General features: G+C 45.7%; 70 protein-coding genes, 6 tRNA genes and 1 pseudogene. 41 read left to right on the top strand and 36 right to left on the bottom strand.

The genetic code is table 11. The annotated features are described in order from the left end of the window. Positions 1-40: 40 nt before the first annotated feature. Genes B3K91_RS04100 through B3K91_RS04090 form a run of 3 tightly spaced genes read right to left on the bottom strand, consistent with a single transcriptional unit; the run spans position 41 to position 2430 of the window. Positions 41-1048 (bottom strand): M48 family metallopeptidase, encoded by a 1008-nt coding sequence (locus B3K91_RS04100; protein ID WP_292592438.1) that lies wholly within the window; start codon positions 1046-1048, stop codon positions 41-43. A gap of 5 nt (positions 1049-1053) precedes the next feature. Next, entirely contained in the window at positions 1054-1617 is a 564-nt protein-coding gene (locus tag B3K91_RS04095) for a LemA family protein (RefSeq protein ID WP_214059851.1), read from the bottom strand. Between the two features lie 24 nt (positions 1618-1641). Further along, entirely contained in the window at positions 1642-2430 is a 789-nt protein-coding gene (locus tag B3K91_RS04090; protein ID WP_099830908.1) for an HAD-IIA family hydrolase, read from the bottom strand. Between the two features lie 61 nt (positions 2431-2491). Here B3K91_RS04090 and B3K91_RS04085 point away from each other — a divergent pair, with 61 nt between their 5' ends. From B3K91_RS04085 to B3K91_RS04060, 6 genes are all read left to right on the top strand, one after another. Next, positions 2492-4093, top strand: a complete 1602-nt coding sequence (locus B3K91_RS04085; protein ID WP_214059849.1) for a DUF2207 family protein — start codon at positions 2492-2494, stop codon at positions 4091-4093. A 116-nt stretch (positions 4094-4209) separates the two neighbouring features. Beyond that, a complete protein-coding gene (locus B3K91_RS04080) occupies positions 4210-4449 on the top strand; it encodes a glutaredoxin family protein (protein WP_099830910.1) in 240 nt (79 codons plus the stop codon). Between the two features lie 113 nt (positions 4450-4562). Continuing rightward, positions 4563-5663: a galactokinase gene (gene galK, locus B3K91_RS04075; protein ID WP_292592436.1), complete on the top strand. Its 1101-nt coding sequence runs from the start codon at positions 4563-4565 to the stop codon at positions 5661-5663. A 71-nt stretch (positions 5664-5734) separates the two neighbouring features. Further along, a complete protein-coding gene (locus tag B3K91_RS04070; RefSeq protein ID WP_292590129.1) occupies positions 5735-6736 on the top strand; it encodes a Gfo/Idh/MocA family protein in 1002 nt (333 codons plus the stop codon). A 7-nt stretch (positions 6737-6743) separates the two neighbouring features. Continuing rightward, entirely contained in the window at positions 6744-7886 is a 1143-nt protein-coding gene (locus B3K91_RS04065) for a trans-sulfuration enzyme family protein (protein WP_292590128.1), read from the top strand. A gap of 202 nt (positions 7887-8088) precedes the next feature. Beyond that, on the top strand, positions 8089-9867 hold the full coding sequence (locus B3K91_RS04060) for a glycoside hydrolase family 36 protein (protein WP_292590126.1): 1779 nt from the start codon (positions 8089-8091) through the stop codon (positions 9865-9867). 71 nt (positions 9868-9938) lie between these two features. On the opposite strand, the gene B3K91_RS04055 is transcribed toward B3K91_RS04060, so the two are convergent. Further along, positions 9939-11984: a glycoside hydrolase family 13 protein gene (locus B3K91_RS04055; RefSeq protein WP_214079261.1), complete on the bottom strand. Its 2046-nt coding sequence runs from the start codon at positions 11982-11984 to the stop codon at positions 9939-9941. After that, positions 11981-12910, bottom strand: a complete 930-nt coding sequence (locus tag B3K91_RS04050; RefSeq protein WP_292592434.1) for a DMT family transporter — start codon at positions 12908-12910, stop codon at positions 11981-11983. Before B3K91_RS04050 ends, B3K91_RS04055 begins: the two co-directional genes overlap by 4 nt. A 115-nt stretch (positions 12911-13025) precedes the next feature. Here B3K91_RS04050 and B3K91_RS04045 point away from each other — a divergent pair, with 115 nt between their 5' ends. Further along, positions 13026-15494 carry a hypothetical protein gene (locus B3K91_RS04045; RefSeq protein ID WP_292590123.1) on the top strand — a complete coding sequence of 823 codons (2469 nt, stop codon included), beginning with the start codon at positions 13026-13028 and terminating at the stop codon, positions 15492-15494. Here the strand turns inward: B3K91_RS04045 and B3K91_RS04040 are convergent. Beyond that, complete coding sequence (locus B3K91_RS04040) at positions 15483-17732, bottom strand: TIM-barrel domain-containing protein (RefSeq protein WP_292592432.1); 2250 nt, start codon at positions 17730-17732, stop codon at positions 15483-15485. The two genes, B3K91_RS04045 and B3K91_RS04040, sit on opposite strands and share 12 nt — an antisense overlap. Before the next feature lie 90 nt (positions 17733-17822). Here B3K91_RS04040 and B3K91_RS04035 point away from each other — a divergent pair, with 90 nt between their 5' ends. The 4 genes from B3K91_RS04035 (at position 17823) to B3K91_RS04020 (ending at position 19466) form a co-directional block, all read left to right on the top strand. After that, on the top strand, positions 17823-18137 hold the full coding sequence (locus B3K91_RS04035) for an SCP2 sterol-binding domain-containing protein (RefSeq protein WP_099830919.1): 315 nt from the start codon (positions 17823-17825) through the stop codon (positions 18135-18137). Beyond that, positions 18138-18488 carry a hypothetical protein gene (locus tag B3K91_RS04030; protein ID WP_099830920.1) on the top strand — a complete coding sequence of 117 codons (351 nt, stop codon included), beginning with the start codon at positions 18138-18140 and terminating at the stop codon, positions 18486-18488. A gap of 68 nt (positions 18489-18556) precedes the next feature. Further along, on the top strand, positions 18557-19198 hold the full coding sequence (locus B3K91_RS04025) for a lactate utilization protein (protein ID WP_099830921.1): 642 nt from the start codon (positions 18557-18559) through the stop codon (positions 19196-19198). Continuing rightward, positions 19188-19466: an acylphosphatase gene (locus B3K91_RS04020; protein ID WP_292590120.1), complete on the top strand. Its 279-nt coding sequence runs from the start codon at positions 19188-19190 to the stop codon at positions 19464-19466. Before B3K91_RS04025 ends, B3K91_RS04020 begins: the two co-directional genes overlap by 11 nt. A gap of 3 nt (positions 19467-19469) precedes the next feature. Here the strand turns inward: B3K91_RS04020 and B3K91_RS04015 are convergent, their stop codons facing one another. After that, positions 19470-20129 (bottom strand): HD domain-containing protein, encoded by a 660-nt coding sequence (locus tag B3K91_RS04015; RefSeq protein ID WP_292590119.1) that lies wholly within the window; start codon positions 20127-20129, stop codon positions 19470-19472. A 96-nt stretch (positions 20130-20225) separates the two neighbouring features. Between B3K91_RS04015 and surE the strand changes: the two genes are divergently transcribed. From surE to B3K91_RS03980, 7 genes are all read left to right on the top strand, one after another. Next, positions 20226-20990: a 5'/3'-nucleotidase SurE gene (surE, locus tag B3K91_RS04010; RefSeq protein WP_099830924.1), complete on the top strand. Its 765-nt coding sequence runs from the start codon at positions 20226-20228 to the stop codon at positions 20988-20990. After that, positions 20987-21478 (top strand): peptide deformylase, encoded by a 492-nt coding sequence (gene def, locus B3K91_RS04005; RefSeq protein ID WP_292590118.1) that lies wholly within the window; start codon positions 20987-20989, stop codon positions 21476-21478. The genes surE and def overlap by 4 nt, the downstream gene beginning before the upstream one ends. Before the next feature lies 1 nt (position 21479). After that, on the top strand, positions 21480-22412 hold the full coding sequence (gene fmt / locus B3K91_RS04000) for a methionyl-tRNA formyltransferase (protein ID WP_292590117.1): 933 nt from the start codon (positions 21480-21482) through the stop codon (positions 22410-22412). Positions 22413-22414: 2 nt separating this feature from the next. Beyond that, positions 22415-22630 (top strand): heavy-metal-associated domain-containing protein, encoded by a 216-nt coding sequence (locus B3K91_RS03995; protein WP_214060156.1) that lies wholly within the window; start codon positions 22415-22417, stop codon positions 22628-22630. A 67-nt stretch (positions 22631-22697) separates the two neighbouring features. After that, a tRNA-Leu gene (locus B3K91_RS03990) sits at positions 22698-22786 on the top strand. Between the two features lie 44 nt (positions 22787-22830). After that, positions 22831-25383, top strand: coding sequence for an ATP-dependent DNA helicase (locus tag B3K91_RS03985; protein ID WP_292594041.1), 2553 nt, complete (start codon positions 22831-22833; stop codon positions 25381-25383). 116 nt (positions 25384-25499) lie between these two features. Further along, on the top strand, positions 25500-26012 hold the full coding sequence (locus B3K91_RS03980) for a ComF family protein (RefSeq protein WP_292594039.1): 513 nt from the start codon (positions 25500-25502) through the stop codon (positions 26010-26012). Between the two features lie 14 nt (positions 26013-26026). Here B3K91_RS03980 and B3K91_RS03975 read toward each other — a convergent pair. Then, positions 26027-26101 (bottom strand) — tRNA-Gln (locus B3K91_RS03975). Positions 26102-26159: 58 nt separating this feature from the next. Here B3K91_RS03975 and B3K91_RS03970 point away from each other — a divergent pair. Further along, positions 26160-27317 carry a glycosyltransferase family 4 protein gene (locus B3K91_RS03970; RefSeq protein ID WP_214059940.1) on the top strand — a complete coding sequence of 386 codons (1158 nt, stop codon included), beginning with the start codon at positions 26160-26162 and terminating at the stop codon, positions 27315-27317. On the opposite strand, the gene B3K91_RS03965 is transcribed toward B3K91_RS03970, so the two are convergent. Then, a complete protein-coding gene (locus B3K91_RS03965) occupies positions 27301-28311 on the bottom strand; it encodes a lysylphosphatidylglycerol synthase transmembrane domain-containing protein (RefSeq protein WP_214079273.1) in 1011 nt (336 codons plus the stop codon). The two genes, B3K91_RS03970 and B3K91_RS03965, sit on opposite strands and share 17 nt — an antisense overlap. Then, the gene (locus tag B3K91_RS03960) at positions 28308-29315 is read right to left on the bottom strand and encodes a glycosyltransferase (RefSeq protein WP_214059938.1); all 1008 of its coding nucleotides are present in this window, start codon (positions 29313-29315) and stop codon (positions 28308-28310) included. Before B3K91_RS03960 ends, B3K91_RS03965 begins: the two co-directional genes overlap by 4 nt. Before the next feature lie 493 nt (positions 29316-29808). Here B3K91_RS03960 and B3K91_RS03955 point away from each other — a divergent pair, with 493 nt between their 5' ends. Continuing rightward, positions 29809-30327 carry a nucleoside-triphosphatase gene (locus B3K91_RS03955; RefSeq protein WP_292590114.1) on the top strand — a complete coding sequence of 173 codons (519 nt, stop codon included), beginning with the start codon at positions 29809-29811 and terminating at the stop codon, positions 30325-30327. Here B3K91_RS03955 and B3K91_RS03950 read toward each other — a convergent pair. From B3K91_RS03950 to B3K91_RS03940, 3 genes are all read right to left on the bottom strand, one after another. Continuing rightward, positions 30306-30382: transfer RNA gene (locus B3K91_RS03950), tRNA-Cys, on the bottom strand. The two genes, B3K91_RS03955 and B3K91_RS03950, sit on opposite strands and share 22 nt — an antisense overlap. Positions 30383-30739: 357 nt before the next feature. Then, entirely contained in the window at positions 30740-32026 is a 1287-nt protein-coding gene (locus B3K91_RS03945) for a peroxiredoxin (protein ID WP_292590113.1), read from the bottom strand. A gap of 25 nt (positions 32027-32051) precedes the next feature. Continuing rightward, positions 32052-32498, bottom strand: a complete 447-nt coding sequence (locus B3K91_RS03940) for a hypothetical protein (RefSeq protein WP_292590112.1) — start codon at positions 32496-32498, stop codon at positions 32052-32054. Between the two features lie 453 nt (positions 32499-32951). Between B3K91_RS03940 and B3K91_RS03935 the strand changes: the two genes are divergently transcribed. The 6 genes from B3K91_RS03935 (at position 32952) to B3K91_RS03910 (ending at position 41591) form a co-directional block, all read left to right on the top strand. Beyond that, positions 32952-33029: transfer RNA gene (locus B3K91_RS03935), tRNA-Asp, on the top strand. A gap of 339 nt (positions 33030-33368) precedes the next feature. Then, on the top strand, positions 33369-33863 hold the full coding sequence (ruvC, locus tag B3K91_RS03930; protein ID WP_180977914.1) for a crossover junction endodeoxyribonuclease RuvC: 495 nt from the start codon (positions 33369-33371) through the stop codon (positions 33861-33863). Further along, on the top strand, positions 33860-38098 hold the full coding sequence (locus B3K91_RS03925) for a PolC-type DNA polymerase III (RefSeq protein ID WP_292590111.1): 4239 nt from the start codon (positions 33860-33862) through the stop codon (positions 38096-38098). The genes ruvC and B3K91_RS03925 overlap by 4 nt, the downstream gene beginning before the upstream one ends. 8 nt (positions 38099-38106) lie before the next feature. Continuing rightward, positions 38107-39153 (top strand): hypothetical protein, encoded by a 1047-nt coding sequence (locus B3K91_RS03920; RefSeq protein ID WP_292590109.1) that lies wholly within the window; start codon positions 38107-38109, stop codon positions 39151-39153. Positions 39154-39252: 99 nt separating this feature from the next. After that, positions 39253-40599, top strand: coding sequence for an ATP-binding cassette domain-containing protein (locus tag B3K91_RS03915; protein ID WP_214061429.1), 1347 nt, complete (start codon positions 39253-39255; stop codon positions 40597-40599). Then, positions 40590-41591 (top strand): alpha/beta hydrolase, encoded by a 1002-nt coding sequence (locus B3K91_RS03910; RefSeq protein WP_292590108.1) that lies wholly within the window; start codon positions 40590-40592, stop codon positions 41589-41591. Before B3K91_RS03915 ends, B3K91_RS03910 begins: the two co-directional genes overlap by 10 nt. 289 nt (positions 41592-41880) lie before the next feature. Here B3K91_RS03910 and B3K91_RS03905 read toward each other — a convergent pair whose 3' ends face one another. Continuing rightward, positions 41881-44652, bottom strand: coding sequence for an HD domain-containing phosphohydrolase (locus B3K91_RS03905; protein ID WP_292594037.1), 2772 nt, complete (start codon positions 44650-44652; stop codon positions 41881-41883). Positions 44653-44810: 158 nt separating this feature from the next. Here B3K91_RS03905 and B3K91_RS03900 point away from each other — a divergent pair, with 158 nt between their 5' ends. Further along, on the top strand, positions 44811-46007 hold the full coding sequence (locus B3K91_RS03900; RefSeq protein ID WP_214061425.1) for an alpha/beta hydrolase family protein: 1197 nt from the start codon (positions 44811-44813) through the stop codon (positions 46005-46007). Positions 46008-46173: 166 nt separating this feature from the next. Here B3K91_RS03900 and B3K91_RS03895 read toward each other — a convergent pair whose 3' ends face one another. The 6 genes from B3K91_RS03895 to B3K91_RS03870 all read right to left on the bottom strand — a co-directional run bounded on the left by B3K91_RS03895 (position 46174) and on the right by B3K91_RS03870 (position 54110). Beyond that, on the bottom strand, positions 46174-47010 hold the full coding sequence (locus tag B3K91_RS03895; protein WP_292590106.1) for an MBL fold metallo-hydrolase: 837 nt from the start codon (positions 47008-47010) through the stop codon (positions 46174-46176). Positions 47011-47396: 386 nt separating this feature from the next. Continuing rightward, complete coding sequence (locus tag B3K91_RS03890; protein ID WP_292590105.1) at positions 47397-48962, bottom strand: tetratricopeptide repeat-containing diguanylate cyclase; 1566 nt, start codon at positions 48960-48962, stop codon at positions 47397-47399. 14 nt (positions 48963-48976) lie between these two features. Beyond that, on the bottom strand, positions 48977-50548 hold the full coding sequence (locus B3K91_RS03885) for a tetratricopeptide repeat-containing diguanylate cyclase (protein WP_292593451.1): 1572 nt from the start codon (positions 50546-50548) through the stop codon (positions 48977-48979). Between the two features lie 94 nt (positions 50549-50642). Beyond that, positions 50643-50984, bottom strand: coding sequence for a DUF4258 domain-containing protein (locus tag B3K91_RS03880; RefSeq protein WP_214060304.1), 342 nt, complete (start codon positions 50982-50984; stop codon positions 50643-50645). A 41-nt stretch (positions 50985-51025) separates the two neighbouring features. Then, positions 51026-53536 carry an alpha-amylase family glycosyl hydrolase gene (locus B3K91_RS03875; protein WP_349680381.1) on the bottom strand — a complete coding sequence of 837 codons (2511 nt, stop codon included), beginning with the start codon at positions 53534-53536 and terminating at the stop codon, positions 51026-51028. A 13-nt stretch (positions 53537-53549) separates the two neighbouring features. Then, a complete protein-coding gene (locus tag B3K91_RS03870) occupies positions 53550-54110 on the bottom strand; it encodes a 5' nucleotidase, NT5C type (protein WP_292590136.1) in 561 nt (186 codons plus the stop codon). 223 nt (positions 54111-54333) lie between these two features. Here B3K91_RS03870 and B3K91_RS03865 point away from each other — a divergent pair, with 223 nt between their 5' ends. From B3K91_RS03865 to B3K91_RS03840, 6 genes are all read left to right on the top strand, one after another. Then, positions 54334-55002 (top strand): ABC transporter ATP-binding protein, encoded by a 669-nt coding sequence (locus B3K91_RS03865; RefSeq protein ID WP_292590102.1) that lies wholly within the window; start codon positions 54334-54336, stop codon positions 55000-55002. Then, positions 54995-57169 (top strand): ABC transporter permease, encoded by a 2175-nt coding sequence (locus B3K91_RS03860; protein WP_292593450.1) that lies wholly within the window; start codon positions 54995-54997, stop codon positions 57167-57169. The genes B3K91_RS03865 and B3K91_RS03860 overlap by 8 nt, the downstream gene beginning before the upstream one ends. A gap of 8 nt (positions 57170-57177) precedes the next feature. After that, on the top strand, positions 57178-58173 hold the full coding sequence (locus B3K91_RS03855) for a P1 family peptidase (protein ID WP_214060424.1): 996 nt from the start codon (positions 57178-57180) through the stop codon (positions 58171-58173). Between the two features lie 78 nt (positions 58174-58251). After that, complete coding sequence (locus B3K91_RS03850; RefSeq protein ID WP_214060423.1) at positions 58252-58503, top strand: hypothetical protein; 252 nt, start codon at positions 58252-58254, stop codon at positions 58501-58503. 103 nt (positions 58504-58606) lie between these two features. Further along, positions 58607-59449 (top strand): PAS domain-containing protein, encoded by an 843-nt coding sequence (locus tag B3K91_RS03845; protein ID WP_292593454.1) that lies wholly within the window; start codon positions 58607-58609, stop codon positions 59447-59449. After that, a complete protein-coding gene (locus B3K91_RS03840; protein WP_349682098.1) occupies positions 59428-59679 on the top strand; it encodes an HD-GYP domain-containing protein in 252 nt (83 codons plus the stop codon). Before B3K91_RS03845 ends, B3K91_RS03840 begins: the two co-directional genes overlap by 22 nt. Before the next feature lies 1 nt (position 59680). On the opposite strand, the gene B3K91_RS03835 is transcribed toward B3K91_RS03840, so the two are convergent. From B3K91_RS03835 to B3K91_RS03820, 4 genes are all read right to left on the bottom strand, one after another. Then, positions 59681-60037: a hypothetical protein gene (locus tag B3K91_RS03835; protein ID WP_214060222.1), complete on the bottom strand. Its 357-nt coding sequence runs from the start codon at positions 60035-60037 to the stop codon at positions 59681-59683. Positions 60038-60064: 27 nt separating this feature from the next. Further along, positions 60065-61102 (bottom strand): L-threonylcarbamoyladenylate synthase, encoded by a 1038-nt coding sequence (locus B3K91_RS03830; protein ID WP_214060223.1) that lies wholly within the window; start codon positions 61100-61102, stop codon positions 60065-60067. Between the two features lie 14 nt (positions 61103-61116). After that, positions 61117-61356 carry a DUF2905 domain-containing protein gene (locus tag B3K91_RS03825; protein WP_214060224.1) on the bottom strand — a complete coding sequence of 80 codons (240 nt, stop codon included), beginning with the start codon at positions 61354-61356 and terminating at the stop codon, positions 61117-61119. Between the two features lie 266 nt (positions 61357-61622). Further along, the gene (locus B3K91_RS03820; RefSeq protein WP_214060225.1) at positions 61623-62090 is read right to left on the bottom strand and encodes a GNAT family N-acetyltransferase; all 468 of its coding nucleotides are present in this window, start codon (positions 62088-62090) and stop codon (positions 61623-61625) included. 431 nt (positions 62091-62521) lie between these two features. Between B3K91_RS03820 and B3K91_RS03815 the strand changes: the two genes are divergently transcribed. Beyond that, positions 62522-62611: transfer RNA gene (locus B3K91_RS03815), tRNA-Ser, on the top strand. Positions 62612-62626: 15 nt separating this feature from the next. Then, positions 62627-62703 (top strand) — tRNA-Arg (locus B3K91_RS03810). 11 nt (positions 62704-62714) lie between these two features. On the opposite strand, the gene B3K91_RS03805 is transcribed toward B3K91_RS03810, so the two are convergent. The 10 genes from B3K91_RS03805 to B3K91_RS03760 all read right to left on the bottom strand — a co-directional run bounded on the left by B3K91_RS03805 (position 62715) and on the right by B3K91_RS03760 (position 78239). Beyond that, positions 62715-63437 (bottom strand): PH domain-containing protein, encoded by a 723-nt coding sequence (locus tag B3K91_RS03805; protein WP_214060552.1) that lies wholly within the window; start codon positions 63435-63437, stop codon positions 62715-62717. Beyond that, complete coding sequence (locus B3K91_RS03800) at positions 63427-66351, bottom strand: UvrD-helicase domain-containing protein (RefSeq protein ID WP_292590093.1); 2925 nt, start codon at positions 66349-66351, stop codon at positions 63427-63429. Before B3K91_RS03800 ends, B3K91_RS03805 begins: the two co-directional genes overlap by 11 nt. Beyond that, positions 66332-69409, bottom strand: a complete 3078-nt coding sequence (locus B3K91_RS03795) for a PD-(D/E)XK nuclease family protein (protein ID WP_292594035.1) — start codon at positions 69407-69409, stop codon at positions 66332-66334. The genes B3K91_RS03800 and B3K91_RS03795 overlap by 20 nt, the downstream gene beginning before the upstream one ends. Positions 69410-69647: 238 nt before the next feature. Then, the gene (locus B3K91_RS03790) at positions 69648-70769 is read right to left on the bottom strand and encodes a hypothetical protein (RefSeq protein ID WP_292593445.1); all 1122 of its coding nucleotides are present in this window, start codon (positions 70767-70769) and stop codon (positions 69648-69650) included. Positions 70770-70800: 31 nt separating this feature from the next. Then, positions 70801-72048 carry an MFS transporter gene (locus tag B3K91_RS03785; protein ID WP_292593444.1) on the bottom strand — a complete coding sequence of 416 codons (1248 nt, stop codon included), beginning with the start codon at positions 72046-72048 and terminating at the stop codon, positions 70801-70803. Between the two features lie 209 nt (positions 72049-72257). After that, a complete protein-coding gene (locus tag B3K91_RS03780) occupies positions 72258-73622 on the bottom strand; it encodes a TRAP transporter large permease subunit (protein ID WP_292593443.1) in 1365 nt (454 codons plus the stop codon). Between the two features lie 10 nt (positions 73623-73632). Next, positions 73633-74700, bottom strand: coding sequence for a succinylglutamate desuccinylase/aspartoacylase family protein (locus tag B3K91_RS03775; RefSeq protein ID WP_292593442.1), 1068 nt, complete (start codon positions 74698-74700; stop codon positions 73633-73635). Between the two features lie 56 nt (positions 74701-74756). After that, a complete protein-coding gene (locus tag B3K91_RS03770; protein WP_214078848.1) occupies positions 74757-75323 on the bottom strand; it encodes a DUF6305 family protein in 567 nt (188 codons plus the stop codon). 22 nt (positions 75324-75345) lie between these two features. After that, a complete protein-coding gene (gene ggt / locus B3K91_RS03765) occupies positions 75346-77085 on the bottom strand; it encodes a gamma-glutamyltransferase (protein ID WP_292594033.1) in 1740 nt (579 codons plus the stop codon). Positions 77086-77117: 32 nt separating this feature from the next. Further along, positions 77118-78239 (bottom strand): succinylglutamate desuccinylase/aspartoacylase domain-containing protein, encoded by a 1122-nt coding sequence (locus B3K91_RS03760; RefSeq protein WP_292594031.1) that lies wholly within the window; start codon positions 78237-78239, stop codon positions 77118-77120. Positions 78240-78651: 412 nt separating this feature from the next. On the opposite strand from B3K91_RS03760, the gene B3K91_RS03755 reads away from it, so the two are divergent. After that, entirely contained in the window at positions 78652-79593 is a 942-nt protein-coding gene (locus B3K91_RS03755) for a hypothetical protein (RefSeq protein ID WP_292593440.1), read from the top strand. A 1-nt stretch (position 79594) separates the two neighbouring features. Here the strand turns inward: B3K91_RS03755 and B3K91_RS03750 are convergent, their stop codons facing one another. After that, entirely contained in the window at positions 79595-80869 is a 1275-nt protein-coding gene (locus tag B3K91_RS03750) for a fasciclin domain-containing protein (RefSeq protein ID WP_292594029.1), read from the bottom strand. A gap of 525 nt (positions 80870-81394) precedes the next feature. Here B3K91_RS03750 and B3K91_RS03745 point away from each other — a divergent pair. The 5 genes from B3K91_RS03745 to B3K91_RS03725 all read left to right on the top strand — a co-directional run bounded on the left by B3K91_RS03745 (position 81395) and on the right by B3K91_RS03725 (position 87662). Beyond that, entirely contained in the window at positions 81395-83161 is a 1767-nt protein-coding gene (locus tag B3K91_RS03745) for an ATPase (RefSeq protein WP_292593438.1), read from the top strand. Between the two features lie 103 nt (positions 83162-83264). After that, positions 83265-84158 (top strand): ABC transporter ATP-binding protein, encoded by an 894-nt coding sequence (locus B3K91_RS03740; protein WP_414674216.1) that lies wholly within the window; start codon positions 83265-83267, stop codon positions 84156-84158. A 10-nt stretch (positions 84159-84168) separates the two neighbouring features. Further along, the gene (locus B3K91_RS03735; RefSeq protein ID WP_292594027.1) at positions 84169-85332 is read left to right on the top strand and encodes an ABC transporter permease; all 1164 of its coding nucleotides are present in this window, start codon (positions 84169-84171) and stop codon (positions 85330-85332) included. Beyond that, complete coding sequence (locus B3K91_RS03730) at positions 85325-86389, top strand: ABC transporter permease (RefSeq protein WP_292593436.1); 1065 nt, start codon at positions 85325-85327, stop codon at positions 86387-86389. The genes B3K91_RS03735 and B3K91_RS03730 overlap by 8 nt, the downstream gene beginning before the upstream one ends. A 79-nt stretch (positions 86390-86468) precedes the next feature. Further along, entirely contained in the window at positions 86469-87662 is a 1194-nt protein-coding gene (locus tag B3K91_RS03725) for an FprA family A-type flavoprotein (RefSeq protein ID WP_292593435.1), read from the top strand. Positions 87663-87797: 135 nt separating this feature from the next. Here the strand turns inward: B3K91_RS03725 and B3K91_RS03720 are convergent. Then, positions 87798-88126 (bottom strand): annotated as a pseudogene (locus tag B3K91_RS03720) (2-hydroxyglutaryl-CoA dehydratase); the annotation flags it as partial.

Here is an 88126-nt window from a genome sequence, read left to right as displayed (position 1 = left end):
TCACTTCTTTGCGTGAATACATTGGGAGGAGTGCTGAAGATCAGATATAGTCGGAAAGCTCCGCTTCAATTTCCGTCAGTGTCTTGTTTTCAAGTATTGAAATTCTCATCGCGATCGGAGGATGTGTGCTCCACAAGGATGCGAAGAAGGAGGTCTTATTGTTTATCCTCCTCTTCAAAGGATCTGATATGAATAGATGAGCGGTCGCCACATTTGCTGTCTGGAGTTTCGCAGAACTCGTTGCGATCTTTCGGAGAGCTCTCGATAGTCCTGCGGGATTTCTAGTCAATTCGACGGCTCTCGCATCAGCAAAGTATTCTCTTGTTCTCGAGACAGCAAGCAACGAGAGTCTTCCAGTAAAGGAGAAGAGTGCGCCAAGCCCTGCAACTGCCGCAAGAAAAGCGATTATAGGCAGAGCAGAGTTGTCGTTCTTCTTTGAGGAGCGTTTTGACCTTGTAGCCGCTCCAATAGCGCCAAACCGCAGGTAAGTGATAAGTGCCCTAAAGGCAAGCAATTGAACAATCACAACCGCACCAAGAAGCGCAGAGATCAGCGTCATAAGGAGAACGTCCTTATTTACTATGTGACTAAGTTCGTGGCCGATTACGCCGGAGGTCTCCTCACGATCGAGATTCTTCAAAAGTCCGCTAGTTACGCAAACGACGGAATCCTCTTGTCTCCTTCCGGTAGCGAATGCATTGATAACCAAGTCATCATCAATCACAAATACATCCGGAGGTTTCCCCATTCCAGCTGCAATTGAGAGTTCATCTACGATGTTCTTGAGCTGTCGTTCCTCTGGATCGTTCATTTTGAGAGGGCGCGCTTTTACTGATTTCAAGACGATCTCTTTTCCTGAGGAGAGAGAAATAAGAATCTGTATTAGGGCAACGGAGAGGAAAACAAGAGTGAATATAGGTAGAATACCGAAGATCAAGTCTATTATCAGGCCGAATGCAACCATCATGGCAAGAAAGACCATCACGAGAATGATGGTCTTTCTGACATTCTTCCTGCCTTCTTCGTAGAAATCTACTGTAAAAGACATAGCTCTCAGAAGGAAAGATCTACTTTGGGAGCTTCTTTTTCGGCCTCTGTCACTTCAAAGAGAGGAAACGATTCAAATTTACCCCCAAAGAAGCCAACAATGGCGTTATTCGGGAAGATCTCGATCTTTGTATTGAACTTGGTAGCAGAATCATTGTAGAACTGTCTTGCGTAAGAGATCTTGTTCTCGGTACTGGTCAATTCTTCCATCAGCTGTGATACATTTGTGTTTGCTTTCAGATCAGGGTAATTCTCGACTACTGCAAGCAGTCTACCGAGCGCGCCGCCAAGTTCTTGTTCTGCCTTGATCTTGTCTCCCACACCTTGAGCTGAAACAGCTTTTGCTCTCGCTTGCATTACTTTTTCCAGAGTTTCCTGTTCAAATTTCATGTAACCTTTCACAGAGCTAACAAGGTTCGGGATTAGATCATGTCTTCTCTTGAGCTGAACATCGATCTGCGACCATGCATTTTCGACCCTCTTTTTTAGGGTGACTAAATTGTTATATACCCCGATGAGCCATAGAGCTAAGACAACAATAATTCCAATTACAACGAAAAGGATGACCATTCAATCACCTCCAACTTATGGTAATTATACAGTATTATCTTTGTCAATCATCGCTGCTAGTGATCCGGTGTTCTGCACAACTCTGTAACTATGTGTAACGGGTATCATATCTTCGGTCGTTTCTCCCGATAGAACAAGGTAGGTGTCAACTCCCGCTCTCAGTCCGCACTCAATATCTGTGTAGAGCCTATCTCCAACCATAACCGTCTCTTCAGGTGAGCAACCGAAGTCTTTCATGACCATATTGAGTATCGTTGGATCCGGCTTTCCGACTATTTGATCAGGTTTACGACCCGTAGATGTCTCGAAGAGGCTAATAAGACTTCCAACATCCGGTACAGGGCCTTCTTCGGTAGGGCAGTTAATATCGGGATGACTTGCAATGTATGGAACACCTCTTCTTATGAAGAGAGCGGCCTTCCTGATCTTTTCGTAAGTAATCTCTGTGTCGTATGTCAGAACGAGAACATCAGGATTACTTTCATCGAGGACTATCCCCTTATCTAAAAACATCTTCCGGACTGAATGCGTTGACAACAGATACACCTTCTTGCCAGGAAAGCAGTTCTTGAGGAGACTTACAGTAGCCTCCCCGGATGTGTAGACCTCGAATAGTCTCCTTTCGATGCCCATTTTCACCAATTTTCTGATATATTCTTCAGGAGTACGTGATGAATTGTTGGTTAGAAACACGAGTCTTGAATTGTGTCTGTAGATGGCCCTGGCGAAATCCAGACTGCCTGGTAAAAGATGCTCGCCCAGGTAGAACGTTCCATCCATATCTGAAACGAAGAGTCTTTTGTGTTTGAGCATCTCTTCCTCCATTTTTCCAGCTGTTTTCATATGCAGAGTATAATACAAAGGGTGAGATGAAATGAAAAGGAAATTCGAAAGAAAGTACTTCTTTATCATATTCATGATAGTCAGCGGATTTTTTATGTTCATTGCCTTAGGAAATGGCTTCTGGAGGGAATCAGCTCCCTACAAGATCGATTCGGTTGAAATCAACGCCAGACTGAATGATCAGGGGGAGCTTCTCGTTGAAGAGCTTTCAGTTTACACGCTATCTCGCAACAACAGGACAGCGACTAAGAAACTCCATTTATCATATCCCTCGGTTCTCAACTCGTATTCTATTGAGGTTTCCCAGGGAACCGGTGTTGTCAGAGAGATATCGTCATCTCCCGGCGGCTTCGATGCGAGGATCTTTCTTGAACAAGAAGTCACCCAGTTTCTGATGACAACTGAATACAGTTTATCCGGTGTTGTCGAGATAGGAACGGATATCGCCGTGTTGAGCTATAGATTCTGGGAACCAAACTCAGATGCCATGACCAGAGACATCTCTCTTTCCATAGAGTTACCCGAGGCCATAATCTCTAGGATAACAAAGGACGATATCTCTGTCAGGCCCTATAAAGAAGCCAGGGTGGAGATAGAAGGAAACTCCGTGAAGCTTCGAATGAAATCTGTTCTTTCAAATGCATCGGGCGAAATCAAGATCTCGTTTCCAAAAAACATTGCCAGTACTATGCCAAACGCGGTGAGTACAACCGTAAGCAAAAGTTCGATTCGCAAGGAACACGAGATAGCCATGTTCCAGCAGGCTTTTCTTTCGGGTTTGATCGGGTTTCAGATAGCAGTGCCTTTTTTCGTCTTATTCTTCACGTTTGTCCTTTTTGGAGTCGAGCCTCAGGTTAAGTCGGAAATTGGTTATAGAATCTACGATGTACCGGGCTATATTCTTAATGCAGTAATAAGGAATCCATTCCAGGAAGTGGATCACAACGGCTTCCTTGCAACGATTCTTGAGATGCACAACAGCGGAGAGATATTTATCGGTGAGAATTCTATATCCGTGAAGGCAACTCATAATGGAATCCCAACGCAGCAGCAATGGGCGCTTCAGGCCATCAAGTCTCTAAAGAGAAATGAAGACGGTTCAATAGAGATTCCTGATGCTGAAAACAACAGCGTTTCGCTCAACGAATTCAGGGAACATTATAGTCTTTGGCAGAAGAATGCGATGCGCAGCGTGAAGTCAGGAAGATTCTATGAGTACCTCGGTTCTACGGTCATGTCGGTTTTTTCGATCTTCTACTTAATCATCTGGTCCATGATACTGAAGTTTGTCTTTGGAAACTGGCAGATATACCTCTCCTTTCCAGATGAATCTCTCGTGCTGTCAATAGTTCTCTATGCAGACTGGTGCCTGGGATGGCTTCTTCTAGTTGTCCCGAAGAGGATTTTCGCAAGATGGACGCCTTCAGGGAGACTGTTCTATATGGAATGGAAGAAGTCAGAGAAGGATCTTCTTTCAAAGCCCTCGCTTAACAACGATGATTTGTCAAAGCTTGTAGCTATGGGGCATCTGCAGAATCTGATTGCCAACAGACAGAAGGTAAACGAACAACAGCTTTCAGTACTCCGCCAACTGCAGAAACTCGAACTGCTTCTTGATAAAGCGAAATCCTGATAACTTCTCCCGAATGAATACATGTCTCCCTAAATCGAGCAGTTGACAATTGTAGCAGAAATATTCTATAATTTACTTACTAATACCCCTAGGGGGTAAATGGAGGTGTGGATTTCATGAGCGCAAAGGTAGTTGTATATTCTACTCCCACATGTCCCTGGTGCAAGAGAGCAAAGGACTATTTCAGGGCAAACGGAATTGCTTTTAAAGACTATGATGTAAGCAAGGATAAAGCCAAAGCGGAAGAAATGGTCAAGAAGAGTGGGCAGATGGGTGTTCCGGTGATAACAATAGGAAGCCAGGTTATTGTAGGATTTGACAAGGGAAAGATAGACGGCCTTCTGGGTATCCATTAACTGAAGAAGCGATTTCACGGCGGGCATTAGCCCGCTTTGTTTTTTTGTCAACGGGGTGCTATTCTCTCAATATAGAGCAAAAAGCATATATGTACATTGCTGGAGGTGTTGAGTTGAAGAGGTACTTTGTTGCGCCTGGTAGGATTAATATCATTGGAGAGCATACTGATTACAACGAAGGGTTCGTAATGCCAGCCGCGATTGACAAATATGTTCTTCTGTCAATTGAGAAGAATGGTAACGGTCGGATTCACCTGAGCTCCATGGGAAGAAAACCGGTGTCATTCGAAGAAAGTGTTATTGAAAAGACAGGTGACTGGAGCGATTATCTAAAAGGAATAATCTGGATCTTGAAGAATAAGCTTGACGCCAAGTTCGGGGGAATGGATATTGATATTCGCTCCAGCCTTCCTGAAGGAGCAGGTCTCTCGAGCTCTGCCGCTTTAGAGGTTGCCTTGATAGTAGCACTGAACTCGGTTTTTGATCTAAAGCTCAGCGAAACTCAGTTGTACAATTATGCTCAGGAAGCAGAGAACGATTTTGTCGGAGTCAAGTGTGGAATTATGGATCAATTCACGGCGGTAATGGGACGTAGGAACAAGGCGATATTCCTTGATACTCTCAAGATGCAATATGAGTATGTCCCCCTGGAACTGGGCGACTATACGCTTCTTGTGTTCGATTCAAAGGTACATCATTCTCTTTCAAGAGGCGCGTATAATTCAAGAAGAGAGGAAGCACGAAAGGCTCTTGAGATTCTTGGCAGGAGTAGCTATCGCGAAGTTTCAATGGTTGATCTGTTTCCGAACAGAGGAAAAATGGGTGATCTCTATTATAGACGAGCTTTGCATGTTGTTTCAGAGAACATGAGGGTTCTGGAGTCAATGAAGATTCTATCAAACTCGAATTTTGAAAACCTTGGCAGGCTTCTCATACAATCTCATGAATCTCTGGCTCTTGACTATGAGGTTACTTGTGAAGAGACTGACTTCATTGTTGATACGCTTAGAGAGATGAAGGGCGTATCGGGTGCAAGAATGATTGGAGCCGGGTTCGGTGGATCGGTACTCGCCCTTTGTGAGAAAACCGAGGAGAATAAGATAGTTGAAGTGGTGAAAACGAGATACAAAGAGAAGTTTGCGATAGATATCGATTGTTACGAAGTAAGACCCTCGGATGGCGCAAGGGAAGTTGAAGCCTCTTTCCCTTTGTGAGAAAGAAAGTCTGACTTAAATGGACTTATCCCAGTTCTGTTGCTTTGAACGGTTTTGCGAAGGAGGATGATATGAACATTAGACTAGGCGTTGTAGGAGCGGGAATCGCCTCAAGGGAACTTCATCTTCCCGCCTTAATGGAGCTGAAAGATCTATTCACAATTACTGCTGTAAACAGCAGAACAAGAAAGAAGGCTGAGGAGTTCGCCGATCTCGTTGGAGGTAAAATCAAAGTCTTCGATTCTTATGAAGAGATTCTTTATTCCGATGATGTCGATGCGATTGTCCTTGCAGTGCCAATTGCCCTCAATCCCGAAATGATCGTAGCTGCGAGAACGGCGGAGAAACCAGTTATTTGTGAGAAACCTATTGCCGCGTCGGTGAAAGAAGGACTTTCTCTGTTGAATCTTCCGGGGAATTCACCTGTCTACATCGCAGAGAATTACAGACACATAGAAGTTTACACTAAGGCTTCCGAATTTGTGAGGGAAGGAAGGATCGGCAAACCAATCATATTCAGTTGGCTCAAATGGGTAGATTTCGGACTGGATAACAAGTATGTTCAGACTAAGTGGAGGCAAGCCCCGAAACATGTGGGGGGATTCATTTCTGACGGTGGCGTTCATGACATTGCGGCCTTGCGAAAAATCCTTGGGAATGTGAGAGAAGTTAGCGGATTTTCAGAGAAGAATCTCGATTATCTTGGTGCGGAGAACTCAGTGGTCTTCAATATGACACTGGGAGACGGAGTGATTGGGAACTACTCGGTTGTATATGGTGCTCCAGCCACTCTTAACAGACTCGAGATCGTTGGAACAGAAGGCCTGTTGCGTGTTGACAAGGATGAAGCGACAATCGAAATCGAGGCTCACGGTCGAGAGAAATTCTACGCAAATAACAGTGATGGATTCGTTGAGGAATTTGCTGATTTCTACAGAGTCATTAAAGGTCAGAAGAATTCTCTCGGCTCTATTCGGGAGGCAATCCTTGATCTGGCGACCGTTGAGGCCGGATTGATTTCTGCAAATGAGAAACGAGTAGTGATTGTGGACTCATTGATAGTGGAGAGTTGATGGGAAGATGACTGGCTTCAATACTAGAGCTATTCATAGTGGCGAAGAGCAAAAAGTTTGCGACGCCGTAACAACTCCAATTTTCCAGACTTCGAACTTCCTGGCAAATGACGACAAGTATCTCAGCGAAACCTCAGAGACCTTATATACAAGGGTCGGAAATCCGTCGATAGGAGTTTTAGAAAGGAAGCTGTCCGATCTTTTCGGAGGAAAAGGCGGAGTGTTCTTTTCATCGGGAATGGGCGCTATCACTACGGTATTTCTCACTTTTCTCAAGTCAGGGATGAACTTGGTGATTTCGAAAAACGTTTACGGAGGGACTCAGAGTCTTATCGCGGAACTACCCGGCATGGGAGTAGAGGTCAGGAGATTTGACCAGTCAAAGTTAGAAGACCTTGAGAATCTTGTCGACTACAATACCGCTATCGTGTATGTTGAGTCAATGGCAAATCCGAACCTGGTCTTATCGGAAATCGAAAACATATCAAAGATAACAAAGAAGAGCGGAGCGCTTTTGATAGTCGACAATACATTTCTGTCTCCCTACAATTTTAGGCCGCTTGAACATGGTGCCGACGTAGATATCCAGAGTCTGTCTAAGTATGTGAATGGCCATTCCGATGTCATTGCGGGCTTTGCCGCCTTCAGCGAAGGCGATTCTGAGAAGCTTGTTAGACAGAAAATGATTAGGTTGGGCACGAATGGAGCTCCATTTGATGCTTTTCTGGTCAGTCGTGGAGTGAAGACTCTTGGTCCCAGAATGGAACTGCATAATAAGAACGGGGAAGAAGTAGCGGTTTTTCTCTCGAAAAGTCCAAAAGTGCGTAGAGTCTCTTATCCTTCTTTGATGAACACTAAACCTAGCTGCTTTGCAGATTGCAAAGGCTTTGGGGGAGTCGTGTATCTTGAGCTGGAGAATCTGGAAAAAGCGAAAAGATTCATAAGAAGCAGCAAGCTCTTTCTAGAAGCAACAAGTCTGGCCGGAGTCGAATCACTTGTCACGATACCTGTTCTCACCAGTCACTCTTCATTTACAGATGAACAGCTTAGTGAAGTGGGTCTATCCAAAGGAGGGGTAAGGCTTTCGGTGGGGATCGAGGATGTTGAAGATCTTCTGGAAGATCTAGGTGCAGCTCTTGAAGCAATCTAGGAGCAACCAAGAAAATGAATGATTCTGTTCTTTGTACCTGCCCCGAGAAAGAAAGGAACCCGGCGTCTGAAAGAGCAAGAAAAACCGACAACCAGAATTGGAGTCATAAACGTCTTTCCTCTCAGCATCAGTAATGAAACCGCGATTCAACTTGTTTTCTTGTTGGCCTATAATAGACAACAAGGTTGTGAGGTGATTTGAAGTGTTGAAGATAAGAATCGCGGGAATAGAGGAGCTGTTCCTTAGCAGCGCGAGAGAGTTCAAGATAGAGAGAGAAAACCTTGTCCTTATCTATGGCTTTTCAAACCTTCCAGACTCATCGGGAGTTTTGCTCAGAGTCTCAATTCGCAACGAAGATCCCTCTCCTAAGAAAGTTGGCAAGATCGATCTAATCGAAATCCAGGATGTTAGTGAGCCCGTTTACTACAACAACTGGCAGTCATGGTTCCCATTCAAGGCTTACTGGGAGCGACCATTAGTGGATTCGTTTGTTCAGTACGCAGATTCTCAAGGAATAAGTCTCTTTGCCGCCTCCCCAATACCTGAGCTCCTTAGGAAAGGGCAAAGACCTAGTGATTACTTCATTGCCACCGACGAGCTCCTTGTAGGTTTTGTCTCGAATCAATTCACTCACCAGTATTTCCTATGGGACGATGAGACCTTGAGCATCATTGGTTCAGTGGATCTCTTCGGTACTGAACTTGCATCGGGCGAGTCAATAGAACTCGAAGAGATGGTTATTCTTGGTAATAAAAGCCTCTGGACTATGCTTGAAAAGTATGCTGATCTCATAAAGCAGAGTAATGAGGTTGAGTTTAATGAGTTTGAAGGGATAGGTTGGTGTAGTTGGTACCACTACTTCACCGACATAACTTTCGATGAGTTGTCGAAGAATGTGAAGCTTCTTGCCGAAATTCGAGATCGCGAGAAAATCGATTACAGACTGGTTCAGCTTGACGATGGTTACGAAAAGGAAATAGGCGACTGGCTGACGACCAACTCCAAATTTCCGGACTTGAAAGAAATCGCTTCTGAAATTAGGGGAAAAGGCTTCAAAGCGGGACTGTGGATAGCCCCATTTTCTGCTTCCGAATCCTCAAGGCTGTTCAACGAGCACAAAGAATGGTTTGTAAAGAACAGTGATGGCAATCCCAGAGTAGCATACAGAAATTGGAATAAGCAGATTTTCGCTCTTGACACGACTAATCCAGAAGTTCTACTTCACCTCGAAAGGCTTATAAAGACAATAAGGAGTTATGGCTTTGACTATTTGAAAATAGATTTTCTCTTCGCTGGTGCGATTCCTGGAGGGCGCTTCAACGAATTCTTAACACCGGTTGAGGCGTATAGAAGTGGAATGCAGACAATTAGAGCTGCTGCCGGAGATGATTGCTTCATTCTTGGCTGTGGAGCTCCTCTGCTTCCCTCAGTAGGTTATGTTGATGGTATGAGAATCGGGTCCGATACTGCGCCCGAGTGGAATGGGGAAACGATGGATATAGGAGTTCCGAGCGCAAGGTACAGCTTGAGAAATGCCTACACAAGGTCCTTCATGCACCGCAGGCTGTGGCTGAATGATCCCGATACGATTGTTTTGAGGAACTGCGGACTTACCGAAGAAGAGAAGCGAGTATTTGCATTATCTGTGGGTTTACTTGATGGAATGATGCTTACCAGTGATGACATGTCTCAGGTTGGCCGCGACGGGATTTCTTTGCTCATGGAAGCGATGCAGCTTAGGGGAGGAGAACCCAGGGTCTTCCTTGACGGCATGAACGGAGTCTTCGCAACCTGTACGAGAAATGCACCCGTCTATGACGTCACCTCTTTCGTGAATCTTACCGATACACCTCGGCACTCAATTAAGCTCAAGAAGATGTATCAGGATTGGTCAGGCGTAATTCCTTCCGTTATGGAAGTTGAACTACCTCCCCGAAGCATATGGATAGAAAAGCGAGAAGCACGAGAAGGTTTAGAATGAGCCGCCTGAATCAACTACCGACAATAACCTCGGTTATGGTTGAATAGTTGACGGGACTTTAGAACTCGATATCAAGAGTTGTCGGCAGAAGCCAGTTCACCGCTCTCGTTCCTAACAAGAATCCAAACTGTTATAGCAGGGATCTCTACTGTGTGCTGATCAATTACCAGTATTCTTCCGGAAAGATACTCAAAGAATTCGCCACTTGTCGAAGGACTGAAGGAGACGCTTTCTCGTGATGGATTAACTACAACAATTACTTCATCCTGATCGTTCCATCTTCTGTAAGAGAGAACGGGGCCACTGGTTGTCATGACTTCATATTCTCCGGTACGAAGAGATTCGTGAGACTCTCTAAGCTCTGTTAGCTTCTTGTAGAATTCGTAGATTTCCCAGTTCCATCTCTCTTCGTCCCAGATCATGGGAGCTCTGTTCTCCGGATCCTTTCCCCCCTTCATTCCGATTTCGTCTCCGTAGTAAATTACAGGGCTGCCGATGAAAGTCATCTGAATTGCCACTGCTATCTTCAGAAGATCAACCTGATTGAAGGCAAGGGTAAGAATTCTCTCGGTGTCATGGCTGTCGAGAATGTTCCAGAGAGAATGCAGAGTCTGAGGCGGATAAGCGTTGAGATACAGATTAGTCATAGCTGCGAACTTTGCAGCAGAGTTTCCCGCTCTGAAAACATACTCCACAACCGCATCCTTAAAGGGGTAGTTCATAACCGAATCAAAAGACTTGCCTCTAAGCAGTGCTCTGGCGTCTCCCCAAAATTCCGCGACAAGCAATTTTTCTTTGTCTAACCCCTTCACAAGTGGTCTGAAGAAATCACTCCAGAATAGAGGGTCAACTTCCGTTGCAACATCGAGACGCCAGCCACCGATTCCTTCAAGATCGTACTTGCGTACAAGTTGTTCCACGTAAGCCTGCCAGCCTTCGTTGAGGCTGTTTATCTTAGGCATATATGCGTAGCCGTTCCATCCCACATATGTCATTGCCCTATCCTGGATCTTCCTTATTGGAAAGCGTTTGACAAAATACCAGTCCTTGTAGGGGGAAGTCTCCTCTCTTTCACGGAGATCTTTGAAGGCGAAGAAGTCGTAGCCGGTATGATTGAAGACTCCATCCAGAATCAATTTGATGCCAGAATCTTCTGCCAGTGAAATGAGCTCCTCGAAAACATAGTCGTCGCCGAAATTGTCATCGATCTTCAGGTAGTCTTCAGTATCGTACTTGTGACTCGAAGGGCTTTCAAAGATCGGGTTCAGGTATATCGCATTTACTCCCAGCTCAAGAATGTGATCGAAACGATCGATGATCCCTTTGAGGTCTCCTCCGAAAAAGCCATCGCCGCCGAGGTTGGCGAAAACAGGATCAGAATTCCACGGCTGAACTCCAACAGGATCGTTTCTGGGATCTCCATTTGCGAATCTCTCAGGAAAAATCTGATAATAAACGGCTCCCTTTGACCATTCCGGAAGATCAAAATATGTTATGGGAAGCCTATCTTTCTCGAAAATGAATGGAAGACGTAACTCTTGGCACAGTCCGAGAGAATCGAGGACCACTGAGTTGTCTCCATCCTGTATCTCGAAGTAATACTCCAAGTTTTCAACTTTTATCCTGTCTGTACGATAAAAGCTATATTTGCCGAAGTCGCGTAGATACTCTAGATTGTAGCGATTCCCATCGACAATGAGGCTGAGCTGATAAGTAGTTCCAATAGGAAGTGAAACGGCAAAGTAGAATTCATTTTCGTTTACCGGGTTGAAGTAATCTCTGTCGCCAACACTGTGTCTGGCAAAGTCTTGCAGGTCTCCAAGGTTTTCTACTCTTAACACTGATAGTTCTGCTCCATCTTTGTACGACTTGTCAGGATTCCTTTGGTCAAGAAAAGTCGCATCTTCTGTGGAATAGTAGTAATGATAGAGACCTGGCTCAATATTAACTTCTGCTGACCACCAATTGTTATCGAGTCGAGACATATTCAGTTCCAGTGAACTCTCAATGATCACTACTGAGGGTGTTGAATCTGCAGTAGTAAGAAAGGATACTCCTCTGGCAATTGTCATTGCCAAGACGAAAACCGTAGTAACGACGCTCTTCATTTTCATCATTTCGACCCCTCCTTGATTTTCCTCTTCGACAGCGCGTTGGCCCCCCATACTCCGAAGAGAATAAGAGCTACTCCAAACATCTGAATTGGTCCGAATCTTTCTCCCCTGAAAATCACGCCTGCGAAAAGAGATACAACTGTTGAAAGGTAGACAAAGACGGTTGAGCGCGATGCTTCAAGCTTGGACAGCATGAAGTTGATCAAGAAGAATGCTCCGACCGACGATAATGTGCCGAGGTAAAGCGCAGCAATGGCGACACCAGGCTGAGCAATTCCGCCGATATAGAACAAAAACTCTCCTCTTGACAAAGACAATATAAGTGCGATTACGGTGAAAGAGATGAAGCCCATCGTCATCATATGATATGTGATCTCCCATGAACTAAACCTGACAGAGGCTTTTCGCGAGAGAATGTTATAGAAGGCTGCCGAGATTGTGCTGCCTATCAAAATGATCGGCCCCAGTGGACTGCTTCCTGAGGAAATCCCCTTTCCGGCGGTTATCAAAGTTATGCCAAATAGCGCAGTCACAACTGAGATTATCTGAGGAGCGGCAAGTCTCTCCTTAAGAAATATCCTGGCGAAAATCAGTACGAATATTGGAATTGTCGAAAGGAGTATTCCAGCTTCGGATGAAGTGGACAAAGAGACCCCAACATTTTCGAAGATGAAGTACATGACCGGTTGAACAAGGCTGAGAAGAAGAAGGTCTTTAAAAACTGCTCTGTAGGGTCTGATTCTGACGATACCAAACAATCTAAACAATGAAATAGTCAGAAAGGCAACAGAAAATCTGTACGAAAGAAAGTACATGGGATTTGTATATTCAAGTGCGTTCTTCGTAAATAGAAAGGAAAGACCAAAGATAACTGAAGAACCGATTCCTGCAAAATATGCCAAGAGCCTATCTCTTTCAATCTCTGCCATAAAGCACCTCAACCAATAATAGCACTGCGATGAAGTAACCGGCAACCTTAGGGCCTTGTCGCCTTTGCATAGTCTATAATAGTAGTGATCTCCTTTTCAAGAAGGCGGTGTTGTTTTGTTCAGAAGATATATTCTGTTTTTTGTTCTGCTGATTTCGGTCATCGTAAGTGGATATTCATTCAGAGATCTGGACTGGTTGAAGCATGAATCAGAGCACTTTGTTTATATATACCATAACGAAGTGGCCGGTTCGGTTTCCCAAATTGAAGAGATTGCAGAAAATACCTTCCTTGGCTTGAGTGAATTGTTCGGAAACCCTTTCAGAGACAAGATCTCCATATTGATCGGAGGCTATGAGGATCGGTCAAACGGTCTGGCAAATCCAGTCATGGAATCAATCTACATAATGACGATCGGTCTCGACTATCCCTACAGAAATGACGGCTTCTGGTTGGAAGAAGTGATCGCTCACGAACTTAGTCATCTTTTTCAGATGACCGCAACAACTCAAGTTGGAAACTTTCTGAGAAACTATTTCTCAAGACTTTACCTTCCTAACGCCCTTCAGCCCATGTGGTTCACCGAAGGCTTTGCGCAGTTAGGGAGCGAACTTATTGGAGACCTTTATGAGTACGATTACAGACGCTTGCCTTTTCTTTGGGATCAACTTGACAGAGAGGACCCCTTTCTCGAGGAGACCGTAGTATCCGGTCACAGCGGCATCGGGGGAGAGGCCTATTACAATTACGGCTATGCGTTCCTGACATTTCTATATGAGACCTATGGCTTTGAAAGCATTCAGGAATTGGTCAGGATAAAGTCGGGGATTCTTGGATTTGCCGGAATTGATTTTTCTTTTGAGAGAGTATATGGTAAAAGCTATCAGGAGCTAAAGGCGGAGTTTATCGATTTTGAATCGGAAAAGTGGAAAGGAGTAGAGACTCCATCTATCCACAGACTCTCTTCGGATATCGGGGAATTTGTCAGTCACTACAGATCAAAGACCTACGCGAATAGACTGTATTATATTGGGTTTGATAGAGAGCAAAGATACTACACGCTATATAGGGAAGACACCGAAATTCTCAGAACCAGCATGGAGATCATTGATTTCGCTGTTTTTGAGAATGAAATTGCATTGTTGCTTTTTGAGAAGGAAGTCTCCGAAACAAGGCTTTACTTCTTCAGGGAAGGAAGGCTTGAGCGAACGAAGTACTCCCACCTTGTCGGAATCGATTTCGCCGGAAAAGATCGTCTAGCAATTCTGAGGAATAGTTTGGGGACTATGTCTGTGGAAATCCTCTCACTTCGAAATGAAAGGGTGACGACGATATTCGCGGCAATAGACCCGGAAATGCAGATCACTAGCGTCAGAGCATCTCAAGATGGTGCGCTCGTAGCGTTCAGAGTCAATATGCGCGGAAACAAGTATATTGCATTCTACTCATCGGGTTTCGATGCCCCTTTAATGTACAAAATCGATAAGGACTTCTCACTTGGAAGCTGGACTTCAGGCGGATTTCTTATTTCGGTGGAGAACGGATTTGGCAGCAGTGTTTATCTTGTCACATCTGAAGGCGAGATGACAAGTCTTGCCACCTTTCCCAGGTACGTCAGAGATCCTGCCAGAACAAGAGAAGGAATTGTGGCTGTCGGTCAGGTCAAGGGAAACAAGTTGTTGTACTCAGTTGAATCAAAGACCACTGAGTTCAAGCTCAAGGAAACGAGTGTTGAGATGCGAGTTCCTGAGCCATTAGAAGGCGAGAAATACGAAGGTTTCACAAGTTGGAGATTTGTGTCTCCCATTCCTTACAAGGGTCTGTCTTTGCTTTTTTCCGATCTTACATTTCACAACCATCTGATTGCCGGTGGATCTTTCGACTTTGGGACAATGCTTCCGAGCCTCCACCTCGAACTGTGTAGTATTGACTACACGCCCGTTGATTTCACCCTTTCGTTCGAGTTTTCGGATCTCAATGTCGAAGCTTCTTTGGAGGCTTATCGTCAGTATGTCATTAATCCCAAACTTGCTTTCGGCTGGAAGGCCGAGCTCAATTATCCCCTGCAAGTCTCGGGATCAATTAACGTTGTTCTTCAGGATTCATCTGTGCTTTACGGGGGTCAGGCATCACTGAAGACGAATATTGCCGTTAGGGATACGCAGACGGCAACTTCAAATCTTGTGGACGTGGGGATAAGAGTCGATTTTGACTGGAAGAAAAACGGATTTGCATTAGATTCAGCTATCTTTTCTAGGGTGACTTTCGGAGAAGATCCATCTCTAGTACCGGTTGAGCTATGGGATTTCAGGGACGATTCCAACATAGTCGTTGGCCTTTCAATCTCGTCTGACTACACTATTTCGAGGAGAGGGTTCAATCTTATTAATCTTGTTCACCTTTCTGAGGAAGGAATTGGAGCGAAGATCGATACGTTGATAGGAAGGAGCTTTTCCTGGAGACTGGCTATATATAAGTTTGAGACGGTCTACCTTTACGCAGCTTACCCAATGAAAATAAAAGCAGGAATCATGCTTGAAAGCATGAGACTCCTGCCCTACATAGATTTCGCACTACTTTACTAGAACTTCACAACCCTCAGGAGAATCCTGCACGCTCACAGTGTACAGCCTTTCTCCGTTGTGAACTTCGAATGTCAATGATCTCTCTCTGCATTTGAAGCTACCTGTTTTGGGTAGAACTTCAATTCTAATTCCATCTGTACAACTGCGCACAACTATTTTCTTCAAAGAATATTCGCCGGTTTCGTGAGCGTTGCTAATTCCGTCGTCTTCATACAGTTCAAACTCCGCATAATTCTTAACAAAACCTATGATTCGAAGATCTCCCCAGGATCCGCTCTCAACAAATTGAGAGCTGCAGGTAGTAACGACCAAGGAGTCCTCCTTCAAGAAATAGGGAATGGTATCTAAAGGAGCCTCTGTCCAGACATGGCCTGAAGCGAATGCTCTCTTCGTGTTAAGATCTAGCCATTCTCCTTCTGGAAGATAAACGTGCCTACCCTTTGAATTCCTCTGGTAAATGGGAGCAACCATGATAGACGGACCTATCATGAACTGATCGTCGGCGTTATAAGTTTCCCTGTCTTTGGGCCAGACAATCGGGAGGGGTCTAATCATTGTCATTTTTCCGTCGGCTGACTGCTTATGAATTGTGTAGAAATAGGGAAGCAATGAGTAACGAAGCTCTATTGCCTTCTTAATGAGCCTCTCCACCTCGCTGTCGAAGGCCCAAGGTTCCTGTCTCCTCGTTCCAATGGCACTGTGATTCCTGAAGAAGGGAAGAAAGGCCCCCAGTTGAGTCCATCGTACAAGCAGCTCTCCGCTACAATCGCCGCCAAAGCCGCCCACATCGCAACCAACAAAGCTTACTCCTGCAAGCGAAATGGATTGGATTAGCCTGATTTCGCTTAGCAGCTGTTCCCAACTACTCTCGTTATCGCCCGTCCAAAGGATCGCGTATCTTTGAATGCCGGGATATGACGATCTAGTGATAATGAAGGGTCTTGAATCGGGCCTGCTTTTCCTTATTCCCTCGAATGCTGCTCGAGCCATATTGAACCCATAGATGTTTCGTACCTTTCTATGCAAGTGAGCGATCCCATTATCATCAGTCTGAACAAAATCCTTCCCGTAGTCGTAGTACTTCTTCTTTGAGGCAATCCTCGCAAAAAGGAATTCCGTTTCAATTCCATTGTCATCTATTTCGGTTGCAAGCTGTTGTAGCTCTTTGAGCAATTCAGGTGTGTAGAAAATCGAGGGCTCATTCATGTCGTTCCAGAAGCCAGAGACTCCGTCCTTCAAGAGCCTGTCATAATGTTCTCCCCACCAATTTCTCGTAGCAGAGTTCAGGAAGTCCGGGAGTCTGGATTCTCCAGGCCAGACTGCAGGTCTAAAGGGGGTACCATCTTCCTTCTTGCAGAAGAAGTCACCCTTGAGGCCATCCTCATAGATGTCGTAGTTTTCAACTGCCTTAACACCCGGATCTACTATTGAAATGATCTTAATGCCCATATTAGATAGTCGTTCTATCATTGACGACGGATTGGGGAAGCTATTCTCATCCCAAGTGAATACCTTATAACTGTCCATGTAGTCAATATCCAGATGTATTGCGTCGCATGGTATCTTTTTGTTCCTGAGATTTTCCGCGATTTCAATAACGGATTTCTCATCTCCATACGACCATCTTGACTGATGATAACCCAAAGCCCAGGCGGGTAAGAACAAAGGGTTCCCGGTTAGTCTGAATAGGTCTCTTATAGTCTCATGTGGGCTCTCAAAGAACATGAAAAGACTAAAACCATCGCCTTCTATATCGATTTTCAGCCTGTCTCGCGTTTCGAAGCCTACGTCGAATCTGGAGTATCCCGGGTGATCTAGAAAGAAGCCGATCTGTCTCCTGGCTGAAGCTATATAGAATACTGGAAGCGTTGAGTAAAGCCTTTTCTTTGAGGGAGAATGATCAGGTTCATCGGTATTGTACATCTCATAAACTGCGCCCCTTTTGTTGAGAGGGCCGATCGATTGTCCGAGTCCAAGAACTGCCTGGTCGTCATGTAGTTCGATTTTAATACTGAATCCATCTGTCGTTTCTACAATCTCCATCTCGTTGAAGTCCTGCGATGAGGATCCTTCTAGCCCGTGCAGCCTCAACCCTTGGAAGAGATGATTTGCCACGTCGCTGTCCAGTTCTTCTGCAGGCGCGGTCAATACCGAATCAGTTTCGAACTTCGTCTTTCCCTCTCTTTCAACTTCCATTTTGATTACTGAATCGAAATAGCGAAAGAATCGTTTCCTCAAAGCAGCGCCTCCATTTATAAGAAATTTTGATCTCATTGTACAACAAAATGTTAGACTTTGTATGTAAAGCAGAAGCGAGGAGGTAGATTGATGACAGTCAGGAAAGCTATTGAGAAGATCAAGGGATTGGAAGCTGAGATGCTTTCGGAGATTACTGGAAAATTCTCGTTCTTTATCGAAGGAGGTGATCCACAGAGATTCACTGTCGAGATCTGCGATGGCAGGCTAGAGGTTTTTGAAGAAGAACGACCTTCGGATTGCTCAATACGCACAGATTTCGCGACCTTTGAAGGACTGATTGAAGGAGTTGTGAATCCTCTGACAGCTTTCATGACTGGAAGTTTAAGGGTATCGGGCGATCTGGCCTTTGCGATGAAGCTTAACAAACTGCTTGGAGGTGGATGAATGGCACATGAAGTACTGATATTGGCTTTTGAAGGGAAGAAATCTTGTTTTCTTCATGCTTTGCTGAATGCACTTGACATGTCGGAAAAGGGATTTGCCGTATCTGTCGTAATGGAGGGAGAATCTCCCCGTCTCATGAAAGAGATTACACATGAAAAGGATCCTGTTCATGAGATTTACATTGAAGCGAAGAAAAGGGGCCTTATAAAGGCCGTATGTTATGGTTGTTCGAAAATGATGGGCGTCCTTGACATAGTAGAGAAAGAGGGTCTCCCCCTGAATGGGGACATGAGGAACCACGTTCCGCTGGCACCATATGTGGAGCGTGGAGCCGAGATCATTACATTCTAGAGGAAATTCGAATTATTACTGCGGAGAGCTGACTAAAGGCAGATTTCTCTCAAAGAAGGGAGTTCGTGATGAGGAACAGTCTTAGACGATGGAAGAATGAAAAACTGGCGCAGAAACTCATAGAAGTCTTTGAAAGCAAATCCGTGAGGGTGATTTACCTCCCAGATATAGAAATGGTGGTCGAAGAAGTTCATAAGCTGATTCCCGATGGAGCTACCGTTAGTTCAGGCGGATCGGTGACGCTTCAGGAGTCTGGAGTAATGGATTTGTTGAGGTCGGGGAAATATGAATTTCTTGACAGAGACTCGGTTTCCGAAGATAGAGAGAAAAGGGAGATCATGATCAAGGCATTTGAGTCCGACTATTATCTATGTAGCGCGAATGCCATCACAGAGAATGGAGAGATTCTACTGCTGGATGGGAGCGGCAACAGGGCCGCTGCAGTAACGTTCGGCCCCGAGAAGGTGATTTTTGTCGCCGGAATTAATAAAGTCGTGAACGATCTGGATGCAGGCATCAAGAGGATCAAGTCGATAGCACCGATGAATGCAAAGAGGCTGAACTTGCATACTCCCTGCGTGACAACCGGATTTTGCTCCGACTGCAGCAGCGAAGAAAGAATATGTGAAACGTACTCGATAATAATCGATTCGAGAAGAAGACCATGGCGCTACACGATCGTTCTTGTAGGTGAAGAGCTTGGCCTGTAAGAAAACTCTCATGATAAGAGTCTTTGGGCGTGTGCAGGGCGTTGGTTTCAGGTACTTTGCCCTTCACACCGCCACGTCTCTTGGGGTGACGGGTTTTGTGAGGAACGAGCCCGATGGAAGTGTGGAGATCGTTTGTTCCGGATGTGATGAGGAAATCGATGCTTTCGTTGAAAGAATAGATAGGGGTCCATCCTATGCCAGCATTACAAAGACAGAAATTGAAGAGCTCCCATTCAAGCCGTTCAATAACTTCGAAATTAGGTACTGAGGTTTAGATTTGTCCCCATTCTGCTAGGAACCTCTTCACAAACTCCACAACGAAACTGTAGCGGTCCTCAGCCATTTTTCTTGCAGTTCCCGTCCAGAAAGTTTCCGGTCTTATCTTAAGTATCTTCTCGTGAAAATGATTGATAGAACTACGCGAATTGCCGCTATAAGAGTTGCACGGACCGAATTGGAGAGAGTGAAGAGGAGTTCCGACCTTTCCGGAATAGGCAACGACCCTTGCTATGGCCACTGCACCTATAGCGTCTAGTCTGTCCGCATCCTGGAGGATCTTTCCCGTCACACTGGTAGGTGTTAAACCGCCGGAGTATCTGTGCGATCTAATCGCCTGCGAGACTTCCGAGATAAACGAAAAGTTGAATTCCATGGTCGGTAGAAGTCCTAAAGCATATTCCGCGCCGGATTCTGCATGATCGATGCCGGTTAGAGCTTCTTGAGGCCGCTTAATGTCATGAAGGAGTGCGGCGATGACTGCCTTTTGAAGGTCACACCTCTCCCGAGAAGCAATTTCGCTCGCATTCTCCGTTACCCTGAAAGTGTGGGAAATATCATGAGCAGGGTCATCGTAGTCTTCAAAGGCTTCCCTAACGATGTGGAGGATTTCTCGCAAGTGTGGAATGCAGTCCATCAGCTCTGTAAGATTCATATTTCTCTCCTTGAGTAAAAAAGAAAAGTCTAGATGCATAATGTAAAATAAGTATACAAGATGATTTGTATGAATAGGTGAAAGGAGGCACGAATATTGAATATCCTCGTTACAAACGATGATGGAATCATGTCGCCCGGGATTATTTTGCTTGCCGAAACGCTTTCTGAAGAGCATGAAGTCCTTGTAGTTGCACCCGATGTCGAAAGAAGCGCGACTGGACACGCAATAACAATCAGAACTCCGCTGTGGGCCAAGGAAGTCAAAGTTGGTAATAAAAACATCGGCTATGCAATTAATGGTACTCCGGCTGATTGCGTAAAGCTCGGATTACTTGCGATTTCGGATAGGAAGATAGATCTTGTGATAAGCGGGGTGAACAAAGGGCAGAATATGGGAATAGATGTTCTTTATTCCGGAACAGTCTCAGGTGCTCTAGAGGGCGCAGTAACTGATACCCCATCGATTGCGGTCTCAAGCAGTGACTGGAGTAATCCCGAGTATGAAACCGCAGCCAGATTCATGGTCAATTTTCTCAAAATCTACGATGTCAGTAAGATGCCGGACTTCACGGCTCTAAATATAAATGTTCCTTCAGTCAAGTACGAGGAACTGAAGGGTTGGAAAGTGACCAGACAGAGCAGAAGAAGATACAAGGATTATTTTGAAAAGAGAAAGGACCCTTATGGGAACAACTACTACTGGATATTCGGAGAGGTAGTTGAAGATGAATGTTCTACTGATTGTGATTTCAACGCAGTTAAATCCAACTTCGTATCGATAACCCCTCTCCATGCCATTATGACCGATAAAGAGTATTTTGAGGAACTGAAGGAGATTTCGGAAGGGTGGTCGGAATGAAAGTGATTTATATAGGAAACCCCATACTTCGAAATGTTTCCGAGAGTGTCAAAGTTTTCGACGATGATCTCAGAGCGTTCGTGAAAGAGTTGAGCAAGACGATGTACGTTGAGGACGGCGTGGGCCTCGCAGCACCGCAAGTGGCTGTGTCCCGGAGGATTTTTGTTTACGACCCCGGAGACGGGTTGAGGGTAGTAATTAATCCAGAGATTATTTCCAAGAGTGATGAGACAGTAAGGATGGAAGAGGGTTGCCTCAGCATACCCGGAATTTACGCCGATATCATCAGGCCGTCTGCAGTTCGAATACATTATCAGGATGAATATGGCCGGCACCACGAAGAGGATTTGACGGACTATCCTGCGAGAATAGTGCAGCACGAGAGCGATCATCTTGAAGGAGTGCTATTCGTTGATTATCTTTCCTCATCAAAAAGAGCGGTGCTGAAACCAAAATTGAATCAGATAATTAAGGAAAGCATAAGATAAAATGAAGATCGTATTCATGGGAACTCCCGAATTTGCGGCTGCTCATCTCAAGGCGATTGTAGAATCGGGGAACAACGTGGCAGGAGTCTTTTCACAGCCTGACAGGCCTAAGGGGAGAGGGCGGAGAGTAGAACCCACCCCGGTGAAGACAGTCGCCACTAGCTACGGAATACCAGTTTTTCAGCCTGAAAAGATCAATTCTGATGAAGGGTTCGAAAAACTTTTGGAGCTATCTCCAGATATTATCGTTGTTGTGGCATTTGGAAAACTTCTTAAGTCGGGTGTTATAAACCTTCCAACCATCGGTTGTTTCAACGTTCATGCTTCTCTTCTGCCCAAATATAGAGGTGCAGCCCCGATTCAGCGAGCAATAGAAAGTGGAGAGACAAAGACGGGAATAACGATATTCAAGATTGATGAAGGAATGGATACTGGTGAGATTGCTCTCAAAAGAGAAATCGAAATAGAATCGTCGGACACTTTAGGAACGCTTTACACGAAGCTTGAAAAGCTTGGTACAGAAACATTGCTGGACTTTTTGAGAATCGTAAACGAGGGAAAGCTGAAGCTTTCTCCACAGCAAGGAGAGTTTTCGAACGCACCTAAAATCCAATCTTCGGATCTCGTCATCACAGATTTCTCTGATCCTGTGAGGGTAGTGAATAAGATAAGAGCTTACGACCCCCGTCCGGGAGCAAGAGCAGAGCTTGAAGGTAAACCGATAAAGTTGTATGGGGCTTCAGTAATTGACTTCTATGGGAAAGGCCGTAGAATCGGCGAAATTGTGGAAATTGATGACCGTGGAATGGTTATTAGCTGTGGCACTGGAAATGTTATTATATCGTTAGTGCAGTTACCCGGGAAGAAACCGATGAGACCCAAGGATGCTGTAAGTGGTCGGTTAATTCACGATGGGATGATTTTGGGGGGATAAAAATGCCCAGGGTAATGAGGTTATTTCAGATCAGAAACGAGATCACTGAAGATGGTGCTGCTAGAATAGTTGCGAGACTAAGGTCGCTCGACGGCATAGTTAAGGCTCAGGCAGATGTTGCCAGCGGAGTGATAGAAGTTGAATACGAGAATGCAATCGTTGACAGATATATAATTCAGGAAGAACTGTCCAAACTCGGTTTTGATATGCTTATATAAACCATTCTCGCACTTTCCTTCTTGACAAAGGAATCCGGTCAAGTTATAATTTCTGACGTGTGACGTTGCCGAGGTGGTGGAATTGGCAGACACGCATGGTTGAGGTCCATGTGGGCAGTTTAGCCTATGCGGGTTCAAGTCCCGCCCTCGGCACCACTGAACCGGGTTCATAGCCCGGTTTTTTTATTTTGAGGTGCTTCTTGGGAGAGATTCTGCTAGGTAATATTTTCAAACGGAACGCAAAAACAAAAATTAGCTTGAGACGGATTTCTCAGAACTCTCCATTCGTCTCAATGAATATCGAAGACCTTCCTTCGTTCTTTTCGGAGAGAGGTGAAGACTGTCTTTTTGTGGATGGGTCGTTGGACAGTGAGTATCTCCAGAAGATAGCTATCGATGAAGGATATCTGAGAAGCTTTCTTTTTCAGTCGGAGTCTAAGGATCTCGGGACTCGGATTCTTCAGTACAGAAAGGCTCTTAAGAAAATGCCAGCAGGGCTCTCATCGATAGTTGAGAAGACCGTGGAAAACGGTGGGCTGAGGAACTTCCTTCTTCTTGCACTTAGGGAAAGCGAGTTTCTAGATCCGTGGGAGGATTATGTGCTTTCCGCTCTCAAGAGGAATGAAAGAAGAGAAAGGGGCAATCCCAGGATCAATCTTCAGAAGACCGTAAAACTGGTTTTCAGTGAGGGTGGGCTCCTACAGGATTCAATGAAGGGATACGAATTCAGACAAGAGCAGTTCATGACGGCTCTTGAAATCGCAGAGTCAATTGAAAGAGACGGCAATCTAATGATCGAGGTCGGTACTGGAACCGGAAAGAGTATAGCATACCTGGCACCGATTGCATACGCCTGTATCTCGACTATGAATCAGGCAGTTGTCTCTACAAGAACAAGAATCCTTCAAGATCAGCTCTTTAAGAAAGATGTGGAGGTGCTGAGGACCTTTCCTAACCTTGATGATCTGCGTGTTTCGGTAATGAAGGGGAGAGAAAGATATCTTTGTGTCAGAAAGCTTTTTGAGGTCGTGACCCTCGCTCTCAACAAGATGTTGGATGAAGAGATGTCAAAGGAACTTTCAGGAATACTCATCTGGTCTATGATAACTTGCGAGGGAGATCTCGACACGCTTCCGTTGAAAGAAGAGATGAGAAGAATGATTTCTGGAAACAGATTCGACTGCACGAGACGACTCTGCCCTTTCTTCGAGATCTGTCCTTATTACGTCCAGAGAGAAAACGCGAAATGCTCCGACATAGTTATCACGAATCACTCCTTCCTCTTTAGCGAAGCAAACATAAGACTTTCCGACGGAGACGCCGAAGAGCGAGAAGATATCGGAACTCTTCTCCCGGGATTCAAATATCTCGTTGTGGATGAGGCACATGAGCTCGAGGCTTCATTGACACAGGCCATGAGCTACCGCTTTCAGCCGTACGAGCTGGCCGGTACTGTGAGAAGACTCATAAAGGCAGTTAGGAATTCCTTTGGATTTCTGAAGAGGCACTTTGACGAGGATTTTTTGAGAAGACTGTGGACAAAGCTCAAAGAAGCAACCGCTAGTCTGGACAAACAGATCACAGAGCTTGTCAGGGTTACAGGCAGTTCTGAATCCGGAAACCGAACTACATTCACTGGAAGAGAACTCGAAGTGATAATATCTATGCTCGTAGCAATTTCCGATACTCTTCAGACACACGTATATATTGGTACCCAGACGATGCAGATGCTGGATGATGTAGAGGAAAGAAATGAAAAGATAGATGGTTTAGAAGCTGAAGTAAGCAGGATTCTCACTGAAACAAGGGAATGGATGAAACAGATAGCGGGAATCACTTCTTCTCAGGAGTCGAGGGTTGTTTATGTAAGCCGATTTGAAAGGCGCCTCGATAGCCTCAGCATAATTTCCTCACCTGTGGAAAACGATACCTTGATGGCATCAATCTTCCCCGATGTAAGCGTCAAGATTTTCATCTCTGCGACTCTGTGGGTTTACAGCAGGGGTAGCGATGGCTTCAATTACGCCAGAAGAATACTTGGAACAAGCAGTAACAATGAAGCGGTTAGGCTCGGAACTTCATTTGATTATACGCAGCAGCTTAAGTTCTTCGTCCCGACCGATCTGCCCGACTATCTTCCGAATTCGCTAATCTATCTCGAAAGTGCGGCGGATATAACGCTCAAAGCCTTGAAGATAGTAGGTGGTGGTTCAATGGTGCTTTTCACTTCTTACGAAGACATGAAAGGGACTCTTTCCAGAATCTCCGGCGGACTTGGAGATATGGTGATTCACATTCAAGATAGGGAGGACAGTCCGACAAGCATTCTTGCAGACCACGTAAATTCAGAGAAGTCCGTGATATTCGGAGCCAGAGCATTCTGGGAGGGTGTAGATCTTCCTGGTGAACAGCTCAAACTCCTGATTGTATACAAGCTCCCCTTTGAAAGACCGGATGAACCGCTAATTGAGGCTAGAATAAAACATTACGGGAAGAGGAGTTTCGTAGAAGGTATGAACAAGTATTATTATCCAAAGATGATAACGGCCTTCCGACAGGGACTCGGCAGACTTATAAGAACCAGGGGTGACCATGGGGTTGTGATTGTGCTGGACAAAAGGATAATCGATTCTAGAAGAGCTTACTCCAGGAAACTGCAGGCTTCTCTTCCTCCCGGAGTAGACATTCAGGCTGAAAGCAGCAGCAAGATCTTAAGAGAACTAAGAAAGCTTAAGAGGGAGAGATGGATCTAATGATCAGGTCTATCATCTCTCACTTCTTTCCCAACTCTTGTCTCGCCTGCGAGAAGGAAATAGATCCAGGTCATTACCTTTGCTTCGAGTGCTTAAACTCGATGGCTGGTCCGATTATGGCCCCACTTAAACTTCCATACATTGATTCAGCCTTCTCTTACTGGAAGTACGAAAGCCCGATGAGGGAGCTGATTCACGCTTACAAGTTCGAAGACAGACCGGGTATAGCCCGTCTTTTTTCAAATATGACCTTCGAGATGATGAATACGTTTCTCCCGGCAACGAACGTTGTTGTTCCGGTACCAACATCGCTTCAAGCTTTCGTAAAGAGAGGTTATGACACAAACTTGGGAATACTGCGATTTCTCTCCCGAAAGGTGGAAATAAGGATTGAGAACATACTCTCAATATCGGGGAAGACTGTACCTCAATCCACTCTCAAAATGAAGGATAGAATTGATAATGTGAAGGACAAGTTCCGTCTCAAGAAGAAGCCGTCATGCGATTCGGTGATTCTTTTCGATGACGTTGTAACTTCTGGCGCAACTGCCAGCCAATGTGCTAGAGTTCTTAGAGAAGGGGGAGTAAAAGATATTGTTTTCTTTGCAGTTGCCAGTGCAAAAAAATAGGGCCTCACGGCCCCTGGCTGGGAGAGGAGGACTCGAACCTCCATCGGCGGATCCAGAGTCCGCTGTCCTACCAATTGGACGATCTCCCAAGACAGTAAAGATTATAAAGCAGAAGGCAACTGGTGTCAAGACGTTTGGAGGCATATGATGAACATAGCGATGTTCAGTGATACTTATTCTCCTCAGGTTAACGGAGTGGTAACCATGATCAGAATGCTTGAGGAAAATCTTCAGAAAAGAGGACACAATGTCTACATTTTCACAGTGGATCACCCCGAGGCCGGCATTCAGGAGAACGTTTACCGTGTCCCTTCGCTGAGATTTCCATGGGAGAAGCAACATAGAATTGGCCTTCCAACTAACTTCAAAGAACTCATTCAGATTGTGAAGAGTCTCGACATAGACATCGTCCACTCTCATACGTCTCTCATAGTAGGATATCTGTCTGGTATGGTGATTTCCAATCTTCACATTCCTGGTGTCACGACCTATCACACGATGATGGAAGAGTATGTCCACTATATCCCTTTTATGGAGCCTATTCTGAGAGTATATATAAGAGGTCAGGATAGAAGGTTTTGCGACAAGAACAGAGCCGTCATCGCACCTTCGATCAAGATAAAGAAGCTGCTGCTCTCTTACGGCGTTTCGTCTCATATAGAGGTAATTCCAAATGGCGTTGACCTGGCCCCTTTCATGAAAGAAGTCGATATTGATGAAATCAGATCGTTTAGGAACAAGTACAAGATCGGCGAGAACGAGAAGGTTCTGATCTTCGTCGGCAGACTGGGAGAAGAAAAGAGTATAGACAAACTCATCGAGAACTTCGCCAGGATCAACACAGCTCTGCCGGATTCCCATCTACTGCTAGTTGGAGACGGACCTCTAAAGGGCAAACTGAAGGAACTTGCAGGAAACTTGGGTGTTGGCAAGAGGGTTCACTTCACAGGTTTCTTGAAGTGGCCGGATGAGATTACGTTAGCCTACAAGAGCAGTGATGCGTTCATGATTGCCTCTCACACGGAGACCTTTGGCTTGGTTACGCTTGAAGCAATGGCATCCGGCCTGCCGGTAGTGGCCTTCAAGGATGACAGCATTGCAAATATGGTTCTAGATGGAGAGAACGGGTTTATGTGCCCCTCAAAAGAAGAGTTGTCTACTGCGGCGATTGAGCTGCTTACAGATAGAGACCTCATGGAGAGAATGTCGAAGCGCTCTGTTGAGATTTCTAAAGACTTCTCAGCGGAAGCGAATGTCGAGAGAACGCTGAATCTTTACCAGAGAGTGATTAGAAACGAGATTTAGATTTGAACCCAATTTCGTGTGCCGAAAGCATTCCACCGAAAATGATGTTGGCGTAGTAGCTGAAGAATCTCCAAATAAGCAGTGCGGCTCCTATCCCATCGCCAAAGAAGGATTTGAAGAAGAGAACATAACCGCCTTCAGAAACACCGCTTGCTCCCGGGGTAGGAATAAGCGAGACAACAAGAAAGAGTATCAGTTGGACGGAAGTGATCTCAAGGTAGTTGACGGGAGTACCGATCGAAAGTGAAACAAAAAACGGAATTGATATCATGCAGATCAGCTGAGCCAGCGTACTCAATGATGCCATGACAAGTGTAACAGGTCTTTCTATAAGACACTTCATTGAAGAGTGGAAGAAACGCAGTTCTCTAAGAGCCTTCTCTATCATCGAATCTCTATCCTTTATGATCCTTATTCTGCTCAGCAAGTTGATCATCAAGCGAATTAGCTTTTCCGTGAACCCTTGGTTTAAGGAGAATAGAATCAAGAATGCAAAAACGAAGCTGTTGAGTACGAAACCGAAAATCGACAGAACGGCCAAGTTGGAAATCCTTCCCACAACTATGGGATAAGCCTTAATGATTGCAGCAGCTCCAAGAACAGTAATTACTGACTGGTAAATCAGGAACCTTGAGACCAACATTGCTGTTGACTCGCCAACAGATATTCCCTTTCTTTGCATAAAAACTATCTGTGCGGGCTGTCCTCCCGAGGAGAAGGGCGTGATCCCATTGAAGAAGGTTCCAATAACCGTGATCTTGAAAAGATAAGTCAAAGGGATTGTCAGGCTCCTCATCAAAGCAAAAGTCTTAAGGGTTACTGCTTCAAAGAACCAAGTGCCAACTGTCAGACAAAAAGTAAGAAAGAGCCATCCGGGATTGGCACTTGCAAGATAAGAGATCGATTTGTTGAAGTCGGTAGCAAGTAGGACAATTACTATAATCAGAACGCTCAACGAGATAGCGATCAAAAAGTTCCTTGTGGTTCTCTTCATGGTCTCTTGTCAAGTACCTCAAGATAGATACTCTTCAGTTTCTGGCCGATAATCGAAAGATCCCTCTCAAGAGCGGTCTCCTTCCCACAAGATGTAATCTTCTTCCTAACACTATTGCTCTCAAGCAATATATCGATCTGTCGCATGAATTCTTCATTGCTCTTGGCTTTCAGACAGTTCTCATTGTGCTTCATCCAGTCGCTGTAGACCGGGATGTCTCTAAGTACTATCGGTGCTTCAGTTGAGAGCGCTTCGAGGACTACGATGCCTTCAGTTTCCTCGTAGCTTGGAAATAGAAACACGTCACAGGCCGAGTAGGGGCCAATAATCATCTCTTGAGGAACAAAACCAGGGAACTTCACATTGTCCGGGGGATTTCTCAGAAGACGTCTTATCTTTGCGGGTAATAGACTGCTGATCTTAGCTCCAAACCAGAAGAAGGTAAGGTCTTTCCTTGCCTCCGCGATCTGACAGAAATCTATGACGCCCTTTCTCTCGAAGGGAAGGCCCACCGACAAAACCAATGGTTTTCGAATTTCATTGTCTGACAGGAATTTCTCGGCCAAAGCCTTGTTTCTGCTGAACTTCTTGTTGTCAACACCGTTGGACACGGCTTTAATCGGCAGATTTATGCCGTAGTTCATTATGAGTTTCTTAGCATACTCAGTTGGGGAAATAAGAAAATCCGCCGATGAGTAAAGCTTTATCAACCTCTTTTTAAGCCAGGGAGCAATGACATTTGAAAGAGTGAACGAGTTTCTGAAATCCTCATAAGTCGTGTGAGTATGATAAATGACGGGAATATGAGCTTTCTTTGCTTTCTTGAGAACTCTCTCTGCTCCCGGTCCGATCGTGTTGATGTGAACGACATCAAAACGGTCTTCCTCATTCGTTGTGTACTCAACGCCAACCTTGTCAAGAGCAGACATCTGGTGTTTGAGAGCCATTCCCACGCCCGACTTGCTGAATAGCTTTTTGCCTTCGGAATAAAGCAGAACCTTCATCTCTACCTCCAGGAGAACTCCATGTTGATCGTTAGTGTAGCTTCGCCAAAGATGCTCATCTGCTAGAAGTGATTCTGTTACAGAAAGTAGTTTCGAAACCTGAATCGAAGAGATCTCTTTCCTATTCTCAGCCACTAAGAACCGCACATTGAGAAACTACTTCCAGAACGGCGAGACGCTCTTCAACGACTATTTTACCCCATCTTGATGCATTTAGCATATCCTTTGCATTCAGTACGGATAGGGTTTCCCTAACAGAACTGGCGTGTCTCCTCATTCGTCTTAACTATCCATATTTGTTTCTCGATTGAAGAAGCGAACCACACTTCACAAATAAGACACAGAAGATCTTCTGAAGCTTATTAGGCATGGAGTTTATGAACCTAGTCATTAAGGTATACTAATGCGTGTTGCAGATAGAGTATTATGGAGGCATAAGTTGTAGCAGTTGATGCCTTCGTAATTCTTCGTTGATAGTGTTGGGGGAATTCCTATGAAGTTTTTCATAACAGGAGAGAGAAATTCAGGAAAGAGTTATCTTGTAGAAAGAGTCAAGACCTTGGCTAAGTTCACAGGGTTTGAAACCCGCTTTGACGAGGATCTTGTTGACCTTTCCATTAATTTCTTTAATGGCAATTCATTTCTCATAGGTTCTCGAGATAACGGGCGATTAAAGATGGTGGACGAAGGGTTCACATCTGCTACGAAACTTCTTGGAGCTATTGAGATTCCATCCGATCATCTCCTGATAATGGATGAGATAGGTTTTCTTGAGGAAGACTCCCCCGAGTTTCAGCAAGCGGTTGTCTCTGCCCTTAGAAGAGCGAGGCATTGCTTGTGTGTTCTTAGAAAGGGCGACTTCTCATTTATCGGTCACCTTAAGTCGTCTATGGGAATAAGAAGTATAGAGCTAACTCCTGAGAATAGAGAGCAAGTATTCGGGAGAATCGCTAGAGAAATAGAAAGAGAGAGGGCGTTGCTGCCCTCTCCTGGAGGCGACGAAGGGATTTGAACCCTTGAGTAGAGATTTTGCAGACCTCCGCCTTTGACCCCTTGGCTACGTCGCCCAACGAGAATTATTCTAGCATGTAAATAGGATCATTTCAACAAAAGGGCCGCTATCGGCGGCCCTCGGGGTGGAAAATTCTTCAGGAGGGAGGTTGGCTCCCTGTTACTCGGGTCTGGAACCAACTTGCAACAGGACGCGGGGACATCCTTTGCAAATCAATGATATATCGTTGCTTACCCAAAACCAAATGCGAATTTATCCGACCTGAAACGAGTAAAGTGATTTAGCAGTCTTTATCTACACTATGAACACCAATTTGAAAGTATGCTCTTTGCTCTTGTATCCGTAATATCCGGAAACGCGTATGAAAGATAGAGTTCTTTCGAACATTCTCTGCTGAATGAACAGGCATGAATCACTTGCTAAAAACGAATTCCCTGAACCAAAGATAACTGCTAATCCCGAAAGTGGGAATTCTGAACACCTGATATATGGGAATCGAACCATCGCCCGCCTGGAGAACATAATCGTCAAGATACTCGATCCTACCGTCCTTCGAGATCAGGAACATGCCGTTCGACAACGGGGTGCTGTAAAGCTCCACAGCCGATTTATCGGCTATCAGGTGCAACCAGGAGTATTCGTCAAGAGAGTCTGCAGAACTGATCTCATCGCCGGAGTAAAGCCACAACAGCTCAACATCCGGTTTTGCGGAGTACTCGTTCCATGCGACAAGTTCACTCAGAAGACTTCTAAGCCTCTTCTCTTCTCTGCCGGTATCTTCGCAGTCATCGGTAGCGCATGGAAATCCACCTGTGAAGACTTCAAGCGGTGTCTTCGAAGTCACGACTACAATGATGGGATTTCCGAGGTAATCGCTCATAGAGAAGGTCTCTCCAAATACGTCTCTGGCTTCGAACAGAGGTGCGATCGAACCCTTTTTCAACAGAGGCCTGTTCTGGGCATCTTCATCGACCTGCTCGAATGTGACTTTTCTGCCATCCCTGCTGATCTCGCTTACTCTGTAGTTCTTGTCGTTGATTCTTATGACGCTGGTCGCTTCGAAAAGCTCGTGATTCTTATGAACCATGTCTATGGTTCCATCTCTGTCCAGATCTATTCCGATGAAGACTTCGTCTATCTTATCGGCCAGGCCATCGGGCGCGGTAGGAAACAGGGCGATTTCGATCAGCTCTCCGTCGACTTCCAGCAAACCTTCTCTTCTACTCATGAGCAAGTAGTCGACTTCGACGCCTTCCTTTTTTGGAAGGATCGCGTGAATTTCAAGATCCTGGGTCATGTAAGATGAATTCCCGTTGGAAAGATATTCGACCCTTAACTGTTGACTGAATTTATAGGCACGGCTTTCATTGATAACGGTCCCTCTATATTGTCCCTTAATCGGAATGTTGTTTAGGAAACAGCCGTCGTAATCGCTGTCGATCCAGAGGATCGGAGGCTCGACGTTCATGATTGCTATGTTGACAGTTGAATCCCCGATTCTGATCTGTCCATAGAAAATACGCTCATCTGCGAGTGCGCTGACTCCTTCCGGTGGATAAATACTCATTTCGACATCGCTTCCGCTCGCGATGTATGTCCAGCCCATCCGTTCTGTAAGGTAACCGGACAGAGTACCGGAAAAAAGCATCGCCGACGAAATCAACGAAACGACAAGCAATATCGCTACCTTTTTAGCCATACGAATCACCTCCTCAATTCATATGTCAAAGATCGGAGCAAAAACAACTTTCACTCACAGCTTCGGCTTCAAAGTCATCTTCGATTTGGAATAAATAGAACATTATTGTGCATTTGTTGCAGCTGGCTACGCCAAATCCTTCCCAGTCAACATCCACGTACTCCCAGCTCCACGGACTTGCGTCAATCGAGTATCTGCATTCTCCGTAAGCGCTTGCATATACACTCAAAGGGTTGTTGTTTGCGTCGTAATGACGTGCTTCTGTAGAAATACAGCAATATACTGCGTAGGGTACAAATCTCGTATTAATTATCAACTCTTTGCTGTAAGAAAATTCTGAATACAAGAAACAATCGCATTCATACAAATAGCAACCTGGGTCCTCCACTCTTGTGATCACGCCACCAGTCAGTCCAAATGTCAAAACCGACAGGAATACGAAAGAAAAAATCAAAAAACACCTCTTAAACATCAGAGCTCCCTCCTTTCTATTTAGTTAAGGTACTGAAATAATATCATTATATATGTCATATAGAAAAATAGTAATAAATTAAATTAGATATGATTAGCACTAAATATTCGTGAATAGCTGTCCTGTGTTACCTAAATCGCAGATGTTCACAGTAATAGTGTAATATTACTGTGATTATTAAGAGAATTACACGATAAAATGTAGTGTGCGTGACGTGTGTACGCATTGAATCATCAAAAGACATATGAGGCCATATGTAGTTTTCTCCAGAATTTGGTGGTAGCTCCCGGTGATGATAAGTTCTTCCATATTCTGGTTTGCTCTAGACTATTCACTACGGATCACTTCATTTGCCCGTAGTTATTGCTTGGCCTTCTCAATTAACACCAATATCATCACGGCATATCGGGCTATTGACAGAAAGATGCGAGTAATGTAAAATCTTATCTGTTCGGGGACGTGGTGAAGTTTGGTTATCATGCCGGTCTGTCACACCGGTGGCCGCGAGTTCAAGTCTCGTCGTCCCCGCCAGTGAGAGTCCTTAGGGGCTCTCTTCTTTTTTAGGGTGTATCTCTCAAGATGCATGTTTCATAATAGTCCAGCAACCCGCAAGATCTTCCAATCAATATCTGCTTAACTTCTTTCAGGCTGCGTGCGGTTAGAATATATTCAGGGCAGTAACTTCAAGACTATCACCGGATTTTTGGTCAAACTGATCTTAGCACGCGACGCCGGTTTCGCATTTGAAATTTCGGGAAGCCGATGAGAGAATGAACTTGCGATTCTAATCTGAGGGGACTCTGTACTGAATTCTGTTTTTCTATAATGATGGTTTGATTTTTTTGGAGGTGCTGGTAATTGCCGGCTTGTGTGAGGGTTCTGGGAATTGATCCGGGTTTTGGTACTGTTGGATACGGTATTGTCGAGATGAGATCTTCAAGGATCGAGCTTGTATCTTATGGGGCGATCAGGACCGAGCCTAATGAACCTATCCCTGACAGACTACTGAAGATCCACGATCAACTGGAAGTCCTGCTTCAGGAATACGGACCCGATGAATCTGCAGTCGAGGAGCTATTCTTCTTCAGGAATGTCACGACTGCAATACAGGTTAGTGAAGCGAGAGGCGTTATTCTCCTCGCTATGAGAAGACATGAAGTTCCCATATTCGAATACACTCCTCACCAGGTGAAACTTGCTGTCACAGGTTATGGCAGAGCGGAAAAGGGACAGGTACAAAGAACTCTGAAGGCCTTTTTGCGGATGAAGGAAAACCCAAAGCCCGACGACGCCGCTGACGCCTTAGCTGTTGCATGGTGCCACCTTGCGGCGAGGAAGTTTCCCGGAGGTGTTCGAAAGGCATGAAACTTTGTATGAAGAATCTTAAGCTCCCTATTTCGAGACTTCTTTCAAGAGTGTTGAAGTCCGATCCAGCCTTTGACTGTGGGGGTATTGAAATATCTGGAATAACTATTGACTCTACATCAAGAGAGGTCTCGATCGATTTCTCTTGCGAGGTAAACGAAGACGTGAGACATTATCTAGAATCTACCTTTCGTGAAGAAGCGATGCGACTTCTCGGTTCTTCCGTTAGGCTTTCATTTGAACCTGGAGATTTTGAAACTGCAGGTGCAGAGAAAGGAGTTTCGAGGATAACTGAAGAGCAGTTCAGAGAGATACTCAAACTCACCAACGGCGCATCTTCATACCTAGCTTCTTCCGAAATGGTGTTTGAGAAGAATAGAATTCTGATCACTGTTCACGATCAGTTTTCATTTCAGAGAATCAGTTCAAAAAAGCACGACTTAAGAAAAGCGATCGAAAAGGTATGCGAGAGAACCATACCATTTGATATAGTTCTAGATATCCGTGAGGACGAGGAGCTGCCCGTTGACGAAGATTCCTCATATCCCGAAGTTGAAAGAGAGAGCAAGGTCTCTTCCGGTGAGGCTGATTTGGTTCTGATAGGAAGAGAAATAAGAGCTGTCTCAAAGAAAATGAAAGAGGTTCTTGGAAACGAGACCGATGTAGTGGTCAGTGGTAAGACCTTTGGACTGGAGTCGAGAAACGGAAAGCTCTTCATTCTTACGTTCAACATAACTGACTACACGGATTCTCTTACTGTCAAACTTATCGGTGAAAATGCTCGTTCCCTCTCCGAAAAGCTCCGCGAAGGCGATGAGCTTACCATAAGAGGGAAGATGGAAACCGATACGTGGATTAAAGACGAGGTTCTGATTCCCAGAGATATCAACAGAACGACTCTTTCAAGGCGTGTTGACAATGCTCCCGAAAAGCGTGTGGAATTGCATCTGCATACCAAGATGAGTGCTTTGGACTCAGTTGTTGACGTCAAAGAGCTAGTGAACACTTTCAGAGAGTGGGGACATGACGCGGCTGCCGTGACTGATCATGGGGTAGTTCAGTCAGTGCCGGAGTTCTACTTTGCAGCTAAGAAGAATGGAATCAAGCCCATTTTCGGTATGGAAGGTTACATGATAAACGATTCAGAGCAAATAACGATGAACATAGACGAAGACACCTCATCTCTAGATGAAGCTTTGTTCGTTGTCTTTGATCTCGAGACGACGGGTCTCAACCCAAAGGAAGATGAGATAATTGAGATCGGTGCGGTAAAGATGAGAGGCGGCGAAGTCATTGAGACATACTCATCTTTTATTAAGCCTGTAAGAGAACTCTCGTCTCTGATCTCTAGTTTGACGGGAATAACTGAAGACATGCTTTCCGATGCTCGTTCGATCAAAGAAGTGCTCCCCGAATTTGTAAAGTTCACTGAGGGAAGCATACTTGTTGCTCACAACTCCTCCTTTGACTACGGTTTCGTCCGCAACTCTGTTAAGAAACATTTCGGAGGAGATTGGGAGATGCCATGCGTCGATACGCTTGCCCTTGCAAAAAGCTTATTCAAATCCAAGAGCTATTCACTAGATAACGTTGTGAAGCGCCTCAAACTTGGACATTTTGATCATCACAGGGCTTACGAGGACGCAAAGGTTACCGCCGAAGTTCTGAAGAAGTTCATTCAGCTGGCGGAAAAGAGAGGGATTCAGAGCGTTGGCGAGCTTGAAAAACTGAGAAAGAACCAAAATCTCGACTCTCTTAAGCCGGTTCACGTAAGTATGTTGGCCAAGAACAAGAAGGGTCTCGAAAATCTATACAGGTTGGTAACAGCCTCTCACACGAAGTACTTCTATATGAAGCCGAGGATTCCCAAGAGCCTATTAACTGATTTCAGAGATGGGCTTCTGATAGGTAGCGCTTGTGTCTCGGGTGAACTATCCAAAGCATTTATCGGTGGCGCTAGTACCGAAGAGCTGGAGGAAATTGCGAAATTCTACGACTATATTGAGGTTATGCCACTAGACAATATTGACACTAGCGAGGGCGAGACCAGTATGTCGAGAGACACATTGACCAAGATGTACCGTGAGTTCTACAGAGTTGGCAAGAGACTGAACATTCCTGTAGTTATGACTGGGGATGTGCATTTTATAAATCCACATGATGACATTTATAGAGCCGCAATAAATGCTGCTCAGGATTACGATAACTTTCAGAACCAACCATCGTTGTATCTCCATACAACGGAGGAGATGATGAACAAAGCAGTCGATATTTTCGAAGACAAGGCTATTGCAAAGGAAGTGGTTATCGATAATTCAAGGTATATTTCCTCAATGATCGAGGAGGTGACTCCGATTGAGGGGAAGCTACACCCTCCAGTAATAGAAGGCGCAGAAGAAGAAGTAAGGAGAATGGCTCTTGAGAATGCCGAACGGTTGTATGGAAATCCTCTGCCGGAAATCGTCGAAAAGAGGCTCAGTCGTGAGCTTGACGCAATAATCGGTCATGGCTACGCGGTCTTGTATCTCATCGCTCAGAAAATGGTCGCAAAGTCCAATGAGGAAGGTTACGTGGTCGGTTCAAGGGGTTCAGTAGGAAGCTCCCTAGTGGCCAATGTAATCGGAATAACTGAGGTAAATCCGCTTCCACCACATTATCTCTGTTCCGAATGTGGCAAGTCGATCTTTCCTGAAACCGATCTCGAATCCGGTTATGATCTTCCTAGAATGGAATGCCCGGGTTGCGGGAATGAGATGGCAAAGAATGGCCAGAGCATTCCTTTTGAGACCTTCCTGGGATTTGAGGGGGACAAAGTGCCGGATATAGACCTGAACTTCTCTGGAGAGTACCAGGAACGGGCCCACGCTTTTATAGAAGAACTGTTTGGCAGAGACCATGTATTCAGAGCAGGAACGATCTCTACTCTAGCTGAAAGAACGGCCTTTGGGTTCGTAAGGGCCTATTCTGAAAAGAGCGGTAGAACGCTTAGAAGGGCTGAACAGGAGCGAATTGCGCGTGGCATCGTAGGAGTAAAAAGAACAACTGGTCAGCATCCCGGTGGTCTTATGATCGTGCCGAAAGACATGGACGTTCATACTTTCACACCGGTTCAGCACCCCGCAAACGATACAAAGAGTTCAACGCTGACAACTCACTTCGCATATGAGGTAATTCATGATGATCTGGTTAAGATAGACGCTCTCGGCCATGACGATCCTACGTTTATCAGGATGCTGAAGGACATAACTGGAGTTGATCCAGAAAGCATTCCAATGGATGATACTGAGACTCTGGCGATCTTCTCTTCACTAAAACCTCTGGGAGTGAAATACCACGAGCTTGGAACCGACATGGGCACCCTGGGAATCCCCGAGTTCGGCACGACTTTTGTTCGGAGCATGCTTGCAGATACAAGACCCTCAAGCTTCGGCGAACTGGTAAGAATATCGGGTCTTTCCCATGGAACTGATGTGTGGTTGAATAACGCTAAGGACATAATTACTTCGAAACAAGCCTCACTATCTCATGTTATAGCCTGTCGCGACGATATAATGAACTACCTGATTGCTAGGGGAATGGATCCAAAGGAGGCCTTCAAGATCATGGAAAAGGTCAGAAAGGGAAAGGGTCTCAACAGGGACGATGAAGATAAAGTGAGATCAAGTGGCGCTCCCGAATGGTTCATCAACTCATGCAAGAAGATCAAGTATCTCTTTCCAAGAGCCCATGCCGCTGCATATGTTAGCATGGGATACAGAGTGGCGTATTTCAAAGTACACTATCCCCTCGCCTTCTACAGCACCTATTTTTCAATTAAGGGTGGAGAGTTCGACATAGATATTTGTACATCGGACGTCAATACGATCAAGAAAGAGATTATCAGACTTAGAGGTGATCAAGAAAGGAACGTCAAAGACAGGGCAAAAGAGACTCTCCTGGAGGTAGTGATGGAAATGTTACTCAGGGGATTTGGCTTCTTGAACGTCGACTTGATGAAATCGCATCCAACGAGATTCTTGATTGAAGGGAGATCGCTCAGAATACCTTTCAATAGGCTCCAAAACATGGGAGACAAGGCGGCGAGGTCTATTGAGCAGGAGAGAGAAAAAAGAGTATTCTCTTCAGTGGAGGATCTGATAAGAAGAACTGCTCTGAACAAGACCAGCGTTGAAATGCTCAGAAAGCACGGCGCTCTGAAGGGTCTTGCCGAGAAAGAACAGATCAGGCTGTTCTGAGGGAAGAAATGAATTTCCAGTTGGCTTCTTCCGATTTTGCAAAGTTGATCGATCTCTTTGGAAGAGTTTCGGGGTCCGTTGAGCCTTCTTTCCGCTATTTCCAGATCTATTACAGGAGGGGATTGAAGTTCTTCGCGACCGATGGTTGTATGAAGCTTGAGTTTTCTTCCGGGCTTTCAATCACGCCTTTCACCGGAGTCTTCTCGATACCGATTGACTACGCCAGGGTTCTCAAGAGCTCTGACGAGGAGTCAAACATAATCTTCTCCTCAGACGGAGACAACATTGAAATCAGAACAGATTCAGAAGTGCTCACATTGCAGAAGGCTCGAGGCGAGAACATTCCTTCGATGGAGAGGAAGTTCGAGTACTCCTCTCGCTTTCTTTTGAAGGAATTCAATGAATCTCTGAATTTCATATCTGCAGCTTCACAGGAAGGAGATACTATCGAGATTTTTTCTAAAGGAAATGATACTGTACTCGCTGCTTCTGCAGGTAGAGCAATCCTTATCTCGATGCTTAAAAACGAACCAAGAACAGACTTTCATTTTTCTTTACAGTACGTGACCACCAGGCATCTTGTTAAGTCTTTGGAGTTGTTGTCGACGAAAGAGCTCGATGCGGGTACAGGTATTTCCGAGCTCGGATTAAAGGCGGGACCTCTGCTTTTCTCCATATGCACCGACGAGACTGGTTTTCCCGTACCGCCTGCGTTTCTTTTCAAAGAAGTCGAAGGAGGAGTCGGGGTACAGAAGAGGGCTCTTCTGTCGGCTTTGAGAAAGATTGTCAGACTTTCCAAACAAGGCTTCTCCATTCTGATGATCTCAGATAAGAAAAGGATCAGATTCTTTCTGAAAGCAGGGAGTCTTCGATATGAGTGTGAGATCGGGAAATTTGACGGTGAGGAGTTTGCCGTCCAAGTCGACCCCAGGAAGCTCCAGTCTGTTCTTTCGAGAATGAGTAACTCTACGATTTACCTTTTGATAAGAGACGATTACCTTCTAATGGTTGACAAGAAGAGCAGGATGCATCTGTTTGTTCCCGTCATAAAGTGAAGAGCAGAGTTCTCATCTGGTAGTATATAACTGTGCAATAATCTTCGAGGGTCTTGGAAGAAGTGGGCGGAGATAATTTCTAGTTGGAGCTGAAGTCCTATGAGAGTTATCGAGGCGAGAGGGATAGAAAAGTCATACGGAGGAAAGAAAGTTCTTAAAGCCGTCGATTTAGATCTAGATAGTGGTCAGCTTACAGTTTTAGGCGGACTGAACGGTTCTGGGAAGTCGACGATCATTAAGATTCTTAGTGGTGACATAAGCCCGGATAATGGTGAGATTGTTTTCGATGGGAAGCGGGTTGAGCTGCGGTCTATAGTCGATGCCAGACACATCGGTATTAGTGCAGTATATCAGGAATACATGCTTGTTCCAGACCTTACGATTGCAGAGAACATCTTCCTCGGAAGTGGAAAGTTTTCAATCAGCAGAAAGAAAATGAATCAAGAGAGTTCTAGACTACTTAAGGAAGTCGGCCTGGAGTATGAACCTTCTGCAAAAGTCTCATCACTTTCAGCAGATGACCAATCCTTGCTTGAGTTTGCGATTGCAGCATTCTCAGAACCAAAAGTCTTATTGATTGACGATCTCTTCTCCGTGCTGAACAGCTCGTACAAGGAAAGACTGCTCAAAATGATAAACGATGTCAAGAATAGGGGAGCATCGGTCCTTGTTGCAACCCCAGATCCCGAAATAATGCAGAAGGCGGATAGACTGTTTTTCATAGAGAATTCGACAGTTGTAGATCTCCCGGTTCCGCTCGACAGAGGGGAGATACTTCGGAGGATCGGGGCTTCAAACGATCGCTCGATTCCTCCTTCTGAAGGAGAACCGCTGATCGAAATCGGGAATGTCGCTGGTACTGGTAAGGATCTGGAAATCAGTAGGGGCGAGCTCCTCCATGTTTTTTGTGGTAGCTCTGAGATTATTAGGGAACTCACCCGGGCAATTACGCGGCAGGATCCGTTTTCTGAAAATGCGGTTCCGATATTCAGAGAGGCCAAGAGCTTCTTTGAAAGATTTGGTTCCAGAGGACCTTCTTCAGATGCAGAGAAGTATTTCTCAGCAACCTTGAAGAACAGCGGACTCGTTTCTCAAGTAATGCTGAAGAAAGCACGCAGCTTCATATCAACCAAAAAGCTTAGAAGAAGCTACATTCTAAACAAAGAGAGTGTAGTGTCCGTGAAGAGCTTTCTTGCAGGTCTTGAAGAGATAGACGGCTTTGCCGGAATCGTAAGTGATGAGGACGTTAAGCTCTCCCATTTGAGGTTTGAGGCCTGTGATCTCTACGTATTTGTCAGACCTCTGCTTGGCCTGGATCCGGTTTCAATTGATGCTCTTGTCAGAGTGCTGCGGGACATTTCCGTGAATTCTAAAGCGGCGCTTGTGCTAACCGATGAGATGGAAAGCCTGAGTTTCTGTACAAGGGGTATGATAGTATGCAGATGAACCCCGATTTCTCATACGAGAAGAAGAAGATAGAGTTTTCCAGTGGTTATATATTCAAAGGCAAACACTATCGTTGTTCTATCATAAAGTATCCTTCTCTGTACAAGAACTGCACGAAGGGAACCGAAAACGTCGAGGTATATCATTTTTCCCCAAGAGAACGTGCCGTTGGCTCGATATTAATACTTCACGGATTGGGCACTGTCAATATCCCATTCCTCTTCTGGATGGGAAGCCATTTGGCAAGTGCCGGTCTGCAAGCCTCCGTGATGATACTTCCGGGAAATTATACGAGAACGGCAAGTGGTTCTACCAGCGGAAAGGACTTCTTTTCGCCAGATCTACGAAGGTTGACGCTATTCTGGGAACAGGCCGTCGTGGATACTATGACAACCATCGACTTGCTCCAGCAAGAAAATATCTGGTGGGACAACAACTGTCTTTTTGGATATTGTCTTGGAGGTATGGTCTCCACAATAGTAAGTGCAATTGACAAAAGAATTAACAACTTGATTCTAATGACTGTCGGCGGCAACATCGCCAGGATAATGTGGCAGTCCCCCGTGCTGAAATCTGTTCGCCGGTCGCTGAGAAGCGGTTCGGGTGAAGAAGGGTATTTGAACGATGAGAAGAGACTGAACGAGAGATTCAAAGAAGACTCTCTGGCAGTCAAGAAAATGAAGAGTGCCTCCGAGCTGCTAGAATCCGACCTCCACCCCCTGTTCAAGATAGATCCTCTTGCTTACGCGCGGTTTAACGATAGCAATAAGGTGACCATGATCGAGGCGCTTTTTGACAAGACTCTTCCGATACAGACGAGAAAACAGTTGTGGGAGGCCTTCGACCGACCGAAAAGATATATAGTGCCTACTGGGCATGTTTCCTGGTTCCCTCTTGAGTACGCTTTGGGTAAGTACATTCTTAAGAAACTGGGGATAAAAGAGGCAAGAAGAAAGATGAGACTTCTGGAGAGCACAAAACCTACTGAATGATCGCGAGCCGCAGAAAGTGCTTTCAACTGTTTTATAGCCGATCCATATACAGAGTAGAAAGCCGACGTAGTGGTTAGGGCGGAGGAGACAAGAAGATCCTTTAGCGCTGGGCCCGCTTCAGATGAAAGCTCTTGGTTGTTCAGAAAATTGAATGATCTGTCACCTTGTCTAGGAACGAAGAAAAGATTCTCGCTCCAAAACGAAGAATCTCTTTTCTTACTGCAACCCGTACCCGCGACCTCGAGCCTACGAGGCTTATCGAGAACTAACCTCGCTCAAATGAACGACGTTATACGTTCAAGAAACTGACGAAGGAATCAACCAGCCCTGGATCGAACTGCTTCCCAGCACATCTGCGCAGCTCTTCTATTGCCTCTTCAGAGGATACCGGGTGCTTGTACGGCCTTCCGCTTGTCATAACGTCGTAAGCGTCTATTATTGACATCATTCTTGCCAGAAGCGGAATTGATTCGCCAACCAGTCCTCGGGGATACCCTGAGCCGTCCCACCATTCATGATGACTTAAGATCTCATCCGCGATTCCCACCAGCTCTGGCGAAGAGAGGGCTATTCTAAATCCGGCTTCGGGATGGGACTTGATTTTCTTCCATTCTTCAGAGGTCAGACTGCCCGCTTTAGTTAGTATCTCCTCAGGAACTGCTATCTTTCCAATATCGTGCAGAGCACCAAGGAGCAGAAGATTATCGAGTTCGGCTTCAGACAATCCGATGAACTTCCCGAAATCCCTGCTGAGAGTCTTGACCCTTTCCGTATGTTCTTCCGTCTCATAACTCTTGTTAAGCAGACTCTTCTCTAGCACCTTGACCGTTCTGCTTCTCATGGATATGTTGTTCAGGAGTTTGTCTCTATACATTCTTTCTTCAGCGGAGATAAGAGCTTCGCGAAAATCCTGATCAGCATCGAATTTCGTTCCGATTCCAAAGGAGACGCTTATAGGAAGACTGAAGCCCGTTATCCGATTCAAGGCTTTCCTGATTCTGCCAACAAGAGATTCTGCAGACTGCGTATCTGTTTGAGGAAGCAGCATTATAAACTCATCTCCTCCCCATCTGGCGATTATGTCGTCGGATCTCATGGAGGATTTCAGGCAGTCTGCGACAGTCTTCAGTAGTCTATCACCTTCTAGATGACCGAAGGCATCGTTTACGATTTTCAGTCCGTTCACATCTCCCATCACGATGCTTATAGGCATTTGCCGTTCTACATTGAGTCTCTCGACCTCCTCTTCGAAGAATGATCTGTTGTATAAGGAGGTAAGTGGGTCATGGAAGGTGACATAGTGAATCTCCTTATCTGAACGAATTCTATAGATCGCTTCAACTGCATGAGCCATAAGAATCTCGACTAGCTTTACCTCTTCTTGTTTCATTGGAGAGTCATGGTACGAGACGAGAACTCCTATACTCTTCATCGGGACCGCCAAGATCGATTGCTCGCAGTCGGTTATGACTTTGCAGAGTGAACTGTTACTTATAAAGGTAGTATTCCCGTTTTCTATAGAGTCTCTCAAAATGCCGCTCCTGAATAGGTAGCCCTGCATCGATGCCACCTCGCCCTTCGTCTCAAGGGTGACGATTTCCTGATTGTAGAGGAGATAGAGACCGAACATTTCCATCCCGAGGATATTGGCCGACGCATCAATGATCGAGTGGAAGATCGTGTCCTCTTCGTTTGATTTCTCCATCTTCAAAGCGATATCGTGAAGCTTAGAGACCTTCTCCTTTGTTCTTTCCAGCTCGTCTTTCACGAGTTTTTCATCGGTGATATCTCTTACCGCTCCTCGGATGCCTCTTACTCTGGAGGAATCTTTCGAGTAACTTGGCTTCGAGTACTCGCTCGCCCATCTAAGCGCGCCGTCTTTCCTTACAATACGATATTCTATTCTCTCTTCATTTCCAGATCTCACGCTTTCAAAATGCCCTTTGTAGCAATCAAGGTCCTCAGGATGAATAACTGATTCCCAGTCCAGTTCTTGAAGGTCGGGTGAATCAAGACTGTGCCCGCTTATCCTTTCAAAGGCTTCGCTTCTCCAGACTTCGTGGTCTTCCCCGTCATTTGAGAAGTCAATTTCGTAGTAGTAATCTGAGATAGTCTCTGACATTGATTTATATCTCTGTACAGATAGGGAGAGCTGAGTCTCAACTGATTTTTCTTCCGCGAGTTTCGCGCTCAAAAATGCCGTCTTCTCTCTTACCTCTTTCCTCAAAGCCCTGTTCCACAGATACTTTCCGACCAGCACCAAGAGCATGATCAGAGCAGCGGGAAGGGCGAATAAAAGGAAACTCTGCCACGGACTGTTACTTGCATTTGCATCAATGGCTCCAAACCATTTGTTGTAAATCTGTCGGTATTCTCCTGTCGAAGAAATTATCGCCAAACCTTCGTTACGTAAAGACAGTAACTCTACATCTCCTTCTTTCACTGCGAAGCAGTATTCTAGCCTTACAAAAGGATCCTCCGACACCAAGATATTCTTTAGAGAAAGTTCCTTAATCAAATACAAACCCTGTATCTTACCGAGTAGTACTGCATCGACCTGTCCCTCATTGAGCATCCGGAGTGCAATTTCGGGATACTCGACTCTCACAATCTCACTTCCAGCTACCTCACTAGAGACAAGCTCGTCCATTAAGTCGCCCTTCTGAACGGCAACTCTCAGTTCCCTGAGATCATTGAGAGAAGAATATTTGCCAGTCTTCCTATTAGAGAAAATAGAGCCATGAAGTATTATGTGCGGATTAGAGAAATCGACAAGTATATCTCTCTCTTCCGAGTAGCACATTCCAAGCAGACCGTCAATTTTGCCGTCCTCCAGAGCGGCTCTTGCGCTCGTCCAGACTCTTAGCTCTATCTCAACGTCAAAATCGAGAGCACTAGATATTGCCCTAAGGACATCGATGTTGAATCCCACCGGAGCTCCGCGGTCATTAGCATATTCAAAAGGTGGATAATCGGTGTCTCCACCAAATTTGTACCTTACTTCAGCAAAGAGGGTAAGAAACAAAAGAATGAAAAAGACGGTTGACAATGATCTTCTCATAGTACTCCCCCGGAAGAAAATAGCCTTCCTCAAGACCAACTATAACATTGCAAAACTGAAAACAAACTCAGATTACAGATAGTTTCTTGAAGGTAGTCGATCATTCGAGCGCACGATATTCCGATCAATTTTGTATATAATTGGGTAGAGGTGATATTATGAGTAGAACTCGTGGAACCATAGATATAGCGCTGATTATTGGAGCAATCGCTATTACTGCAATCGGAATTCTCGCTTATTTATTTCCTACAACCAAAGTACCCGACCCTGGTGGAAAGTACGAAGTCGGACTTAAGATAATTGAGTTGAGCGATGAAACAAGACTCGATCCATTCTCGGATGCAAAAATGTCCAGAAGATTGATAATAGACATCTGGTATCCCTCCGACGATACCTCGGGAAGCAGAAGAAGCCCGTGGTTCAGGAATCACTCGGTTTTTGTGAACAGCCTTGCTGAAAATTACGATCTTCCTCCCATATTGTTTCAACACTTGCGTGCCGTTAAGACCAATTCCTTCTTAGATGCCGTACCTTCTGCTGATGCCAGGAATCTACCAGCGGTGATTCTCTCGCCGGGAACTCCGGCTATCGTACCGCTGTATTTTGCTTTTGCTGAGTATTTGGCGAGCAGAGGTATAGTCGTGATTGGGATTGAGCATCCATACGGAGCATCCGTTGTTGAATTTTCCGATGGTACCCAGTTCCATTTCAATAGAGACAGAGTCATGGAACTCCCCGGAGCCGAGACATTTGAGGAGGGAGTAAGACTTTCGATGAAACTTATGGCAGAGGACTTATCGTTTGTTATCGATAAGCTCGTCGAACTGAACAAAAGCAACCATGTTCTGGCCGGCGTCTTTGATACCGAAAGAGTGATTGCTTTTGGTCATTCAGGTGGGGGAGGAGTTGTTCATTTTGCTTCTCTTTACGATGAAAGAATAAAAGCTCTGTTGACTTTTGATCCCGCACTTTTTGTTATGAACGAGCGGGAGATAAGCAAAGGTATAGAAGTACCAGCGTTGATCATGGAGACCGATGAGTGGAAGGAACGCGAGGAATCAGGAAGAATAGCCGATTTGATTAACTCAAGCAGCGTTCCGCCTTATCATATAATAATCCCTGATGCTAAGCATCCCGATTTTGCGATGCTTGATCAAATCTCACCCCTTGCTAACTTCTTGGATTTTACGGGTGTCTTCATGAAGGATGGCGGAGAGTACTATCTATACAGTGTGATGCATGGCTTCATTGATTATGTGTTTGGAAATAGAAGTAAAGAGGAGTTCTATTCTGATCTTCTGCAAAGGGAAGATGTTAGATTGTTCGAGGGTGTAGATGAAATCCTCAAGCGCTAGACTTGTCTTAGGCATTTAGAAATCGACGTATGAAATCATACAGAGTCGGTGAGCACTAACGGCGACGGTAATTTGCTCAAGCCCAAAAATAACTGACGGGTGCTAAGACTTCTCCTGACAGGATTTGGTTAGGCGACGATAATTCCGCAATAAATGAACTGTCGCATTATATGTCTAGCAGTAGTCCGTCGTGTGCTACTACAACCTTATAGCGGTTGTAGAACTCTTCAAGTTCCTTCTTGGGCGGGTTTGGATAGTGTGAAAAGTGATGGGCGACTACCAGAGTGTTGTCATCTATAATTTTAAACTCCCTCATTCTGTTCTTTGTGGAGATTACTTGCTCTGCAGTGTGGTGATATGGAAAGAGCACTTCTTTCATGAATCCCAAAGTCGAATCAACAACTGCAATATCTATCGGACTATCAATTAGGTCTTTAAGACGGCCGAATGAAGAGTCTTCGATTGGGCCGGTATCGGTCGCATAAAGGAATGATTTCCCACCTTTCTTGAGCAGGAATATAAACGGTTGCTCGTCTTCTTTAACTTTGTGTACTGCAGGCACAGGGATTACGGTACAATCGTTAACCTCGATTTCTTCATAAGGTTCCGCCTGGAGAAGGACGGTTTTCTCGGGGTCAAAGTAGACTGAATTGGAAATGAGAGAGAGGACGGTAGAATTGGCGAGAACGCTCATTCGAGGAAGTCTGTCATAAGAGGCGTTGTATCTGTTCATTCTATAGCCGAAGTTTGGAAGGTACAGATGATCAGAGTGGGAGTGGGTTATTAAGAGAGTTTTTACATCAAAAAGAGAAACCTCTGCCTTCTGAGCCCCAGACATGATATTCGGCCCGAAATCGATGAGCAGATCGTCGTCAACATATACGGAAGCCGTAAGCCTGAAGCTTTCATTTCCTGCCAGCCTCGCCTTTCTGCAGTTTTCACAGTCGCAGAAGACATTTGGATGGCCCTCGTAAGCTGCGGTGCCAAGGAACAGGACTCTCATTTCTCCTCCTCTACAGCGGTACTTTGTGTCCTAGGATGGGATTGCTTTACTACGACAGATAATGAAGCTCAATCTATTCACTTTCTTCCCGAGTCTGTTGAGGATTATCCCCCAATTCTTCATTAATATCGACGTAGATAACCGGTTTTCCTTTGCCAGTGAGTATTGGATAGCTCTGTCAGTGTATTCTATTCTCTTATCGAGCTCATCCACGTAGATGCGGTCGCTTCACTGTTTCCAATCACATCGTTAGCATCGTCAGGATAGGCCCAGTTCCGTGTAGCGGTTCATCGCCTTCAAAGAGCATTCCATAGAAACTCTGTACTCTCTAAGAATCCCATCGACCGATCTTTCGTCTTTCATTGTGCATCTCCCGGATGCAAGCCTTACTGATATTGGATTTTGTTCTTGCCCATTCTCTTTGCCTCGTACATCAATCTGTCTGTCTTCAGCAATAACTCACGAGAGTGTTCCTGGTTCCACTCGGCAACACCGGCACTAAAGGTTATCTTCAATTCTTCTGATGTGTTCACTGACTCAAGTATTCTGGTTGCCGTAGATAAGGCCCCTTCGAGACCGGTTGAAGGCAGTAAGATGACAAATTCCTCTCCGCCGTATCTGAAAACATAGTCGATACTCCTTGTTTTGGAAGCGATAAGTGAAGAAAAGGCCTCAAGTATCTCGTCTCCCTTCTGATGCCCGAAAGTGTCATTGAATTGCTTGAAATCGTCAATGTCAATCATTATTACGGAGAGACTCCCACCGTACATTTTTGCTCTATTGATTTCGTATTCAAGTACTTCAAACATCTTCTTCTGGTTCATAAGACCGGTCAACGGATCTGTCTCGGTTCTCTCCTTCAAAAGTCGATTTGCCAATTCCAGTTGGTTTTGCACCTCTATTAGTTCTTTGTTCTTCGCAATCATTAACCTGTTAGCTTCGTCAATTTCATGGTTCTTCTCCGTCATCTCCTCTATTTCCTTGAGCTTCTGTACGGTAGCAAAGGTCGCTCCCAGCTTTGCAATCACTCTGGCTTCTTCTTCCCTGAATACCTCGGAATTTAGTCTTGCTATCTCCCTGTATTTTTCCAAAGCTCCATCAACATCTCCCTTTGCCTCCTGGATTTTGGAGACGGCCTTTAGCCTGTGAAGGATGTCCGATTTGTTTCCCTTCGATCTGTGATATTCGAGTGAATGTTCAAGGGCTTCCAGAGCAGAGTCTAGATCTCCCGTCGCCTCGTAATACTCTGCTTCGTAGCGGCATATATCTGCAAGAGAGTAATCATCGCAGTTTTCACTTGCTATCTTACGGGCCTTCCTTAGGAGATCAATTGCTTCGCTCTTTCTTCCGGTATAAAGGAAGATATCGGCAAGATTCATATAGCTATTGGGCAGATCTCCCTTAAGAAAGTTCTTCTCCTTGATTTCAATTGCCTTTTGGATAAACGGCACACCTGAACCGTCCTCCGTGATGTTTTCAATAGCAATTCCCTTGTTATTTAGATACTTGGCAAGTGATAGCTCGTCGTTATTCTTTTTGGCAAGGCAAACCGCCTTCTCAGAATATTCTACTGATGTCTCGAAATCTCCCATTTTCAAGTAGACACCGGAGATGTTGTTGTAGACCATCGACAGTAACTTTTCTTCTCCCAATTCATTGAAGATAGCAATTGCATCGGAAGCATATTCAAGGGCCTTTGAAAACTCACCTGATTGACAACTGATTCTAATCATACCATTGTATGCAAGACCCATCTCGCGACTGGTTAGTCCGCTAAATTTCTCCAGTTCCCTGCTTACGGTCTCAAAGGCGATGAGAGTCTCTCCCGAGCTTGTCAAAGCTTGCTGGAACTTCCTGAGAAGCGCCAGCTTTTCCTCTACACAAGACTCATCTTTTGAAAGATACTCCTCGTAATAATCAGTGTAGCTCTTCTCGTGATCTTTCTGACTCATTTCATCCACCTTTCTCAAATAGCTGCTTCACTTATCTCAAGCCTGTCTTTTCCTTTTGCTTTTGCCTCATAGAGCAATTTGTCCACAATGGAAATGAATTCGTCCGAGGACTCCCCTTTCCACTGCCTTGCACCCGCACTGAAATAGACCTCAATATCAAGCTTCTCCTGAAGGGATCTCTTCATTCTCGAGTAGAATTCCGATGCCTTTTCCACATCTGCGCAAGGTAGGAGGATTAGGAACTCTTCGCCTCCGTATCTGAAGGCAAAGTCGTTCTTTCTGATAGATGACCTTATAGATTCTCCGATGTCGGCAAGAAGTTCATCGCCTTTCAAATGGCCGAAAGAATCATTAACGGACTTGAAATCATCTAGATCAAGCATTATCATAGTCAGGGGAGTTTCGTATCTCTCTGCTCTCGAAATCTCACTGTCCAGCACTGATTTCATCTTCCTGTGATTCAACAGCCCGGTCAATGGGTCGGTTTCCGCCTGCTTTTCCAGAAGCTTATTAATTTCCTCCAGCTTGGCTTTCATTTCCTGGAGTTCGTTGTTTTTCTCCGATATCTCTTCATTGACCGTTCTAAGTCTCTTGTTTTGCTCTGCCAGGTCGTTGATTTCCCTGAGTTTTTCCCTCGCCTCGAATGATGATTCCAGCTGGGCTATCGACCTTGCCTGTTCTTCCTTGAAAATACTCCGGCTCAATTCCGTTATCTGTTTGAACATGTTCAAGGCCTCTTTTGAGTTTCCCATCAACTCATACACTGAAGAGATATCGTTCAATACTCCAAGCAATTCAGTCTTGTTTCCATTTTCTTGATGGTATTCCCTGACTTCCTCAAGCAGGCTGATTGCCGAGGTGAAATCTCCCTCGCCTTTCAAGAAACGGGCTTCGTATTTCATCGTCTCTACAATAACGTGTTGGTCTTCGTTTTCTTCACCCAATGATTTCGCTCTGGACAAAAGCTCTCTGGCATCGGTCTTTCTCCCCGATTCGTAGTACAGCTCGGCAAGATTGAGATAACTATTCAGTAGCTCAGTCTTCATATTGAGCCTTTCCTTTATCTCTATTGCCTCTTCAAAGTATGGAATCCCCGATTCTTCATACTCTCCATTTTCCGTGATAATTGCGATATTGTTTAAACAGCATGCAACGTTAATCTCGTCCCCATTCTCTCTTGCTATCTCCAAAGCTCTGTTCACATTGGCCAGAGCTTTGCCAAAATCATTCATCTTCAAGTAAAGTCCGGACGTGTTTATGAGAACTCTCGTATACAATTCCTTTTCGCCTTTTTCAGCACAGATAGCCTGTGCTCTACGCGAATATTCAACTGCCTGTGAAAATTCACCGACAAGCGCGCTCAGTTTCACCATTGTGTTCAGCAAACCTGCCATTTCCAGAGAATCGAAGTGATCGAACTTCTTGATTTCTCTATCGATTATTTGGTGGGCAGCAAGGGTCTTCCCCTGATCACTGAGGATCGAAACTGCTTCCTTCAAGAAGACCAGCCTCTTGGGGACTTCCTCCTCGGGCAAAGACATGTATTCTCTTAACAATTCAACAACTCTATCTTTCTTTTCTTCCATCTTGTCCCCGCTTTCTGAGAGGGTCTTAGGCTATAAGATATCTTCATAAGAAACCTGAACATATGGCTCGGTTAATGAATCACGAATTTCTTTGTCAATCATCTAGTAGCGATTCCTCACGCTCGCCACTATTCCAATATACCGTGACAACTTCGAAGTTAGAGAGTCTCTTTTCGAGTATCACGGTGATTTCGTCGTCCGTTACTTTCAGTCTGTTGTAATTGGCAATTTCCACCCTGCGACCCTCTTCGAGAATGCGCTTTATTCTCTCCGGTTCAATTCCTCTTTCATCCATTCTTGAAACGGCATGCTGACTAAATGAGATCTCGGTGCTCTCTTGTATGTCCTCTCCATTATCTTCATCTTCCTGACTCATCGACCTTATTAGAGAAGCAGCGACTATCACGGCCAGAATCACAACAAGCAAAAAAAGCATAATCTCCTCCCGAAGCTGTTTCTAGGCCTCTCTCTATCCTCCTATTCTATCCTTATAAGGATGTCATCCATAATATAAGGGTCTTCTTTGCTTCCGCCTCCAAAATGGTAGCTCTTTGGTTCAGGATAGATGTCTCGATATACCGCTTCGATTCCATCGAAGTCCCAAGTAGTTACGTAGATGTTGAACTCCTCAAAACTCTCTGGTCTTCCGACCGTCTCGCCGGGAATCCTGAGAATTACTTCGTTATTCATTCTATTCGTTTGTACCAGTGGAGTGAGGGATATGGGAGTTCCAAACGACTTCGGGCCACTACCTTCAGAAGAATACGCAACTATTGACCAGCCATTTGCGAAGATAAAGTAATCCCAGTCCAGTCCGTCAGGCATAGTCGCGTTTAGGAACGGCAGGTCGGTTGATCCCTTTCTGTTGGGATCATCTACGAATATTTGGAAGGTAACATGGTCAAATCCGTTCTGTGGTCCCCATGAGTCGGTTAGATCTTTGATTCTAATCCCCAGAACCATCGAAGCTCCTATCTGCTTGACTTCAACCTCTAGCAGGTCCATCTGGTTCTTGAAAGTGATGTCTGTAGGATATTTGTACCTGCATTCCGGACCGCAGTCATCTCCTTCGGGATCTGAAATCGAAGCCAGAAGCAATTCCGGAATATCGAGAATCACTCGGTAATCATCGCTGTAGATCGATTCTCTTCTTGTATCACCGTAGACTTTGAATAGAATTGAATGGATTCCCGGGTCAAACTTCGAAATGTCCCATTCGTAAGACCACTCTCCGCTGACTATTTCGATGTCTTCTGCCTCTTCAATTCTCATGTCGAATATTATCCGCGCGGAGGAGGCTCCCGAAGCTGTTCCTGTCACAGTATAAGTTGAGTCGATCCTCTGAAAATCCTCGAGGTTCGCGTTAAACTTGATTTCAGGTGTCTCAACTTCACGAGTTTCTTCGGAAGCGATTCCCACGTAGACGGAGCGTGGGTTCATGGTCATCACGAGTTTCCCGCCTTGTTCGACAGGATAGCTTTTGGAGAGCGAATTGAAAGTGTAAATCGGCTTGATTAACTGACCCACTCCAAGGCCGGTATCCAAATTAGCTAGAATCCTACGTTCTCCCGAAGTATTCATTAAAACAAAGATCTTCTCTTCGTTATGTTCAATGCTGTAGACAAAGATCCCAGGCCCATTGGGGTCGGTTTTTAGCACTTTGACCTCCCCATACCTCAGCGCAGGGTATTCCTGTCGCAGCATTGCGAGTTCGCTTATATATCTGTAGAGCTCAGATTGAGAATCGAAGTGGTCGATTTCACCAGACTCAAAACCTCCGGCGAACATCGCTGCCCTAGTTTCTACAAAGCCTTGCTCAGTGCCGTAATAGATCACCGGGATGCCGGGAATCGTGAAAATGAAGGCCAGAGCCTGTTTAAGATTTGCCAATCCTGACCCTTTCAAGAATCGTTCCATGTCGTGATTATCGATGAAAGTCAATAGCCTGGTTTGATCGAAGTGGCTCTGCCGCGCCTCAAGTCTGTATCCGATATTCGCTGTTGGTTTCCCTTCTTTGAATACACTTCTCAGTTCAATGTTCAGCGGAAAATCCAGCATGGAATTCATTCCTGCTTCGAAAAACTCTTTTATAACCATTTCCCCAGCATCGTCGAAGGGGTCGCTTCTAACCCAGGCCTCGCCAAATGTTATGAATTCAGGTTTGCCGTTCTTCACGGCAGCTTCGTAGATACCTTCTTCACCATTCAGAAACTCGTCCCAGAATTCTAGAGGAACGTAGATTACTGTATCGATCCTCAATCCATCAATATCGGCCTCTTCGATCCAGAAAGTGAAAGAATCCTTAAGTGCTGAGATTACCACAGGATTTTCCGTGTTGAGATCGTCCAGACCGGACATCTGGTAGTTCAGCTTCTGATAAGGGTCATTGAAGTCATAGATATCGGGAGTCCAGTGATAAATACTCTCATCCTTATGATTATTGAAATCGTTTAGTGAGAAGGGGTGCTGTTCGGGAGAAGAGGTCGGGACGCTTTCGGAGTTGAGTTCGAACTGTCCATCTACGAAACGAAAATAGTCACCCACATGATTGGGAACGATATCCTGTATTACCAGCAAGCCCTTATCGTGGGCGGCTTCAACGAGTCTCTTGTAGAGTGCAACGTCACCGAAATGCTCATCAATCATCCTGAAATCTCTGGCCCAGTATCCATGATAACCACCGTAATTCACCCATGGATTCCACCATTGATTGGCCACCGGTGGGGTTATCCAAATTGCCGTTGCGCCCAATCCCTTTATGTAGTCTAGCCTCTCGATTATCCCGGCGAGATCTCCGCCGTTGTATCGCGAGTTGTCGGTACCGGCTTCTCCATATCCCATGTCGTCATTGGATAGATCTCCGTTTGAAAAACGGTCGATCATGATGAAGTAAATGACTTGATCTTCCCATGTTGTTGCTGTAAAGATGCTTCCAGTTAAGAAGACTGAAAGAAGAAGAGCAAGAAGTATCTTTTTCAAACCTCTCACCTCCGGTTTTCTACTAGATCAAAACACTGTCCAGAAACTCTCCCAGGTTCTTCACCCTGAGTCTGTGATCGATGTGTCTGTTGTAAGGCCAATCCATTATGTATGTATTGATTCCGTGATCGAGCAGATTCTCTACGTGATGAGGTGCATCGTCTACTGCATAATCGATGCCAAGAACCTTGCAAAGCTCACCCTTTCTGGAGCTTACAATTACCGATACCGGTTCGCCGATTTTCTTCTGAATCCATCTCTGAGACTGCAGCTGAACACTTCTTCCTTTTGTAGGAAAACGCGAAGTTATGAAGTAGAATTCGTGGCAGCCCTGGGCGACAAGACTACCCAGCCGCTTCAGTTCCTTTGGACTTGCATATGGAGGAAGAAACTCGTAGAAGTTCGGAGTATTTCTAATTCTCTCCCACACCCTTTCTTCCATATCGAGAGTGAGATTGGGCACGCTTTTCCAAAAGTCCCATACCTTGACCTCAACATCCATTGGCACTTCTTCAAACATTTCATTCGCGATCTTCAGGAATGCAAGATTGAAGTTCGATAGGATGTCATCAATATCTATCATTATCTTCACGGTTCACCTCCGTATAGAAGAGTATATATCATATTATTATCTCTCAAGGGGAAGTCTCTTAACTGAATTCTTGTAACTGAATTCTTGAGTGGTCACAATTATGATTGAGCCCGATTTGGTCTCGTCAATTTAAAAAAGCCTGATTCGCCAGGTTTTCCACTGCGAAGTGTTTGTGGGATAATCAGAGTAGGTCTTCTCAAAGGGAGGAAGTAGGATGTTCGAATTGAAAGAAGTCGCATTAATATATGAGACGAAGAAGCAGGCTCTGGCGGCGCTCAAATCGACTGACCTCAAGATAGAGAAGGGAGAAGAAGTTGGGATATTCGGCCCTTCGGGTTCTGGGAAGTCATCGCTTCTCTTCATTATGAGCACACTAAAGGAGCCAAGTCGCGGAGAAGTCAAATACGAAGGCAAGGAGCTTACGGCTCTTACTCCTTCCGCAAAAGCCGAACTTCGGCGCAAAGAGTTCGGCTTTGTGTTTCAAGAACACTTCTTGATAAACCATCTGACTGTCAGGGAGAATATTCTGCTCCCCCTGAAAGAAAAGCGAGGAGCAAGAAAGAGGCTCGAAGAAATCACTACTGCGCTTGGATTGAACCAACTTCTCAAGCGATTCCCGTATGAGCTCTCGCTTGGGCAGAGTCAGAGGGTAGCAGTGGCAAGAGCATTGATAGCCGGTCCGAAGGTTGTTTTCGCCGATGAACCGACCGCTTCCCTGGATAACGAAAATGGTAGCAGGGTAATAGAGCTCTTGAAGTCTTATTGCTCGAAGTCTGGTGCGACTCTGATACTTGTTTCTCATTCGTCTGAGATTATAGGTAATTTCAGAAGAAAACTCAAAGTGGAGAATGGCCAGGTCTATGAGGTTGGTGTGAATGCTTAAATACATGTGGCTATATCTCAGAAGAAGACCGGGCAGAATACTGGTCTTCATATTCGTTGTCGCTCTTGGTGTATCAATGAGCCTTGTAATTAGCTCAATCTTTCTTTCCTTCGGAGAGACGAGAAGCAGGATAGCAAAGATCAATGAGAGCTGGATTACGGTACAGTATCTCTCTGAAAGTGGAAGAGATGAATCGATTGACAATAGTCTTACCGAGATTTTCGAAGACGTATTTGGTCTTTCAGATGTTATCCCGGTAGATATCGCCTATCTCGGCTACAACCTTTTCGGAAGTGCAAGAGCCAATTTCCCTGTTTATGGAATCAAGCAGACGGAGATATCTCGAATGTTGCGGGAGAGCAATGCCTACATCTCAGAAGGGACGGTATTTTCCCCAGGGACAAATGAAATTATTGTCTCCGATTCATTTCTAAGAGCCTCAGGAGTAGATCTGAAAAATGTCTATGAGGAGATCTCCGAAATGTCGAGCGTAGGTCTATATACAGTGGTCGCATCTCTGGAAGGACCATCGGTGTTTGGACTGGGGCCGTCGGGGATTTCGAGGGGCAGGGGATCATTTGGCTTCCTTGTATTCGCTGAGGATGGTTTCCTAATGGCAGTTGAAAACGAGCTGAGATCAAGGATCATCGGAGAAGAGCTTTCAGTTTCGATCGAAGGACCTGTTTCTTCCCGGGAGACCCTTGAAAGGCAGTACGCAAGCTACTATTTGGGAGTCTTCTTGACAAATCTCTTTGTCTCTCTGGTCTTCATAATAGCTCTTACAATGCTTAATTCGGTAAGCATTCGTGAAAGAAGGAAGGAGTATGCTATCCTTACTGCCATAGGTCATTCTCCCGCGAGTTTGAAGGTAAGACTCTTTCTGGAGTCGCTTTATCAGGGAATTGCTGGCTGGATCCTTGGCCTCCTTGCAGGTGGAGCCGTTCTTTCACTATTCGAAGATCGCTTTTTCACGCCCAATGGACTTTATATAGGCGACAGCGCCGTCTCATCTATTTGCACGTTATTTATACCGTTCACTACGATTGTTCTATCTCAGATACTTATAGGAAGACATCTGAGAAGAGATCTCGTCGGTCTTCTGAAGAGTTCTGAAGAAAGAGTCGGTCTGCTCAAGAACAGATTCAGGAATGTCGGTTTGCCCTGGCTCCAATTTCCTCTGAGAAGCGATGGTTACAGATCTCTTTTTGTTAACATCACCGCGTTTGCCGTGCTAGTGACCGTTTTTGGTTTGCTTCTATCTTCATTGACGGATACTGTTCGAGACAGCGGCTGGTTGTTCGATCAATGTTCTTATATTCAGACCTCGGCATTGGAGGAGATCAGGCTTCCTGAAGAAATCTCATCGAAATCGACGGCTGTTCTTCCTGCCGATCTTCTCGAGCTGGATGTAAAGCTTATGTTTGGCACCTCGAAACTCTTCATTCCTGTTGTATCTTCTGAGCATTCGAGACTTCTCTCAATATTCGACGAAGATCCGGCGGCCGGTACGCTGTATGTTAGCAGGAGTCTTTTCGACTTAATTGTCAATGGTTCTGTCAGGGGGTTGGATTACTCTTCGATGGAGGTTCTGCCGAATCTAGAAAGTCTCGCTGGTGTCTTAGTGCAAGACAGAATAGAATCTGCCGGTCTCCTGGTATTATACGACGACCGTAATCTTGCAGGTGAAATAAGAAGTTTCGCCTCCGAGGCCGGTCAGGTGGAATTGGTCGACAGGAAGACTTTCGAGTTGAAGATCCGTGCCGAGACGCAGTTCATGGAGTTGATTTCGTCGATAATCATCTATCTTCAGTTAATCGTCGTCATAATAATCGGCCTGGTTACTGTTACAAGGGTGACCTTGGCGAGACGGAGCGAGATATCAATCAGGAACATTTTGGGACAGAGTAGAGATGAGATTGGTCTTCTCTTTTTCGGAGAACTGTCATTAGTGCTTTTCCTGGGCGCAGCAATTGGATATCTTCTGACTACGATCTGCTGGCAGATTTTTACATCGGTCTTTCTTCGGGGACTTTACATTTCCTCGATCGTAGTTCCTGAGACGCTTTTCAGAATCTCTGTAATGACCGTTATTGTTATGTTGGCCGGAGTAATCACGGCAAGATTCTTGATTTCGAAACAAGATCCAATATCAATTATCGAAAGATAGGTGAAGAGATGAGATATAGAGAGCTCGCTTACCCAGGAGACGGTTACGAAACGGGGCCTTTGAACAAGATCACCGATCTTGAGGGAATACGAGTCGGGCATTACACTTTGACTGAGGATTCACCGAGATGTCTTCGAACGGGAATAAGCGTCATAAGGATTCCTTACGTATATGAACGGCCCGTCCCGGCAGCTTCCAGCGTCTTCAACGGTTATGGAAAGTCGATGGGTCTTATTCAGATAGAAGAACTCGGGACGATCGAAAGCGATATCTTTCTGACCAACACACTTTCAATTGGAGCCGTACATCAAGGTGCGGTAAGGCTCGCCCTCCAGAGTAATCCTGAATTGTCGTCGCTAAACGTAGTCGTCATGGAGTGCAACGATGGCTTTCTAAATGAAATTCGAGCTCTTGCGATAAAAGAAGAGATGGTTACCGATGCGGTCGGGGACGCGAAAAAGAATTTCCAGCTCGGCAGCTGTGGCGCGGGGACCGGGATGGTTTGCTTTGGTTATAAGGGCGGGATCGGTTCGTCTTCAAGAATCGTCGAGTTCGGAGGCAGGAAATACACCTTGGGGGTTTTCGTTCTTTCAAATTTCGGAAGATCGTCCGACCTTAGAATTCCTTCTCTGGAATTGCGTCCCAAGCTACAGGATCCCGATCGTGAGAAAGGATCGCTCATCATGATCCTGGGAACAGATCTGCCTTTGATGCCACATCAGTTGAAGAGAGTAACGCGCCACATGAATCTTGCTATTGGGCTACTGGGAGCTCCAGGGCACCACGGAAGTGGAGACATTTCACTTGCTTTCACTACATCCAGAGAGTACAGTCTGTCCGAGCAGAGCCTAATGAACGAAGGGAACACGCAGAGTGAAATATTCAGGGCAGCCGTCTGGGCGTGCGCAGAAGCCATAGTCGATTCGATGCTCTGCTCGGGCGCTATGACCGGATTCAAAGGGTCTGTAGACTCTTTAAGAAGCGCGATGCAATCAGACCTCTGATCAAATAGAGTTCCGCCGGTGATTTTGTAGACACTCTAAGAACGATTTGATCTAGCATCTACTAATTTGGAGACGAAAATGGGCGATTCGAATTCCAGACAGGATTTCAAGGAAGACTCCCGGTCATGTTATGACTGCAGTTCCAGTATCGACACTGCCAGCTACATTGATCTCTTTTCTCTGGCAAGAAACGTCATTCTGCTCTGCAGTGTATCGAAAGGCGGGAGCTGTACCATCCTCAATGCGAATCCCGCCGCCCTCAGAAAAGAACGTCTTTCAAGAGATGAGCTTGTCGCAGAGGAGTTCGAGGGCTATTCCTGGCGCCGCTGATTTCTGAATCATAGATTTGATAAGGGAAGTCAATATCACAGGTGTTCCCCGTCACATTAGTCCGAATCGCCACTCGGATTCGAGAACCGATATCTTGAGAGACATGGCGGTTTACAGACCGAACGAAGGCGTTATTGCAGTCGTTTATGATGATGTCAGCGATTCGGTAAAGGTTTGCACGAAGCTGGAAGAGAGCAAACCAGAGCTTGGCAGATTGGTTTCTAATCTTCCCGGAATCGCTTTCAGATGCAAAAACGACAGAGAGTGGACCATGGAAGTAGTCAGCAGAGGGATCATGGAGCTCACTGGTTACCGGCCAGAGGAGATTATTGGAAACAAGGAACTGCCTTACTCGGATTTGATATACACCGAGGATAGGGAAATGGTGTGGGAACAAATCCAGGAGTCTTTTACAGCAGGCGATCACTACGAGATGGAGTACAGGATAGTGACCAGGTCGGGTCAGCTCAAGTACGTTCTTGAAAGGGGAAAGGTAGTTGCCGGCGAAAGTGGGGGCGAAGTGTTCGTCGAAGGCTTCATCTCAGACGTTACAGATCTTACGGTAGCGAGAAGAGAGGCCGAGGAGAGTAAGAAAAAACTCGAGGCTACCTTAACAATCACAATTAATGCGCTTCCCAGAATTGTGGAGATAAGAGATCCGTACACTTCGGAGCATCAGAGAAAAGTGGGGCTTCTTGCAGTCTCGATTTCCAGGAGAATGGGACTTAAGGATAGACTTTGCGAGAACATAAGGACATGCGGTCTTCTCCACGATATCGGGAAACTCTGGATCCCCTCCGAGATTCTAAGCAAGCCTGGGAGACTTAATCATATAGAGTTTGAAATGATCAAGGAGCACTCTAGGCTTGGCTATGAAGTTCTAAAGGAAATTGAGTTTGATTTTCCGATCGCGCCGACTACGCGATACAACACCATGAGAGGCTAAACGGTTCTGGATACCCTAACGGGCTAAAGGGAGAGGAGATACTCCTGCCGGCAACAATGATCGCTGTGGCAGATGTCGTCAAAGCAATATCGTCGCACAGACCCTACAGGCCGGCACTTGGAACAGAGGTGGCAATAGAAGAGATCACTTCCGGAGCAGGTACCCTTTACGATCGTTCGGTTACGAGGGCTTGTGTCGATTCGCTGGAAGATGGATTCACTTTCGAGTAGATCATGGAGAGGGTATCGCCTCTATGATATTTCTCTTCATGCCAAGAATGGGTATTCTTCTTCCAGTTACAAGCGCCTGATAGGTCCTTCCGACTTCAAGCATCTTGAAGACCTTTGAAGCAGCATAGAATCCCTGGCTTTCGGCGTTTTGGATCACGAATTCCTCTCCAGTATCTGCCGTCACTCTATAATCGGATTTTCCGGCTTCGGAATTGTCGACTTTCTCGACCACGGTTATTTCGATCATCGTCACGGCCCTGTCGCCCCAGGTAAAGACGAGGTAGAAAGCCAGTGCAACGATAACCGTTCCCAGTAGGACGAATATCTCTCCCGAAAGATTCTTGAGTCTTTTTTTCAAACTAGCCACTCTCCCCGAGTCCGAATTCTAAGCCCTTTCAATTTTCCAAGCCGCCTTCCTCAGCCTGTTCATGATTGCAAGTCCCACACCTGTTTCAGGGAAAGGCTCGGCAATGATCTGAGAGTATTCCATGTTCTCTTTATTTCTCAGTTCTTTGAAGAGGTTCGAGGCAACCTCAAGGAGGTTATCTCTCGAACCGAGAACGACCTTCTTGACCTGAACGGGATAATAGTCCTTCATTTCTTCAGAACAAAGAACGAGAGACTTCTTTCTTCCAGCCACTATTCCCACCTTTGCGACAACCATTCCGGTCTCTCCTTCGACGAGTATTAATGGAATGTCTGGAGAATAATGTCTGTATTTCAAACCCGGCGACATTGGATCACCAAGATACTCTTTTCTGCCCGAAACAAAGTCCGGAACAAGAAGATCTGGAAGGACTCCCTTCAGTTGATCCGGGTCGACAGGGCCCGGTCTCAATAGGGAGGGTCTTCCTCTTGAGAGATCAATAATCGTAGATTCCAGTCCGAAAACCGTCGAACCCGAAAGGATTGTGCAGCTTGCTCTTTCGTCCATGTCTTCGATCACGTGTTCTTCCATTGTGGGGCTTGGTCTGCCTGAGAGGTTTGCACTGGGCGCTGCGATAGGAACACCCGAGAGTCGTATCAGTTCTTGGGCCACCCGGTGGGAAGGAAATCTGACGGCCACACTCTTCAGCCCCGCAGTAACGGAGTCAGGTATTTCCTTGCTTTTCTCGAAGATCAGCGTCACCGGCCCTGGCCAGACAAGATCCATTAGAGCCGAAAAACTTTCGACATCTTGTGATACGATTTGTTTCAACATTTCCATGGTAGAAATGTGAACTATCAGTGGATTGTCCTGGGGCCTGCCTTTTGCCTCAAAAATCTTCATGATGGCCGTCTCATCAAAGGTATTCGCGCCCAATCCATAAACAGTCTCCGTAGGAAAAACGACAAGTTCGCCTTTCCTGATTAGTTCTGCAGCCTTCTTCAGAATTGCTTCATCGGGGTTCTCGGAATTCACCCGTAAATAGACAGTATCCATTCTTCCTCCGTCGGTTAAAGAAACCTTCTAATTACTCTCCAGAGCCAAAGGGCTCCCGTAATTATAACACTCACTATTAGTCCGGAAGTGATCGGGAGCCACAATTCGAAATTACTTAGGTTTATGTGAATATCTCCAGGAAGTCTTCCAAAATTCAGACCGACTCTTCGCAGCAGAAATAGAACAAGCGCGACCGTTATACAGACAAGCCCAATTCTGATCAACAGTTTCTCAAGATACTCCAGAAGAATCACCTCTTTGCCTTCCAGATAGATTATAGACCCTTTTCCGGCTAGGCAAATTGAGCGTCTGTGAAGTCAATACCATCCCATAACACGAAAGATGTTGTAGTGCCTTCAAAAAGCCAGAAAGTGAAAATACGCCGCAGGCTATCACGGTAAACCTCACATGAGCGCTCTACGGTGGGAAGATGACCGTAAGCTCTAGAAAACCAAATGAGATCCAGAGTTATTGAAAGCCTAAGCGATTCGACTCTAGAGCGGCAACCTGTTTGCGCAGTTCATTCCGATTCGTTCAATCTGAGCATGAAGTCGGCCGCATCGGTTCTTTCTTGCCATCCCTGCTTTGAGTAGAATCCTCGGCGATAAGACTCTCTCGACCTTATGTTTATCAGCCTTATCCTGCAGCAGCCTCTCTTTTTGGATTCATTTACCGCGCCTCTCAGGAGCTCTCCTCCGATGCCCTTTCCCCGCCAGGGTGTTTTCACAAACAACTCTCCAACATAACCTTCGGCGCCACCCATGAACAGATAAGGCATAAAATGCACGCTGGCGTATCCTGTCAACTCCTCTTTCTCTTCTGCAACGAGAATGAGGTGATCGTCTTTCTCCACACTCCACTGAACCATCTTTTCAATGCTCTTCAAGTATGTTTCCTCTTCAAAACCCTTGTTCTTGAACCATCCGATATCGATGATGATATCCTTGAGACCAGCAACATCTCTTGGTTCAACTTCTCTTATCGTCAATTCGTTCACACTCCTTCATCATTGTTAGCTCAAGGCGATTATTGCATTGAACATTGATCAATAGCAATCACTTCATCCTCGGTCCCGAAAACAGCCTTCCTTAATGATAACCGGTCGCTGCCGAATAGAGACATCACTGACTCATCAGGCGAAAAAGCTCATTGGATAAAACCCCTGCTATGATTGTGCCTTTACATCGAAAGATGCGACTACATTCTTGCCAGCTTTTTTCTGAACCGAAGCTGGCCCGATCCCTTCAAGCAAATGATCCTCAGGTGGAAAAAGAGAACCGCTCATTTCAGTAATTCAAACTCAAAGAAATGAGATAGGAGAGTTGGGAAACGCTTAACCAGTGTCCTTTGAAGAGGTTTTCAAGACTTACGTTGCATTGACACCGCAACCTCACCGTGATAGAATGAACTCTGTAGGGTGGAGAGATGGCCGAGAGGCCGAAGGCGCGTGCCTGCTAAGCACGTGAGGGTTTATACCCTCCGAGGGTTCGAATCCCTCTCTCTCCGCCATTGTATTGTTTATGGGTGCCCGTAGCTCAGCTGGATAGAGCGCTAGACTGCGGATCTGGAGGCCGGGCGTTCAAATCGCCCCGGGCACGCCATTAATCTTTCTTTATAAAACCATTTCCTTTAATTTTTCCATCACATCTTTCGGTTTCGATATGCCATATATGCAGTTTGCTGGGTTTGCAACAAACTCTTTCTCAGTGCTGACGCTTCCCACAAAGGCTCCCCCACGAAGGTTCTGAGTTCCTGCATCGGTCGTAAAGCCTCCCATTACCCCTCTATCTCCCGAACCCATTCCAGACGAGGTTACAGGAATCACGTGACCAACTCCCATTATGAGTTCGAAGAAGTTTCTCTTTAGCATGACGTTTGTAATGTGTCTGGCGACAATCATATGAGAGTTTGCGCTGAACATTCCGTGGGTAATCTCCACTCCGGCATCGCTGAACTCGTACTTGAAAGATTTCCTGTAGATCTCCACGAACACGACACCGAGCAGCCCCGCTACCGTGAAAAGAAGTACCGGCCCGTTGTCGAACAACGGTTTGAGATCATTGTAGGTCTTCTCGGGGAAAACGTACCTTATCAACCAGCCGGCAGCATTCAAGAGCGCCGGCCAGAAGAACCAGCCGAATCTCCTTCGGGAGAAAGCCAGTAGAATTCCTGGAACTACTGTCAAGGCTATCCAGATTGCTATAAGAAAAAGGCGATTGTTTCCGTCTATGCCCGACAGGTCAAAGTTCAGATAGAATATGATTCCTAGAAAGAAATAGTAAGGATAGATGAAGTACCTGATCATAAAAGAGCGACGTGTTGGTTTAAGGTTCATTCGTATCGCCTCCGGCTTTTGAGATCATTTGAAGAAGTTCCGTCTCAAAGCTTACTTGATCTTCAAGTACAATCTTCTCTGCCTTTCCGTCTTTAAGAAAGAGCAGTTTAGCTTCAACGGGGGACAAGAGATCTCTGAGAATGTAGAGGTAGAACCGCATCTGGAATCGGTACTTTTCGATGAATCCGGGACTCCAGTTCGCGTATTTGAAATCTACAATCCTCCACTTTCCGTCCTTCAAGTATAGTTTATCAACAATTCCGATCAAAACATACTTCCCGAACCCATGTTGAAAGTGGAATTCGCTTAACACTCTTTCAGAATCTTCAATTTCCTTGATGATTTGATGTTGGACCAGTCCTGAGAGAACTCTCTTCACTTCAATCAGATCATCGTCGCTGAAGCTAACCCTGTCAACAGAGACCGGTCTTCCTCCGTCGATGATCGATTTCAGAGTTAGGGGAAGTCCTTGAACACTTTTCATCCCCAGCGGTTCCAGGATGCTGTGGGCCAGTAACCCGATATTTGCCTTTCGCTTCACGAGGTCCGGACTTCCGGCATCTAATGCAGTTTCGAACTCGGCCTCGTAGTCAGAAGTTATGAAGGTCGCCGAGAGGTATTTGACGTAAGAAGAATCGGCAACCGGCATTACCGAAGCGATTTCCGGCAAAGAGAATTCAGTTCTGGAGGATCTGTCCTCAAGGGAAGCAAATTCCCCTGGAGAGAACGGTTCGGCTATTTCCTTCAAGAAACTGTTTATCTCGCCGCTTTCCGGCTCTAGCAGAGATCCTGAAAGCAAGATTGACCATGGGCGTGAAGAGTCTCCTTTTCCGTTTAAACTAAGAATAAGCATTTCACGCGCCCTCGATAAGGCAACATAAAGTGTCCGCTTCTCTTCTTCCAGTTCCTTTTCCTCTTCCTGTCTCGCCAGTCGTCCAATTCGGCCCTCTTCATCTTTGTCAGGCTTACTCTTCGTAATGAGAAATCCCTTCTCATCAAAGAAGAGCCGCTTACTGGAGTTTCTTTTTTTCCAGTACATGTCGCCAATTACGACAATAGGAAACTCCAATCCCTTCGACTTGTGAACAGTAAGTATCTTGACGCTATCCGACTCTTCTGTCTCGAGAGTGGCTTCAGATTCATCACTTGAATCAACAAACGCCCTTATGTTTGAGGAAAGCTCGCGGAGGGAACTACCCATTCTATCAAGGTCCTGGGCCAGCTCAATCAGCTTCTTCACGTTGGCAATCATTCTCTCGCCGGACTTAAGTGTTGCCAGTTTCGCCAGATACTCTGTTTCATCAACAAATCTCTGGAGAATATCGCTCGGGGAGAGCACATGTTTGAGCTTCCCAAATTTATCGAGCAGCTCCTTCAACTGAACGAATATTCCATCGTTGCTTTCCTGCAGAACGAAATACAGCGGAGCACGACTCATGCCTTGTCTAACCCTCAGAGAGAGCATTTCATCAAGTGTAGCTCCAAAGGCCGGTGATAGCAAGAATGACGCGAGATTGTTATCATTCAAGGGATCGACGAGGAGATCAAGCCAGGATAGGGGACCGGTGACCTCCGGCCTTTCGTAGAAGTTTCTGCTGCCGACGGTATAGAAGGGAATATTCATTTCTTCGAGAGCTGCTTCGTAACTCGTAACTCTGGAAAATGTTCTCAGGAGTATAGCAATATCTCCAGGAGTTACTTGACGCTTTAGGCATCCTCCTGACTTGTTTCTGAAAACAATTTCCTCTTCGAGAAGCGCCCTTATAGTCTTTGCCACTCCCTTTGAGTCGTCTGAGGTCTCACTGCCAATTATTCTCACTCTTGAGGAGTTAGTGTCAATTTCGTAAGGGATCGATTCGACGTCTTCCCCATAAACTGAACGAAAGAATTGACCTTCAGTGTTCTCTTGCATCACTCTCTTGAAAAATCTGTTCTGGAATGAGACAAGGTCGGGATGTGAGCGTCTATTGATCCGGAGATTCTTGACAGCTGCTCCGCTTCTCTTGAAGGTATCCATTGTCTTGTTGAAGACCGAGACGTCTGCTCCCCTGAAACGGTATATGGATTGCTTTGCATCTCCTACGAAGAAGACATTGTTCTTGCCATCGGCCTTAAGTAGTCTGATTATCTCGTTTTGAAGCTCATCTGTATCCTGAAATTCGTCAACAAAGATGTATCTAAACCGATTGCTGTACTTCTGCTGCACATCAGGCATTTTCAGCAGAAGATCTCTCGTTCTGGTCAGGAGTTGATCGAAGTCCAGGAGGCCGGAACCCGTAGTTCTCATTTCGTAATCAGACAGAACTGCCCTGTAAGATTCCGCGAATGCCTTCGAACCGTCGATGATTATTTCGGCATCCGAGCCCAGATCTCTGCCTGAACACTCAACGGGAGAGGGGTTAAGATAGAATGAGTGCCTCTCCCTCGACAATGCATCTTTCATCAATCTAAACGCCCTATCGAGTCCCATCAGCCGAATGAGCGGCTCAATAGATTCCAGGTTCTCTTCGAAGTAAGTCCTGACAACCTTTTCCTCAAGTGAAGATCTCCTCATTCCGTTGATAATCTGAAATCCCGGATCTATGCCCGCGAAGAGGGCGCACTCCCTCAGTATCCTTTCGCAGAAAGAGTGAATGGTGGAGATCCAGGCGTATGAGAGCTTGCTTCTCAAGAACTTCCACTTCCCCGGTTCACCGTGAGAGATCCTGAGATCAAATTCGCTTATTACGCGGTCCTTCATTTCTCTTGCAGCCTTATTCGTGAAGGTAATTGCAACCACGTTGTGGACATCAAGCTGCTCGCCAAGCCTGAATGCTCTTTCAAATACTCCGACATACTCCTTAACCAGTGTATATGTCTTCCCCGTACCGGCAGAAGCGGTGACAAACATGTCGCTATTCACTATCTGATCCACCTTCCCTCCAGGTGATCGCTCTCTTGACAGCTGCGAATTTGCAGTTGTAGCACTGGTTTGAAGAACGGATGAACGAGGGTGGAAATCTCCCCGAATAGATTCCTTCGGTTATCTTCCGGAGCCATTCAAAAAGCTCAGACTCCCTAACGATTCTTTCTGTTTTTCTCTTGTTCGCAAACTCCCAGGACTTCTCTTCGTCTGAAGAAATCGTTCTAAAGGCAGATTTGTTAACTACTCTTCCTATCAGTGTCTTGAAAACCCCCCCTGCAACATAGTATCCTTTCTCTTTAAAGAGTTTGTCTGCAACGATAGAATACAGGAGAAGCTGCTTTTCGTCACCGCTGTCGCCTCTTTTGTAGTCTATGAGATACATTGCGCGGCTCGATTCATCGAGATCAAGTCGATCGATTTTGCCTCTCAAGAAGAAATCAGACTGCAGTTCTACCGGTTTCGTATCTCCAATTCCGAAGGCTTTCTCGAAAGCGAAAGGAACGAAATCCCCCTGCATGAAGTTCGGTTTCTTGGATTCTCTTTCAGTAATGTAGTCCCTGAGAATCTCTTTAAGCCTTTCGAATTCAAACCTAAAGACTACCTCGCTATCGTGCATCAGGTGTCTGGAGATATTCTCGGAAAGAGAGCTCTGCCAGTCCTTGGTCTTTCCGGAAAAGAAATCTCTAAGAACGGAATGGAAAATGTTTCCCTCATCGAGGGCTGTTAGCTCAAAAATCCTTTCCAAAGAGATATCGAGACCTACAACGTAGGAAAGAAAGAATGAAAATGGGCAATCGTCGTAGGACTTCAGACGCGAGAATGAGAAGACCTTGCCGACGATCCTGCCTAGGTCTCCTGCATTTTCGACAGACCAGCTCAACTCCCTTCCAAACTGGGTAAGGACTGAATCGAGCGGTTTCAGTGGCCCGAATTCCTTAAGATCGTTCCATGCTTCGCTTCTGAACAGTCTTGCTGCCGCAATCTTCAGCTCTGATTCACTCATCGATGATCCCAGTTCCGGAATATATCCGAATCTTCTGCCGGCCCTTCTCCCTTCCCGGAGGATTTCACACCCCGAACTCTCCAAAACGCTCTTCAGGTAAGGAGATGGAAGAATTGGTTCACCGTCAACCGTTGACTCGGGAAGAGTAAACCTTACAGACTCAAGTGCCGAACTTACTGATATGTGGAGATTCAGTCTCTGGTGCATCTCCTCATCCAGAAGAAGATCCCTGGGCTTGATCTCCCCAAATTGGGTGAAACTGTACAATGGATTCAAACTGACATGGGGATATGCACCGTCCACGAAGCCGGCAAACAGCTTGATCTTCTTCTTCGAAAAGCGCGAATTTATAAGCGATTGCACTTCGACTCTGTTTGCTTTGCTCCTCGAAAGAGGGAATTTGTCATGCCTGAGCACAACCATTAGATACCTGTAGTACTCTTGCGGAGAGATCAACTCCTTGCCCATGAACTTGAGGAGTTTCTCCAGATCTGTAAGAGTGTGATCGAAGAGCCTTCTAACTGCCGCGAATTCCTGCTCCTGCAAGTCATTCTGATACTCATCAAAAGTATCTGTCAGTGAGAGTTCCTTCTCCCAGCCAATCAACATTTCACGATAACTTCCCACCGACCTCTTTCTCAAGCTTCTGAAAGGTTCAAGAACGCTGAAAATCTTCTCAATTGCGGGCAGAAGATCGCCTTCAATACGTTCAACGATTCCGGCAAGCTCTTCCGCAGCGCTCAGTTCAAGCTCATCCTCGGCCAGTGAGATTATGGCCTCGCGCCTCGCTTCAATGTGATGAACAAGCCTTCCAAGGTGTTCTTGCCACGAGAGTCTTCTCTTTTGGAGCGACAGCCTGAGACCTGCCCTCTCGTATATTATTCTAGACATTGAAGATACGTACTCAAGAAATTTCGAATCTATTTCTCCTCCATAACCGGAGTCGCCCATTGCGATGATCTTCTCAGGCGGGAAACCCAGAACAGCAGTCTCTAGAGGAAGAATCAACCTTCTGATCGAGAGAGAGGAGTAAAGCTGCTCATCACCTTCAATTCTGCAGGGAACCCCATACTCGCGGAGCTTTCCCGAGAGCAGTTTTCTGTAAGCGAAGAAGTCCGAAGCGACAACTGAAATGTCGCCCGGTTCGTGCCCCGATATGAGCAAGGATTTCACAAACCTCGATATTCCCTCAATCTCCGCAAAGATATCGGGGTAAACGACTATATCGACCGATGCGCAGGCTTGCTTTCCGCTTGCGGATGAGAAAAGAGAGTCTTTGAAACTCTCGAATTCACTGGAAGGAGGAGTCTTTTCGAAAAAAATCCTTCTGACCTCCAGTTCGGGTAGATTCTCGCCCATTTCATCTACCGTTTCCAGAATCGAATCGATATTCGAGAACAGGAACTCCTTTCCGGGCTCTTGGGGAACGGTGATGAAGACCTCGTCATAAGCTGGAATTACGGCCTTGAAGAAATGCTTAAGGGCGTGACTGAAGTCGTGGAACCCGTCGAGGAATAAGTACCTGCCGAACTCCCCGCATCTGAGATCCCTTTCGCAGTCATCGATTTGAGTGTAAGCATCGAAAGTATCGAAAATTCCCTTCTTTGATAATCTGTTCTGAAGCTCGACATAGATTGACTCGAGAATCGCCGACACCTCATCGTCTTCAGAGAACATCTCTCCAAAACCACCGTTTTCCTTTACGTCGTGCACCATTTCAAGCAGATAATCGACGAATACCGGCGAATCGGCGAGTTCCTCTCTTCCGATTTGATCGAGAATATCCCCAATTTCCATTCTTATCAGATGGTTTCCCACATGGATCGATGCCGGATTAAGTGCGCTGAAAAGCTCGACGGCAAACTGATCCATCGCAAGAAATCTGGAAGCGGGAATCGTTCCAACTCTTGAAATAAAGCTTTCTCTGACATATCTGACATGATCTCCGGAAGGACCGACAAAAAAATAGGAAAACGGGTCTTCCCTGTGCGCTGCCTCTAGCTCTTGAAGCATTCTTTCCGTTTTTCCGGAGGCCGAAGGCCCGATGAAAAGCGTGATTCTCATATATATCCTCCCACTAGTAAGATTCTATCACCCGCGAAGGAGTGCCGACAAAGAGCGACTGAATTCCGGAATTATTTTCGCAAAGAGATGCTCAGTTCAATCTTGAAGAAAATCAAATCGAGATTCCTTGAGGCAGATTAACTTCTTATTCGATCTGCCTGTTTATGCAGCTCTTGACTCCAGTAACGTGGAAAGGCTTAATGAGGAGTTTCGGGACCTTTGATGCAGGCAGCTCGTTTCAATAGTATTCGATTATCCTCTCAATTGCTGACAAGAGACTGAACTCATTGTTTTTCTCTTTATACAGCCGTTCTTCAATCCAGTTTCCTCTAGAATCGAAAGTGTATTCGATCCTGAGGTGGAGTTCTCCCGCAATGTATTCTCTGGAGGTAATCAAGCCGGTTGAATCATAACTGTATTCAGCGATCACCACTGTTTCTTCTCCGCAGAAGGCCTCAAGAAGAACAACCTCTCCCTCAGCATTTCTTGAAATGGTTGTCTTGAGGGAGCCCGAGTATTCTAGAGAGGCATAGAAGGGCTCCACAGGGAGTGATACCCAGACGGTCCCTTCCACCTCTTCTTCCATTTCACGCTTTTCGACAATTTCAAAGTACCCGTCCGATACTCTTCTTAGACTCTGAACGACTGATCCGCCTGAGAAAGTGTTGATTTTTCTATCGAAAATGAAATCCACATCGCTGATTATCGTTTCTTCGTTCAGAGGAAGCAGGTTGTTTATTGAAAAGATCTTCGAAAGACGAGAGTCGTCATATTCGTAAATTGTCCTCGAAGTAAGCTTGTTTTTTCCATCAAAAACCGATTCTTCCAGAACTCTACCGTCTTCGTCAAGAATGCGGTTGGTCTTTGAAAGAACCGCGCCGAGTTGATTTGTCCTCACTCTGTGTATCTCCCGACCTTCTCGTTCATAAGTGATCTCGACTCTCTCGACCAGTCTGTCTGGTCCCAGAAGCGGAGGCCAGTAGTCATAGGTCTTCTCTTCAATGACCCTGCCAGAAGAGTCATAGCTGAACTGTGTTTTGGAAGTGAAGTTTGCACTTGCGTTCCTGTAATATCGACTCTCCAGAACCAGGCCGGCGGTATCGTAGGTATATTCGACTCTGCTGTATTCCTTTCCATTCGTATGAAGTGCGGTAATAACCGGCCATCCTTGCTGAGAGAATACCTCGATTCGCTTCGTCTCTCTCTTCACTTGTGTCCATTCACCGTTCTTTTCGCCGTAAGAAACCTGAGTGACAATAATCCTCTCAATATCTCCCGCGACCCTCTCGGTCTCTGATGTGAAAACCATTGTGGTTACCAAAAGGAAGAATAAAATCATTGATATGAAGACCTTTCTCAAGACTAATCACCCCCAATAGACTTACTAGCGGTTAAGCTTTTTCGCTTTCAACATCTTTGACGTTTTTGGGAGGGTTAAGTTTAACGAAAGCGAAGAGACAGAGCATAGCTGCTCCGGCTATCGTAATTGCCGACCCCACTCCCAGTTTGTCGGCCATGAAGCCAATCAAGGGAGCGAATATCGCCATCAGCAGAGTCTTCAACTGTGATTCTACCGAGAGACCTGAAGCCATCGTTTTATGATCTATGTTATCGCTGATATAGCTAATGTTGATGGGGCGTCTGAAGTTCTCAAGGATGAACAAAAAGAAGAAGATGAGAACGGCCAAGACTTGCAGAGCGAAGATCTGAAAAATACCGCTAAATATGATTAGAACTGCACCGAAAATGTAGGTGTAATTTAGCGCTCTCGCTTCAGTTCCAAACTTGCCGCTTAGTTTTCCAGCGTTTTTGGATGCATAGCTAGTGGCAATGTAGATAACGAAGTAAACTACGCCTACGATTACGGACGTCCTCTGTTCTGCGCTGAAGGCTATCATTATTGGTAGTCCGAGAGCCAGGGCTTCAAGTATCGGCTGAAGATATTCCTTTACAACTTTAAAAAACGCATCGTAAAGAGAGGAATTCAGTACCCCTTTGAGAGCGTCTCCATTCCTAAAAATACCCAGGAAGGCTTTTATCGTTTCTCTTTTTTCTCCGGACCTCAACTCGCCGTCAAGTTCCTTGGGATAGAGCATCAGGTTAATGAGGTTGGCGGCATAAGGCAGGACCGAAGCGAGGAATACTATCTTGTAGCTTCCCGAGTAAAATACCAGAAAGGCGGCTATTAAAGCATTGATTGCCGATCCCAACTGTGATGCCGCTCGAGTCGCTCCGTAGTAATGAACCTTCATGTCTGTCATCTCATTGATTCTCAAGTATTCCAGTATCATTGCTTTGTGGGTTCCGGTACGGAAAGCCTCCCCGAATGCGAAAGCTATCATGGCTATCATATAGACATAAAAACTGGGAAAGAAGTAGAAGACCATGAAAGATGAAAGATAGGACACCATCGACAGCACCATGGATAGCCTTCTCCCGTACAAGTCGGCGATTATTCCAGTTGGCAGCTCAAGGAAATTCGTGGCTACCTCTCTCACGGAAATGAGAGTCCCTATCTGAAGAAAGGAAAGGCCCATCTCTCTGAAGAACAGTATCAAGAATGGATCAAAGAAACGAAGGTTCTTCAGAAAACCGTACGCAGCGAATCTGTAGAATTGACTGTCTCGTTTAATCTGCAACTACTACCCCTCCCGAAGAGTTTAGCTAGAGAAATTATACTCTGGAAAAACTCTCCGGGTAAGGAAGTTCTACTTAATAAGAAAGATTCTTAAGATTAGCGGGATGAGTATCATGGCGATCATGACCCACTCCCATTTCTTGGCAGTCTTGTAAGCCGAATATATTAAAACAGAAGCAAGATACACTGCAATTGCAATATATATGAATGTCACGACACTGGCATCTCCTTTCTCTTATCTACTAGAAGAAGCGCAATCGCAACGATTACAAAACCAGCTATGAAAACTGGATAGAAGTACCAGCTGTTTGCGAATCTTCCTACCGCGTTTGAGTAGATTATAGTAATGGTAGCGAATATCATCGTAATGAAAAAGGCCGGCATCGAGCTCAGCCAGATCTTGAAATAGTTCTTCTCTCCGACCACATGAGCGGCGAATATGCCGGCAAGGGCGGTTGGCGGCACCATATCTCCAAGGCCGGCGAGCAGAGAGAGAGCCGAACAGACGACGATATCATTGTTGCCGAGAAAGGCAAGCAAGAAGGGAACTCCAAGCACTGAGGCAGAGCCATAAGAAGAAACAGCACCAAATGCCGGAATGCCAAGAGCGATTCCTGCCAACAGAGCTCCTTGCGGAAGGCCATTCAGGAAGCCCACAATGAGACCGCGGACGCCGTTCAGAGTCATGATCTGAATAAACATTCCCACACCTATTAGTATCGAAAGAATACCAAGAGAGTTCTGTATCGCCGATATCGAAATCTTAAGGAGATTGCCCTTTGCTCCCGTTATGGTCGCTACAATCGCGGAGAGCATGAAAATTAGAGGTAGACCGAGAGAGAATCCCCAACTAACGTTTTCCAGAACCATAAGTATTACCATAAGAATCAGCGGCAAGTAGACTGCAAAGCCCTTGATTGGTTCCCTCTCTCTAGTTTTCCTGAATTCCTCAAGATCGACCGGCTTTACCTGGCGGGCTCCGATAATGAGCGAGGTAACAATTGCCAGGGGGAAGGTCATAAGGAGAAGAGGGGTGGTGAATCCGATATAAGGCATGTCGACGCCCTGACCGATGATCATTGCGGGCAAGTTTATCGGAGGTGCAATCATGCCATAGATTCCGCTCATTGCGATTATTGAACCAGCTCTTCGCTTGCTCAATCCGAGACTCTTCAGCACCGGGAAGGCAATCGCACCGGTAGTAAGAACTGTAGCCGTTGACGACCCGGTTATCATGCCGGCAATCATTATGAAAAAAGTGAGCAATACGAGAAGAAAGGTTGGTTTCTTGTGAAGGGCGATCGTCATGTTTCCTGCAATTGTATTTAGAAGGCCCGACACTTTGATTGACTCCATAAAAATCATAGCAGAGCCAATCACAAGTATGGTGTCTATGTAACCAAAACCACCTTCGACGAGATGCCTGAGAGGAAAGAACTCCCCGAAGGCGATCGAGCCCGCCAGCGCGGAGAACATCAATGAAACGGAAATAGGGATCTTAATAACAGCCAGACCCACAAACGTTATCAGCATTACTAAAAAATACCAGACTTCAGGCGTATAGATGACATTCACCCCCGGAAATTCAGTTCAAGTAAGAGAATATCCCGTTTTGCATGACTTCTTCATAAGACGGAAGATTTTCGACTTCAATCGTTTCACCTATCATCATTTCGTAAGCACCAAAAAGAGATCTTATTATCTGAAGCTGTAAACCTGCCCTGTGGCTCAAAGGATAGTCGGGATCGTTGATAACGTCGTATCTATCTCTCCATGAATCCTGTCCGGGATTAGGTGTCTCCGAAAGGAATGAAAGCGAACCAGTTGCGTCACGGATTTCAAGGTGACTTAGGCCTCTGAAGGCCCTGTTTGATTCTTCAAGCTTCATTGAAACGCCATAGAAGGCTTCTATTTCCATAATCGCTACTGCTCCGATTTCTAGAGCATCGGGATGACAAACCAGTGTGTAAGCCAGACTGCTGCCGGACCGCTCATTTCCTTTGCTGTCGATATAGCTGTCAGGCGTTCCACTCTCATGCATGTCAAGATTGAAATCGACGTTCTCGGTTTTCACGAGCTGGATTATTGCGTAGGCAAGCTGCTGAGTAGGATTTCCGTCTGCAACTCCCGGATACTGCCTGTTCAAATTCCTGGATTCCGCCCCATCGTCGAGAGTGAAATCAGACTGAGCATGTTTGAAGATCTCAGGATCAGGAATGCCCTGATCAAGCGGATCGGTTCTTCTGTCGCCATACACCAAGAACCTTTTGCCGGACCTGCTTTCAATAGGTATAAAATGAGGTACCTTTCCCGTCTCGTCAGCTATTGAAGCCGCGCTGATATTTGAAAAGGGAAGTACGATTACCCTGCCTTTCGTAACTGTAACATTCTCTATGAAGACTATCGCTGCGGTTGTGCCCGAAATCTCTCTAGCATGGGTTCCTCCCATTAGAAGAAAGGTCGGTCCTTCGATGCCGCTGTCCATGAAATACACGGGAGTATCCATATTCGTGTTTCGCAGCGGAGAGAAATAGTCAGATAACCAGCCGATGTCGGTGACACCGTATCCGGGACGCACATCCGGTCTGAAAAAACTCCCGAAGAGTGCAGAAGTTAGAAATAGAGCCACAATCAGAATTGCTTTTATTCTCATTAGTTTTCCTCCAAAGAAATAAGGGGCGCAAGAACGCGCCCCTTCCATTCATATTGCTATTTGCCGAAGTATTCGGCCAGTACGTCTTTCAGGTCAATTGTCTTCTCAAAAGTTGCCAGGGGAACTCCGGCCTCTTCGCTGAACGATGTGAAGAAACCGTCTAGATCGGCGTCTGATTTTACAAAGTATGCATCTGCAAAAGGTGCGAGTTCGGTGACTATTCTGTCGGAAGACGGACCCCTTCTCGATTCGCCTTCCAGATTGCAGATAACTACTTTCACACCGCTTTCTTCAGCCGCTTCGGCGAGTGATTTCACTCTCCGGATCTCTGCCTCGATATCTATGTTGGCAGCCCCAAGGCCTTTTCCGCTGGCTCCAACGACCAGCACGAGGGTCTTGAACTGAGAGATGTCCACGGTCTCTACGCTAAGAAGCTTTTCAAAAGTGTATTCCAGCTTGATCATCTTTGCAACCACTGTGAACTGAAGCGCACCGGGAGATTGCCCGGCCGAAGTAACTGCAACGGGTTCTTCAAGAATTAACTGCTCTTCGGTTCCCTCTGCAGCAAATCCTAAGAGTGCAAAAGAGACAATCAGTAGTGCCGTAATCAATAGCCTTTTCAAATCACATCATCCTTTCTATTTCTCAAAATTCCGGTGCGGAAGCAGATCCGCCTCTTCTTATGGAGCCGGCTCCTATCATCAAACCGTTTTCTTCAACAGAAACAAGATTCGGGCCGCCAAAGAAGAGATCGGGGTATGAATATACATTCAGTTGATGTCCAAGAACCTTTTCGAGGAAGTCAAGTGTAGTCTGTGGATAGCCTTCTTCAATTCTAAGATCATTGTAAGTTGCGTATCCAACGAACTTGGGCGTTCTTATTGCTTGGTCCACAGGCATGTTGAAGTCTATAAGGTCAACTGCCAGCTGAACCATCGTTGGAATAATTCTTCCGGCGCCCGGTGTGCCGATTACCCAGCGAACCTTTCCATCCTTCTGAATTATTGTCGGGCAGATTGTCGTTCTGGGTCTCATTCCCCCGGTAAGGTTGATGACGTCTCCTTCTCTGTATGAGGAAGCGAAGTTGGCCATTTCATTGTTGAAAAAGAATCCTTTGAAGTAAAAGCTGGTTCCGAAGAAGCTCGAAATCGTCTGAGTCCAGGCTACTGCGTTTCCGTCCTTGTCAACAATAGAGAAATGGGTTGTCGATGGCGATTCTTCCACTCCGCTTTCATTAGCGGCTACCGACTCCAAGGCACCCAGAAGAACCTCTTCATAAGTTGATCCATCTGCAAATGGGTAGGCGTCTCCCTGGTAGTCATAGTAGGAAGCTGGATCGAAGGCCTGTGACAGATCGATCGCCATGAATCTTGTTTTAGCATATTCTTTGCTCATGAAGGCTTCATATGGGAGATCATAGAACTCCGGATCGCTTATGTAAGCTCTTCTGTCGACGTCTCCAAGAACCAGCGCCTGCTGAATAATGTGAACTGCCAGAGGATCGTCCCAGCTCATTGCGGGAAGATTGTAGTTCTCAAGAGTATTGAGAACGGCAATAAACTGAGGGCCTGAAACCGGTGGGTGCGGAACATAAAAATCGTATCCCCTGTAAGTCCCGTGAAGCGGCTCTCTAACGATAGCCCTGTACATCTCGAGATCCGATTTTCTCATAAAACCGCCATTCTCAATCATGAACTCTTCGATCTCATCTGCGAGACTTCCCGAGTAGAATGTATCGATTCCTTCCTCTTTTATCCTTTCAAGAGTCTCTGCCAGCTGAGGATTCGTGAATGTAGATCCAACTTCCCAGACAAAGCCCTCGTTCAAGAAATCGAAACCGTTTGCGAGGACCCGTTCGTACGTGTCAGAAGTTGTCTGGGCAAATGTTTCATCGACTATGAAACCATTTCTTGCAAGGTCTATTGCTGGCTGAATGAGATCTGCCAGAGGAAGTGTTGCTCCCAACAGCCAGGCTTCCTTTATTCCGGCAAGGACTCCGGGAACACAGGCTCCCTTTGGAGTGTAATTGGCTTTGCTTATCGTAAGTCCGAGCTCGGAAAGAGCTTCGTAAGAAGCTGCCATCGGAGCTGCACTCCTGAAGTCGATAGCGAATTTGCTTCCATCGGCCATTGTGATCACTGCATAGCCTTCTCCGCCCAAGCCGGATGCGTAGGGTTCGACAACGCCAAGAGCAAAACTTACTGCAATCGCAGCATCAACAGCGTTGCCTCCCATCTCGAGAATCTTTGCGCCTACTTCAGCTGCATATTTGTCAACCGCTGCCACCATTCCATTGCTTGAGGCAACAGTCGGAGCAGTCACGGTAGCAAACGAGGCCGTGAACGCAAAGACGATAAGTGTAACGAGCAATACTACTTTTTTCATTCTTTCCCCTCCAATCTAGAAATGTGTGTTTCTCATGAAACTGGATTAAGATAAGTCCCCAGACCATCAACCAGCCCCTCATAGGGCGGGATGTCCGAAAGAAGGATCATCCTCTCGGGAAACATCATGTTCCAGGAATCGACTAGAACTCTGATTGTTGCAACATGTCTCGCTACTCTGAGATCAAGAGGATAACCTGTTTCGTCATATGGAGCGAACAATTTCCCGTCTTTGGAAGCTTGCAAGTAGAACTTGTCGATCCCTTTTGTCACGAGATCTTCCGTTGTCTTTCCCCGCAGTCTTCCCTGCGAAGGATTTGATACTTCTAGAAGAACGACTTGAGCATCTGAATTATCCCCGATCTCTCTGTGAGTAAGCCCTCTGAGATTGATTGGAGACTCTTCAAGTCTGATGTCGATGCCTTCCATCTCAAGCATCATCTGAGTCATAATTGCCAGTTCTGCGGAATCCTGGTGAAAGACGATTGCATTGTTTACAGGATACTCTGGCGAAGACTCATGTAGATCGCAAACCAGATCTATTCCCTCTTCAAGCACAAGATTCATGATCGCGGCTGCCACCTTTTCGGTAGAATAACCGTCTTCTCGTCCGGGGAAGGTCCTGTTCAAGTTCGATACTTCTCCTCCTCCAAGCGTAGCGCCTGTCGGGTGCAGGTAAATAGTAGGATCAGGCCATTGAGAGATAGGATTAGTCCTTCGAGAGCCAAATCTGAATACTCTCTCAGTACCGTCCGGCAATTCTATAGAAAAGAACTGAGGAGCTCCCTCCATTGCATCGTTGTGGGTGAAGGCGCTATGGTTGGAACGTGGTATTACGTATATAGTGCCCGAGATCGCAGACACATTCTCGACGAAGACTACGGCCGCGAGAGTTCCCCCCGGTTCGTTCGGATGTGTTCCGCCGAGAAGAAGGAACTTCCCGCCCTCTTCTGAGCCGTTGATGACATAGACCTCAGTATCCAGCATGGTTCCTCCAATCGATGGCAACCACTCGCTCAGCATTTTTATCTCGGTTACGCCATTTCCGGGAACGATAGGTGGGTCCTCCCACATTGCCGTGAATGAAAAGGCCGAGAGAATCACGACAACCACAACAGAAGAAATGAATATCAAGAATTTGAAGTGTCTTTCCAAGTATACCAGTCCCTTCTGCCTCGAAGAAACCCAACTCCGTCTGCATTTCGCATATCTACAAGAACTCAGCAAAAAAAGCTCCAGTTAGAGGGTCGCTGAATTCAATCAGGTATCTGGGAGGCTTGTGAATGATGGTACGATATAATGATTATACTACTGAATTCTGTGCAAGGAGGACTTTGAAAAAATGTCAACCTTTTAGTAATTTCAAAGCAATAAAAGTCTATACATCCAAACAAATGCATGCAGTCTAATTTACTCACGTTATTATGGTCGAATAACTATCGGATTTCTCATTGAAGATCAAAGACTTGTGTTTGATGATCCTTTGACTCTTGACTTGCCGTTGGGGAGTTGATTTCGCTTAAGAACAGTGGTTCTGGGAGTTCTTGCGAATTATTCGGAGCTTGAGATGAGATGGCTAGGTTTTGCATCACTTGTATTTATGACCCTTCTTCTGTTTGTTCAAACAGCAGTTTCATCGCTGGATTTCGAGATTATCATGGTGCCATTTCTTTCGATAATCGTTGTCGGATTCGTATGGGAGGCTTTCAGAGAGTTGCCCCCCAAACGTTCATCTGACGTAAGCCTTATGGGATACGTGACCTCGGTGGTTTGGGTTAGCGCAGGCACATTGACGGCGTATTTTGTAAGCATTTATCTTGGGCTTGGAGCGATAGTGGCCGCAGCGCTCGTTGGTCTTGTAGGTGCTGCGCTAGTTAAGGACCACGCTGTTGAAATCTATTGCGGGGCTTTCGTTGGAATGGTCTCTCCCGATGTTCTTCACGACTTAGGACACATAGTTTTGGCAGGGGTGATCGCAGGAACACTATACTCCATCGCCAGGGACGTCTTTGAGGGTTATGGGGGAAAGCTTGGGGCAATAGCGTTCAGCAGCTGGATAATAGTTTCTACAAGCTCTAGATGTGAACTAATTGACGTACTGCTCGAATTTCGTCACTTCGGGATAAGTATAATGCTCTTCAGCCTGGCTTCAGCAGTACTGACGTATGTGTTGTCCATAAGACTGAAAAACGGTCCCGTCGTTGCATCCAGCCTGGTGAGTCTACTTGGAGGGTTGCTACTGCCTGCATTTGGAGCCGAAAACGCGGCAGAACTGGCGGCCGTTGTGATGGCTGCCTCCTTTGTCGGTATGTCATCCAGAGAGAAGTTAAGGAGCGAAAAGGCAGTTCTCTTCAGTGCGCTGATTATGGGGATAATGTTCATATATAGCGCGAATCATTTCGGAGGAGCCGGAGGAAAGCTAGGAACGCTCGCTTTTGGAAGCGTGGTCTCATCGAGGGGACTGGTATCCCTCGGAAAGATGATTATCCGAAAGAGAGCTGTTAACTAGACTAGTGTTCGATTATCAAGGGAGATTCGATTACATGGATTACTCCGTCTCTGCACAGAATATCTCTTTCGATTATCGGGATTCCGTTTACGGTGGACTGATCACTTATCCTTATGTTCAAGGGCTTTCCATTTGCCGCAAATATTGTCTGAGCGATCCTCAGTTCAGAGTGCAGATATTCGTTTGGAATGATGTGATAGGCTAGCAGTTTCCCCAGGGATTCTCGGTAGCTGGAACCCAGCTTAAGATCCTCTTTAAGATTGATGAGTGCCTCATTTGGTACAGCAAAGACGGTGATCCGATGTTCCTCGTTTGATTGATCATCGAGATCCAGATTTTCGAGAAGTGTCCGCATGAGATCGAATCCCTTTTCTTCAAGAGCCTCCTTGATTGATGGCAGGGTTCTCCGAGAACTCTGGGGGAACATCACATGATCGATTATATGTATGATTCCGTTTCTTGCTTCTATGTCGCCCACGATTATCAGGGTGTCTTGAATGCCCAACCCGGATTCAGTTACTTTCACCTCAATTATCTCCCCTTGTAGCGATCTCACTTCGTTTTCAAGGATCAAATCACCAGTTGTGAAGAGACCTTTTGATATGTGATAAAGAAGCACCTCACTTAGCCATTCCGGGTCACTCATTAGAGCTTCCATTGTTTCACATGGAATTCTGGCGAAGGCAACATCGCTCGGCACGAAGATGGTTATCGGACCCTCACCTTGCAAAGCATCCACAACGGCCGTCTCTTCAAAAGCAGACACTGCCACGTCCAGTATTCCTGTATTCCTCATTACCTGGGCGATGTCGGGCTCTTCACGGGGGAATATCACAGAATCTATCACATGAATTATGCCGTTCGATGCCTGGATGTCCTTGACCACTATTGTTGAACCGTCAACTCTTACGCCGCCTCTAGAATCGATCGCAAGTGACTGACCGAGAAGCGTGTCGATCTCGGGTTTCTGAACGATAACTTGAGATGTCATTTTGCCGCTAACAATATGATATAGAAGAACTCTCTGTGAGTAAGAGGCATCAGCTGAAAGCTTCTCGCCAGTTGCAGGGGGAAGCTTAGCAAAAGCTCCGTTAATGGGTGCAAACAGAGTGAAAGGTCCTGGGCCTGATAGGAGAACGTCAAGCCCTGAGGACTCGACTTTTCTTGACAAATAACTAAGCTCTTCAGTTTCACGCAGCATCGAAAGAATATCGTTTTGCCCAAAAGCAATTAGCGATGAAATCACTATAAGAACAAGAAGCAAATTCCTTACCATCACCTCACCTCCTCGGACGAGGACCGAAGATTGTGCCCATAAGAATTCTACAACGAAAGCCGAATTTCAGTTATCGATTTCGGTGTAGTAAAAAAACGGGAGACGGGCAACATCGACCCGGCTCCCGGAGAAGGATTAAGCGAAGCTACTTCTTTGGTGTCTCTTTCTTGCCTTCTTTTTTTGCTTGTTTCTTGACTTCTTTCTTCTTGTCCGCCATACTGGACACCTCTTTTTCTCGCGGCTCATGGCCGCTTCATCAGAATTCTAGCACCCTTTCGTCCAAGTTGTTCTTAACAACAATCCTCCTACAGGCGATCAAGGGAGTCTGGAAGAGATTATGGGCAACTAAAGACGAAGAAGGCACGTTTTTTCCTTCACAGACGATTTTGAACTATCAACAAAAGAGAGTTCGAAAGACCTTCTTCAGGAATGGCGGCTTAGCTTGCCGCCACTTAATGAGCCATAATGAATTTAACTGGCCTGCAAGTATAATATACTAACGGCAGATTTAGGAGGCTAAGAGAGATGAGGAGCATTTTGATCAATGGGGAAGTTGCTTATAACGCTTCTTCGCAGATACTCAACAGCGATACTTTTAGAGAGATACTTGCAGAACTCATAAGAGATTCCGAAGAAAAGAAGAACTCGCTTCTTTCATTGTTCGAGCCGTTTCTGAAGAATACAGATACAGTAGATACCTCCATAAAGTACGATATCGAGGGGATTATAGAGCTTCTTCTTGCACTTACGATCGATCCGATTGAGAAGATTGACGGTTCACCGTATTATTCCTTCCCAAAGATGAGCAACAAGAAAGAACTTCTTGTAAGGTTTGTCGAGAGCTTGTTTTCTCTGTGGAGAAACAAGCACAGATTCATAGTCAAGAGAGATGAGTACACCCCGAATCGTTTCGATAGAATTTTCAAGCAGATGGTTCTTGTAAGAACCAACACAGACCTGAAGGGTTTGGTACTCAGCCTGTACAGGCAGATACTGATAAATGTTTCCGATGTCAGACTAAAGATTTTGAGACAGGAACCAGGTGGTGCTCAGGTGGGATTCATTGTTGATCGCCCTGAAGTAGATGAGAGAGTTAGGGTGGACGGAGCCGACTTTCTGTACGACATGGCATGCGTCTGGAGTATAGTCTTCGAGCCGCCGGTAATCTTCTATACCAGGTCAAACAAAAGACAGGGATTGTTTAAGGTCTATGACAAGCCCGTTCTGAGAAGACTGGATATCTCTTCGAGAAAAGACTGGTTCTTGTTTCCCATTCACGTAGGCTCCAAACTTGTCTTCGTGGTGGTAAACAAAGAGTACCTGGCTCTGGCTGCCGGTCTGGGGAATCTATTCGAGCTCGCGAGTTTCGATATCGTCAAGCACAAGAAGCCCGATGGCATATACGTTTTGGGATTTGACAACTCTTTCTTCGAAGAGAGAGGGGACTTCAACGGAGTTATTTACAGAGAAGACGATGGCACTTATGTGGGAGTAGTCGGAGACGATCCCACGATAGACTATTTCGGCTACATGAAAAAAATGATACTCACAATTCACAACTTGCTTGTGATCGATGAAGGCAGGCTTCCGATTCATGGAGCTCTGGCTCACATAAAACTGAGAAACGGAAAAAAGGCCAATGTAATGCTGATTGGTGACAGCGGAGCCGGTAAGTCCGAAACCCTCGACGCTTTGAACAGGCTTTCTTCGGAAGTATCCGAGGTAAACATCTTGATCGATGACATGGGATCTCTCGACATAACTTCATCCGGTTCCGTGGTCGCATACGGTACTGAAACGGGAGCCTTTGTACGTCTTGATGATCTTCAGCCTGGGTATGCCTATTCAACGATGGATCGAAGCATATTCATGAACCCTAACGAGATTAATGCCAGGGTGATTGTCCCCTATTCCAACTATACGGAGATCATTAAGCCGACAAAGATTGATTATTTCCTCTATGCAAACAACTTCGACGAGAACACTGAGGACGACCTTCGCATTTTCAGTGATCCTTCCGAAGCGGCGGAGGTCTTTTCGAGCGGTGCGAGGATGGCCAAAGGGACTACATCCGAGAAGGGTCTGACTTACAGTTACTTCGCGAATCCTTTTGGAGCAATTCAAAGGCGAGATAAACATGAGGTAATAGCCGATCGTTATTTAAAAGCCATGATAGAAGCGGGGGTAACGGTTGGCGAGGTCAGGACGAGGTTAGGAATACCGGGATTCGAGATGGACGGGCCTCTGAGGGCCGCTAAGGCTATGTTGAAGGCTATAGACGAGCAGGACTGAGATAGAGCTGACGCCTGTTTCAGCTGGTAGAATCTATAGTATTGGAAAAGACTGACGTTTCGATAGGGTGGTGAAAGAAGTGTCGAAAACCGTAATTGAAGTGATGAATCTCCGGAAATATTATGGCGACACGAAGGCAGTTGACGGAATAGAATTCGATCTCAGAGAGGGAGAAGTACTTGCCATTCTAGGTCCCAACGGCGCCGGCAAGACCACAACTGTGGAGATGCTTGAGGGGCTGAGGAAGCCAGACGGAGGAACGATTGAGTATTTTGAAGAGAAGTTGCCTCCTTCCAGCGAAAGGGTGAAGGAGGAGATCGGTGTTCAGCTCCAGTCGTCGAGTTTTTTTGAATATCTCTCTGTCAAAGAGACTCTTGACCTTTTCAGAGGTCTTTACCGGAAGAGTATTCCATCAAGAGATCTGATCAAAGAGGTCTCGCTGGAAGATAAGGCGAAAACCTACACAAAGAATCTCTCGGGAGGTCAGCTTCAGAGGTTGGCAGTTGCAGTGGCTCTTGTAAATGATCCAAGAGTAGTGTTTCTGGATGAGCCCACCACCGGACTGGACCCTCAGGCAAGGAGAATGTTGTGGGAGACGATATTGGCCCTTAAGAAGAAGGAAAAGACGGTAATCCTTACGACTCACTACATGGAAGAGGCAGAACGACTGGCCGATAGAATAATCATAATGGATTACGGAAAGATAATCGCTAGAGGGACTTTGGATGAGCTCATTGACTCTATCGATGCGGAAAATATCGTCACTTTTAGTGTTCAGGGAGAGGATCCCGTACCTAGGGAATTTCTGGATATGGAAGGCCTTCAACATGTTGAGAATCGCGATTATTCGGTGACAACGAGGGATGTAGAGAGAATTCTAGGTCGGCTTTTCGAGAGATCGAAGAGATTTGGCCTTCTCCTGGACGATGTTACGATTCGAAAGCCCAATCTGGAGGACGTCTTTATCACCCTTACCGGCAGAAAACTGAGGGACTGAGGTGGATTTTATGAGCAGATTGTGGAATTTCACGTCAGGGCTTTTCAAGAGCGAAATCAGAGAGTTCCAGGTGATGTTCTGGAGTTTCATCTTTCCCCTGATTCTATACTTCATACTGACGTCGGTTTTCGGGTCCTTTTACGGGGGCGATACGCAGGGAGTGAGTTTCAGAGTGGGGATTGTGAGGGAGGAGAATCTTGCGGGATTTGGAGAGATTATCGACGAAGTCATTGAAGGGATCTCCTCGGAGAGCGGTCCGTTTGTCAAGAAGGAGTACGAGTCAATCGACGATGCTCTAGATGATCTTAGGGAGGGAAGGCAGGATATCGTGCTCGTTATTCCCGCCGGAACCAACTCAAAGATGACAAGCGCGTTGGCGCTGAAGATGGGCGAGGTGCCCCTTCGAGTTCACTATATCAGCGGCAAGGAATCGTCCTCGATCGCTTCGAGCATTATGGAGGAAGTAATAAACGAAGTGAATCTCGAGATCGAACGGCGGGGCGGAGGAGATTTCCTAGACATTGTGACGGAGACAAGGGTTATCTCCGCAATTGAAAAAGAGCCCTTTGACTACAAAGAGTACATCTTTCCGGGGGTTGCTTTGATGATGATTCTTTCGGTAGCACTTTTGAACAGCCCCATTGGTCTAATTCAGTACAGAGAGTCCGGGGTGAATAAGAAACTCTACACTACGCCTTTGAGATCTCTTGAATACTTTGCTGGCCACTTCGTCAAATTGATAATAACTATGCTTATCTCGCTGGTGCTTCTGTACCTTGTGGCCACTTTTGTCTACAGGGTGGGCGGTTCAATCTTCGATATCAGGTTTATCCTGACTCTGCTCTTTTCAATGATTGTTACGATATCTTTTGGTCTAATGATAGCTTCCTTCTCGAAAAAGCTCTCAACAGTTTCCGTTCTCGGGCAGACTCTGTACCAGATAATGATGTTTCTCGGGGGCCTTTACTTCCCCGTATTTGATCTCCCATGGGGGATCCGTTGGTTGGTCTATGCATTACCGACCACCTATCTTGTCGAGCTCAGTAGAAGGGTAATGGGTTACCAATTCGCGCCGCTTTCGGTGGGCTGGCTGATAGTGGTACCTCTAATCTGGACTACATTCTCACTGCTCGTTTTTGCCGCGAATTTCAAGAAGGTGATGGGCTATGAGTAGAAACAAGTTGAAAGCTGTCTTCATCGCCTTTGCAAAGGAAGCGTTCAGAAACAAGCTCGAAGTCTTTTTCACGTTGTTCTTCCCGATGATATTCCTGCTGCTCTTCGGTTTCTTTTTCGGCGGCTCAAGTGATTATCAAAAACCTTCCGTAGGCCTTTATCAGACCGGAAGTTACGATATTTCTCCGGTAATTGAGGACACGGGGGCTTGGAGTCTAAGCCTCTTTGACGATGAGACGAGCCTGGAAGAAAAGATAAAAAGCGGAGATATCTTGCTTGGAGTTACATTCGATGGTGAGAAAATCTCCTATCTGTACCGTGAGGGTGATGTTGGTCAGCTGAGTACAATAGAAATGGCCAGGGCAAGTATCTCGGCGGCCATTGAGAAGAAAATCAACAATGTGAAGTCTCTGATTGTTGTTGAGAACATCCCCGAGACAGCTGGAAGAGTTCGCGCAACCGATGCCGATTATACGATGTCTGGCGTCGTAGCGATCTCTCTCCTTTCGGCCGGGATGTTTTCAGTGATAAGCGTCTTCGGAAGGTACAGAAAGAGGGGAGTTCTAGATAGATTCAAGATCACTCCGCTCAAACCCATGACTTTCATTCTTGGAAGCACTCTGACTAGATTCCTGGTTAGCCTTGTATCGATACTCCTAATCATGATTGTGAGCAGGTTGCTGTTCAGGACTACCTTCCAGACAGATTGGTTGCTATTCCTTATCTCAATAATCTCCTCCACTTTGGGGATGATGGCACTTGGACTCTTTCTGACGCTTATTTTCAGAAATCCGGAGACGGCAGAAACTGCTGCAAGTATTCTTATGGTTATAATGGTCTTTCTGGCTGGCATATATTTCCCTCTCTCCTTTTTGCCCGATTATCTGAGAATAGTGTCCGCGTTTCTTCCTGTAAAGTATGTGGCAGAACTTATGAGGCATTCCCTTGGAATAGAGTTGGTCTCTACAGCGTACTTTGTCACAACTAATGTCGTGCTATCCTTCAGTGGAGTATTGCTTCTTTACTTCACCGGAAAGCGTTATTTGAGAGCTTCTTGAGAAAGGGCGTATAATCTGTTTTTCGAGAAAACATGATAAAACCGTGTTGATATAATGAATCTGAAGGGAGGCTTTTTGAGTGAGTGATACTGTAAGAATTGCTGAAGGGATACACTGGATAGGAGTGAATGACTTTGAGACTCATCTTTTCGAGGCGCTATGGCCGCTTCCAAGAGGAGTGTCCTACAACTCATATATCTTGATAGATGATAAGGTCGTCCTTATAGATACAGTGAAGGGTGCATTCTTCTCTGCTTTTCTCGATAAGATCAAGTCTCTGCTACCTGAGGGGAAGAAAGTCGATTATCTTGTCGTCAATCATATGGAGCCAGATCACTCCGGTTCGATTAAGGTTTTGAGAGAGGCCTTTCCTGACCTAAAGGTGATCGGAAATGAAAAGACGATAGAAATGCTCCATGCATTCTATGATGTCACAGATAATTTGATCGCAGTCAAGGATGGTGAGGAGCTAGAAATTGGTTCAAAAACTCTGCGGTTCTACATGACACCAATGGTTCACTGGCCAGAAACAATGATGACACTTGAAAAGACCACGGGCGTGCTGTTTTCAGGAGATGCCTTTGGAGGTTTCGGCACACTTAACGGAGGGATTTTCGACGACGAAGTTGATGTAGATTTCTTTGAGGATGAAGTTCTCAGATACTTTTCAAACATTGTCGGCAGATACAGCTCTATGGTTCAAAAGGCGTTTGAGAGACTATCGCGTGTAGATATAAAGATCATCTGCGCTACTCACGGGCCGGTTTGGAGAAAGAACCCTTCAAGGATTCTCGATCTTTACGATCGCTGGAGCAGACAGGAGACAGAGGAAGGGGTCGTTCTGGTGTACGGTTCAATGTACGGGAACACCCAGAAAATGATGGAGGCGGTGGCCTCGGGTCTTGTCGAGGGGGGAGTCGAGAAAGTCAGGGTTCACAACATATCGACGACGCACATATCTTTCATTATCAGAGATATCTGGAGGTTCAGAGGGCTGGTAATGGGAAGTTGCACTTACAACATGGAGCTGTTCCCGCCGATGAAGCAGTTAGTAAGTGCGATAGAAAACAGGATGATGAAGAATCACAAGATAGGTGTTTTCGGTTCCTATACCTGGAGCGGTGGAGCCCTGAAAGAGCTTCAGCAGTTCGCTTCGAGATCAAAGTGCGATCAAGTGGGACCCGTGATAGAAGCAAAAAGCTGTCCAACGCAAGAGGATCTCGACAAGTGTGTTGAACTGGGTCTGAACATGGCAGCGGCGATAAGGTCATAAACTAGGGCCTGTCTCTTCTGCAAAATCAATTGGAAAGCATTTTGCGAGAATTGTGATCGGCACAGATAATTGAGAGATCTAATTCAACTGAATAGCTCATTTATGAAGATTTCAGAAGGAACGACAAGGAGCCTCTCAAGTGGTAGAGGCTCTTTTCTTTCTTCTCAGCTGCTCTTGCCATTTGCCGCACCGGTCGCCCCAAACTGCTACTATTTTTCCGTCGGCTTTCGCGTTGATTACTTCGCGGCTGTTCGAACAACCGTTGCAGGTGAAACTTGAAGGGCGGAAGTCGAGATTCAAGTAGTCGAAGCCCTTGAAGGACGTCTCTTCAGGCTTTCTCTCGATCTCCTCGCGCGCAAGAATCACGCCGCCAATGGCTCCCATGACTTCGTAGTTACTCGGCACAATTACTTCATGTCCGACTGCCTCTTCAAATGCCTTCTTTATTCCCTTGTTGGCTGCAA

Origin of the sequence: Mesotoga sp. UBA5847, assembly GCF_002432735.1 — a bacterium.
Taxonomy (GTDB): Bacteria; Thermotogota; Thermotogae; order Petrotogales; family Kosmotogaceae; genus Mesotoga.
This window is presented reverse-complemented; position numbering and strand designations above follow the sequence as displayed.

Coding starts and splice junctions, on each gene's coding strand:
- B3K91_RS04100 (WP_292592438.1), bottom strand. CDS start 1,048: ATGTCTTTTACAGTAGATTTCTACGAAGAAGGCAGGAAGAATGTCAGA.
- B3K91_RS04095 (WP_214059851.1), bottom strand. CDS start 1,617: ATGGTCATCCTTTTCGTTGTAATTGGAATTATTGTTGTCTTAGCTCTA.
- B3K91_RS04090 (WP_099830908.1), bottom strand. CDS start 2,430: ATGCTCAAACACAAAAGACTCTTCGTTTCAGATATGGATGGAACGTTC.
- B3K91_RS04085 (WP_214059849.1), top strand. CDS start 2,492: ATGAAAAGGAAATTCGAAAGAAAGTACTTCTTTATCATATTCATGATA.
- B3K91_RS04080 (WP_099830910.1), top strand. CDS start 4,210: ATGAGCGCAAAGGTAGTTGTATATTCTACTCCCACATGTCCCTGGTGC.
- B3K91_RS04070 (WP_292590129.1), top strand. CDS start 5,735: ATGAACATTAGACTAGGCGTTGTAGGAGCGGGAATCGCCTCAAGGGAA.
- B3K91_RS04065 (WP_292590128.1), top strand. CDS start 6,744: ATGACTGGCTTCAATACTAGAGCTATTCATAGTGGCGAAGAGCAAAAA.
- B3K91_RS04055 (WP_214079261.1), bottom strand. CDS start 11,984: ATGATGAAAATGAAGAGCGTCGTTACTACGGTTTTCGTCTTGGCAATG.
- B3K91_RS04050 (WP_292592434.1), bottom strand. CDS start 12,910: ATGGCAGAGATTGAAAGAGATAGGCTCTTGGCATATTTTGCAGGAATC.
- B3K91_RS04035 (WP_099830919.1), top strand. CDS start 17,823: ATGACAGTCAGGAAAGCTATTGAGAAGATCAAGGGATTGGAAGCTGAG.
- B3K91_RS04030 (WP_099830920.1), top strand. CDS start 18,138: ATGGCACATGAAGTACTGATATTGGCTTTTGAAGGGAAGAAATCTTGT.
- B3K91_RS04025 (WP_099830921.1), top strand. CDS start 18,557: ATGAGGAACAGTCTTAGACGATGGAAGAATGAAAAACTGGCGCAGAAA.
- B3K91_RS04015 (WP_292590119.1), bottom strand. CDS start 20,129: ATGAATCTTACAGAGCTGATGGACTGCATTCCACACTTGCGAGAAATC.
- def (WP_292590118.1), top strand. CDS start 20,987: ATGAAAGTGATTTATATAGGAAACCCCATACTTCGAAATGTTTCCGAG.
- fmt (WP_292590117.1), top strand. CDS start 21,480: ATGAAGATCGTATTCATGGGAACTCCCGAATTTGCGGCTGCTCATCTC.
- B3K91_RS03995 (WP_214060156.1), top strand. CDS start 22,415: ATGCCCAGGGTAATGAGGTTATTTCAGATCAGAAACGAGATCACTGAA.
- B3K91_RS03980 (WP_292594039.1), top strand. CDS start 25,500: ATGGCCCCACTTAAACTTCCATACATTGATTCAGCCTTCTCTTACTGG.
- B3K91_RS03970 (WP_214059940.1), top strand. CDS start 26,160: ATGAACATAGCGATGTTCAGTGATACTTATTCTCCTCAGGTTAACGGA.
- B3K91_RS03965 (WP_214079273.1), bottom strand. CDS start 28,311: ATGAAGAGAACCACAAGGAACTTTTTGATCGCTATCTCGTTGAGCGTT.
- B3K91_RS03960 (WP_214059938.1), bottom strand. CDS start 29,315: ATGAAGGTTCTGCTTTATTCCGAAGGCAAAAAGCTATTCAGCAAGTCG.
- B3K91_RS03955 (WP_292590114.1), top strand. CDS start 29,809: ATGAAGTTTTTCATAACAGGAGAGAGAAATTCAGGAAAGAGTTATCTT.
- B3K91_RS03945 (WP_292590113.1), bottom strand. CDS start 32,026: ATGGCTAAAAAGGTAGCGATATTGCTTGTCGTTTCGTTGATTTCGTCG.
- B3K91_RS03940 (WP_292590112.1), bottom strand. CDS start 32,498: ATGTTTAAGAGGTGTTTTTTGATTTTTTCTTTCGTATTCCTGTCGGTT.
- B3K91_RS03925 (WP_292590111.1), top strand. CDS start 33,860: ATGAAACTTTGTATGAAGAATCTTAAGCTCCCTATTTCGAGACTTCTT.
- B3K91_RS03920 (WP_292590109.1), top strand. CDS start 38,107: ATGAATTTCCAGTTGGCTTCTTCCGATTTTGCAAAGTTGATCGATCTC.
- B3K91_RS03915 (WP_214061429.1), top strand. CDS start 39,253: ATGAGAGTTATCGAGGCGAGAGGGATAGAAAAGTCATACGGAGGAAAG.
- B3K91_RS03910 (WP_292590108.1), top strand. CDS start 40,590: ATGCAGATGAACCCCGATTTCTCATACGAGAAGAAGAAGATAGAGTTT.
- B3K91_RS03905 (WP_292594037.1), bottom strand. CDS start 44,652: ATGAGAAGATCATTGTCAACCGTCTTTTTCATTCTTTTGTTTCTTACC.
- B3K91_RS03900 (WP_214061425.1), top strand. CDS start 44,811: ATGAGTAGAACTCGTGGAACCATAGATATAGCGCTGATTATTGGAGCA.
- B3K91_RS03895 (WP_292590106.1), bottom strand. CDS start 47,010: ATGAGAGTCCTGTTCCTTGGCACCGCAGCTTACGAGGGCCATCCAAAT.
- B3K91_RS03890 (WP_292590105.1), bottom strand. CDS start 48,962: ATGAGTCAGAAAGATCACGAGAAGAGCTACACTGATTATTACGAGGAG.
- B3K91_RS03885 (WP_292593451.1), bottom strand. CDS start 50,548: ATGGAAGAAAAGAAAGATAGAGTTGTTGAATTGTTAAGAGAATACATG.
- B3K91_RS03880 (WP_214060304.1), bottom strand. CDS start 50,984: ATGCTTTTTTTGCTTGTTGTGATTCTGGCCGTGATAGTCGCTGCTTCT.
- B3K91_RS03870 (WP_292590136.1), bottom strand. CDS start 54,110: ATGATAGATATTGATGACATCCTATCGAACTTCAATCTTGCATTCCTG.
- B3K91_RS03865 (WP_292590102.1), top strand. CDS start 54,334: ATGTTCGAATTGAAAGAAGTCGCATTAATATATGAGACGAAGAAGCAG.
- B3K91_RS03860 (WP_292593450.1), top strand. CDS start 54,995: ATGCTTAAATACATGTGGCTATATCTCAGAAGAAGACCGGGCAGAATA.
- B3K91_RS03855 (WP_214060424.1), top strand. CDS start 57,178: ATGAGATATAGAGAGCTCGCTTACCCAGGAGACGGTTACGAAACGGGG.
- B3K91_RS03850 (WP_214060423.1), top strand. CDS start 58,252: ATGGGCGATTCGAATTCCAGACAGGATTTCAAGGAAGACTCCCGGTCA.
- B3K91_RS03845 (WP_292593454.1), top strand. CDS start 58,607: ATGGCGGTTTACAGACCGAACGAAGGCGTTATTGCAGTCGTTTATGAT.
- B3K91_RS03830 (WP_214060223.1), bottom strand. CDS start 61,102: ATGGATACTGTCTATTTACGGGTGAATTCCGAGAACCCCGATGAAGCA.
- B3K91_RS03805 (WP_214060552.1), bottom strand. CDS start 63,437: ATGAACCTTAAACCAACACGTCGCTCTTTTATGATCAGGTACTTCATC.
- B3K91_RS03795 (WP_292594035.1), bottom strand. CDS start 69,409: ATGAGAATCACGCTTTTCATCGGGCCTTCGGCCTCCGGAAAAACGGAA.
- B3K91_RS03775 (WP_292593442.1), bottom strand. CDS start 74,700: ATGAGAATAAAAGCAATTCTGATTGTGGCTCTATTTCTAACTTCTGCA.
- ggt (WP_292594033.1), bottom strand. CDS start 77,085: ATGAAAAAAGTAGTATTGCTCGTTACACTTATCGTCTTTGCGTTCACG.
- B3K91_RS03755 (WP_292593440.1), top strand. CDS start 78,652: ATGAGATGGCTAGGTTTTGCATCACTTGTATTTATGACCCTTCTTCTG.
- B3K91_RS03750 (WP_292594029.1), bottom strand. CDS start 80,869: ATGGTAAGGAATTTGCTTCTTGTTCTTATAGTGATTTCATCGCTAATT.
- B3K91_RS03745 (WP_292593438.1), top strand. CDS start 81,395: ATGAGGAGCATTTTGATCAATGGGGAAGTTGCTTATAACGCTTCTTCG.
- B3K91_RS03740 (WP_414674216.1), top strand. CDS start 83,265: ATGAATCTCCGGAAATATTATGGCGACACGAAGGCAGTTGACGGAATA.
- B3K91_RS03735 (WP_292594027.1), top strand. CDS start 84,169: ATGAGCAGATTGTGGAATTTCACGTCAGGGCTTTTCAAGAGCGAAATC.
- B3K91_RS03730 (WP_292593436.1), top strand. CDS start 85,325: ATGAGTAGAAACAAGTTGAAAGCTGTCTTCATCGCCTTTGCAAAGGAA.